Below are 115,343 nucleotides of genomic sequence, written 5' to 3'. Positions count from 1 at the left end.
ATGATCTTACGGAAAATTTCCAGCAGCTAGCCGATTACGATCTGGTTATACTGGATGTTATGCTTCCTCAAATCAGTGGTTTTAGCCTCGCCAAAGAAATCAATGCACTATACCCTACTTTACCCTTTATCTTTTTAACAGCCAAAGAGCAAAAAATAGATAAGCTCACGGGACTAAAAATCGGTGCCGATGATTATGTCACTAAACCTTGTGATCCCGAGGAACTATTGCTTCGCATACAAAATATATTAAAGCGGAATCAGAAAAATAGTACTCCAAAATCGATCGCCATCGGGAGCTATCTATTCCATCCTGAACAATTATTATTAAGCCATGCTTCGAAACAATATAAGCTCACTGAACGTGAAGCCCAACTTCTCCTCTTTCTATGGCAACACAATGATCAGCTTGTCACGCGTGAAGAAATCCTTGAAAAAGTATGGGGAAATGCAGATTTCTTCACAGGAAGGAGCATGGATGTCTTTATTACCCGGATCCGCAAATATTTAAGCCTGGATCCTAATCTGAGCATCAGTTCGAATAGAGGTGTCGGATTTACGATTCAATTTTAAGAGTTATCCAGCAATCTCTTCCTTCCGTTTGTTCCATAATTTCTCTGCCCAACGGCCGACAAACCAAAAGGACACGGCCAAAATTAAAAAGAACACTGCTCTATTGATATTATCCCAGAGATACTCGACATAGCGGGTATAGATATTGAGCACTAAAAATACAAAGCCTACTTCTCTGCTGACGTTATCTTTCGCTTTTAAGCCGTAGACAACCAGGAATACCGACACGGCAGTGGATAAAATACCCCAGTAGAACATATGGTATTGACGTACAGTCGTCCATTCATAGAAATCAGCATAATTTCCAAAAATAGAAAGGGTCCACAAGGAGACCATCAGGTAGATCAACCCTACAATATAACTGATAGGCTGAAAGATTTGCAGGCGTTCGAACCGCGGTTGAACCCAAACGGCCAAAGCGGTGAGCAGCGCTCCGAAGATGGTAAAACGAAGTGGGTAATTCATTCCCCAAAACTTAAAGCCCCAATTGCTATGGTAGGCGGTCTCGGTCGCAAACCATACGCCCAAGGCCAAAAGCATAAACGTCCAAATCAGCTTACTCTCGAGCTTGACGGCAAGAAAGCCATAAATCGCCACGGAGAGTAAAAATAACAGCGAATAGTGCATCGTATCTTTGTCCAATACTTTACCCATAAACCCGATACAGGCCGCAGTTCCGAAAACTCCAATCAGCATCATGGTTTCCGTGGATAGATTTTTATAAGGATAGCGTTTCTTATACCGAAAACCCAGCGTATAGAATAATACAGCCACGGCAGCGAAAAAGAAGCAAAATAGGATATTAGGTGCTTCGTAGAGTGTATCCACAAAGGCCAAGAATGATGCATCTGTAAACAACGAAAAGACAGCGAAGACCAGAGATGCCAAGGCAATCCAAAAGGCATATCTAGCCAGTTGTCCCCAATCAAAACTTTTCACGTCTAAACTATCCATCAGCTCGTTCGCTTTTTGCTCATCTAATAAGTTCTCTTTCTTCCAAAATTGGACAATATCGTCGATCGATTGTTTCTCTTGTTTGCTGACGTCGTATTTTCGCATAAATTTAGATTTACTGTGCAAGGTACATTATTTTTTTAAATCACTTGTATATCACATTTTGTTCCAAAAGTCAGAAATGCTCGCATAATTCCTTTAAAATCTGTAATTTTGCATGTTTTGCATTTAATCCCTCACACGGGACCTTAAGGAGTTTTCATGGCAGTAAAAAGAAGCCCAGATTTGGGCGAACAAAGTGAAGTTCAGGTATTTGGAGCGCGTGCGCATAATCTAAAAAATATAGATGTTTCTTTTCCGAGAAATGAATTGGTTGTTATCACAGGTTTAAGTGGCAGCGGAAAGTCTTCCTTGGCTTTTGACACCATTTATGCCGAAGGACAACGTCGGTATATGGAGACATTCAGTGCCTACAGCCGTCAGTTTTTGGGAGGCATGGAACGTCCGGATGTGGACAAGATATCGGGCTTAAGTCCAGTGATCTCCATTGAACAGAAAACCACCAGCAAAAACCCGAGGTCCACTGTTGGAACCATTACTGAGGTGTATGACTTTATGCGTCTACTATTTGCCCGAGCAGGAGAAGCTTTCTCCTATGTGACTGGGAAGAAAATGGAGCGTATGTCGGACGATCAGGTTATCGAACGGATTTTGACTGAGTTTGAAGGACAGGCACTGAACATCCTGGCACCAGTGGTTAAAGGGCGTAAAGGCCACTACCGGGAGTTGTTTGAACAAATCCGTAAGCAAGGTTATGTGAAGGTACGTGTGGATGGAGAAATATTGGACCTTGTTCCAAAAATGCAGGTCGACCGCTACAAAATACACGATATTGAAATCGTCGTAGATCGTCTGAAAGTAGAGCGTGAAGATAAAAAGCGCTTACAAACTTCCGTGATGCAGGCGATGAAAACAGCGAAAGGTATCATCAAGGTCTCCACGAAAGATAATCAGGAGCAATTCTATAGCCGTTATCTCATGGATGCCGAATCGGGGATCTCTTATGATGAGCCACAGCCAAATACCTTCTCATTCAATTCCCCATACGGTGCGTGTCCGACATGTGATGGTTTGGGCTATATTTTTGAAATTGATAAGAATGCCGTTATCCCGGATAAAAAACTAAGTATTCAAAAAGGTGGTTTGGCCCCTTTGGGACCTACCCGGGAAAATTGGACTTCGGAAGTATTGAAAGCTGTCGCAAAAAAATTAGATTTTACCATTACAACACCGCTTGAAAAACTAACTGAAGAACAGATTGACCAGCTTTTATTTGGCAATAAGGAAGAGCCTATCGTTGTCACGGTATCTTATGGAAGTTATGGCACACGTGAATATCGTGTTGAATTTGAAGGAATCTTTAAGATGCTGGAAGAGTTTTCGGGAAAATCATCGGATGAGGCACCTTCTTTAGATGACTTCAGAACGAAAGTGACCTGTCCAACCTGTGCGGGAGCTCGTCTGAAAAAAGAATCTTTACATTTTAAAATTGCGGATAAAAACATCCATGAGCTCTCAACGATGGACATTACATCCATCAAAGAATGGTTTGATCAGGTAGAAAGCAAACTTGATGAACGCCAGCTCATTATTGCAACGGAGATATTAAAGGAAATCCGCGCACGTTTAGGCTTCCTGCTGGATGTCGGCCTAAATTACTTGACCTTGGACCGTACAGCTAAAACACTTTCGGGTGGTGAAGCACAGCGGATCCGTTTGGCCACACAGATTGGTTCCCAACTGGTGAATGTACTTTATATTCTGGATGAACCGAGTATTGGGCTCCATCAGCGGGATAACGAACGTTTGATCAATGCGCTTAAAAACCTACGCGATATTGGCAATTCGGTCCTTGTTGTGGAACATGACAAAGACATGATCCTACATGCCGACCATGTTATCGACATGGGACCTGCTGCAGGCGTTCATGGTGGGACTGTGGTTGCCGAAGGTACACCAACAGAAATCCTAAAATCGAACTCTTTAACAGCAGCTTACCTCAACGGGACAAAAGAGGTTAAGATTCCCGAGAAACGCCGTGAGGGCAATGGAAAAACATTGTCATTACATGGAGCAACCGGACATAACTTAAAAAATCTGTCTGTCTCTTTTCCATTAGGAAAACTCATTGTTGTATCGGGTGTTTCAGGTTCGGGTAAATCAAGCCTAATCACAGGTACTTTATACCCGATTTTGAATAAACATTTTTTCAGAGCCAAAGCAATTCCACTTCCTTTCAAAAAAATTGAAGGGTTAGAACATATTGACAAAGTCATCGAGATCGACCAAAGTCCTATCGGCCGTACACCACGGTCCAACCCTTCGACCTATACCGGTGTATTTTCGGATATCAGAACCTTGTTTGTTCAACTTCCAGAAGCTAAGATCAGAGGCTATAAACCAGGAAGATTTTCCTTTAACGTCAAAGGTGGTCGTTGTGAAACCTGTCAGGGAGCCGGGCTGAAAGTCATCGAAATGAATTTCCTTCCCGATGTACAGGTTCCTTGTGAAACATGTCACGGAAAACGCTACAACCGAGAAACTTTAGAGGTACGCTACAAAGGAAAATCCATTTCCGATGTACTTGATATGAGCATCAACGATGCTGTGGATTTCTTCGAAAATGTACCGAGTATTTACCGAAAGATCAAAACACTGCAGGATGTAGGTTTGGGTTATATCACCTTAGGACAGTCCTCGACAACCTTATCCGGAGGTGAGGCACAACGGGTAAAATTGGCTACTGAACTTTCTAAAAAAGACACTGGAAATACATTCTATATCCTTGATGAACCGACAACAGGTCTTCACTTTGAAGATGTCAATGTCCTTATGGGCGTTATCAATCGTCTGGTCGAGCGCGGGAATACCATTTTGATTATTGAGCATAACCTTGATGTCGTTAAATCGGCCGATTGGGTCATTGATATCGGTCCCGAAGGTGGCAAAGACGGCGGGCAGGTTCTATTTGAAGGAACACCTGAAAACTTAATTAAAAATAATAAAAGCGAAACAGCACGTTTCTTAAAATTGGAAATGTAATGCCTTTGAAACGGCAGCCGCGAAGTATTATATTTCGTGACTGCTGTTTGCTCGGGATGGCTCGGTTATTGCGCAGGAATGTTTTCCAACTCCTTGAGCTTTGTCTTACATGGGGCAATAGATATCGCACACTGACTTTGACGGCCGAGGAATAGGGCGCAACTATTTATCAATGCCATCCATTTTCATTTGTATAAATGAACGCATTACACGCTTTTGTTTTTAAAGAACATGTGGAATGTCCGATTGATTTTCGTCAGTGTTTATACGCTGCAAACATGGATATTTCTTAACTTTGTATTATATGTCGGATATTATTCAATTACTTCCAGATAATGTTGCTAATCAGATTGCGGCGGGAGAAGTGGTGCAGCGACCAGCGTCTGCCATTAAAGAATTGATTGAGAATGCTATTGATGCTGGAGCTGACAAAATAAAACTTATTGTTAAAGATGCAGGCAAGTCATTGATCCAGGTCATTGACAATGGCTGTGGCATGAGCGTAACTGATGCTCGTCTTTGTTTTGAACGTCACGCAACATCGAAAATTCGTAAGGCTGAAGACTTATTCGCTATCCGTACGATGGGTTTCCGTGGTGAAGCAATGGCATCCATTGCTGCGATTGCACAGGTAGAGCTCAAAACACGCCGCATTGAAGATGAACTGGGTACAGTTGTTGAGATAGAGGGATCAAAAGTTGTCAACCAATACCCGGAAGCTGTTGCTGCCGGGACAAATATTTTAGTTAAAAATCTTTTTTACAATATTCCTGCACGGAGAAACTTCCTAAAGAGCAACTCGGTAGAAATGCGTCATATCATTGATGAATTTCAACGTATTGCTTTATCAAATCCACAGATTTTCCTAACCTTACATAGCGACGGAAATGAGATCTACCATTTGCCGGCTGAGACGCTGAAACAACGTATTGTCCATATTTTTGGCAACAATTACAATCAGCGACTTGTCCCGGTGGAAGAAGATACGTCCATCATCAAGGTAGAAGGTTTTGTTGGGAAACCTGAATTTGCAAAAAAAACACGTGGTGAACAGTTTTTCTTTGTCAACAAACGCTTTGTACGTGATCCATACCTGCACCATGCAGTCATGAATGCTTATGAAGATATTTTACAGGCCGAAACATTCCCTTTCTATGTCTTATTTATCGACATAGATCCTGCACGCATCGATATCAACGTACACCCTACCAAGACCGAAATTAAGTATGAAGACGATAAGGCTATTTACGCCATTATCCGTTCAGCCGTAAAAAGATCGTTGGGACGGTACAATATCATGCCATCTTTGGATTTTGAACAGGAAACAAGCTTCACCAATCTTATTACAAAAAAGGCATTGGATGAAATTATCGTTCCAACGGTAACTTTTAATCCAGACTTCAATCCATTTGATACAGACAAATCGAAATCCAATTCGAGCTACACCCGTTCAGAAAGCTACGCTGAAGGACTTAACAAGAAAACAGGTGGCATACCTAGCAATTGGGATTCCCTGTACCAAATCGTCGAAGAGGAGGAATCTGTTCAGCTGCCATTGCATGCGGAGCCGGAATTGCATACGGATAGCTCACAGGTCATTCAGGTCGAAGACAAGTCATCCTCAAAGCTCTTTTTTCAGCTCCATAATAAATATATTGTCTCTCAGATTCACTCTGGATTTATTCTAATTGATCAACAGGCTGCACATGAACGTATTCTCTTTGAGCAATTTCTTGCGCAACTGGACCAACATAAAGGGCTGAGTCAGCAAAGTTTGTTTCCACAGACTTTGGACCTAAATGCTGCAGATAATGAATTAATGAAAGACCTTTTGGAGGACATCAATGGCTTAGGCTTTCAAATTCGTGAATTTGGAAAAAATTCCTATATTATTGACGGAATTCCTGCAGACTTAGGGACAGGATTCGACGAAATAAAGATGATTGAGAAAATATTGGAGGATTACAAAAACAATCAATCTGAGTATAAGCTCGCTAAGCGCGAAAATCTTGCAAAAAGCCTTGCCCGTAATGCGGCCATTAAACCTGGTACCGCGTTGGACAATACAGCAATGGCAGAGCTTGTGGACAGACTATTTGCCTGTCACTCACCCAATATCTCCATCTATGGCAACCCTGTGATTGTAACATTTACATTGCAAGAATTAGCGGAAAAATTTGGCAAAAATTAGAAGATAAAATATATGTTTCCACAACTGACACCTGTTATCAAGAATTTATTGATCATCAATATCATATTTTATATTGGATCACAACTTGTACCTGTAGCATATGATTATCTTGCGGTCTATTATCCGGACTCCCCTTATTTTAAAATTTGGCAGGTGATCACGCATATGTTTATGCACGACAAGAACAATATTAGCCATATCTTCTTCAATATGTTTTCCCTGGTCATGTTCGGTCCTATGATTGAGCAGGTCCTTGGTTCAAAACGTTTTTTAAATTTCTACCTGGTTTCGGGAATCGGTGCCTGGTTTCTTTATACAGCTGTAAATGGTATACAACTCTATAATGCGACAGGTTCTTTCGCTCCACTTCACGGCATAAGCGGAAACCAACTTATTCCCATGGCCAATACCGGAAATAATGAAGCACTAACCTACCTCATTCCGATGTTGGGGGCCTCAGGAGCCATTTATGGTGTTCTATTAGCATTTGCCTACCTTTTTCCAAACATACCGCTTCAATTTTTGTTTATTCCTGTACCAGTCAAAGCAAAGTATATGATCGGTGGATTCATTCTCATCGAAATTTATATGAGTTTGTCTAGACCAGGGGATTCTGTGGCTCACCTGGCTCATGTCGGTGGTGCACTATTTGGCTATCTACTGCTTAAACTGTGGAAGATTAGAAAAGGAATTTATTAATATCGTGCGCAATGAATAACATCGGTTTAAAAGATTTTTGGAGACAAACCTATAAAACTGGCTCGCCCGTACCTTTGGTGATCAGTATTCAGGTCTGTTTATTTGTCCTCATTTATTTTTTAGACCTGCTCTTCGAATTAAAAATTGTACCACAAAGCTTTTTGGAACCTACGGTGCGTCTATTAAGTTTACCGAGTAATTTCTCAAGCTTTATTGCACAACCCTGGTCATTGGTTACATCGAATTTCGTTTACGTCAAGCTCTGGACCATACTTTTTGATAGTCTCTGGCTCTATTGGGTCGGTCAGATCTTCTTTACCTTCTTAAACAAACGGCAATTTCTATTTGTCTATATCGCCTCATGGCTGCTCGGCAGCGTGCTCTATATGGGCTTTGGGTCACTTATTCCCATGCCAAGTAACTTACAGCTTATGGGAGGTTCTCCTCCCCTGGCAGCGGTATTAGCCGCGATTGTGACTTTGGTTCCCAAGTACGAATTACGCTTTCTCCTTATTGGTACTGTTAAGCTAAAATTAGTGGCTATTATTTATTTTGGATTGGAATTCCTTACCCTTACGATGACCAATCGACCTGCTGCCATTTCGTATTTTGCAGTTATACTTTTTGGAATGGGATTCACTTATGCGCTAAAATCGGGAATGGACTGGTCTACGATTTTTCAGAAAAAACAACAGAAGCCTGCAAAAATGAAAGTCGTTGTAGGTAACAATATTCCGACAAATCGGAAACATCGTTATGACTTACCCAATCAGGACGAAATCGATGCTATCTTAGATAAAATTTCTGTTTCTGGCTACGACAGTCTAACGAACCATGAAAAAGAAACGCTCTTTAGGGCAAGCAATAGTGGTGACAAGGTTGATGGATAAAAGGACATTTTTAAGAAGAAAACTGGGCTTTATAAGTAAAACAATGTTCCTGGCAAATATGCTTGCGATCGTTGCATTGCTTATGAGCTATTCGGCTACCTTCATTAATCCCAAATCCTTTTGGCCAATTGCATTTATGGGCCTGGGCTACCTTCCAATTCTCCTTATCAATATTGGATTTATCTTTTACTGGCTACTCCGCAAACGAAAAATTGCACTTTATTCACTCGTTACAATCCTCATTGGATGGCCTTTTTTAACTAAGCATTGGAATATTCGCAAAGAGAATGCCCCTGTATCATCGGAGGTACGTACGCTTCGCATCATGACTTTCAATGCTCATCTGTTCAAGAAGGTAAACGATGAGAAAAAGAACTTTAAAGCCGACGTTGTCCGCATTATTGACAGCATCTCTCCTGATGTGATCTGCTTTCAGGAATATATTAGCAAGATTAAGGGAAAACATGTTTTCTCTGAGGAATTCAAAGATAAATTGGGATATGACTATTTTTTCTTTGAACCGAGCTCTAAAAACGATTATGAGGCGTATGGAATGGCTGTTCTTTCGCGTTTCCCGATCTATGATTCAGGAACCATCAGAGACAACGATTACGGAATCAACCGGATTAGTTATGTTGATATCAAAAAACAGGACACCCTGATCCGCATCTACAATATACATCTACGTTCTTTTGCGCTGCAAAATGAAGACAAGGAATTTATCCAAAACCTGTCCAATAATAATGAATCGGATAATTCGAGGACCCGTAAATTGAGCCGCAAACTTAAGAATGCCTTCGAGCTACGCAGCGAACAGGCGCATTCGTTAAAGAAGCACATGAATGAATGTCAATATCCTTATATTGCCGTAGGTGATTTCAACGATACGCCAATGAGCTACTCGGTCAATCTAATTGGAGACAGGCTGTATAATGCATTTAAGGAGAAAGGTAATGGCTGGGGAGTAACCCATCATGCCCTGCTTCCGATCTTTCAGATCGACTATATTTTTGCCAGTCCGAAATTTCAGGTAATGAATTATCAGATTGTCAAACAGAAATTATCGGATCATTACCCCGTGTGGTCTGATCTTAGGCTTAAACCTTAGGCATCTGATAACCCAATGTTTTAAGACCTATTTCAATAAATTTATCCCTTCGGTTTTTGATTTTGTAATATGCTTCACGACCAAAATAATAGCGACCGACCAAGGCCTCGATATCGGATTGAATCAAATCATGTAAGTTTTTTGCTTCTTTGGCGGTGACCGAAATCCGCTTCTGACTGTTGAGATATGAAATAAATAGATCAAATTCTGTTGTCGGTAAGTGGTAACCGCTAATAAAATTCTCGATAGAATATGCGGGCAAATGTTTCGTGAAGCGATCATAAACAAATTCTTCGATCGCATTGGAATGAAATATCTCGCGGTATTTGGCACTGGTTTCGTTGGTGTCAATCGGAATAGTAACATCCGGAAGAATACCACCACCACCAAAAACAAGTTTCCCTTTGCTGGTGGTAAACATTTCTTTTTGGCTGAATTCAGTGTCCATCGTCCATAAATCGAAGCCTGTCATGTATTTCGCAGCATCAAAATTGGCGCGTGTGTATTTTCGCTGAATGCATCTTCCAAGAGGGGTATAGTAGCGAGCTACAGTCAGATTGATTGCAGAGCCATCCGAAAAGTCAAATTGTTCTTGTACTAAGCCTTTACCATAGGACCTGCGGCCGACAATCGTTGCCCGATCCAGATCCTGAAGAGCACCGCTCAAGATTTCGCTTGCTGATGCCGTACTTTCATTGATTAGCACAATGACACGGCCATCACCAAAATCGCCAGCTTTCTCCGAATAGAAATCCTGGCGCAGCTCATTGGCACCCTCGGTATACATCAACAATCTTTTTTCTTTAAAAAATTGCCCCGCCAGATCAATCGCCGTATGGACAAATCCACCACCATTGTTACGCAGATCCAAAATAAGATCCTGCGCCCCACTTTTCCGTAAATCTATGAGCGACTGTCTGAATTCGTCTGCTGTCTTATGCCCAAATCTCCGAATTTTCACATAAGCTGTTTTCGGAGCGATCATATAGGATGCATCTAAGCTGGAAACATTTACCTGATCGCGAATGACTTTTATTGGATTGGCCATTACCACTCCATTACGTTGAATAGCAATCAATACAGCTGTTCCTTTCTTTCCACGGATTAACCTTTCAATTTCGGACTCGGTTACCTTTCTTCCGACAAGATCCTTATTCCCGATCTTTAAAATGCGGTCGCCGATACGCATACCTGCTTTTTCAGCGGGACCAGCAGCAACCATTCCAACAACAAGTAGCGTATCTTTCAGACGGAAATACTCCACACCGATACCATCAAATGTTCCTTCAAGCGTTTCCTGCTTTGCAAGCACTTGATTCGGCCTTAAAAAGGTGGAGAAAGGATCTAAACGGGATACGACATGTTCAATGGCTTCGTCTTGAACGGTATCTATACTGACATTATCAACGTAATTCTCAGCAATTAATTGAATGAGATATTGTAATTTGTCCGAGTTGCCATTCGAGCGTAGACTCGAAAAGGTTGTTTTTTGGTTGCTTCCCTGCTCCTCGGCATAATTTTGCCCCAACAGCAAGCCAAGAAGCAATACTGCAGCATATGTAGCGGCTACAAAAATATTTCGTTTAATACTTTTCTGCATGGGAAATCTTCATGAATTATCGAAGATGAGACAAACTATTCAACAATTAATTACTTCATCAAAAATAGCAAGTTTATTCGGTTAAACGAGCACCTGAACCCATATTTTTACATTAAAAATAAAAAGTTCCCTTCCTTGTTTTCAGGCGGAAACAGCGTCTTCCATGGCTAGAAGTCTTTGTAAAAAATTAAAAAATAACAACAGAACAGCCGATAAGGGCACCGAACATTTAATTTCAACAGATGAAGATGATGTCTTTAATTTAACTTGCAAATGCGCGTAAATTTATCTTAGTTTGAATTGAAAAAGATTCCACTTTATGCACGAAATCGAACCTTATTACAACTGGCGGGACTATTACATTGCCGCTGAAGATGAACAATCCCCATTTTATGGTACAATCTATAGCGAATTCGATTTTGACAAGCAGATCTATAATTTTCTTTTGCACCCACAATGGGACGAATTCGGTTCGCTTACCTTATATCTAAAAATACTATTTGTGGACTATGAAAAACAATACTGTATTATCGAGCTGATTGGTGAATGGAATGATGCGATCTACAATGATATTATGTTGCTCAAGCGAGAAATTATCGATGTATTGATCAGTCAAGGCATCAAGTATTTTATTCTAATCGGGGAGAATGTACTGAATTTTCATGCTTCAGACGACTCTTACTATGAGGAATGGTTTCAGGATATCGATGATGGCTGGATTGCTGGCGTCGGTTTCCGTGAACATGTGATCGAAGAGTTCCAGCAACAGAATATAGATTATTACATTAATTTCGGTGGCGCATTGAATGAGCTACCTTGGCGGGCATTAAAACCGAAACAAGTTTTCCACCATGTGAATGATTCCTTAACAAAACGTCTTGGTTTTTAGATCTGCTTATTGGGTTTTATTCTCAATCCTTATTCTTTAATCCTTGCTCTTTACTGTATTATCCTGTAACTTTGTAATTGATGTATTAGGTGCTTCGCACATATACTTATAATTTTTACGTTTTACTTATACTTACATACTATGTCATTCAGAATTGAAAAAGACACGATGGGTGAAGTTCAAGTCCCTGCAGACAAATACTGGGGTGCACAGACAGAGCGTTCACGCAACAACTTTAAAATCGGACCGGCAGCTTCGATGCCACACGAAATCGTCGCAGGCTTTGCTTATTTGAAAAAAGCAGCTGCTTATGCTAACCACGAGTTGGGGGTATTACCTGTAGAGAAACGTGATGCAATCGCTACCGTATGTGATGAGATCTTAGCGGGCAAATTGGATGACCAATTCCCATTGGTTATCTGGCAAACGGGTTCAGGTACACAATCCAATATGAATGTAAATGAGGTTGTCGCAAACCGTGCACAAGTATTGGCTGGACATAAGATCGGTGAAGGCGAACCTGTGTTAAAAGCAAATGATGATGTAAATAAATCGCAATCATCTAACGATACTTTCCCTACAGGAATGCATATCGCGGCGTATAAAGCTGTTGCAGAAGTTACAATTCCAGGTGTAGAAAAATTGCGTGACACATTAGCTAAAAAAGCTGAAGAGTTTAAAAATGTCGTAAAAATTGGCCGTACACACTTAATGGATGCTACTCCGTTGACTTTAGGTCAAGAGATTTCAGGTTATGTCGCACAATTGAACCATGGTCTGAAAGCTTTAAGAAATACACTTTCGCATTTATCAGAACTTGCATTGGGAGGTACTGCAGTAGGGACAGGATTAAATACTCCAAAGGGGTATGACGTTGTCGTTGCTAAATATATCGCCGAATTTACAGGCCTACCTTTCGTAACCGCTGAAAACAAATTTGAGGCATTGGCAGCTCATGACGCAATCGTTGAAACACACGGTGCATTAAAGCAATTGGCTGTAGCATTAAATAAAATTGCAAACGATATCCGTATGTTGGCTTCTGGCCCACGTTCAGGTATCGGTGAAATCCTGATCCCGGAGAACGAACCAGGATCATCAATTATGCCAGGTAAAGTTAATCCAACGCAATGTGAAGCATTGACAATGGTTGCGGCACAAGTAATGGGTAATGATGTGGCTATTACAATTGGTGGAACGCAAGGTCACTATGAACTAAACGTGTTCAAACCATTGATGGCGGCAAACTTCTTGCAATCTGCTCGCCTATTAGGGGATGCTTGTGTTTCATTTGAAGAGCACTGTGCAGCTGGTATTGAGCCGAACTACAAACGCATCAAAGAATTGGTTGACAACTCATTGATGCTGGTAACCGCTCTAAACACAAAAATTGGTTATTATAAATCGGCAGAAATCGCGCAGACAGCGCATAAAAATGGCACTACGCTTAAAGAAGAAGCAGTGCGTTTAGGTTATGTGACTCCTGAAGATTTCGATGCTTGGGTAAAACCAGAAGATATGGTTGGAAGTTTAAAATAAGCTGTGACTTTTATTTCAATAAAAAATATACGAACAAAAACATACCTATTGGCGCTTGCCATAGGTATGTTTTTCTTTTTTACAGCCTGCAAATTCAATTCGGATATGCAGAGCGAAGGTGCCCCCTTTTTACAGGGAGAATGGGTCCAAGACAGCATTCCTGGACAGCAGCAGATGATGCAATACACCTTGACCGACTTCAAGTTTACCTGTGACTCTGTTTACGCGACCATGCACGTCAACAATAAAGTACAAACCATACCAGATAGCTGTTACAAAAATGGCTCCTGGACAGAACATGCAAAAGGTATTTATGTTTTGCGCGGAGACTCCATCATTGTCGATGGTATCTATACCAAGGAGAATGGCAAACAGAAGATTTCAGGTTGCTATCTTTCCGGTCAGTATATCCCCCGCTTTAAAGTCGTTTATCATACTGCAGATTCGGTGGTACTGGAAAGCAGGTTAGATCAACGTCAGATCATCTTAAGAAAGACTAAAAATATTACTTGTGTCCCTCAAAAAAGGTATCAATAATTTTTAGTACAATCTATTTACTATCTTCGTACCATTATCGTACAACCTCAACCTTAAAATACAATGAACAAAGGAATTATCGCTTTGGCATTTGGCGGACTTGCCATCGGAATGACCGAATTCACGATGATGGGCATCCTGCCTGACATTGCCAAAGATCTTCATATCGAAATCCCTACCGCTGCTCACCTGATTGCACTCTACGCACTGGGTGTCGTTGTAGGTGCCCCAACATTAGTGCTATTTACAGGAAAATATCCTCCGAAGAAGGTATTACTCTTTTTAATGCTGCTCTTTTTTATCTTCAATGGCCTTTTCAGTATTGCACCGGGACAGTTTTTGATTAGTCTCTCCCGTTTTATGGCCGGACTTCCCCATGGAGCATTTTTTGGTGTTGGGTCTGTCGTGGCAGCAAGACTGGCTCCGAAAGGAAAAGAAGCACAGGCTATATCCATTATGTTTACCGGAATGACTATTGCCAATTTGGCTGGAGTACCACTCGGCACCTATTTAGGCCATCATTATTCATGGCGTTTAACGTATGGTATTATCAGTATATTGGGATTAATCACTTTTGCAGCAATTTATGCATGGATGCCAAAAATTGAGGCCGCCAAAGGAAATAATATCTTTAGTCAGTTAAACTTCTTCAACAAAAAAATTGCCTGGTTATTAATGGCTATTATTGCCATAGGCACCGGTGGACTTTTCGCCTGGATCAGCTACATCGCGCCTTTGGTGACCAATGTGTCGGGCATCGCTGCTGATCGTGTCCCCTTGATTATGATCCTGATCGGTGTTGGTATGTTTTTCGGAAATCTTATCGGCGGAAAACTGGCTGATACAATCTCCCCAACCAAAGCGGCAATCGCGAGTTTCTCCGCTATGGCGATATGCCTTGTGATGGTCTACTTTATATCACCACTGGGCTGGACAGCCTATCCTTTAGCCTTTATTACAGGACTGGTGTCCTTCACTATTGGTTCGCCGACACAACTGATGTTGATCCGCGCCTCAAAAGAAGCAGCAACATTGGCCGCAGCAGGTGGTCAGGCAGCCTTTAACCTCGGGAATACCTTAGGTGCATTTTTAGGTGGAATCCCAATAACCTGGGGTTTAGCTTATAATACACCTTCCCTCGTTGGTGTGGGCATGGCGAGCATTGGAGCACTCCTGACTTTGCTATATTTGAAAGTCTACGACAATAAAACTCAATAAAAACAGCATAATCAAATGGCGCGAACAAGTTATATCAGTATACTACGTATTGTTGCGATATTCCTCGTTATCTTGATTCATTCCTCTTCGGGCTACTTAAACAGCAATGAATTTGAATCATTCGACTGGAGTTATGCCAATTGGCTCAATAGCTTCTCGCGCTTTGCGGTACCCCTGTTTGTCGTTATTTCAGGTGCCCTCCTGTTGCAGAAAGACGAAAGTACGGGACAATTTTATCGGAAACGTTTATTGAAAATTGTCCCGCCTTTTCTTTTTTGGAGCATCGTCTATCTTTTCTATTATTTTGTCCGTTATATCGATTTTGACTATATCGGTTTTCCACAAGTTATCAACATTGTGTTAATTCGCTTAAAGTCAGGAACGAATGCGCACCTTTGGTACCTATATATGATACTTGGGCTCTACCTTGCAGTTCCTTTCATACGCAAAATTGTGGGCAACTGCAGTAAGAGAGAGCTTGAGATCTTTTTGGGATTGTGGTTTGCAGCGTTATTTTTTACGAATAAATGGTTCAATAGTTACCTACCTAATTTTGACCTGACCTTTTTCTCGGGTTATGCAGGCTATTTGGTCTTGGGCCATTACTTACGTAATTACCCTATCCCAATGGTAAAATTGTCAAGTTTTACATTTTTTCTGATCTGCTGTTTAATTACAGCATCGGGGACATATTATCTAAGTAGCTCCCGAGGTGAATTTGATCCGACACTTTACAACTATCTTTCCCCCAACATCGCATTGAGTGCAGGCTTTTTATTCGTCTTCGTGCAAGGCCTTAAGCTCCCAGAACAACTCAACGCCTTCTGGGAATTTATCGACATCCACAGCTTTGGCATTTACCTTTGCCATATTTTGCTGCTCAATTATATTCATCCTTTGCTTCCTTTATCCACTTTGTGGAAAATCCCGGCAGCAACGGTGCTCACGTTGTTGGCTAGCGCCCTACTGACCTATTTATTACGAAAAGTTCCATACGGTAAATACATCAGTGGCTAATTCCGTTATCGGAGCTTCGTTTTACAATTTCTCGCCTTCGACCTTATTGTATACATAAAGATGCGCATTGGGGCCTTCAATCGCATGGCCTTCCTGATCTAGCCCAATCAGCTTGTTTTCACCCACCTTCAGTTTCATATTTGTTTCCTTCCCTGTGAGATGAACAACGGATCCGTTGTCGTGCCACATGACTTTACCACTATCTTCGACCTTGGTATTTTTATTAATATATTCACTGACGATGGCAAAGGTATTATCATTTTTTAAGGTGATATTTGTTTTGATACCTTCACAATCAGCACAGGGAATAGTAGCTTCATAGGTACCGGCCCAATCCAACGAATTCTGAGATGTATGGGCAGTATCCACCGCCACAGTCTCATGTGCAGTGGAATCTGCGGTTGTATGCTGACTATCTTTTGAGGTTTGATTACATGCACTTAGCGAAATCATTGCTAAGCAAGAGAACAATACGGTTAATTTCATATCTGTTGTTTTTGATGTACGATACCATATAGCAAGCAATTTCAGCGCCAAGAAAAATCAGGCACGCCTACTGGATTCCAAAGAAAAAAGGCTTCTTGAGGAAGCCTTTCTATCGTAAATAACTGTATTGCGAACAGTTTAAATAATCTATTTGCTACCGCGTGGCGATAGGCTATACAATCCTATTCAGATTAAAATGGTAGATCGTCATCATCTGATGAACCCGCCAAATCTACAGGGGCAGGCATATCTGCGTAACCTGGAGAAGATGGAGCTGGAGCAGCATTACCTAATTTTGTAACACGCCATGCTACTAATGAATTGAAATAAGTTGTTACGCCATCTTTATTAGTCCAAGGACGACCACGAAGATTAAAAGATACTTCTACCTCTTCACCAATTGCAAGGTTATCAAAAATTGACGTTCTGTCTTGTGTTGCCTCAAAACGGATATACTCAACAAATTGTGGGTTTTCGGCATAAGCTACAATCATATCGCGTTTTTTGAATGATTCTGTCACTTGTTGTGTCGCTCCTATCTCGTGTACTTTTCCTCTAATTTCCATAATCAAAAAAATAAATATTAAAGCGTAAAATTAAGCAATTTTTGAGGAAGAGTTTAATTAACTTTGTACAAAATATGATGGAAGTTTTCAACACCCCCAATAAAGTTATTATAACGTGCAATAAGCGCTTATCACCTTATTTGCAACAGGAAGTTAAAGAGTTAGGTTTTGACATTGTCAGGGCATTCCCTACAGGCGTAGAATTAAAGGTCAGTATAAACGATACGATCAAGCTTAATCTGAACCTACGCACAGCCTCTCAGATTTTGTATTCGTTAAAGGAGTTTACAGCCAATAATCCGACGGAGCTCTATGAAGAATTGAGTAAAATTGCCTGGGAAGAACTTATTCAATTTGACGGATATTTCTCTGTCAGCTCTAATGTTGATAATGAGACAATCAGCACGCCTTTATTTGCAAACGTAAAGGTTAAGGATGCAATTGTGGACCGTATAAAGGAAAAAAAAGGTCTGCGCCCTAATTCAGGTCCGGACAATAATAAAGCGGTTGTCCACTTGTACTGGAAAGATGACCGTGCTGAAATTTTTCTCGATACCTCAGGCGAGACACTGGCAAAACATGGTTACCGTAAGATCCCTGGAAAAGCGCCAATGCTGGAAGCTCTTGCAGCCTCAACAATTATTGCTTCCAAATGGGATGGTAATTCACCTTTTGTAAATCCGATGTGTGGATCCGGAACTTTAGCCATTGAGGCGGCACTGATAGCAACAAACAGAAAACCAGGGTTGCTGCGCATGAACTATTCATTTATGCATTTCATCGGTTATGATGAAACAGTTTTCTTCCAGGAGCGCCGACTACTCAAAGATCAGATCAATAAAAAAGCGGCTCCACAAATTATTGCAAGCGATATTTCAGAGGAGGCAATCAACGTCTCAAAGATGAATGCAAGAACTGCTGGTGTGGAGCAATTAATTTCGTTTGAAGTATGCGATTTTGCCGAAACACACGTTCCTAAAGAAGGTGGTGTCATTTTATTCAATCCTGAATACGGTGAACGTCTGGGCACGCACAGCAAGTTAGAGATTACCTATAAGCGTATGGGGGATTTCATGAAACAGGAGTGCAAAGGTTATAGAGGCTATATATTTACCGGAAATCCAGATCTGGCAAAGAAAATCGGGCTACGTGCGTCCCGACGCATAGAATTTTATAATGGTAAATTAGATTGTAGATTATTAGAATACGAATTATACGAGGGTACTCGCGAAAAAACAAAAGTATTGTATGAATAACATTATTGAGCGCACAGTAGCATTTGTGCAAGATCGATTGAAATTTGCAGAAGCAGGCCACGATTGGTCGCATATTCAACGCGTATGGAACAATACGAAGTTAATTTTAGAAGATGAAGAAGCGGATGTTATGGTCTGCGAATTGGCGGCACTGTTACATGACATCGCTGACAGTAAATTCCATGATGGTGATGAAACAATAGGCCCTCGTGTTGCCGGAGAGTTTTTGGCAAGTCTAGAAATTTCACCTGAAATCATTGACCATGTGAAGAAAATCATCTTCAATATGTCTTTCAAAGCAAGTTTGGGGGAAGTGTCATTCCATTCAAAAGAGATGGAAATCGTGCAAGATGCAGATCGTTTGGATGCTATCGGTGCAATAGGCATTGCCCGTGCGTTTAGCTTTGGTGGTAATAAAGGCCGTGAGATGTATAATCCGAACATTCCTGTTCAAGAATATAAGGATAAGGAAGCGTACAAACATTCGGAAGCTCCTACAATCAATCACTTCTACGAAAAGCTATTATTGTTAAAGAATAAGATGAATACAGAGGCTGCAAAAAAAATAGCAGCACATCGTCATGACTATATGCTCAACTTTCTGGATGAGTTTATGGCTGAATGGAATGGTAAAAAATAAATTACACTTAACAATTCCTAAATATAAAAGTGGTACTTTAGATCTTGTACATCGAGATAAAAAGTACCACTTTTTTTGTTCCATGTAAAATCAGCTTTTAAACAAATTTGTAAGAAACGATCCTGTCACCAAGGTCGATTTTTACTGCTAGTATCGTAATCGGTATTATAAATACGTAGAATAGGAATAAATCACCGAGTGAAACGTGCACATTATGCCGTTGAAAACAAACACTCATACATAATTATAGCATGAAAAAACATATTTTTAGCTGTCTGACACTGGCTATGGTAATCTCATCCTCCGCATTATTCGCACAAACGAAAGCCATTGCACATCGTGGCGTATGGAAAAACAGCCATCTTCCGCAAAATTCCATTGCTTCCTTAACAGCGGCCCACGAACTCAAGCTCTTCGGATCCGAGTTTGATGTACATTTGACCAAAGACAATATTCTTGTGGTCAACCATGACAATGATTTCTATGGCATTGATATCGCAACGGCAACCTACAAAGAGCTCTTAGAAAAGAAACATCCTAACGGTGAATCCATTCCCACGTTGGAAGAATATATTAATGTTGGAAAAAAATTAAAGGGTTTACGCCTTATCCTTGAGTTGAAAATCAATAAACTTGGGGTCGAGCGTACGCTTGAAGCGACCACAAAAACGGTTGAAATGGTCAAAAGCTTAAAAGCTGAGAAAATTACGGATTACATTTCCTTCAGCTTTGAAGCTTGTCAAAAGATCCACGAATTGGCTCCTAAGGCTAATATCCAATATCTTACAGGAGATAAATCTCCTTCAGATGTAAAAGCTGCTGGGATTAATGGGGTGGATTATCACTTTTCCGTCTTTAAAAAGAATGCGACATGGCTGAAAGATGCGCATCAACTTGGTATGAAAGTGAATGCATGGACCGTAAACACAGAAGAAGAAATGACAAATCTAATCGATCAGAAAATTGATTTTATTACCACTGATGAACCTGAGTTGTTGCTCCGCATATTAAAGAAATAAGGACAAACCGAGTGAACAAAGGACATTTATAGCGATGAAACTAAACACTCGTGTCGCCCGAGGCAGCATGATTGCCTTTATATAAAGAATAAATGATGAACAAATAACCGAGTGAAACGAGTTCATTTAAACACATGAAGATCACTCATAAATAGCATAAATAATTCAAATAAATGAAAAAAAGTCTTTTTCTCGTTATAGCACTGTGTTTATCTTTCCTATCGTATGGGCAGGAATTTATTGCAGGCAGTTATAATATACGCCAAAGAAATACCGTCGATGTCGATAACATGTGGAACGACCGGAAAGTCCCGCTTACCAATCTGATCAAATACCATGGTTTTGATATCTTTGGTATCCAAGAAGGTTTTTTTGATCAGGTTCAAGATCTCAAAAAGCTCCTTCCTGGATTTGATTACGTGGGTGTAGGTCGCGGCGATGGTGCACAAGAGGGCGAGCACTCGGCGATTTATTACAATACAAATCGCTTTAAAGCGATAAAGAGTGGAACTTTCTGGCTTTCAGCCTCAGATACCGAACACCCGAATAAAGGCTGGGATGCAGCACTACCGCGAATCTGTACCTGGGGTATCTTTGAAGACAAGGCCAACAAAAAACGCTTTATCTTTATGAATACACATTTTGACCATATCGGTCGTACTGCACGTACCGAAAGTGCAATATTGATTCTGACAAAAGCAAAAGAGTTTGCCAAAGATCTACCGCTCATTTTAACCGGAGACTTCAATGTGGATGAACAAGATGAGGCTTATTTTACACTTGCCAATAGCAAAGTAGTTACCGACGTACATGAATTGGCTCCTTTCAAATATGAACCGAATTCTTCCTTCAACGGATGGGGCAAAAGCATCAGACCAACAGGCCGCATAGACCATATCTTTATCACCAAACCTTTCCAGGTAAAAAAATATGGTATCCTGACCGACACCTACATGAATAAATTTCCGTCGGATCACTTTCCAGTAGCAACGACACTCTCCTGGAAATAATGTCTTGTTAATAACAACAACCCTATAACACAAACAGCAGGTTCGCTTAGGATCTGCTGTTTTATTTTGTGGGACAGCTTTTATTTACACCGCATCAGGAATAGGGACTCAGCACGCTGTAGCGTATCTGCTACGATTCCCGACAATAGCTATGTTTCCTGGCAATTGGTTTTAACTTTCACATAAATTAACAGTCGATATGTTTAATTTTGACAGCAAAATAAAAACATGATGAAATTTCCACTATTATATTGTACACTATTTGTCTCCGGATTACTTTATTCCAATGCAAGCGAAGCACAGATTTTTAAGAAAATCAGTGAGACATTGGCAAAAGCAAATCAGGGCCAGACCGACAGTACCAAAACAACGACAACAACAAATACGACCGCAATAGCATCAAAATCGAATACCTTGGCATCTTTGTCCAATAAGGATGCATCGTTGGGAATCAAACAGGCTTTAAGCAACGGCTTAAATCTGAGTATCGAATCTCTAGCCAAGAAGGATGGTTTTTTGGGAGATGCAGCAGTAAAGATTTTGATGCCTGCCGAAGCACAGAAAGTAGAAAAAACGCTTCGTGCTGTTGGGATGGGGAAATTGTGCGATCAGTTTATACAGAGCATGAACAGAGCTGCGGAGGGAGCCGTTAAAGAGGCTGCCCCAGTATTTGTCAATGCACTTTCGAAGATGACGATTACAGATGCAACCAACATTCTTTTAGGTAGCAAAGAAGACGCCGCGACAACGTTTTTTAAAACAAATACATCGACCGAATTAACAAACAAGATTAGTCCTGTTATCAAATCTGCCATGGGTACAAACAATGTGGACCAGTACTGGACCCAATTGACAACAGCTTACAACAACCTTCCTTTAGGCAATAAAGTGGAGACAAATCTTACGGCATATGTTACGCAGAAAGCAATAGATGGTCTATTTATCAAAGTTGCCGACCAGGAGTCAAAAATTAGACACAACATAGGCGGCAGTAGAAATACCAATATCCTGCAGAAGGTATTTGGTTACGCTGATCAAAAGAAATAGAACACGATCTACATGTAAAAAAAGGACCTGTCAACAATTTGATAGGTCCTTTTTTTATCTGAAATTGTCTGGTCTTATTGGCCAGGAAGAACCTTCAGTTTGCTTTCATTGCTGTTGGTGTTTGCGAAGTCATGAAGGTTTTAATTGATGCAGGACCCTCATGATTTCTTTTTTCCTATCCATGGATAAACCAAACAGCTCAAAAGATCTCCAGCACAATGCTATCTAGCGATACATTTTCTTTAGCGGTACATTCTCTTTAGCGAAAATTAGGATTCTATCCGCTCCGATCCCTTTCTGTTATTGCCCATTTGTTACAATAGCGTCAAACGCATGTATGAAGGGTAAATTGTTTGTAAATGCAACCAAATTAAATTGCAAATAAAAAGCAATTTATCTAAGTTTGACCACCCTTATCACATTAGGGCTATTAAAAAATGAGCACATTTGAGATCAACAACATAAGTGATTTTTCGGTATCCGAAAGATTTCAACGCTATGTACAGATTGACACACAATCTGATGCAAATTCACCAACATGTCCTTCTACAGAAAAGCAAAAGAACCTAGGAAAGTTACTTGTAACGGAGTTGCTGGCATTGGGTATTTCAGACGCGGCAATGGATGAAAATGGATATATTTACGCAACTATTCCATCCAATACCACAAAGCAAGTTCCCGTTATCTGTTTCTGTTCTCATATGGATACATCTCCGGACTCTTCTGGAAAAGATGTAAAACCACTGGTTCATGCTAACTATCAGGGCCAGGATCTTGTGCTTCCTGATGACAATAGTATTATCATCAAATATGCCGAACATCCCGATCTAGCCAATCAAATTGGCCATGATATCATTACAGCGAGTGGCACTACTTTACTCGGTGCAGATGACAAAGCAGGTGTGGCCGAAATCATGGATGCTGCCCGTTTATTAATGAAACATCCTGAAATCAAACATGGTGATATCAAAATTCTTTTTACGCCAGATGAGGAGATTGGCAGAGGGGTTGATAAAGCAGATTTAAAACGTTTAGCAGCAGATTTCGCTTATACCATGGATGGTGAAAGAGCCGGAACCATCGAAGATGAAACATTTTCCGCAGATGGAGCTACATTAACTATTCATGGCGTATCGGTGCATCCAGGTTTTGCTAAAGGGAAGATGCAAAGCGCCATCAAAATCGCCAGTGCAATAATTGAGGCGCTACCGAAAGATAGGCTTTCACCTGAAAGCACCAACAAAAAAGACGGTTTCGTACATCCTGTTCATATCAGTGGATCTGTGGAAAAAGCAGAAATTCAATTTATCGTACGTGATCACGTTACGGCCAATCTCAAGAAACATGAAGATGAACTGGAAGGTATAGCAAAATCAATCGTGGAGCAATATCCAAACTGTACTTATACTTTTGTTGTAAAAGAACAATATCGTAATATGAAAGAAGTGCTGGATCAGCATCCTGAAATTATGGAAATCGGGATGGAAGCCATCAATCGAGCAGGAATGGTAGCCGAAAGAAGAAGTATCCGTGGTGGAACAGATGGCTCCCGTCTTTCGTTTATGGGGCTGCCTTGTCCAAATATTTTTGCCGGAGGGCATGCTTTCCATGGAAAACAAGAGTGGGTAGCTGTACAAGATATGGAAAAAGCCGTCAAAACAATTTTGCATGTTGTATCTTTATGGGAAGAAAAAGCATAAAGGAAAAATAAATTATAATGAAAAACGACGTATTAAAGGCAATACACTACAGAAGATCAGTATTTCAAGCTTCCTTTACTGAAGAAGAAGTCAGTAAAGAAGATATCTTGAGTATCTTGGAAGCGGCCAATGCTGCTCCAACACATAAAAGGACACAACCTTGGCGTTTTGTCATCTTCCGCAAAGAGGGATTGGAACGTTTGGGCACGGAGTTATCACGTATTTACAAATCGGTAACACCAGCAGAGAAGTACACTGAGGCAACAGAAATAACAATGGGCAAAAAAGCAACACAGTCAAACGTTGCGATCGCTATTGTTGTCAATTATACAGGTGAAGTTCCCGAATGGGAAGAATTGGCCTGTACAGCTGCAGCAGTTGAAAACATGTGGTTAGCTGCACACTCGCTAAACATTGGTGGATACTGGGCGACTCCCGGTTTAATCAATCATTTGGGTGGTTTCTTAAATCTCGAAGAAAATCAAAAATGTATTGGTCTATTCTACTTAGGACACCATCAATCTGAGGCGCGCGAACCTATCCGCACACCAATTGCAGATAAAATTCGTTGGGAAGAATAAATCTTCTCAACTTTATAATAAACAGCGAGCGGCTTAGAGGTATCTGAGCCGCTCGCTGTTTATAGGTTAATTAATTATGCATGACGGACCATCAAAACCCATTTTTATTAAATATTTCATAATGAGATCTTAACCATTTAACAATCTTGCAGAGATAATTTCGCAACATACTTGTGACAGACGCTAATCAACTAAAAAGTGAAATTATTATGCAAAGAAACATCGTTTGGTTAATGGTATTAACCATTATTACATTTCTCCAAATTCCAACCAACAGTTGGGCTCAGGGTACCGAAGCGACGATTACAGGTCGGATCATAGACAACAATGGGCCTGTAAAAGGAACATCTGTATCGGTAAGGAATGAATCAACAGGATTTAAACAAACGACACTGACCAACCAAAATGGTGTCTATACCTTTCAGCAATTACCTTTGGGTTCGCCATACAGCATCACAATCAACCACGTTGGCTATGCAGAACAAAAAAAGACCGACTATAAATTGAGCTATGGTGACGAACTCAATGTGGATTTCACCTTATCGTCAGCTGAAAATAAATTGGATGAAGTTATCGTTCAAGGCATTGCGGCTGACCTAAAAAATAAGATCAAGACATTGGGTGCATCTACCGCCATTACGGCCAATGACCTCAAAAAAATGCCTGTAAATGGACGTAATTTTTCCTCTCTGATTGATTTATCGCCTGTCAGCAGTGGTACAAATCTAGCTGGACAGCGCGCTTCATCGACCAATTTTACGGTAGACGGAATGAATTCACGCAGTACAGTGGCCGGTGGAAATAGCGGCGGAGCTTATTCAATCTCTATGGAAGCCATTCGAGAGTTCAAAGTAGTGACCAATGATTACGATGTCACATTCGGTCGCAGCGGAGGGGGCAGCATTACCACCGTAACCAAATCCGGTACAAATACGTTAACTGGAAGTGCATTTACTTTTGCCCGGGCAGGTTGGCTTTCGAGTAAGTACAACCTCAATGGAACAGCCCGAAAACAAAAATTCTCCACCTATCAATATGGATTCTCACTTGGAGGTCCAATCATAAAAGACAAAGCTCACTTCTTTGTAACTTGGGACCGTCAGATGGACACCCGCCCTCTTCAGATCGCAGACATTCAAACAACGGAGGACATTGCACGTTACAAAGTAACCCAGGCTACATTAGATGAGTTTACCCGCATTGCTGTAGGTAAATATGGTGCAAGTGCCGATCGCCTGTTTGGTTCCTTTGACAAGAAGAAAAAGACCGACGCGGCCTTCGCCCGCATTGATTGGCAATTGAACGATAAAAACTTATTGACTATTCGGAACAACTTTGTCTACGACATGGACAATCAACAAGAGGGAGACAATACAGGCATCAATGCTTTTGAATCCTACACCAACAGAAGGTATATTAACAACAGCCTCATGGCCTCCTTGCGCACGTCGATCAGTTCCAAATTGACCAACGATTTGAAGGTGCAACATTTTTATGAGCGTTCTGAAGCACAGCACAATGTAGCTGGATTTGATCAGTCACACAGTATTCCACGTGCGATCGTTGAATCTGTTCAATCGGTGGACGGCACAAATAAATATACCAATTCAATACAGCTTGGTGGTCAGCGTTATGCACCAGAATGGTTCAACGGAAATATGTTACAACTGGTCAACAACCTCTATTATAACACAGATAAAATCAAATATACCTTCGGTGCAGATGTCATGTATACGAACATGGATTTCCGCTACGGCAGCGAAATGAATGGTCGTTTCTATTTTACTGGTCTACAAAATTTCGATAACCTGACTCCTTATCGCTATGCCCGTGATGTATATATGACTGACAAAGAAAACACCTTGGTCAACAATCTAGCTGTAGGTCTCTATGGACAGATGGAAGCTAAAATCGCTAGGGGTCTTGATGTTGTCGGCGGCCTACGTCTGGACAATACGAAATACCTAAAGAAGGCTACATTCAACCAAACAGTCTATGACGAACTGGGCCTTTCAACCGATAATGGTATCAACACTTTTCAGATACAACCCCGCGTGCAGTTCAACTGGGATATCAATGAAGAAAAGAAAAATATAATCCGTTTTGGCGCTGGTATATTCGGTTCGGCCCTCAACCCCTATTCTATGTTAAACAATATGTTGTTTGATGGCTCACGCATTGCCGGTGTAGATATTACTGACCCTACTTTAATTCCCAAACCAAATTTTGCAGGATATCGCCAAGACCCCGATACAGCTCCAGGGCGCGAACTGCTGGACAACCCGAAGATCGAAAAACTTGTTACCATCAATACCAATAGCAAGGATGTAAAAGTGCCAACTGTATATAAAGCGAATATTTCCATCAATCACTTTTTCACACCTTCGCTACGCATCGGTTTAAGCGCTTACGGAACCTGGGGGCGCAACAATTATATGTATGTAGATCGCAATATGGTGGAGGATCCTTACTTTAGGCTGACCGCCGAAGGTAACCGTGGGGTGTATGTTCCGGCATCAAGCATCAATACGACAAATGGTGCCGCCAACTGGACCAATAGCCGTAAAACAAAACAAATAGGCCGCGTACTGGAAATGAACAGTGAAGGAAAAAACAATTCTTATACGGTTGTGCTGGACGGAACTTATCGTTATTATAAAGACGGGCAGATAACCGTATCTTACACCTGGAACGACACAAAAGACAATACCTCCTACAACGGCAACGTCGCAAATTCCGCTACCCTTTCGCTGATGGTGAAAGATGATCCACGCGACTTGAGTACGATGACGTATTCGGACAATCAATTCCGCCATAAAGTTGTTTTTTATGGTACTATGCCATCGCTATGGGGTGTATCTATGGGTTTACGTTTTAGCGGAATTGCAGGAACGCGCTATTCCCTAGCGGTTAACGGGAATGTTAATGGTGATTTTGTAAATTCCAACGATCTTGCCTTCGTTTACAACCCCAGCAATAAAAACACACCCGATTACATCAAATCGGGCATTCAAGCCATTTTGGATGATCCAAAGGCAGAACAGAGCATTAAAAAATACATCAATGGTAACCTCGACCGCATCGCCGAAAGAAACGGCGGCATCAACGGTTTTTACGGCGTATTTGACTTACATTTGGCTAAAAATCTAAAAGTTTACAAGAAACATGGCATTGAAGCTTCGATAGACATTTTCAATGTAGCCAACCTATTGAAAAAAACTTGGGGTGTAGGACACAATCTGGGTAAGCAAAATCTATATGCCATCAAAAGCTTTGATGCAACCAGTCAACAATATATTTATAATATGAGTTCTGGTGTGGGAGTATCCAATTTAAATGGTAATCCTTATCAAGTACAATTAGGCCTGAGATATGCATTTTAAGTAATTCAGACTATATAAAAAAGCAGCGAGCCATTTCCTATGAAAGAAATGGCTCGCTGCTTTTTATCACTATTATTTTTTTTCGATTCCAAAACAATGCGGCGGTTTAATTACAATTACTTGTGCCGAGTTCCGTTCCTCTTTGACGGGGAACACAATTTTCAGACGCCCTTTTGTTCCCTGCCATTTTGGCCCAAACTGCAAAAGTCGAACCGCTTCATCAACGAGCGACTGATCTGGTTGTCCTTCAGCACTGATATGAGTAGGCACTCCATTTTTGTCGATTGTAAAATTGACAATAATTTCGCCTCCTCTTACAGATGTAACGGACTTCTGATTGAGGTACTGTTCAAAAATTTTCCATCCTTCACGCGGCGTTGCATCACCTCCATCCAACAATGGTTCAACAGACACCTTATTTTCAGGCTCGCTCAACTCTACATCCGTTGTACGCTCCGCTTTACCGCTAAAATGTTTAAAATAGAGCAAGGCCAATAAAGTCACAAAAAGTACCCCTGCGGTAGCACCTATCGCCAGACGCTGCCAAGTGAAATATTGGGCATGTCTTGTCGCAACTGTATCTTCTACACGACGATTGAGACGTTGCTGCAATAGACTCAATTGTCGGGCATCCACACCATTTTGTAATCGATAACCATCGATAGCATCTTGTAAAAAGGGATCTTCCAATGCTTCTCGTTCCAGTTGAAACATGTCCTCCTTAGTCATCAAACCATGGATGTAATTATAAATCCGTGATAATTGATAATTATTTTCCATTTTCTTTCCTTTCCATACAGATTTTTAGATTGCGCTTTCCATTTTGAATAGCACTCTTGACCTTATTCAAGTCATATCCGGTCAAATCTGCAATATCTTTATAACATTTTTGCTCGAGATAGAATAAACGTACACATTCTTGTTGTTCGTGGTTTAAAGTCTGCATACATCCCTCCAGTTTCTCAAAGTCTTTTTCTTCCCATTTGACTTCACTGGTATCATTTAACTTTTGTTCACTTTCGAACAAATTGTCTTCAATATCAACCTGTGTTGTCCGCTTATCTTTACGTAACTGCATCAGGCAATAATTTTTGCTGTAAACGTGTAACCAGCTCTTAAAATTATCGACTTCATATTGCCGAAGCTTCGTGATAAGTTCTTCAAATATCTGCATCACAGCATCCTGACTACGGTCGGGGTCTTGTAAGTATTTAAAGCACACACCATAAAGCAAGGACATATAGGGCGAATATAGTTTCCCCAGCGTAGACAAGTCACCGCTTGTTTTATAGTGTTGTAAAAGCTCTTTTTCGTTCATGCGCAAATCATTCACCTTAATGATGATTTAAGATACAAATTTCCATATATAAAAAAAGGAGCTATTGAAAATTAGCGCAAAACAAAAACCGTCCCCATAACGAAATGGAGACGGTCGATAAAAATATAATATGAATTACGGATTTAATTTCCTTGTTTCCAATTGTATCGCAGTGTAACACCGTAAGTCCGCGGATCGGCAACTACTCCTGCATACTGTCCATAGCTTCCAGGTGCTGCCAGCAATTGTTCGTAATAATCTTTATTGGTTAGATTTCTACTCCAAACAAACACCGAAATACCATTCGATCCCCTGAATCCTAGCCGAGCGTTCAATACCGAATAGGCATCAATGTTTAGGTACTGTGATGGTGAGGAACTGGATGAGAATTTAGACCGGTGAAATAGGTCTGCGCCCAAAAAGTAAGATCCATTAATTCCGATCAGCTTCCCACTTTTATTCGCTTCGCCGCCCAAGGACCAGGACCATTTGGAAACACCAGGAAGGACGCCACCAGAGATATCTTTAAAAGCTTGCGCTCCGCCAACCTCTTCTAAGGGAACAGGTGCGTTGGTAAATTTAACATATTTGGCATCAGTATAGGCCAATGCTCCATTCAATCGGAGAAAATGTCCGATGTTGATATTTCCATCCAATTCAATACCCTTTACACGTACCTTTTCGGCATTGGCCAGATAACCACGGTTTACCCCAGGCTCGGGTGTCTGCACTTGCGTTTGATAGTCTTTGATATCCGTTTGGTAGACGGTCAGATTGAGGAGTGAATTGCGTGTTGGATTTGTCTTCACACCAATTTCCTTATGACGGACAGCCTCAGGTTTTACTTCGGCGAGATCCAGCAACACCGCTCCATTGGCTGTGGGCAATCCGCCGACGTTGATACCGACAGGTTTATAACTGATTGAATACGTTGCGTAAGCATTTATCTTCGGATTGAAGCGATATCTTGCGGAGAGTTGACCAGAGAAATTGTCTGCATCCGCATTGACATCAAAAGTCTGATTGGTATATACACCGTTCTTTAAGGCAAGCAGGGCGGGATCTGAGGTCTGCAAACCACCATAGGTCTGTCTATCGTAGTTAGCCACCTTTTTATCGTAGTTGTAGCGCAGCCCTGGGAGGATATGTAATTTTGGCGTTACAGCCCAATCAATCTGTGTATAGGCTGCCAAGCTTGTGCTTTTAATCCCGTAAACGGTCTTGATTCCAAAATTATCGAATAAGCCCGGAGTTTGCCACAAAGCACTGGTAGAGCTTTTTTGAAAACGCCAAAAGGCAGATCCTGTTTCTTCGGTATGTACAGGGTCTGTGCCCAGATCCTGCCAAAGGCCAAATAACCCAACAACCCCGCTGACCTTTTCACTGATTTTCCCAGAGTATCTGAACTCCTGTGACCACTGGTTATGGACGGAATTACCTGCTGAAACGGTGTATACCGGAAGTCCTAAGTAATCACGGTCATTGAGCGGAACCCACGTCCATGTTCGCCAAGCAGAAGTAGAGGTCAGTGTCCCTTCTCCAATCTTGATATCGGCATTCAATGCGACCCCACCCAATTTATTATCGGCTTTGGATTGCGTATCCAGATCTATCTTACGTTCGAAAGCACTTTTATAGGGCAACTCGTAGCCAAGATCTTTAATAATTGCATCAAACTGTCTATAGTCTGCACGCTGTGTTTTTACAACTCCGGCAACCGCCCAGCCATAACCGTCCGGTTTTTGTGATGACACGTCCCCAGAAAGTACGAGTTTGATATTTTCGGTTGGGGTAAACAGCAATTGCCCTCTAAAGCCCAGGTTGTTGATATCATTGATCTTCCTATTGGTATGTACATTAAACAAGTTTCCATCCCGCTGTGTACCAGAGAAAGAAGCTCTCGCAGCCAAGTTTTTGGCCAATGGTCCTGAGATTGAAGTCTTCGCCTGAATAAACCCCTGGTTTCCATAGCTGACTTCCACATTGGCCTCGGGTGTAAATTGAGGCAGACGTGAGGTGATATTGAAAGCTCCCGCGGTTGTATTTTTTCCAAAGAGGGTACCCTGTGGTCCCCGTAGTACTTCAATCTGATCAATATCAATGAAGTCTAGCCAAGTTGCGGCAGGACGAGCAATATATACGCCATCAAGATAAAACCCAACACCAGGATCAATCCCATAATTGGTGAGGCCATAGGTGGAACCAAGTCCGCGTATGTTAAGTGTTGTATTACGTGCGTTCGATGCATACAACTGAACAGTTGGCACCAGTTCTTTCAACCGGTTAACATTAAAAGCACCTGCATCTTCTAATGCTGCTCCACGAATAATTGATACGGGAATAGGCACGTCCTGCAATTGCTCTTTACGGCGACGTGCGGTGACGACCACTTGATCCAAAGCTTCCAATCGTGGTGTAAGTTCAATCACGGCCGGAGAATGATCTACCACGATGTGACGAGTTTGATAACCGACGATGGATACGATCAATGAAAATGGTAATTTTTGTCCAGTTACAAACTGAAAAACTCCTTTACTGTCTGTTTTTACTTGGTGCGTAACAGCTTCCAGCTGAACCGTTACCCCCTGTAATGGTTCTTTTGTTACGGCGTCAATTACGGTACCTGTTAATGAGGCATTTATAATAGGTTTAGGATTTTCTACTTGCGCATAGCTGTGGTAAGAACCCGTTAAAAGCAAGCTAAAAACGACGCTAATTCGAAAAATAGCATTTTTTTTCATAAATTTATTCAGTTTAATGGTGAATCTAAACAAGTGCCAACGCCAATCGATACTTGCTTCATTGTTAAAACTTTGTGAAAGGGAAGCCTCGGCTTCCCTTTTCTAATATAAGAGAGTGTAAGAGAGAAATTTTAACAACACATTCGTTTTTGGCAACTTTCTAGGCCAACAACAGCTCCTTCTACCGAAGCAACCAATAAACTTGTTTTTGAAGAGTAATTTTGTTTCATTCTTTTTATCTTGTTATTTTCTTTTATTTCATACTGCATAAAGCAAATCCATATATGCACTTATAGCGTGGCAATTTCAAACAACTTTAAATACATACCTTTCTACAAAATCAATTTCATGGTTAGTTCGATTCATAGTCAAGTCAGTCTTTTTTGCCCACCTTTCTATTTACCTGAAAATCAGATAACGATACAAATATATAAATATTTTTTAAAAGACTACTAATTTGATAGATTTAATGATATTTTTTTTCAAAAAGCCATTAAACCTTAATTTTAAGACACTTAAAGCAAATAAAAAGCGGCTCAAATTTCTTTCAGCATGAAAAAAATCGCGAAGGCAACCATCCTAATCACCAACTACCCAGCGAAAATCAAGAAGCAAGCGATTGTATAAAAAACGAAGATCTGTGCTACGAATCAGAAAAAAATTCACGCATAAACCCTTGATGAAAAAGCATAAAAAAGGCCGTCCTAGTTAGACGGCCATCTTTACAGTCATATTTTAACGATCTATTTCACCTTGAAACACTTACCGTCTTAGCGAAATAGCACCAGAGCAATCAATAAGGTAATAATAACATTAAAAGTCTGGGCAATCAGAAAAGCATATAGCGGTTTCTTATTGTCTTGAGCAAAAAGATCCTTAAAGTTCGTTTCCAAACCAATGGATGTAAATGCCAAGGTAAACCAGAGGCCCTGTAAGTTTTTCAAACTTCCTTTGACGGCATCAATCTTCTCAGGAGATATCACGAATGAAAATAGCAACGATGCAAACACAAATCCCAGCACAAACTTCGGGAAACGCTCCCATATAATTTTCAATGTCGGTTTATCGCGCTTGGTTTCATCATCAACAGATTTAGCGTAGGTCCAATAAATACTAATGGCAAAAGCAGCCAGCCCCAACAATACATTTTGGGAAAATTTCACAATGGTACTGATCTTCAACGCTTCTTCACCGACCAAGGAGCCAGAAGCTACTACAGCTCCGGTTGTATCAATACTTCCTCCAAGCCAAGCTCCGGTAACTTCTTGCGACAAGCCCATCCACTCCGCCATATAGGGCATGAAAATCATCATTGGAATTGCTGTAATCAGGACCAACGAAATCACATAGGAAAGTTTTTTGCTATCGCCTTTGATGGCTCCAGATGTTGCTATTGCGGCGGAGACGCCACAAATAGAAACCGCACTCGACAGCATCAGGGACATTTCCTTGTCAATCTTTAGCTTTTTACAGATCCAAAACGCGAAGTACCAAACAGACAGCACAACGGCCAGTGCTTGAATAAGCCCCAAAGATCCCGCTTTGAGAATATCTCCGAAAATCACTGTCGTTCCGAGCAAAATTAAGCCTATCTTGACATACAGTTCCGTACTGAGTGCCTCTTTAAACCAATTGGGCAGTTTAAAGCAATTGCTGATAATTAAACCGATAATCAAAGTAAAAATCACAGCTTCGAGATTATATTCTTTCACCGTTGCGTTGCCTGCCAAAATCAGGGCAAATACCGTAAGGATAAATACAGTCGGAAATACAACTAATAAATATTTTACAGATTTTCCCAAAAGAAACGCGCCTAATATCGCCGTAACGAATACAAAAATAAACTGCTCAAAAAGCTTCAGTAAATTGGTCGGGTCGAATATCGTTGAGACGAGTTCGGCAGAATTACTCCACGAAAAACTAGGTACCGGCGCAACAATTCCTGAGAGAGCAAGAAATATGGTAGCAATCCCCAAAATGACGACTACCCAGTCTTCTGTAAATGCAAATGATTTTGAAGATGTCATAGAATGGTTAGGGTTTAAAGGTTAAATTTAACATAATTACCGTTACTTTCTAGTATTGTAACACAAAAATGGCCGAAGATTTCTCTCCGGCCATTAACCAAAACCAATAATCTATTATCAATCAAAAACAATATTTATTCTCATCTATCAATTTCTTTGCGATTCGCTGACGTGCATCTTTCACATTAAATGGCTGTGCTTTTGTGAATCTGCGCAAACCAACTAACATCATATTCAGTTCGTCGCCTTCGCCAAAAGAATATAATGCTTCTTTGCCAGCAGCGCTAACTTTATCAATAGCACCATACAGGTAAATTTTAGCCATATCTTTCGCATAGTCTGCTTTAGCTGATCCTGTATGCAGCAATTTTTCCGCACGCAACAAGACTGACTCAGTGATATAAACATACCCGATAATATCTGCAATGTTCATGAGGATTTCCTCCTCTTTGGAAAGAGACATCATCAATTTTTGCACAGCTGCTCCGGCAATCAATAGGCCTGCTTTTTTAAGGTTTGCCACAATTTTCTTTTCTGCAGCAAAAGGTGCGTCGTCCTCTTCACCAAAATCTGGAATAGCTAGAAGCTCTCCGGCTACAGCTTGCGCTGGTCCCATCAGATCCAATTCACCTTTCATGGCCCGTTTTAACAACATGTCAACCACAAGTAATCGATTCACTTCATTGGTACCTTCAAAAATCCTGTTGATCCGTGAGTCCCGATAAGCGCGTTCCATCGGCGCATCTGCAGAATAGCCCATTCCACCATAGATTTGCACGCCCTCATCAACCACATAATCTAACATCTCCGAACACCATACCTTGATGATAGCACACTCAATTGCGAACTGCTCCACAGACTTCAATTTTGCTTTCGCTTCATCCATACCACCAGCGATCAATGCATCATAGGCATCATCGATATTTTGACCCGCGCGATATGACGCAGATTCCACAGCAAACAAACGTGTTGCCATTTCAGCGAGCTTATAACGAATGGCACCAAATTTAGAAATCGGCAGATTAAACTGCACACGTTCATTGGCATACTGCACCGCATGATTAATCACCATACGTGCCGAACCAATTGTGGCAGCGCCCAGTTTTATACGTCCAATATTCAGGATATTTACAGCAATCTTAAATCCGTTTTCACGATCAGAAAGCATATTTTCTATGGGCACAGCACAGTCATTAAAAAAGATTTGACGTGTTGACGACCCTTTGATGCCTAATTTATGTTCTTCTGGATTCATCGTGATACCACCAAAATCCTTTTCGACAATAAATGCCGTCAGATTTTTATCATCATCGATTTTTGCAAATACGATAAAGATATCTGCAAAACCACCATTTGTAATCCACATTTTTTGACCATTGATCAAATAATGTGTTCCTTCAGCATTTAATTTTGCTGAGGTACGTCCAGAATTTGCATCCGATCCGGCATTGGGCTCTGTCAAACAATATGAAGCTTTCCATTCACCGGTAGCAAGCTTTGGAATATATTTCGCCTTTTGGGCATCATTACCATAATACAAAATAGGCAGTGTTCCGATTCCCGTATGAGCAGACAATGCGACAGCAAAAGAAAACCCACCACCTACCGCATCGGCAACAAGCATAGAAGTGTTGAAATTCTTGCCGAAACCACCATATTCTTCGGGAATAGAAACACCCAGCATCCCGAGTTCACCGGCCTTATCCATCAAACTAGGCATAAGTCCTTCTTCTTGCGCATCGATACGGTCCAGCTTGTTCAATACTTCCGTATCCAAGAAATCCAAGCAGGTCTGACGAATCATTTTGGCTTCTTCATCAAATTCTTCCGGAATAAAAACGGCTGTATAGGGAGTCTCTCTAATCACGAACTCTCCGCCTTTAATTGCTTTATTTTCGCTCATTGTCTTTCTAGATTTATATGGACCAGGAAATCACTGCTTAGTGATGCTGCTGTCCACCATGTTTTTAAATACTTCTATGCGTTATGAGATCAGAGATCCATATTTCGTCTATATTGCTATTCCTAGCGGCTAATTTTAGTCCAATAACTCAAAAATACCAGCCGCTCCTTGACCAGTTCCGACACACATCGTCACCATGCCATATTTTTTGCCTCTGCGTTTCAACTCGTTTAAGACTTGGACCGTCAATTTAGCTCCTGTACATCCAAGTGGATGCCCTAAAGCGATGGCACCGCCATTGACATTAACTTTCTCTTCGTCTAATCCAAGTTCACGAATTACGGCTAGCGATTGAGAGGCGAAAGCTTCATTCAGCTCAAAGAGGTCAATATCTTCCTTTTTAAGACCGGCTTTTGCCAAAGCCTTGGGTATGGCATAGATAGGTCCGATACCCATAATGCGCGGTGGAACACCTGCTACAGCAAAACTAACAAGCTTTGCAATTGGTTTAACACCAAGTTCTTTCACTTTTGCTTCAGACATCACCAAGACAAATGCTGCTCCATCAGAAGTTTGTGAGGAATTCCCCGCCGTTACTGAACCATTCGCTGCAAAGACTGGTTTTAGTTTCCCTAAAGCCTCCAGGGAAGTATCAGCCCGAGGACCTTCATCTGTATCAACAACATATTCGCGCGTTGCAATCTTACCGTCTTTCAGGTAATTTTCTTTTACAGTAATAGGCACAATCCCATCTTTCAAATGACCGTTTTGAATAGCTGCAACTGCCTTTTGATTTGATTTAAGTGCAAAAGCATCCTGATCTTCGCGTGAAACATTGTAATCTTTGGCTACGGCTTCGGCAGTCAATCCCATTCCCCAATACCAGTCAGGATGCTCTTTTGCCACAACAGGATTAGGCACAATCTTCCAACCTCCAAAAGGCATTCCGGACATCACCTCTACACCACCGGCAATGATAACATCTGCCATCCCAGTCTTAATCTTTGCTACCGCGGTTGCAATGGTTTCTAGGCCTGATGCGCAGTACCGGTTAACGGTTACACCCGGGACCTTATCCGTGTCCAATCCCATCAGTGAAATGAAACGGGCCATATTGAGTCCCTGCTCCGCTTCCGGCATGGCATTCCCAACAATGACATCATCTATATCTTCTTTATTTAAATTCGGCACAGTGGATACAAGATGTTTAATAACATCCGTGGCTAAATCATCGGCCCGCATAAAGCGAAATACTCCCCGGGGCGCTTTGCCTACTGCTGTACGAAATCCTGCTACTATATATGCTTCCATTATTTTTAATTTTTTCGTGAGTAGTGAGTTCTAGTTCCGTAAAGGCTTACCCTTGGTCAACATAAATTGAATTCTTTCAAGCGTTTTGCGTTCAGCACAAAGCTCAAGGAATGTTTTACGTTCAAGATCCAGTAAATACTGTTCAGACACTTCCGTCGGTGACGATAAATTTCCACCACACATTACCCAGCCTAGTTTCTCTGAGATCTTACGATCATAATCAGAGATGTAATTGCCTTCACGCATTGATGAAGCGCCCACATAAACGATTCCTAATCCTTGATTTCCCAAAACTTTGATATCATTGCGAGGAGCAGGCTGAACATAACCCTCATCTGCCAATTCTAATGCCTTTGCCTTGGCATCCGCCAGAAGACGGGCACGATTCATGGTGATTGCAAATTTATCTTTCTGCAAATAGCCGAGCTCATAGGCTTCATAGGCAGAAGTCGAAACTTTTGCCTGACCAATAGTCAGGAATTTATCTTTTAACGTATTTTGGACAATTTGATCATCTTTAAATTCCTCCGAGGCACGTAGCGTAAATTCTTTGGTTCCGCCACCACCAGGAATAACACCAACCCCCAGTTCAACCAAGCCCATATAGGTTTCGGCGTGAGCCTGAACAAAATCGGCATGCATGGAGAATTCACAGCCCCCACCAAGCGTCATTTGAAATGGCGCAACGACTACAGGTATTGACGAATAGCGTAAGCGCATGGATGTATTTTGAAATGCACGAACGGCCATATTCAATTCATCAAAATCCTGTTCGACGGCCATCATGAAAATCATTCCGATATTCGCTCCAGCAGAAAAGTTTTTTCCATCATTGGACACCACTAAACCGCGATACTCTTTTTCAGCAAGGTCAATGGCTTTATTCAATCCCTGGATAACATCCCCACCAATGGTATTCATCTTGGTATGAAATTCACAATTAATGATACCATCGCCCAGATCAATAATAGAAACACCCGTATTTTTCCAGATTGTCTTACTTTCCCGGATGTGATCCAATACGATCAGATCTTCGGTACCGGGAATAGCTTTATACGATTTGGTCGCAATATCATAATAGTGACGTACACCATTTTCTATTTTATAGAATGATTCACATCCGGCTTCCAACATCTCGTGTACCCAGGAAGCAACCTCTCCATCCTGACCCGGAAGTCGTTTTTCTTCGGCCTTAATTTTAGCTAAGGTCTCGCGAACACCTAGCGCATCCCATACTTCAAATGGTCCTAACTCCCAACCAAATCCAGCACGCATGGCATCATCGATCCGGAAGAAGTCATCTGTAATTTCGGGAACACGGCGGGATACATATTCAAACAATGGATAATGCATGGCACGGAAGAGTTCCGCCGCTTTATCGGTTCCTTGTTCATATACTTTCATCCGCTTGCGGATATCCTCCACAGGCTTGGTAGCTTCCAAAGTAGTGGATTTCACTTTTTGCTGTGAACCAAATTCCAGTGTTTTTAGATTTAAAGATAAAATCTCCGAATTACCATCGGCAGCTTTTACTTTTTCATAAAACCCTTTCTTGGTTTTCTCACCCAACCATTTATTCTCGACCATCTTGCTGATGAATGCAGGAAGCTGGAAAACGCCTTTGGCTTCATCCTCTGGGGCATTCTGCGCCAGTCCATTGGCAACATTCACCAAAGTATCAAGTCCTACCACATCGGCTGTACGAAAAGTCGCCGATTTGGGATGCCCCATTGCAGGACCGGTATATTTGTCGACCTCCTCAACGGTCAATCCAAGAGGTTCCACTAAATGAGTAACCGCCAACATCGAATAAACACCGATACGATTACCAATAAACGCCGGAGTGTCTTTACATAACGCAACCGATTTACCCAGCATTTTGTCACCAAAGTGAAGTATAAAGTCAACAACCTCGGGCTTGGTATGCGGTGTTGGAATGACTTCCAATAAAGGGAGATAGCGCGGCGGATTGAAGAAGTGTGTGCCGCAGAAATGATCTTTAAAATCTTCACTTCGCCCTTCTGTCATTAAATGAATAGGGATACCAGAAGTATTGGAAGTAATCAATGTCCCAGGTTTTCGAAATTGCTCAACACGCTCAAAAACAGATTTTTTAACATCGAGCCGCTCAACGACAACCTCGATAATCCAATCCACAGAAGCAATGTCTTTTAGATTATCGTCAAAATTCCCTGTTTTGATACGTCTTACAAATGACTTGCTATAAATTGGCGAAGGGTTTGTTTTTAAAGCCGTTTCTAAGGAGCTGTTGACAATTCGGTCCCGAACGATCTTACTCTCCAAAGTTAAGCCTTTGGCTTGTTCTGCCGGAAGCAGTTCGCGCGGAACAATATCCAACAGTAAAACTTCAACACCAATGTTAGCAAAATGACAAGCAATTCGCGAGCCCATAACACCCGATCCGAGAACTGCCACTTTTCTAATATTTCTGTTCATCATAACATATTTATCATGCACTTCTGTACATTTGGTTTAATTCCTAGATGATTACTTCTTCTTTGTAACTTGTTGCGAGCTCATTGAGTTTCGCTAAAGAAGCAATCAATTGATCCCGTTCATTTTCTGAAAAATTGTCCGCTAAATATTGATTGAAATTACGAACAACATCTTTAGCAATCCGTCTTTTCTCTCGCCCCAATTCGGTTAAATACACTTTTACGGACCTCTTGTCGGTCTCACTCGTTTCGCGGTATATAAATCCCAATGACTCCAAATTATTCAACACCCGAGACAAACTAGTTGTTTTAACTCCTGTCAAATTTGCAATCTGAGAAACAGGTGTACCCTCTTTATGGATGTTAATCAAAATATATCCCGCAGCCTGGGTAAAACCGTACTGTGAAGCAATTTGATTATATTTATTGGCTATTGTCTGCCAGCCTGTTTTTAAAAAATAATCGATTGTCTGATTTTGGTTCATAAGCGTACTCACAAGCTATTTATTATGCTTGCATAACAAATATACCAGTTAGCAATTAGAATAACAAGCTCGAAATTATAAATTTTGTCATATGTTCGTCAGCATAATTCGGCATACATACCTAACGATACTTGTCGTCAATTGTGAAATGTGGAAAACTTTTAAACACTGACATACAGCAAAATAAACAGAAACACAAAACTTTTATTAACAGTCCCTGTTTAATAATCAAAATTAATTCCGTTAACTTTGTCCTGAACAAACATCAACACTGTATGGCTTTAGTAAACATACCTCGCTTGGACTTGCTACATTATACACAAGGAACCCAAGAACAACGAAATCAATTTATCCAAGATATTGGCAAAGCTTTCAATGAAACAGGCTTTGTAACGATTGCAAATCATGGCTTATCAAAAGAGCTGATTGAGGAATTATATCAGGTGGTTCCTGAATTTTTTGCTTTGCCTACTGAGATCAAGGAAAAATATGAATTTCCAGAACTTGCAGGTCAACGTGGCTATACCGCAAAAGGAAGAGAAAAAGCCAAAGACGCGAAAACACCTGACTTAAAAGAATTCTGGCAACGCGGTCAAACGATTGTTGGTGAAGAATATTCCAAAGCTGATTTTCCGGACAATCCTGAAGTAGCTGAAATTCCTCGCTTTAATGGCGTAACCGCTGAGGTTTATAAAAAACTAGAAGATACAGGCCGCGACTTATTGAAAGCGATCGCGACCTACCTCGATCTGGAAGAAAATTACTTTGAACAATATGTCATCAACGGTAATTCTATTCTACGTGCTATCCATTACTTCCCAATAAACGATCCTGACGCCTTAGCCCCTGACGCGGTACGCGCAGGCGCCCACGAAGATATTAACCTCATCACCTTATTGATTGGAGCTAGTGCGGATGGTCTTGAAGTGATGACAAAAGACGGGGAATGGTTTCCTATCAAAGCCAAAGGTGAAGATATCGTCATCAATGTAGGTGATATGTTGCAACGGTTAACAAACAATAAGTTGAAATCTACTACGCATCGCGTAGTAAACCCACCACGTGAGAAGATGGGTACTTCCCGTTTTTCTATTCCTTTCTTTTTACATCCAAAATCCGCCATGAGTTTGGCTTCATTGGATTCCTGCATCGATGCGGAACACCCGAAGGCCTACGAAGATTATACCGCTGGTCAGTACCTGGATGAACGCTTAAGAGAAATCGGATTAAAAATGTAAAACTCCGCATCATTTAAATGAGCATAACAGTATAAAAAAGAAATGGCCGATCCTAGGATCGGCCATTTCTTTTTTATGGATATTAAAGCTATTTCAATTTATAACCTATACCAACATTCATAAAGATATTATGTAACCCGAAGCTAATACTTTCAAATCCGGTTTTCATAATATTATTGAAGCCATAATCCAACTGTGCCAACGCAAAGAATCTTTTGTCGATAGCATAATGTGCGCCCAAACTCATACCAACATCAATACTTCTAACACTCTCCGAGAAATCATAATCAGCATTATCTACAACAATCTTATTTCCGGTAGGCTCCTCATGCCTAAGATAGCCGTTGTAGGCCTCGCCATAGAATTCCTTTTTTACCGCAAAAGAAATGTAAGGACCTGCCTGTACATTCCAACGATTTGAAAGCTGATAGGTAGCTTGGATCGGAACAGACAGATACAGGTTATGTACTTTTGTTGTGATATCACCCGTATAATAACCTCTCAGCTCCTCTTTTGCATCATTCACCGCATTGAATGTCGTCTTGTATCCTTTAACACTCGCCTCTGTATCCATTCCCTTACCTTCGAAGACGATTCCCAAAGATACTCCCCATTGGGAATCAATATGATAGTTTGCCCTTGCTCCGACAAAAAAGGGAACATTCGGATTATAGCTTTTAATCTTTCGAATTTCACGTGGCAATGATAGGGGGGCTGCGCCGCCGATCTTACCGCCTACTATCACATCAAAACCCAATTTACCCTCATCCGCTGTGTTTTCCTGCGCATTGGCAATAGATCCTATCAAAACCATCGCAGCCAGTGCGATTGTATATTTTATCATTTTCATTACTTCTTCGTTACAATTTTGAGATCATCCACCGTCAACTTACTACCGACAGCACCTATAAAATTATCACCATATTTACTCGAAGACATTACAATCGCAATGCTATAATCCAAATTGGCAACATCAGCTTCGTTTACTTTCGCCGTGTACTTAAATGGCAATGTAAACTTGACAAAATCACCAGCCTTGGTTGCGCCCCCATTTTCCAACCTGGCAATAGCCACAATACTTGGATCTTTTAAAATATTATGTCCCGTCAAATAGGAAACTTTCTTGTTGGGATCAGATTGCGAGTCCATAAGCTGCTTGCGATTATAGAAAACAGCATAGATATCACAGGAATCCTTGGTATTAACAGGTTTCATGTTTTCATCCGTCACCGTTGCGCCAGGACTATACTTATAGTAACCTTCCAAGGCCAGCGGTATCTGATTGAAAGGAAGGCCAAACTGCGTTGCCGATAACGGGTCTGTCAATACAGGTCCTGTATCAAACGCTCCTATAAAAAGATTTCCGGCAGCAATAGGTTTCTTGAACATCGCCCCAAAAGCACCGGTCAACTTCGTTTCCAATAAAGCCGCTTTCGATCCTGAATGTGCATCCGAACTCGTTTTAGTGGGGTATGATTCGGGGTCCTTGGTACCTCCTCCTAAGCTCAATGTCAAGGAGAAACTTGGATTTCCGGAAGCCCAATTATAGAAATCCTGGCCATCAATTTTATTATAAAATATGGTGTATTTATCATCCTTATCAATCGCCGTATCTTCAAAACCATATGCTGTTGGAACAAATCCACCATCTGTTTTCACAATTTTAATCAGGTAGTTTTTTGTAAACTGATGATCTTCGGACGTAACTTTATAATATACGCCGTTTTTTAGCAATTCATCAATAATTACTTTATTCATATCCTGAGTTCCGGCAGGCATTTTCAAAGAATCCTTCAAAAGCTCAATGGAGGCACCAGGAGTCAGGTCAAAAGTCATATTCAATTTGGTAAGATCATGAATATTGGGCTGAAGGTAAAGTGTAACTTGCGTATTTGAGATGACCGGGTTCAGCAAAAAGATATCTTCATCGGCATGAACAGCGATAATATCCGCTTCCATATTGAGCGCTTCTTCCTTTATACAACTTCCCAAACTGAAAAGAAGCATAAAACAGATTATCCACGAGTAACTTCGTGTTCGTTTCATAAAAATAATATTTAGTGTAAATTTATCGACCAATGCTTTGAGCAATGCACTGATTTTAGCAAAAAAATCAATCCTAGCCTCAAAAAAAAGTCATTTAAACGACTTTTTCTGAATAGACAACTAATTCTTTACACGCAAAGTCCGGTTATAGCCCTTTGACTTCCGATCTGATTTTACTGGGCAGACTTTCAACAATAAGCTGATAGCTGTGTAAAATCAATTCCTCCAGCTTTCTATCATCAATCTCTTGATTGGCAACCACGGTATTCCAGTGCTTTTTATTCATGTGATAGCCCGGCAGTACGGTATGCTCATAACGTTCCCGCAATTCAATGGCCCTTTCGGGGTTACACTTAACATTAAATCGTAATCCATCAACCTGATCCAGGCCTACCAACAAAAAAATCTTACCGCCTACCTTAAATACCAATGTATCTGGCCCAAAGGGAGTCTCCTCCATCACCGGCCCAATCGATAAACAATAATCTCTTAGATCCTCAATATTCATATTTTTTTAGTTTTAGTTGTCGCTCAAGCAAACTGAAAAAGCCACCATAAAAATGGTCCATAATTCATATAAAGCTAACAAAAACACTGGATCGTTTTACTTAAAATCTTTTGATCTTTCGCAAAGGCGACATTAGGTCTATTTGCCCTAAAGAAATTACGTTACGCCGAAAATAGGTCCAAAATAAGCTGGAACTAGACAATAGCAAGAGTCAGATAACTTCAGCCTTTACAGGGATTAGCTACGGACATGAAACGTAGCTTCAGCGTTACTTCTTCGCTTGCAACCGAAGAAGTAACGAACAAGTACCGAGGAAGCACCGAACAAGCTCCGACTAATCTCCGAATATCGTATACTTGTCTTATACTGAGATAGGTTTACATAGCTCCGGGTTTAACAGCAGTTTTTCAAACCATGCTCAGGAAAGACCAGGTCTATTCCTGAGATGATGATCCGGTTAAACTTAAAAATTGCCAGTCTATTATAAGGATGTAATTTTCTTATTTTTCGAGCAGTGCCTGGATTTCCTTTTGGATTTCGGTTCCTTTATCGGCATTGTACCACTTTTGAATCTCCTCTTTGATTTCGGAGAAATCTGCCCCTTGCGCTTTCATATGCAAAAACAGCTCCTGGCAGGCTTGAGGTCTTGGGCCCCAGACAGCCAAATCTTGCCCCTGTTCGTTGCGTATCACCAGAATTGGAATAGATTTGCCTCCGTTTGTTAGATAAGAATCGATCAGAAACGGAGCACTATCACGCAGTTGGATATCCACCGTGATATTGGGATTTTTTGAGGCCATCTTCGCCAACATAGGTACCGAATGCGCCGCATCCCCGCACCAAGGTTCAGTAATAATGATCCATTGTTGCTTTTCAGTAATTGACTCAACAAATTGTTCAAAAGTCGACGTTGGTTCGAAGCGTTTTAACCAACGGCCCATTCTTGTCCAGTTCATTTTTGTGTACTGATAATATTCATCATCTTGATAGGTAGGGTGATTCTCAGGATGATTTAAGATATCTTCGAATTGTTGTAAGTAATTTTCAAACGTCATAATACCAATTTTGTGCAAAGGTAAATTTTACTTCCAACTTTCTCAAACAACCTTCCGCCAACAATCTGTATGGAATGCAATAAAAAATAGGATGCTCAAAAAGTACATGTACAGCAAGAAAAAATGTGATTTCCTCTACCTTATATACCAAAGATTTTACATTCAGAAGAGATGTTTTACATTTATTAACGATTAAGTAAATTATATTTGAAAGATACAACCCGTACATGAAAAGATTAGTTCAATTAATACTTTTACTATTTGTCATCTTCAATAGTGCCTACGCCCAAATAAACATCAAGGGGAGGATTCTGGACAAGGCGGATGACAAACCTCTGACCAATGCTTCAATTATTTTATTGAACCGCGACTCAGTCCTTCGCTATTTTAACAGAGCCAATGAAGAGGGAAAGTTTCAGGTAAAAAATATCAAGCCCGGAAGCTACATTATTTTAGCCACATACCCCAAGTTTGAACTCTACAGTGATACGATCCAAATTGCAGATAAAGATCTCGATTTGCATGATATCAAAATAAATTCCCAAAGAAATGTTTTGCAGGAGGTGATTGTTACGCGTCGTCTTCCAATTACACTGAAAGGCGACACCATCGAATATGATGCGGCGAGTTTTGCCACGGAAAAGAATGCGAAGTTAGAGGATTTACTACGTCGTCTCCCCGGTTTTACGGTTACGGGAGACGGAAGTATCACTGCCAAAGGGAAATCTGTACAGAAGGTGTTTATCGATGGGGAGGAGTTTTTTGGTTATGACCCCAAAATAGCCATTCGAAATGTACGTGCAGATGCTGTCGATAAGGTCCAGCTCTATGAAAAGAAATCCGAGGAAGCCGAGTTATCAGGTATCGATGATGGCGTAAGGATCCAAACCGTTAACGTAGTACTTAAGGAGAAAGCAAGAAAGGGTGTCTTTGGAAACATGGAGGCGTTGGCGGGATCCAAAGGATTGTATGCTGGAAATCTGTTCGCGGCCAAATTTAATAAGACCGAGCGAATTGGGATTACGGGCAGCCACAATAACATGGGTAGTTCAAGTGGTCGTGAAGGTTCTTTACGGATGAACAACCAGATTACGGGCGAACCACTGAATACAAATCTTGGAGCAAACTATGAAAATCAGTTCTTCAAAAAGGCCTTAAAAGTAAACGCCAACTATGGTTACGACAACAACAGCAACAAGAACCACTCGGAGACTTACAATAAAAATGTGCTGCCTGATCAATCCATTCAGGAAAAAAACAGTAAAAACGATAGCGAGAGACATAGCCGAAGTAATGGTTTCAGGTCAAACCTTAACATGCGACTGGATTCCACGCAAAATATGGAACTCCAATCCAATGCCAATTGGGCTACCAACGCTAATCTAACTTACACAGACAGCAAAACGGGCGATGGATCGGGCAACCCAATCAATGACTTTAGGGAGAACAATCAATCGAACTCCTCAAGTTCCAACAATAATTTTCGCCTAAATTATAGAAAACGATTAAAAGCGGGGCGTTCTTTAAATGTGATGGTCGGCAATAATCACAAAGAGTCAGATTCAGAGAGTAAAGTCAATTCACGGACTTATTTTTACAAAACCGGGGATAGTACAATTATCAACCAAACGCGACATGGCCGGAATAAAGGCAATGACTTCAACTCTTCGATCAATTTCAACAACCGTATCAGTGACTATATCAATCTGGCTTTAGGCTACAGCTTCAATCATTCGAAGAGTACAAATACCCAAAATTCAATAAACAATATTACACAAAAGTTTGATTCACTATATTCTCAAAACCAGATCGACAATAATACCAATCAAGGTGTGAACGTGCACTTTTCCTATCGCAAAGAAAAGTTGGAGATCAATTTTTCCAACCGTACGTTCTACAAGAATCAACAGTTAAATGATAGTTATAGATCAATTGATCTTGCCCGGAATTTCTGGGATAACAATTTAAATGTTGATGCCAATTATCGCCTTTCAAATAGCAAAAATATACGTTTAGCTTATCAAAGTTCCAATATCATCCCATCGTTTGATCAGTTACAACCACTGCAACCTCAGACCAATCCGTTGTTTCAACAAGTCGGTAATCCCGACCTAAAACGCGCGGTGAACAATAACATTTCGGCCAATTATAACGCGTTCAGTTTATTGAAAGGAACGAATATCAATATCAACGGGAACTTGTCATTTGTTAATAATCCTATTGTCAACAAAACAACCATACTAGACAACTCGGCTCAAATCAGTTCTTATGAAAACCTATCGGGTAAATCCAACTGGAATGGCGGCTTGAACATCAATCATATGCAGCCATTGGCCAATCGTCGCATCAATTTTAACAAGAGTGCAAACGTCAGGTTTAACAACAGCTACAGCTATACCAAATTTGAAGGCGGACAGTCCGGCGGCGAGTTTCTACTGAATAATGCAAAGAATACCAACTTTAGTTTAGGTTCTAGCTTAAATGAGCAGGACTCAGAAGGATTCGACTTTGATCTTTCGGCGAATGCTGGTTTTAATGTACAGCAAAACTCGATCAACACCCAATACAACGCAACAAGTTTTCAAGGTGGGACTTCGGCGTACATCAAATACTTTCTACCGAAGAAGTTTAATGTCATGGCAAACATTTACTATAGCTATACAGGACCTACGAAACTTTATAAAAAATCAATCAATCAATTTTATACCAATATTGAATTAGAGAAAAAAGTACTGAAAGATGAAAGTATGACACTCAGCTTAAAGGCCTTTGACCTGTTCAATACATTTAACAACACACGTCGTAACGCGAGTGACACCAACTATTCAGAGTCCGTTCAACAGGTATTGACACAATATTTTTTGGTCGGTGTAAAATGGGATTTCAACAAATATCTAGGGAAAGGAAATGATTAAAAAAATATATTTGACCGTTATCATCTGCTGCCTGTGTGGTTTATCGCTTCAGGCACAATATGCCTATTTTGGAAGTAGAGGTACGATCAGTTTTGACAAAGTCACGTACACAAAAGCACGCATGCGGCAGCTATCCAACGACATGAGCTCGAAAGGAATGGACAGAGGGATGGGCATGATGGAATATCTCGACAAGATGCCGGATTCACATACGGAAAAATTAAACTTCTACTTTGATGAGAATTCTACCGTGTTGATGCCTGAGGAAAGCGTAGCTAACGAAAAACAACGTGGTGAAGTCAAAATGGCCGCACCTACGATAACTTCGGGCACAGGCAGAGGGGGCAGATCTCAGGGTGCGGTCCGAATCGGAGGAAACCAAAGAGGGCAATTTAGGGGTGGCGCCAACAAGAACGGCAAAGTCCTCTACCAGGATCTGAAAACCGGCACAGCAGACATTCAGCTTGACATCGACGAAAAATACATTCTTTCGGAAACTTTGGACAGCATTACTTGGCGTTTCACGGAGGAATTCCGAAATATCGCCGGAGTAAACTGCCGCAGAGTCAATGGTGCTACCAAAGACTCACTCTATCTGATCGCTTACTATTCGGAAGAGATTCCAATATCGGCAGGACCAGCATTAAGCCATGGTCTCCCGGGCATGATATTGGGTCTTGTCATCCCTGAAATGCATATTCAATATTGGGCTACAAATATCGCCTATACCAATAAACTTGTTCCTTCTGATTGGCGGGATAAAAAATCAAAAAAAATGAAACTTGCTGAATTTTCGGAAATCTTTGGCAGATATATGCCACGCAATCGCCAAAACGAGTCAGCTAAAAAAAGGATATTAGAGCAACTGGTGTATTGAAAATGTCAGTTTGGCAGTACCTAAGGACAAATTGATGACAAATAGTGTTTTTTTTACAAAACTTTTGGATTGGCATAAGGGTTGATAATAGACTGATAGAATTTATTTAAGTAAAAAATTAAAACACAAGATATGTCTAAAATTATAGGAATTGACTTAGGTACTACAAACTCATGTGTTGCCGTAATGGAAGGTAACGAGCCTGTAGTAATTACGAACAACGAAGGTAAACGTACAACTCCTTCGATCGTAGCTTTCGTAGAAGGTGGCGAGCGCAAAGTTGGGGACCCAGCAAAGCGTCAAGCAATTACTAACCCACATAAAACTATTTATTCCATCAAACGTTTTATGGGACTTTCATACGATGAAGCTGTAAAAGAAGCTGAACACGTACCTTATAAAATCGTTAAAGGTGACAACAATACACCGCGTGTAGAAATTGACGACCGCAAATATACACCACAAGAGATCTCTGCTATGATTCTTCAAAAAATGAAGAAAACCGCTGAGGATTTCTTAGGTCAAGAAGTAACTGAAGCTGTTATTACAGTTCCTGCATATTTCAACGACGCACAACGTCAAGCAACAAAAGAAGCTGGTGAAATCGCTGGTTTATCTGTAAAACGTATCATTAACGAACCTACAGCAGCAGCTTTAGCTTACGGTTTGGACAAAGCACACAAAGACATGAAAATTGTTGTGTTTGACTGTGGTGGTGGTACACATGACGTTTCGGTATTGGAATTAGGTGACGGTGTATTTGAAGTTAAATCTACTGACGGTGACACACACTTAGGTGGTGATGACTTTGATAACGTAATCATCAACTGGTTAAATGAAGAATTCAAAAGCGAAAACAATGGCTTTGATTTGAAAAAAGATCCAATGGCATTGCAACGTCTGAAAGAAGCTGCTGAGAAAGCGAAAATCGAATTATCAAGCGCAACTTCTACTGAAATCAACTTGCCGTATATCACTGCAGATGCAACTGGTCCAAAACACTTAGTTCGTTCATTATCACGTGCTAAATTTGAGGCTTTGGCAGCTGACTTGATCAAGAGAACAATTGCTCCTTGTGAGTCTGCATTGAAAAATGCTGGTTTTAGCAAATCTGATATTGACGAAATTATCTTAGTAGGTGGTTCTACGCGTATCCCTGCAATCGTTGATGCTGTAAAAGCATTCTTCGGAAAAGAGCCTTCTAAAGGTGTAAACCCGGATGAAGTTGTCGCTTTAGGTGCTGCGATCCAAGGTGGTGTATTGACAGGTGAAGTAAAAGACGTTTTATTATTGGATGTTACTCCACTTTCATTGGGTATTGAAACAATGGGTGGTGTGATGACTAAGTTGATCGAAGCAAATACAACAATTCCAACTAAAAAATCGGAAACGTTCTCTACTGCTTCAGACAATCAGCCATCTGTAGAAATTCACATCTTACAAGGTGAACGTCCTATGGCAAACCAAAACCGTACAATCGGCCGTTTCCATTTGAACGATATTCCACCAGCACCTCGTGGCGTTCCTCAAATCGAAGTTACTTTTGATATTGATGCCAATGGTATCATCAAAGTATCTGCGAAAGATAAAGCGACTGGAAAAGAACAAAACATCCGCATTGAAGCATCTTCAGGTTTGTCTGACGACGAAATCAAACGCATGAAAGAAGAAGCTGAAGCAAATGCTGATGCTGACAAAAAAATAAAAGAAGAAGCTGACAAAGTAAATGCAGCTGACGCTTTAATCTTCTCAACTGAAAAACAATTGAAAGAATATGGCGATAAAATTTCAGCAGATAAAAAAGCGCCAATTGAAGCTGGCTTAACAAAATTAAAAGCTGCTTACGAAGCGAAAAACTTTGCTGATATCGATGCTGCTTCTGAAGAATTGCAAAATGCTTGGAATGCTGCTTCTGAAGAAATGTACGCTGCTTCTCAAGGTGGTGCACAACAACCTCAAGGTGATGCAGGTCAAGCTCAAGGTGGAAACCAAGGTGGTGATGATGTAACTGACGTAGATTACGAAGAAGTGAAATAATCACTCCTCCTCATAAAAAAAGCTCCAGGATTATTCCCGGAGCTTTTTTATGTCTATTACTTTCACTATCTCGTTTAACCTTCACCGCAATACACTTATGCATTTCCAGCTACTTCTTATCCTTATAGTGACTTAAGATTCCTTTGTCCAAAGTAGCCCAAATACCTGCTGGCATCGCCGCTCTCTTTAAGGCATTATTGGTCCAGGTATTGCACGAATAAAACATGCTATAGGCTCCTTTTGCTTCGTAAAAGGCGTCTGAGTCGCCATACTGCGCATCTGTTTTCACCAAAATAGCTTCCGCTTGATTTCGATCCAACGAATCTTCTATATATTTTATCAGATCACGGTATTGGGATTTACTGATCTGATAAGCAAAACATAATTCATCTTGCTGAACCGAATTGTAGTAGGTCACATGAATGGCAGACTCCCCTAATCCAAAGGCAGCCACAAAGGCTGTCGATGCTTTAAGATCCTTCCATTCTGGTGTATCCACATAGAATCCTTTATCCCCCCAACCGATACCGACATACCGATATCCGCTATGTTTCCCCACCGTATTCCCATAAGGAAATAGTTGCGACCAATCCATCTCTTCGTTAACGACAGGCAATACGATATCGGTATGAACACCATTGGACTGAACAAAAACCTGAATCGTCTTCTCTTCGTCTATATTTTTCCTTGGAGCCGAAATTCTTGACAAACTGTATTCAGCAACAATATAGAGCACACAAAAAGACAACAATCCTAAAATAAGATAACCAAACACTTTAAGAATTTTTTTCATCAAAGATTTATTTCCGCTCAAGTAATCTAGCGCACAGGTCAAAAAAAAACCTGTATTGCTTGACAATACAGGTGAAAGATAAGCTATTTCTTTTAGCTCTTAAAATAACTTTTCTGGATATACTCCATCAGCCACCAATTTTGAAATTGATTCTTGTACGATAGGTTTATCTTCCTTATAAGTTACGCCAAACCATTTCGAAGAAGTTGGGATTACCTTAAAATCAGCCAACTTATGCTTCACCATATAATCTGGTACAGAAGGAATGAAAAATTCTGCTTTTAAATTTTCCTTATTTTCCTCAACAAATGCAGGAAACATCGCCTGAGCTACTTCGAAAATCTTTGGTGTAAAACCCCAGAAATTCATCGAAACACGGGTTTTAGGATCTAGATCTGTCTCCACCCCATTTTCCTCATAAACGATTTTGCGATCGTCGCCTTCGCCTTTGTAGTATATATTTGTACGTTCAGTTACACTTTCCATATGTCCAGAAGGGGTAACCTCACATACTCCGCGTGAAACGTAGCCATAATCGGACATGGTATTTCCAACCTGGAAGCCCATCAACGACATTTGTTGATCAGAAACCTCGGTTGTTAAGAACTCGGCCATTTTCTGAAAAGAATCCGATCCGTAGAAATCGTCTGCATTGATTACACAAAATGGTTCATGCACTTTATCTTTAGCACTCATCACCGCATGGGCAGTACCCCAAGGTTTTGTTCTTTCGATAACGTGATTAACACCGAATTTTGTTAGGTCAAAATCTTGAAAAGCGTAATCTACTTCTATTTTACCTTTCAATTTTTCATCAAATACTGTTTTCATCTTTTCCAGAAATTCTTCCCGGATAATGAATACAACTTTTCCAAATCCTGCGCGAATAGCATCGTAAATTGAATAGTCAATAATTGTCTCGCCGTGTGGGCCAAAACCATCTACTTGTTTTAAAGAACCATACCGGCTAGCCATTCCTGCTGCCAAAATCAAAAGGGTTGGTTTACTCATATTTAATTGCGTTAATAGAATTTTCTTTTCGTCCGCAAACTTAGCTAAAATTGCCCTCAAAAGCAAATTTAGCTAAGTTCGGCTCCGCCTTCAAAGGTATAGTATTGAAACGAAAAGAATCCAAAAATTAGTATTATTTCTTTTTTAAGAATGCGTTTAATAAACCCGTCGCTAGTTTGCCCAAAAACTTAACTCCCTCTCTTGCTAAGGTCGTTGTTGCCGTTCGTTGGGCAGCTTCTAGAGGTGTCTGTCTTCTGGAGCTTGGCCGACTTGCTTTTTCCGCTTCTTTTTCCTGGGCCGCGCGTTGTTCTTCCTGTGCTGCAGCCTGCATTCTTTCGTCTATGATTTCAGCCGCAGAGCGATTTTCTTGTCGCTCCTGATATTTTGCCCGCAAATCAGACTGATTGATAATTTGGCTAACCGTTGCATCATCTGCAGGTCCCATAACTGCACGCGCCGGCACCAAATGTGTAGCGACAACCTCTGTAGGAATACCTTTATCATTCAATACTGTGATTAATGCCTGTCCAGTACCCAAAGAAGTCAGGACCTGATCAATTTCATAAAAATCGGATTTTGGATAGGTTTTTACAGTCTTCTTTAAATTTTCAGCATCGTTGGGCGTAAAGGCACGCAATGCATGTTGCACACGGTTACCCAGCTGGGCCAATACAGATTCAGGTACATCGGTTGGAGACTGTGTACAAAAGAAAACGCCGATCCCCTTCGAACGGATAAGGCGAATGATTTGATCCACTTGAGTCAAAAAGGCTTTAGGAGCCCCATTGAACAGCAGGTGGGCTTCATCAAAGAAGAAGACCAACTTGGGTTTGTCCAAGTCACCCACCTCAGGCATATTTTTAAATAGCTGTGCCAATAAGCTCAATAAGAATGTAGAATAAAGCACCGGCTGATCTTGCACGTCAGAAATATTCAATAGGCTAATCACACCCCTACCATCTACCTTCTGAAATAGATCGTTAATATCAAATTCTTTCTCACCAAAGATATGCGCTAGCCCCTGCTGTTCCAATGCGACGATCTTACGCAGGATGGTTCCCGAGCTTGCCGAACTAATCTTACCATAATCACCTTTGATTTCTTCGCTGCCGGGTCCTTCAGAAAGGTAAGTAAGCAGTTTCTTCGTATCTGAGAAATCAATCAACGGCATTTGGTGATCCTGTGCATATTTGAACATCGCAGCCAATACGCCGGTCTGTGTTTCATTAAGTTCGAGTATCCGGCCCAACAAGACGGGCCCAAAATCTTCTACAGTAATCCGCATCGGAATCCCCTTATTGCCGGACAGTGAATACAGTTCTACCGGAAACGACGATGGCTCAAACGGCACCCCCACGGCATTTCCCCGATCAATAAGGGCTTGGTTGGTCACCCCTGGCACTGCTAGGCCCGATAGGTCACCTTTAACATCCAGCATAAATACTGGTACAGAGGCATCCGACAATTGTTCAGCGATCAATTGTAGCGTACGTGTTTTACCGGTTCCGGTAGCCCCTGCAATAAGTCCGTGACGGTTCATCATTTTCAAGGCTAAATTCACTTTTGCCTCTGCCAGAATTTCGCCATTAAGCATTCCCGCTCCCAGATAGATAAACGCTCCTTTGGGATTATAGGAAGCTTGAACCTTCTCTATAAATTGTTCTTTATTTGCCATACAAAAGGCTTAATATTTATAAATCAATAAAAATTGAAAACTTTTCAAAAAATAATCTCTTCGTCACAATTTCGTGCCAAATTTTATTTTTAGTGCACTATTAATTTGAATTTAACATAGAATTACTATTTTTACGATGTAAACAGTAACATTAAAGGTAATAAAAAATGTTAAATAAGCAGTTTAGATTTGTGGCAGCATTCCTTTGTGCTATCATCTTTTTCACAAAGATGGCCATCTCTATTTCGCCTATTTTTTCAAACAGCTTAGATCAAAGTACCATCTTACAGGTCGTTTTACAACTGGAAATCGAAAACAATAACGGCGCAAGTAATGATACACTTGAAACTGCCTCAAAATTTTTCAATACAAAAACAGAAGAACCTATTGTATTTGAAACCATTCTCGTTGAGAACCAAGGAAAACAGAAGAATTATCTTAAAAATGAGAAAAGCATTTTAGCTTTCCATCCTACGGTTCCAACACCGCCTCCTAACTATTCATAAAGGCATCCCTAGGGATGTATCCCGTCAACCCGCATGCTAAAGGTAAAGTATGTGCGGTAATCTTTGATTTTTCTGAAGTAATCGGCTTTGGCTCTGTTGATGTTATCGTTGATTTGGCTCGGCACTAACGCTTTGTTATGCTGTTGAACGCCAAACGGTATACATGATACAACGCCAGTTAAAGGTCGCCTGATGAAAATTTTTTACAGATAAACACAAATTTTATGTTTGGAACTCGTACGTCGGCTTTTCTGAAACTATCGAAAAGAGACTTAAAATATGACTTCCCTGCTAGTGTTGTGGTGTTTTTGGTGGCACTTCCATTATGTTTGGGAATTGCAATGGCCTCTGGTGCGCCATTGTTTGCAGGATTATTGACTGGTGTAATTGGTGGAATCGTTGTCGCTTCAATCAGTAAATCACCACTCAGTGTAAGTGGGCCAGCTGCTGGTCTTACAGTTATTGTCTTAGGTGCTATTCAGAGCCTAGGGGCATATGAAACCTTTCTACTTGCCGTCGTGATTGCCGGTGTAGTACAAGTTATTCTCGGTATATTAAAAGCAGGGATGATCGGAAACTATTTCCCTTCAGCAGTCATTGTCGGTATGCTTGCTGCGATCGGTATCACAATTATCATGAAGCAGATTCCTTTGGCATTGGGCTTAGTGGAAACACATGCCTTCGAAATGGACAATGGTCATGGTATCGGTGCCTATTTTGACACGATAGCCTCTGCGATCAACTTTGGTGCATTGATCATTTGCGCCTTGTCATTGGCGATCCTAATCTTTTGGCCATCTATTCCAAAGCTCAACAAGGTGCCAGCCCCATTGGTTGTCGTGATGCTAGGCGTAAGTTTAGCTTATCTTTTCAACGGCTCAGCATTCCAGTTGCATGACAAGCAATTTGTACTAGTCCCTATTGTCGGTTCTTTTGCTGAATTCACAGGATTATTTACCCTCCCGGACTTTACACAGATTGTCAACAAAGATGTGTGGATAGCTGGATTTACGATTGCAATTATTGCAAGTTTAGAGACTTTATTGAGCATCGAGGCCGTTGATAAAATAGATCCCTACAAAAGAAATACGCCAACTAACCGCGAACTTGTTGCACAAGGCATCGGAAATATGACCAGTGGACTTCTGGGAGGTCTGCCGTTGACCTCCGTAATTGTACGCTCATCAGCAAACGTCAATGCAGGCGGAAAAACAAGGCAATCTGCCATCATGCATGGTATATGGCTATTGGTCGCTATGCTCGCTATCCCAACAATGCTGAACATGATTCCTTTGGCCTGTCTGGCGGCCATCCTTCTCCATACAGGATATAAATTGGCTAAACCAAGTCTATTCACCTCAATGTACAAAAAAGGCTTAGATCAATTTATCCCATTTTTTGTCACCATTGTAGCGATTGTGTTTACCGATCTCCTTATGGGGGTAGGGATAGGTATTGTCGTGGCGACATTCTATATCTTAAGAGCCAATATGAAAAATGCTTTTAAATATAATATTGAAAAAGACAATGAAGAAGATAAGGCTGTCATTACATTAGCGGAGGAAGTATCATTTTTGAACAAGGTTCCTATCCAACAAAAATTGTACAGCTTACCAAAATCGATTAGTAAGATCCGAATCGATGGGACATTCAGTAAATTTATAGACAAGGATGTCATCGAAGTCATCAAAGATTTTGAACAGAATGCCAGAAGTAAAGGCAAAGACATCGAACTTTTGCAGGTGGTGTATAAGAAACCTTCATAGGATACGGACCTTTGACGTATCTCGTAAGCCACTCCCTTCCATTGGTCGGCTAGCAAGCTGGATTGAAATGGGGGAGAGACGGTTATTGAATAGCAAGAACAGCTATTCAATAAAAATAAGTTGTTTGAAGTAAACAATGAATTTAGACATTTGTATTATCATAATAAAATTGAAACGATGCCTTCGGGCAAGAGTGAAATAAGAAGAATATGGAAAATAAAGATTTAAAAATAGGATTTGACAATATCATTAAGGGAAATAAAGAGTGGATGGAGTTTGTAAAGAATGATGCTACAGGGCGGTTCCAACAGCTTTCTAAAGGTCAAAATCCAGAAATTCTTTGGATCGGTTGTGCCGATAGCCGAGTACCTGCAAATGAATTGACAGGTACAAAGCCTGGAGAGGTATTCGTTCATCGTAATATTGCCAACATGGTCATTCACTCCGATATGAGTATGCTTTCCGTCTTAGACTATGCGGTCAATGTTTTGAAAGTAAAACATGTCATTATCGCAGGTCACTATGGCTGTGGTGGTGTAGCAGCCTCTTTAAGCCGCAAGCAGTACGGTATTATTGACAACTGGTTGGGTCATATCAAAGATGTATATCGCTTACACAGTGCAGAGATTGATGCGATCCAAGAGCATGATAAAAAAGTAGATCGTTTAATCGAGCTCAATGTACAAGAGCAAGTTTTCAATCTGTGCGCGACGTCAATCATTCAAAATGCATGGAAAGAGCGTGATGATCTTGCCGTACACGGCATGATTATCAATATCGGCACTGGAGAATTGATCGATCAACACTGTACGTTTACCAATAATGACGAGCTAGGTGAAGTCTTCGCTTATAAATAGCGTAGTAATAAAAATCGGTAAAAAGGGACTAAATTTCGTCCCTTTTTTATTGTGGGTCCAAACCTTATTACGTCTTCCCATTCTTACCGATACAGCCAGCACATTCAATCACTCATACTAAGGCGAATATCTACGATCTCCTAGCTAATATCTCGCTACGAATAATTAACTTTGTATTATGAGTGAAGAAAAATCATTAAATTTTATCGAGGAAATTGTCGAAGAGGATCTTCGAACAGGAAAGCATGGCGGACGTGTATTGACACGTTTTCCTCCTGAGCCAAATGGTTACCTCCACATTGGTCACGCCAAATCCATCTGCTTGAATTTTGGATTAGCACAGCAGTATAATGGCAAGACTAATCTACGTTTTGATGACACTAACCCTGTCACTGAGGATACCGAGTATGTTGAAAGCATCAAGAAAGATATTCAATGGCTTGGATTCCAGTGGGCAGAGGAATTATATACTTCAGATTATTTTGAGACACTATATCGTTATGCCGTTGAGCTAATAAAAAAAGGTCTAGCTTATGTGGACGACAGCACTGCTGAAGAAATTGCAGCAGCAAAAGGTACCCCAACAGAACCCGGTGTTCCGACACCATATCGCGACAGGTCTATTGATGAAAATTTGACCTTATTCGCAGATATGCGCGCCGGTAAATACCAAGATGGCGAAAAAGTACTTCGGGCAAAGATTGATTTGGCTAGCCCAAATATGCACTTGCGCGACCCTTTATTATACCGCATCAAGCACGCTCATCACCACAGAACGGGGAATCAATGGTGTATCTATCCGATGTATGATTTTGCACATGGCCAATCAGACTCCATTGAGAAAATTACACACTCCATCTGTACATTGGAATTTATTCCACATCGCCCACTTTATGATTGGTGTATAGATAAATTGGAAATTTTCCCTTCCAAGCAATACGAATTTGCACGCTTGAATATGACCTATACTGTCATGAGTAAACGTAAATTACTGCAACTGGTCAATGATAAGTTTGTTGAAAGCTGGGACGACCCGCGCATGCCTACGATCTCAGGATTGCGCAGAAGGGGGTATACACCGGCGAGTATCCGCAACTTCTGTGAAAAAATCGGTGTTCAAAAACGTGAAAACATGATCGATGTCAGTCTTTTGGAATTCTGTATCCGTGAGGATCTCAACAAAACGGCATGGCGCAGAATGGCTGTCCTTGATCCAATCAAATTGGTGATCACAAACTATCCTGATGGTCAGGTAGAGGATCTTATTGGTGAGAATAACCCTGAAGTCGAAGGCGGTGAAGGTTCACGCTCCATTCCATTTTCAAAAGAGCTCTGGATAGAGCGCGATGATTTTATGGAAGATGCACCAAAAAAATTCTTCCGTTTGGGCCCTGGACTTTCTGTACGTTTGAAACATGCTTACATCGTTACCTGTCATGATTTTGTGAAAGATGAAAACGGAAACGTGACGGAAGTTCATTGTACCTATGTTCCAAACTCAAAATCAGGAGAAGATACTTCAGGATTAAAAGTTAAAGGAACAATCCATTGGATCTCGGTTCCACATGCGAAAGAAGCCGAAGTAAGGTTGTACGACAGATTGTTCAATGATGAAAATCCTGCCGCTGCAGAAGATTTTAAAGCATCGATCAACCCTGAAAGTTTACATATTATCCAACGTGCTTACATTGAACCGGATCTGGCTAACGCTACGCCTGGAAAGGGATATCAATTTATACGATTGGGTTATTTTACATTAGACACACAGTCAACGCCAGACCATCTAGTCTTTAACCGTACGGTTACATTAAAAGACTCTTGGGGTAAGGAAGTGAAGAAAAACGCGTAAAACCGTAACTCCTAAAATAGAACAGGTCGGNNCCGACCTGTTCTATTTTAGGAGCGTTCCTATTCCATTCAATATGCATTGACATACCGGATTTGTATCCCCATTAGCCCCGCTAAACGAAACTCCAGTCCTCCCTCTTGCCCTCAACGCTCATAGGAGGTATTTCGTACACAATCCGCAGTTGCGCGAATGACATACTTTCATAACGTTTGCTCGTGCTCAGGCGAGACAAATGCGTGTAATAGGCCTATTATCCCAATGTGGCTTGAAAAACTATTACAGCGGATTTACACCTACCCATACTTTCCCATTTTTTACAACAGTAATTTATAAAGGTACATCATCTGCAATAGGAAAAACATCGTATCATTCATTTTTCAACCTGATTATCGTCACTCTTTTGCCGTGATTTTAGCAATAGTTTTACAGCAAACAAAATACCCTTAATGATATGAAAAAGCTACTTTTAATTGCACTAACACTTACCCTAGGCGCACTAAGTTTACAGGCACAAACAATCCCTAATCAACGCTGGCAAATGAGACTCAGAGGTGTGACAGTCATGCCAAACGAATCGGCCAAGATTAATACCATAGGCGGAGACGTCGACATCAATACGAAATTTATCCCTGAACTTGACTTCACCTATTTCTTCACAAAAAACATTGCGGCGGAATTGATCCTTGGGACTACAAAACATAAAGTCAATACAACAGGTTCAAATTTAACTGCCATTGGTGGCAGTCCATCCAGCAATGTGGATCTGGGGAGTGTATGGCTCCTCCCTCCCACACTGACAGCGCAATATCACTTCCTCCCCGACGGTGCCATTAAACCCTATGTAGGAGCGGGAATAAATTACACCATATTCTATAGCGTCAATGCGGGGCAAACGGTTAAAAATGTAAAATATGATAATGCTTTCGGCTTTGCGACTCAACTGGGAATTGATTTTAAGCTATCTGAAAAATATTTCGTGAATTTAGATGCTAAGTATATTCTTTTAAAGACCGATGTCAATGTGGATGCGTCAAACCTCGCCCCCAACCTATCCATACCGGCAAAAGTTGACATCAACCCATTCCTGCTCGGCTTTGGAGTCGGCATGAAATTTTAATAACTCGGCTCATTCCCTATCCTATATGTATCGAGGCCTCTTCCAATATTTTAGAAGAGGCCTCATCTGGTTTCTTATCTCAAATACGTTAATCCAATGCCCCATTAGGCGTGCCTGGTAATTTGGTTCAGTTCATCATCAAAATTATTCTACGCCGTACCAATTTTGATATTGCTGTCTCAACTGCTCAACACGTGCCAATCGTTTGGTATCCTTTGCTTCCAATAAAATAGCCTTATACCGGTCTACAGAGTCCAAGCCGGTCTGAATATCATTCCACTCAAAGCTCAGGTTTTTCTTATCCATTACCAATTGATGTAGGTATTCCATATTTTCAGCGACATAATCAAGGTTCCGGTCCATCATCCTGTTGGCCAGCTGAGGTTGCCCCGAGCGATACAGACTATCGATAATATCGGCATAATTGATGGCGTCCGACATCGCATATACGCGATCGGGCAATTGATCGTATGCTTTTTTTGCCACCTCCCCAGCTTGTTTGACCTGGCCATTGGCTAAAAGCATTCGGGCAGCTTTTCCAAATATATCACGGGCGTACATGCTTGCAAAGCGGAACGAATCTGTATCCAAGTATTGTGCATTTTTAACATTACCCCAATGATACGTATGCATAATATTGCTATATAACGCCTCCATATTAACTAGCCCACCCTGCTCACTTCGTTTTCCTGTCGACTGATCTGTAGCAGTGACAGGCATCAATCGAGAAGTAAAGCCCTCATTGACCAGGTATTTATCCAGTCCCAACTTAATATCACTTGGCAGCATATTCGAAAAATATATCGGTCTGTCCCAATGATTATTTTCAAGCACGGATAACAGGGTTAAATCCGACCTGGTCAGATGATCATTCGGAATTTCCCATTCCATTGCAGAAACTATAGCTCCCTGAAAATACGCCGGAACCGCATTTTTCTTAACCACCTCGTCTTTATCAATGCGCAATTGGACTTTCTTGGAAGGGAAATAGTTTTCCATATCACCGGAATTCAGCTGAACTTTATACTCCGGATCATCCGATGTGACAAACTGCAATAACTGCTGTATATCTACCGCATTGTCAAGTTGTCTATCTACGAAAGGGATATAATCACGAACGCCTTTTTTCGTCTTTTCAGCGGGAATGGTCACGGGGAGCCCTGCCGCTTGATACGTGGGTTGTTTGGCCTGTTGCATATACCAATCGCCTGTGAGATAGCTTAACACGACAACCCGAACATCCGGACGTACGCCCTCTACTTCTTGCAAATACCATACAGGAAATGTATCATGATCGCCATAGGTAAATAGAATAGCATTTGGAGCACAGGATTCCAAATAATTGCGTGCCATATCCCTTGCCAACGATTTCTCGGACCGATTATGATCATCCCAGTTTTGATGAGCCAAAATAATAGGGCCTCCCAACAGCGCAAAAGAAATACCTGTCGCTAAAGCATAACGTGTTTGTACAAAACGGTTGAAAAACCGAACAAATGCTATTACTCCCAGCCCAATCCAGATCGCAAAAGCATAGAAAGACCCCACGTAAGCATAATCTCGTTCCCGGGGTTGCATAGGAGTTTGGTTGAGATAAACTACGATCGCTACCCCCGTAAACACAAACAGCAAGGTCAGTACCAAGGTATAAGGTTTATTGTTTCGGTACAACCAGATCGCACCAGCTATTCCGAGTAGCAATGGAAGAAAAAAATAAGTGTTCCGGCTCGGGTCATGCTCCTGCGATCGAGATATTTTATCTTGCCCCCCTAAACGCCAATTATCCAATGGTCTGATCCCCGACAACCAGTTGCCGTCACTATAGGTCCCATATCCTTGCCTGTCATTCTGTCTACCCACAAAATTCCATAAGAAATATCGGGTATACATATCTCCCAGTTGAAAATTAAAAAAGAACTTAAAATTATCGGAAAACGTTGGCTGTTGCCCTTCTTTCAAATTGAGGTAACTTCTGTAATAAGCTTGATGGCTTCCATCTTGGCTATAGATACGCGGGAAAAAGGTTTCCTTATCAAATTGATATTTGTCTACCTGTGTGAAGGGAACATACTCCGACTTATCTTTCCGATAGCTCGTCTTACTATCGACGCCAACCACTTGCGAGTCATAATAAGGTCCTTTGAGTAACGGTTCCCGTATATATTGTTCACGGCTCAAATATCCTAAAAAAGAAAATACATTATCCGGCGCATTATTGTTCAAGGATGGATTTGCTTTCCCACGGATCATGACCATGGTGTAGGAACTGTATCCAAATAAAACAAAACAAAGAACCAGCAAGGCTGTATTGAGTGTATATTTCTGCTTTTCATAGGAATAATATAGACCGTAAATTATCAATCCCCCCAATAATAGGCACGAGAAAAAAATTCCGGTACCAAATCCCATTCCCAATGAGTTCACAAATACGAGATCCACTTTAGCCGCTAGACCGACTAACCATTGAATAATTCCCCACAAAACGGCCCCTAAGATCAGCACTCCGACGAGGAAAGCTTTTATTGTCCCTTTCGCATTAACCTGTCGCGCTCTTCGGAAATAAACAACCATCGCGATAGCCGGGATTGCTAAAAGATTTAATAGATGCACTCCGATCGAAAGCCCCATAACAAAAGCAATAAAAACCAGCCAACGATCGCTACCGTCTTCATCTGCACGGACTTCCCACTTTAAAATTGCCCAAAATACGACTGCTGTACATAACGAAGACATTGCATAAACTTCAGATTCTACCGCCGAATACCAAAATGAATCGCTGAAACTAAATGCCATTGCACCGACAACTCCTGCGCCGAAGATCTGCAGGTAGGTTGACAAAGGAGCTTGTTTGTCTTTGTTGAGTAGCTTTTTAGCAATGGCGGTTATTGTCCAAAATAAAAAGGTAACAGTAATTCCACTGCAAACTGCAGAACCTATATTCATCCAATAGGCGATCTGCCCCTTATTCCCTAAAGCGAGATTAGAAAATATATTCTGAATAAGAAGAAACAATGGTGCTCCCGGTTGATGTGCCACCTCCAATTTATAGGCACAGGCTATAAATTCACCGCAATCCCACCAGCTTACCGTCTTTTCAACTGTAGCGATATATACACAGGTGGCAATTAGTCCGCAAGCAAAACCGAGTAGAGAATTTAATCTATTGTACGTCATAAGGTCAATTGGTCTATTGTTAAAATCCTTTTTAGCACTTTAAGTTAAAAAGTTATCCTGACTCCGACACACGAATTAACACTATTTAACACCAGTACCTGACTATAAACAGGCTATTCAACGCTGAATATAGAGATCGACCTAAACCACGCTGCCGAGACTTTCAACCTATTTCAGGCTTTCACAATGAATATTATCATAAAAAAAGGGAGCTTATCTGCTCCCTTTTTTATCATTTTATGAGTTAGGCTAGTTTTTCAACAATCTTCTTTGTTGGACCAGGATTACTCATCGTATAAAAATGTAATACCGGAGCGCCAAATTTAATCAGCTCCTGACACTGTTGTACCAACCACTCTTCACCTACCTGTCTGACGTCGGCATTCGTTTTACATGCCGCGACAGCGTCACTCAGTTCCTCTGGAATATCTAAATGAAAAATTCTTGGCAAGGTCACCAATTGCTTTTTTGTTGTCAGTGGTTTTAATCCCGGAATAATGGGCACATGGATTCCATTGTCCCTACATTTTGTTACAAATTCCTTGTATTTTTCAACATTAAAGAACATCTGAGTCACAATAAACTCTGCTCCCATATCGACTTTTTGTTTCAGATATTTAAAGTCAGTATTGAAATTTGGAGATTCAAAATGCTTTTCGGGATACCCGGCTACTCCGATGCAAAAATCAGTCTTTTCCGACGTGATAATGTCTTCATGCAGATACTTTCCTTTATTCATATCGGTTACCTGTTCCAATAGGTCTGTTGCAAAAGCATGTCCACCATCGGTTGGTATAAAATCGGCATCGCCCTTACGTGCATCACCCCGCAACACCAAAACGTTATCTATCCCCAGGAAGTTCAAATCGATCAATGCATTTTCAGTTTCCTCTTTTGTAAAACCCCCACATATCAAATGTGGCACCGCATCCACTTTATATTTATTCATGATTGCAGCACATATCGCCACTGTCCCAGGACGTTTACGATAGGAAACACGTTCCAGCAATCCACTCGCATGCTCTTTATAGATATAATCTTCCCGATGGTAGGTGACGTCGATAAAAGGAGGTTTAAACTCCATCAGTTCATCCATGGTTTTAAAAATACTTTGGATGCCCTGCCCTTTCGCCGGTGGCAATAGCTCAAAAGAAAACAATGTTTTTCCTTTGGCATTCTGGATATGATCGATAATCTTCATTAAAAAACTGTTTTTAGTTTGGTTGGCTTACATCGAAACGCACACGTCGAGGAATCGTTTATCTACATGTAACTTATCTTTCCCACATGGAGTAGGGTAGAATTTAGCACCTTGAACAATACAGGTTGCTAAGGCTTCAACGGGTCTAGTCCCTCGGCCTTTCTCTATAAGCGTTGCTAATATCGTTTTAAAAAATCAAAAGACAAAAATTATTTTTCGAAAAGGCAAAAATAGCAGCAAAAAGACTTCAATAAACGATGTTTCAACGTCACTTTAGCTTTGTATCCATGCAACGACAGGATTCTTCACCATACCAATAGTTAAAGACCTAGAAAAACCAGTAGAATTAACGATCGAGGATCATAGACAGCGAAGAGATTGACTATGCCACAAGAACATTGGCTAAAGATTAGCTGCCAAAGAATTTCGTAAATTTTTGAGATAAAATGTGACCAATAAGAGTCCTGTAACATGGTACTCCTCTTTCGATCCATATTTAAATCCGTCAAATAAATAGTGATAGGCGACTAATGCCTCTTTTTCGTTGTAAAATAATTCCTTCCAAGAATCAGGAACATCTGCCCATGCCTTGAGCACAATGCCATTCTCGGCATAAATAATTGGTGATTCGACACCATCCATTCGATAATCGTGATGAGTACCAGAGCTTGATATGTGTTGGAAATAAGCGATAGAATAATCTACAAAATTCAAGGCCCTGGCTTTTATCTCCTTTTCACTTTCCGATTTTACCGGAGCATTTCGCCATAAATTCACTTGGCTATCAAATTTACTGGGCGTTTCCCGGATAAGGGTTTTATCTAACGCAAAGTTGATATAAAGTCTTTCACTAGTGGGTATACGTGCTGAGCTAAACTGTGAAAAATCACCTCTCAGCTGAACAAAATCTTTTTTTATTTTAACAATATCCAAAGCGACACTACCTTTTTTCTCATCCGTCAATTCTAATCTATCACCGTCAAATTTATACTTACCAAAGAGTAAGATATCATCAATCGCCATGACAAACTGGTCCTTATCATGAAGCGAAAGAAAGGATCGGTATAGAATAGGATCATTACCATAGGTATCTGCCTCCACATTTTGGGGAGATTCTCTTTTTAATTTATGATACTCATCATTTGGATAGCCCAATATCATTTGGTAGTTGCCTTCAGGAAACTCCTTTTTCTTCCCAAAGAAAGTACACGAAGACAATGAGAGTGTGAATAACAGCAGTAATAACGGTTTCAAAATCAATTAATAATTATGGCCAATAGTAATATTAATATATAAGGACCAAGATAAGAAATTACTGCAATAGTAAGTATAGGATATTCAATTGAATAAGCTTGGGGATATGCCTATTCCTTATACAGATCGACCAATCCCTCAGGCAATTCAACTTCAATGATCTCCTCTTCGCCATCAATTCCTAAGATCAAATCGTCGGACAGCGGAAACATCAGTTCTTTGCCATCCATATCTACTGTGGCGACAAATTGTTGTGGGAATTCCTGAACATCTGTTATTTGCCCCAGTTCGCCATGGTTTTCATCGATCACTAAAAATCCGATTAAATCAGTATATCTAAAATCATCCGGGTCTCGCTCGGGCATTTTATCATTGGAAAGATATAGCTTTTTACGAACGAGTACCTGAGCCTTATCGATATGATCCACATCCTCAAATGTTACATAAGCAGTGCTATTTTTTTGAAATTTAATGGCATCAACAAAATAAGGAACAAGCTTTTTGTTCACTTCTACAAAGACAACATCGATATCCAAACTCTCGTATTCTTCGAATTCAAAAAACAGTTGTACTTCTCCTTTAAGACCTCTTGTTTTACTGATGTAACCGATGTAAAAGCATTGATCAATAGTCATATTTTTCTTATTTGGCGATTAGCTGTGAGACATGATTTGGCAAACGATTAGCCTATTGGCTGTTTCAAAAAAAGCCGGCTCAAGATTGAGTCGGCTTTCTCGAATACTTTATGAAAGAATTAACCTTCAGTTTCTTCTGATGCAGGAGCTTCAGTCTCTTCAGCAGCAGTTTCTTCTGCTACAGGAGCATTTTTAGCAGCTACAGCAGCAGCTTTTTCTTCTTTTTTCTTAGCTTCAGCCACTAAAGCAGCTTTTTTAGCTTCAGCTTTAGTTTGTGCTAAACCATCTTTTTTACCAGAGATTCTAGCTTCTTGAGCGTCAGTCCAAGCTGTAAATTTAGCTTCAGCAGCAGCTTCATCAAAAGCACCTTTTTTCACACCACCTTGCAAGTGTTTTTTGTAAAGAACACCTTTGTAAGAAAGGATAGCGCGAGCAGTGTCAGTTGGTTGAGCACCTTTATTCATCCAATCCAAAGCTTTTTCAAAATCCAAAACGATAGTTGCTGGATTTGTGTTTGGGTTGTAAGAACCAATACGTTCGATGAATTTACCGTCACGTGGAGCGCGAGAATCCGCTACGACTACGTGGTAAAAAGGACGTCCTTTTTTACCGTGTCTTTGCAATCTGATTTTAGTTGCCATTTTTTAATTTTATTTTATGTATTCAACATATCCCCCGAGCTTCATACTAGAGGGGATGCAAAGATAGTTATTTTTTTTTAATCAGCGTTATAATTTAATAAAACTTCACTGAAAACGACAGGGTTAGCTTCTTTCAGTAACCACTTTCAGGTTAAACACGTCCTACGCACGTTAAGATTTTGCCCTTACCATACTGTAGGTGAAACAAGTCTTTCAAAAAAATCAGTGTACAAAATAGCCCTTTTCTTCAAAACTTTCGTGACTTCGCAGATACCAACAGCAATGATAGCAAACTGAAGGTTCTTTCTGGCCAATAAAATAAGACACTTTCAAAAAAAAGCTATTTTACCAAATGTAAAAGGATGAATTGTTTGCGTCCTATGCCTTCGAAATAGTCACTGACATTTTTGCCAATTCACTTTTTACTTTCTACCTTCATTCTATGAAATCTGTTGCGCCATTAAAAATACTCAAAGCTTCGGCCGGTTCAGGAAAAACCTTTAGCTTAACTTTACACTATCTCACACTCCTACTATTCAACGAGAATAGCTATAAGGAGATTTTGGCGGTGACATTTACCAATAAAGCAACCGCTGAGATGAAGGAACGTATCCTTTCGGTACTCCATGGCTTGGCAACAGGCGATCGTAGCCCTAAAATTGAAGATTTCAGAAAGCTTCTTCTCGAGCAACAGCCAGACTGGAATCCACATCTAATACAAGAGAAAGCTTACCGTGTTTACCGTCGTATCCTACATGACTATAGTCATTTTACCATAAGTACAATTGATGGTTTTTCCCAAAAAGTCATTCGTGCATTTACTTATGAACTCAATCTTGATGCAGCTTATAAGATTGAAATGAATGTCAATAAAGTGAAAAATGACTTAACAGTCATGCTTAATCAATTGCTGGATGAACGCCCCGACTTACTTGACTGGATTATAGCGTATGCGGAAAAGAAAATAGCAAAAAATGAAAATTGGAACTACCGCCAACAATTAATGAGTTTGGCAAGCCTTATTTTCTCTGAAAACTTCCAGGAATTTGACGGCTATATCAACTCTGCTAATCCCAAGGAGGTTTTTAATCTCCTGAATCAGGAGGTTGAACAGAAGATAAACTCCTTTACCGAAGCGCTCTCCATGACGATTGAAGCGTTTAGTGAAACGTTCAAAAATTTTAACATCTCCGAAAATGACCTGAAAGGCAAATCGCGCAACAAAATAATCTCCGCTAGCAAAACCAACAAAAAAACGGAAAAACTGAGCGCTTCTGAAATCGCCAAAGTATTGGAAAAATACCTCCAATTGATCGATAATGAGGATGCTTTTACAGATAGTGACAAAAATATACGTTATGATCTTATCGCCGCACTAAGCCCCATCCTGGCATCTTTCCAGAAGCTACATGATAATCTATCCGCTTACATTGCGTATCAAGCGGTACAAAATAATCTCTATTACCTACGCCTGCTCAAGGAAATGAGCGACTTACTGACACAATGGCGACGGGACAATGGCGCTCAATTAATCTCTGACTCACAAATTCTATTAAACAAACTCGGATTGGATGAAAATAGCGATCCAACATTTATCTGGGAGAAGATTGGCAATCGTTTTAACTACTTTTTGTTTGACGAATTTCAGGACACTTCGCGTATTCAGTGGAAAAACTATAGTCCGCTTTTGATTAATGCATTGGCCGATGCCAAGGGCACAGTGAGCGAACACCTGATCGTTGGTGATGTCAAACAAAGTATCTATCGCTGGCGAAATGGTGATTGGCGAATTTTACTCCAACAGGTAGAACAACAGATTGGTCATACCTTTCACCTGGACGAGGATAGCAAAACAACCTTTATCGAAAACGGGAGCCTCGAAACCAACTTTAGAAGTCTTCCAAATATCATTCATTTAAACAACTACCTCTTTAGTAGTATTCCCCAACATCTACAGCAGGTACTGAATGAAAAAGTATCCGAAAACCTCGATGAAGAAGGTAAACAGTGGTGGATTTCTGCCGGCAATGACAACATGTTGGTCAAAGCTTATGAAAACAGTCAACAAGAGGTCCCTGAGCATAAAAAAGGAAAACTTGACCAGTTAGGATCTATTGAAATCTCCTACATTCCTGTCACTGATGGACGCTATCGAAGAAATCAGGTTGTTGAAGAATCGCTCCTGCAGCTATGTCAAAAAATAGGCGACTGGATCGGCAGCGGTCGTTATCAGGCTCAACAGATCGGTATCCTGGTACGGAGTAATGCGCAGGCTAAATTGGTGATCCAAAAGCTCATGGATTTCAAAAAAGAGCAACAGCTTACATTTGAAGTGATATCAGGCGATGCATTATCCCTAGCGAGCAATGATGCTGTAGGATTATTGATCGAAACGTTGAAGGCTTTAGTCTATAATTCGGACAAACATACCATCCATAAAGCAAAGATGGTCTATCTCTACCAGCATATTCAAAATAAGACAATCGATCAAAATGCATGGTTAAAATTTGCTAGCAATGACATCCGTACCCTGAAAGATTATCTCCCTGAGGCGCTGATTGACTCCTGGGAAATGGCACAGAAGCAGCCTTTAGTCCATTTAATTGAGAAACTTATTGAAATCTACGGTTTTACAACCAAAGACAATATCCACCTCCCCTACCTCCTAGCTTTCAAGGATATGATCTCAGCTTTCTCCACCAATGGCGAACGTGGCATTATACAGTTCCTGGAATTTTGGGAAGAGGATGGCAATCGGGCTGTGCTCCCTTCCAACGGAGAAATTGATGCGATCGAGGTAACGACAATCCACAAATCAAAAGGCCTGGCTTATGATGTTGTGATGATTCCATTCTGTTCGTGGGATCTTGACGGCATGATTAATGGCGATTTTTGGATCGAGACATCAGATACCCCTTTTGCCCAATTGGGAAAAATTCCAATAAAATATACTTCCACGGTCGGCAAATCAGTATTTTTCAAGCAATATTTTGAAGAGATGCTGTTCAACTACATGGATGCCCTCAATACATTGTATGTAGCAACAACACGTGCTGTTGAACACCTCTATATTACGGCACCTTCCTTCAAAGAATCTGTTGACAAGAAGACGGGCGAAATTACTGGTTATGATATCAAAGATGAATATATCAGCGATGTACTCTATCAGGTCTTAGAGACTTCAACATCCCCGTTTACACTGGAAGAAAGAGGCATATATATCGATCAGATAATCGAACGAAAAAAAAGTCAGGCTCAAAAAAACAATATTATTTCCCTTCGCCATTATCCCATTTCCAAAGAATTGGAAATGGCCTTAGAAAAATCCAGTACGCGCAACATCAACGATATTATGATGCTGGAGAAAGCCGCGCAGTACGGCATATTGGCCCACGATATTATGGCCCAAATTTCAAAGGAAGAAGATATCCACAAACTGGTACGCCAGCTGATTCAGGAAGGCATCCTCTCCAAGGAAGAAGAGCCTTTTCTCATGCAGGAAATCAATCAGATCTGGCAGCACCCCATGATCAATAAATGGCTCACAGGAAACTATAAAATCTGGAACGAAGCGAGCATCATTACCGCCAAAGGAGAGACCATTCGTCCTGATAAAGTCTTCACTTCCAAAGAGGAAACAATTGTACTGGATTTTAAATTCACACAGACAGATTATATCGGACACAAATATCAAGTCGACAATTATAAAAAGAATTTGGAGAACCTGGGCTACAGCAACGTTAAAGCCTATCTCTACTATGCGAAATCAAATCAATTAACTGAAGTAAAATAACAGCACGATGCAAACAGCCTTTCTAAAATTAGTAGCAGCAGACATTCAAAAGCGTTTTGGAAACGACCTGAGTGAAATAGCCATCGTGTTTAATAATAAACGGCCAATTACCTATCTCAAAAAACATCTTTCTGAAGTGTACGGACAGGCCATTTGGTCGCCACAGTTCTTTACGATCCAAGAGTTTCTTAGGCTTTCGACCGATGATACCGAAGCCAGTCCTTTAACCCAATTTTTCCACCTGTTTAATATTCATAATGAGTTATTGGTTGCTGAAGGCAAACTGCCAGAAACGTTGGAAGAATTTTATCCGATTGCCGAAATTATATTGAGCGACTTCGGCCAACTGGATTACGACCTCGTCCCCATCGAGCAGATTTATTTAGAACTTTATGACAATACCAAAATCGACATCGCTTTCCAACATCTCACACAAGAGCAGCAAGGATTTATCCGTCAATTTTGGCAGTCTTTTTCTATTGCGGGGCATAGTGGAGTACAAGAGCGTTTTCTTCAACTTTGGAAAAGACTGCCCGTATTATATGATCGATTCAAAGAAAAGCTTAAAACAGAGGGCCAAACAAACTATCCGACAGTCTACCGTGATCTGGTTGAAGGTAAGGCTACGCATCAGCAGTTTGCATCTTCCTTCCAGCACATCCTTTTTGTCGGTTTCAATGCACTGAACAAGGCCGAAACAAAATTATTTAAACAATGGCGGGATGAAGGCCGTGCATTATTCTACTTTGATGCCGATGCCTATTACCTCGAAGACACGATGCAAGAGGCCGGCCTTTTTATTCGACGTAATATTTTTCAAACAGGTTTGGTCAACGCTTTAGGCGATAGCCCGAATATTATTGGCAATAGGACCTCAACCGTAAATCTATATGCCAGCACCGGAAAGATCAGCCAAACAAAATTGCTGTATGACATTCTCGAACGCAATAATAAAATGGAACAAACATCCGCCATTCTCCTAGCGGATGAAAACCTACTTGTCCCTTTGCTGCAAAGTCTACCCGAGGTCAAACCCAATATCACAACAGGATATCCCTTGACACAGTCTCCTATTTACGGAATACTAGACCTATGGCTGGAAGTCCATTTGGAGATATCCCAGTTCAAGAAACGGAAGATTCCTTATCAGATAATAGAAACCTTCATCAACCATCCGCTCAGTATGGTTTCTTTAGCCGACAAACTTCAGATTCAGAAGGAGATTGCCGATAAACAGCTCTTTGAGATTGCATTGGAGGAACTTCATATCAAAAGCTCTTTGCCTCAATTTTTTGTACCGATTGACAATTCAGCCTATTTGATACCCTCGCTCATCCTGCTCGTTGATGATCTGTTGCACAGTATTTCTTCTCAGGAGCGTATCCGCCAAATTGACAACAACCTCCTGATTGAAACAAAGAAAACATTGAATCAGCTGCTATTGGGCTTTGAAACTGTTGCTCCATTAAGTATCAGCTTCCAAATCGGCTTGATTAAAAAAGCCATCGCCCCAATAAATTCGGCCATAGAAGGTGATCCCCTAGAAGGTATTCAGATAATGGGGCTCTTGGAAAGTCGTTGTTTAAATTTTGACAACGTCTATATTCTAGGAGCAAATGAAGGCATTCTACCCAAAACGTCAAATTCACCTACTTTTATTCCTAACAGCCTAAGAAGTGCTTATGGGCTTCCCATATTAGAAAATCAGGATGCCTTGTCGGCCTATTTATTTTATCGCCATTTTCAATACAGTGAAGGAATACATATTTTCTACAATGGCTTGGTTGACGAAAGCTCTACTGGCGAAGAAAGTCGCTTTATCAAACAGCTGGAGTTTGAAAGTAAATTTAGATTTGACCGAAAAATTCAGCAACAGACCATTCAATTTGCGGATAAAGCCCAAGAAATTGTTATTGAGAAGCGTGGCGAGGTTTGGGAAAAGATGTACCAGGACTTTATCGTCAACCAGAAACGGATATCTGCAACGGCACTGACGACTTATCTGCAGTCCCCGTTGCAATTTTTTCTAAAACATATTGCCGGCATTAAAGAGCCCCCTTCCATCTCTCAGGAATTTGAGATGAATAAACTGGGAACTGTCATCCACAATGTGATGGAGAAGATATTCCTACCGTTCAAAGGACAACAGGACTTTACGCCCACAAGTGTCTTGCAGAAGCAGTTCGACAAGGTAGAGGCACAGGTGATCCGTGAAATAGGCCTGCAATATCAGATCGAATTAAAGGCAACAAATGATTTAAACAGCTTGCAGCGGATCATGCTGAAAATTGCCTGCGAGTATGTCAAGATGTATCTCGAATATGACATCAACAACTACAAAGCATTTCGGATTATTGAACTCGAGAACGACAACGATTATGTACTGCCCTTTCCTATTCAGATCAATGGAGAAGAACAACAGGTCACACTTTACGGTATTATTGACCGGGTAGACGAGGTCGTAACACACGACGATCGTATTATCAGTAGAATTGTCGATTACAAAACAGGTGGTGATTCGATCATGTTTAAAGGAATTGATCAGGTATTTGCGCCAAACACCGAAAATAAGGCGATGGTCCAAACCCTATTTTATGCCTATGTATTCGAACAGAAGACAGGAAGAAAACAACTTGAACCCCATCTCTATGTTGCGCGTAAAATGCGGGAAGAGGGCACATTATTCAGTGGTAAAGAAGGGGTATTGACCGATGAATTCCTTGCTTTCCAGAAAGAGAATTTTGTCGAATTCTTGCGGGATACTCTTCAGGAAATCTTTAATCCGGCTATTCCATTTCGACATAATCCGGACACGGTAGTTTATCCAAGCGACCCTTATACACTATTCTACCGGGAAGCGAGTAAATGGGCTGATGCAGAAGAATAAAGTACAACAAAGGCTTTAATAGGGAGAGTTCAAACTAAATGCGGTACATCAGTGGTACATAAGTGTATTTAAAAACAAAGGGGGAATGTAAAATTCCCCTTTCTATATTAACGTTTGTTTCTTTTGATTGCATTATTGGCTCGGCGTTTCGCCGTTTTGATTTTGTAGTGGAACCAATGGTCTTTGAAGATCTTTCGCATGGTATTGTCAAAATGTCTCGTGATAAACAGATTACGCGCCCCCTTCAACTTTTCACTGATCGAATTTGCTAATGCCCTAACAGAAATCGAATAGCCCTCTGTCTCATATTGAATGTAATGCCACCAGCCTGCTGGCATATATAAGGTTTCGCCAGGATGAATGACTGCTTCATAACCTTCTAGGTACTTAATTCCGGGATATTCCTCTTCACTACTATATTTTGGGTTGGCAATACTATGAAAATTGTAGGGCAATTTGTACATCAAATCAGATTGATCATTCGGAAAAAGCCAAATACGTTTTAATCCTTGAAATTGAGAGATAAATACGTGTGACATATCGATATCGAAATGATTACGGGTACTTGACCCCTCTCCACCAAAGAACATAAATGGCAACCATTGCAAGACCTTACCTCCCGTGACATCATTATAAATAACATCGTTTTTCAGTTCAGGACGTATTTTGAGCAGATTGAACAAAAACAACCGTAACTCAGTAGGTTCTTTTGTGATCAGATCCAAATACTCTGCAAATGTCATATGGCCAACAGGAGCACTGGCAGCACGGTCCATTGATTCCTCCTCTTTTCCATAGACATCTATTTTTATATCTCCTGCGATTTCCTTAAAGTAATCATAACTCCATTTCTTCCATGCTGGACTTTCTGCACTGATAAAATCTGATATAATTACAGGAAAACCTGGTTTCAGATAATTCTTTAAGAAGTCCTCTGATTGAATGCCCGAAATTTTATCAACTTGCTTTAACTTCACGACTGACTAATTTTGCTTAATTACAAACATAAAAAAAATATTTCTATCAAATTTTAAAAATATTGCCTATGCTTTATTTTTAATTGGAACAAATTACTCCTAGCAATTTAATAGAAATATATTTAAAATCTCCATGACCTTCGTCACTTTTATTACATTTTAACATCATCGATTCGACTCGCAACCATTTCTACCCCCTTAAGATAAACATATTATTCATCTATCTTTTATAAGAGGAACATACCACAGCTATTGATCATCTGCCGATACGTAAAATTGTCGTCGTACCGACATTGATTCGGAATGATAAAACGCCCTTCCCCATAGAAGTCTTTAGCGATTTTGTGGTCCTTAAAATTGCATAAATAACAAAAAAAGGGTCTTAAGAACCCTTTTTTTGTTATTTACCTTATGTTAGGCTACTACTTATTTACCTTTTTGATATATTCTTCGACAGCCATCGTCATACTTGGCGCTTTTGGTGTTGGAGCAGGGATATCTAAAATTAATCCGTGATCTAAAAGAGCCTGTTGCGTAGAAGCGCCAAATGCTGCAATCCTTGTATTATTCTGCTTAAAATCAGGGAAGTTATCATATAAGGACTGTACACTTGAAGGACTAAAGAACACGATAACATCGTAGAAAACATCTTTCAAATCCGTCAAATCGCTTACCACAGTTCTAAAAAGCACAGCTGGTGTAAATTTATAGCCGTTTTGTAGTAACCAATTACTTGTTTCCTCATTAGCAACATCCGAACAAGGGAACAAAAAATTCTCCCCTTTGTGTTTTTTCAATACCTCTTCAAGGTCTTTCGCGGTCTGTTTACCAAAGAAAATCTTCCGTTTTCTATATTGAATATACTTCTGAAGATAAAGGGCAATCGTCTCTGAAATACAGAAATATTTCATTTCTGCAGACACTTCAAACCGCATCTCTTCGCAAATTCTAAAATAATGATCTACAGCATTTCTACTCGTAAATATTACGGCAGAATAATCTGCTAGATTAACCTTATCCCTACGCACATCTTTGGCAGGAACTCCTTCTACGTGTATAAAACCTCGAAAATCTAATTTTAACCCGTATTTCTTTGCTAAATCATAATAAGGGGACTTATCGTTTTCAGGTTTTGGTAAAGTCACCAGTACACTTTTTACCTTCTTTGCTCTTTCTACGTCTGAAGTTTGCATATTAACCAGTTTTAGCTCAATAATCTTAACAGTATTAATATTGGTGCTATTTCTAGGCAACAAAGGTACAAAATTAAATAGGAAATTGAAAATTTATACATGGACATAATATGAGTCGCTGTCTTAAGAAATCGATAGAAAAAGAGTAAGGCCGCTCCAACGATGGCCAAATGCAGCACCACACCCACCGATGTCAAAGGCACAAGACTCAAAATTAATAATACAGGAAGCATTAAAAAAAGTGTATTGAAATAAATCAGATACAGCACGGTCACATATTCTTTTACCAACTTTCTGATTTGAAACACAAAGGATAAGAACCGAATAAACCCGATTTTTAGTGCAAACAAAGCGCCAACCATTCCCACAGTCTTCATATAATTGGGAAAAGTAATAAAATCAAATCTATTTAATTCATACGCATAAAATAGACTTACAAATAAGCCCATTGCCCCAGAGAATAATATAAACAGAAAAATAAATGGCCAAGATGTCAGGATCGTATCCTCCTTACTTACTGATAGTAAGACCCGATCGTCCCAATAGCCCTGAAAAACCAATTTGATATCTGACGGGAAGAATACCCGAATCATCCCAACACCAAAAATTAATGCGAGAACTGTAAATAAAATCCAATTTTCACGATGAGCCTTGAGCGTGCCATATTGCCGATCCAAATTGCTATTTCTTAATTCACCCTGAAAATACTGCTGTACATCAAAATTATAAATGTTATGAACCTTCAGCCCTTCCCCGTTTACGGTTACGATCCGATATTGATTCTGTAACGCAGGGTTCAAAGATGCCAAGACTTTCTGGTTTGGCGATTCAACAGAATCTTTTACTACATTTAGACTATCAGCCTTAACTGTGCTGCTGTTTTGTACAACCGCCCGAAAAGTTCGCCGCTGCGCATTCAATCCCGTAAAGGAAAATAGCAGAAGCACTACAAATAGAAGATGATATTTGAAGATAGTTACGCTCATTAAAATGAATTGTCTCTTAACGGCAATGAAATACTCATGAACCGTCTCTATTCGAAACTCTTTAATTTTGGTCGTAAAGTTAGGATAAAAAGTTATATTGCATTCAAAAAATCTTCAGAGAACATGTACAAAGAAATCATACGTTGTCAATGGTGCGGTTCTGATCCGCAATATGTAGACTATCACGATAAAGAATGGGGGCGACAAGTCCGCGATGACAAAACTTTATTTGAATTTTTGATCCTGGAGTCTGCACAAGCTGGCTTAAGCTGGATCACAATTCTTCGTCGAAGAGCAGCATACCAAGAAGCTTTTGCCAACTTTGATGTTGATCAAGTCGCGGCCTATACCAATGAACATGTTGCGAGGCTTTTGAGCGATTCGGGAATCATCAAACACAGGAATAAAATTGAATCCACCATTACCAATGCGCAACATTTCAAGAAAATCCAAGCAGAATATGGTAGCTTCTATGACTACTTATACAGCTTTTTACCTGAAAAACAACCGATTGTAAACCACTGGAGCAGTTTGCAACAGGTACCTGCAACGACAGTTATTTCTGATAAGATAGCAAAAGATATGAAGAAAAGAGGGTTCAAATTTTTCGGCTCTACCATTTGTTATGCGTATATGCAGGCCGTTGGAATGGTGAACGACCATATCGAAACCTGTTCGTTTAAATAGGCTAGCCAGTAAAATGCGCATCGATTTCTCAAATCAATTTGAAAGAATCAAAACAAGTGCTCTACCCCATAAAAAACGAACCTTTAAGAACAGAAATGCCAGCTATGAATCAAATCGACCTAACACAAAACCAATTGGTATTAAAAGAAAAAAAGGGACCGCTAGTTGCCAGAATATTCATCTATTTACTGACTATAATGACGATAATTCTCCCATTAGGCGGCTTCATTGCCAATGTTCTCAATGACGGGGTAACACTTATGAGTGTTGTCTTCTATGGTATATTCGGATTAATAGCATGGTATATGATCCGGGTTTCACTATGGAATACCTATGGCACTGAAATTATTCATTTTCAAAAAAACAAATTTAATTACGCAGCTAACTACCAATGGTTTAAAGGAAGTCTAAAAGAATTTGATTTTGAAAAGATAGACTTTACAATACAAAAAGCGGGCTATGAAGAAGATCATAAAGGTGTCTTGGTCATTAAATTTGATGAAAAGGAAATGTTTGAAACTGTCTCTAAATTCCCCTTGTCTGATCTGGAAATTTTGCTCATCAATCTGAAAGCATTATACAGCGATCAAACGCTTGAATAGAGCGAAATTCTACCATTAAAATCTAACGATCACTTGATAGCACATTAGATTGCTACGTTTTTATAAATATCGGGGAGATTCCGACAAAGACCATTAAAGTCCATACCATACCCAACTACAAATTCCTTACTTATTTCAAAGCCAACATAAGTTAATTCCTCAAAATGATACTGCAGTGCCTCAGGTTTAACCAAAAGTGCGCAAGCAATCACACTGGCTGGATTTAATTTTTTTACAGCATCCAAGGTGTATTTGAGTGAATGCCCGGAGTCGACAATATCTTCTACAATAATCACATCCCGGCCTTCAAGGTCGATACCAAGGCCTAAAAGCTCGTTTAATTCAGATTGTCCCGTTCCAATATAAGATGCCAACTTAATAAAGGACATCTCACAAGGAACATCAATTTGCTTAAGCAAATCTGCCATAAACATAAAACATCCATTCAAGACACCTATAAAAACAGGCAGTTTGTGTTCATAACGCCGGCTTATATCAATCCCCATTAGGCGCACTCGCTTCTGAATTTGTTCTTCTTCAAATAAAGGTTCGAAAAGCAATCCGTCAATTTCTATCTTTTTCATGTTAATGTCCTTCTTTCGCCACAAACACTATTTGTGTGCGTCGTTTTGTTTTTCTTCTTTTTTACGTCCCAATATCTTGTCAAATAGCGATCGTTTTGGTTTCTCTGGTTCAGTCGCCTCCTCATCTTTCTTTTCCGTTAGATCCATTTGTTTTAGCTTCTTTGGAACAGATACACTTTCAAGATTATCGGCAGGAGAGCTACTTTCGAGACGATCGAACAACAATGGATCATCTCCCATATAAAATACATCAACCGAATCTACCACAGCTGGTCGAGCTGCCCGCAGATGCGGTTGCAGAACAACTTCATAAAAACCATAATTTGAAGTTGTTGAATCCACACTAATCTGCCCTGTTTTGGTCATAATATGACCATAGGTATTAAAATAGCGCAACATATTCCCTTTCAGGTGCCCTGTCCAATCAAAAAAGTTGAGTCCTTTTTTAGGTCGTGGAACGATACTGGACAAAAATATACTCTCTCCAAGCCCCAACTGTGCCGGTGTTTTTCCAAAATAATAACGCGCAGCTTCGGTGATACCATATACATTATTCCCCCATTCGATGACATTCAGGTAAACCTCGTACATGCGTTGTTTGCTGACTTGCTGTGAACGCTCCATCAGCCATACCAGCAAAATTTCTTCCAGCTTCCGCACAACGGTCTTATTCCGATTTAGAAAAACATTTTTTACCAGTTGCATAGATATCGTACTCGCCCCGCGCTTAAACCCTTTTTCCTTGATATTTGTAGCAATGGAGAGCTTAAAAGCCTTCTCCTCAAAGCCCTTGTGTTTAAAGAAAAAGGGGTCTTCTGTATTGATCAAACTAATCTGCATATAACGGGATATTTGATCTAGCGGTGTAAAATTAGGGTTTTGAGGCCCCACCACAATCTCCCGCATCGGCTTACCATCTTCGTAAGCTGTATACGTGAAAGGCGTATTTAGCATCGCAATATCAGCCTCTCCCCATTTAACGACTTTTAAATCCCTATCATCCATTTTGGAAGAGAAAAGAAGCTTTTCGGGCTTTTTTATTTCGAGCGCAAAGTTTAGATCGTATTGAATATGCCCCTCCACCTGAATACCGTCTAAACCTGGAAATAATCCAACTGGCATGGCATCAAAAAAGTGCTGAGCCTCGATCTTATCTGTGTGAATAGCGAAGAAGAGCTCTTTCTCCGGCTTGTGCACATACTTGACATAAGGGGAAAACACAAAATCTTTGACCTGTACGGTACTTTCTTTACTCACTTCAATCGATGATGCTCCAATATTCAATGCCCCCTGCATGATGGCTTCAGGAAAGATGACATCTTTACTAGAAATACGCCAGTGATTTACTTTCAAATTTTTAAAGCCCCATTGCCCATGCAATTCCAGCAATTCCTTATTCCTCCTGTGCGCCTTGTCCAGTCGGAAGGATATTTCATCAAAACTTACTGCAAGACCAAATTTGCGTTGCAACAAGGGAAGATTGACCTCCTTTTTATCAGAAAAAAGGCGAAGGTCACATTCTTGATTATCCGAATCTATTGTTCCAGTCAGATTCCAGGCCGCTTCATGGTCGTTTAGCAGGAACTTCGTTTCCATATCTCCACCGTCGATCACCGCAGAGGGAATGACAATGCGCTGTGAAGTGCTGTCATCGCGATAGGAAAGCTCAAGATTCTTGAGATCAAGATCATTTGGAACCTTAAAAAACACATTTTTCAACAATCGATCTGCTAAAGCTGCCAGATTCTGTTTTGGATTATCATTTTCTACGGTATCTTTTTTCTGTTTCTTGAATAAGAAATCGTAGTTACTGACCGAGTCTTTTTTAACAAGAGAAACGGTCCCATTATCCAAAATAACCTGCCCCAATTTTACGTCTCCGAATAGCAAAGGCCACAATTTTACAGATACCGTAAGATCATTGATTTGTGCCAATTGATCGCGATGTCTGGGCAAAAATTGTATATTCTTAAACTGTACTGCACTAATTCCCTGGAAGGCATAATATTGGATCTTCAATTCCATATCATACTTTTCAAGCAACTTTGCTTTCGCTTTGTTGATTGCTCCCATGAGCATGGCATCTCTTTTCTGATAAGCATAGGTACCAACTGCAATAGCCAAAACCAGCATAGCAGCTAGCGCAATATAAAGCCATCGCCACTTGCGGGACTTAAAAGATGTTATAAATCGATTGGACATAATTATTACTTAATGCAAATTCGTGCATATCAACAGTCAAACTTAGATAAATTAGCTTTTATATGCAATTTAATTGCGTGGCATATATACGTAATTTATCGATCTCTCCTCTGCCTATTGAGGAATTTATTTATTGAGGAAATATACATGAAGTTTTTCTAAGCACACATAGACGGATAAAAATGATAAAAGCCATTCCGACCAATGGCATGACAACTTTCCAATAAGCTTATTTTCTAGCAGGAATTTACAACTTATTTTATAGGGATTTAAAACGGGTTTTATAGGGGTTCATCCGAATGAAGTCCGAATGAGATCCCTATCAGGTCCCTATCAGGTCCCTATTAGGTCCGTTTAAAGAATAGGAATACTCACTTCATGTTTTGAACCTGAACTATGGAAGATTAATGTCCCATCCCTTTTAGTGTAATACAGCTTTCTAAATCCCATTAAAAACAAAGAAATGACATGAAATTGATCTGCAATGAGTAGTTTTGTAATCCGTGATTACAAATGAATAACAGATGGTTACCAAAGAACAAGTATTAAATGCATTATCCTATGTTGAAGAGCCTGATTTGAAAAAGGATCTTGTAACATTGAATATGATTCAAAATATCGAAATCGAAGGCCAAAAAATTTCTTTCGATGTCATTTTAACTACGCCAGCTTGCCCGCTTAAAGACCATATTGAGCATGCTTGTCGAAACGCTATAGCCCATTTCATCGACAAGAATCTCGAAGTTCAGATCAATATGACTTCCAATGTGATTGGGAAGCAAGGCGCACAAGTGTCGGGTATTAAAAATATCATTTTGGTATCTTCAGGCAAAGGTGGAGTTGGTAAATCTACGGTTGCCGCCAATCTAGCTCTTGCTCTCCATGCTAAAGGTGCTAAAACAGGACTTTTAGATGCCGATATCTATGGACCATCGCTTCCGATTATGTTTGGATTGGAAGGCGCTAAGCCAGGTTCGGTAGAAATGCCAGACGGACAGGTTAAAATTGAACCGCTTGAAAAATTTGGGCTGAAATTACTTTCAATAGGATTTTTCACCGATCCAAACCAGCCTATTCCATGGCGTGGTCCAATGACCACTTCAGCAATCAAGCAGCTTTTTAACGATGCGCATTGGGGCGAACTGGATTACTTGGTCGTTGATATGCCTCCAGGCACTGGTGACATCCATATCACCGTATCGCAGACATTCCCTATTGCCGGAGCTGTGATTGTCACTACGCCGCAGCACGTTGCCCTGGCCGACGCCGTCAAAGGAATTGGAATGTTCTTAATGGATAGCATCAATATTCCATTATTGGGCGTCGTAGAAAATATGGCCTATTTTACCCCGGCTGAGCTGCCAGAGAATAAATACTATATTTTTGGTAAAGACGGTGGAAAACGTTTAGCAGAAGAATATAAAGTTCCTTTCCTTGGTGAAATCCCTTTATTAAAAGGCATTTCTGATGCTGGAGATAATGGTTTCCCAGTTGCCATAGATACCGAAGATCCTGTAACGAAATCATTTTTAACGATTGCAGAGAAAGTTGCCCAGCAACTTTCCATTATCCATAGCCAGGGGAAATAATTAGTTAATAATGTCCCTCGTGCTTCACAAAAAAAGGCTTTCATGCATATGAAAGCCTTTTTTTGTGAGATGCCATCTAATTAGACGGCAAGCTCCAACAATACCGGGCAATGATCGGAATGGACAGCATCTGGCATTATGCTGGACGATTTGATTTTCTCTGCCAGAGGTTTTGAAACCATATTATAATCAATACGCCAACCTAGGTTTTTCGCACGTGCTCCAGCACGGTAACTCCACCAACTGTAATGGTGCGGATCCGGATTTAAATGGCGAAAAGAGTCGATATAGCCCGAATTAATAAAATTCTCCATCCATTCGCGCTCCTCTGGAAGAAATCCCGAAGAATTTGCATTTGATTTTGGATTGTGAATATCAATAGCACGGTGACAAATATTATAATCACCACAAACGACCAAATTCGGTTTTTCGACCAAAAGCTTATCGCTATATAACTGAAAATCCGCCAGAAAACGGTATTTAAAATCCTGTCGCACGTCTCCTGTCGTACCTGATGGAAAATAAGTACTCATCACGGAAACCTGATCAAAATCAGCACGGATAATACGTCCTTCAAAATCATAATCTTCATGGCCGCAACCATACTCAATATGCTTAGGTGTGATACGCGTAAACAAGGCGACTCCGCTATAGCCTTTTTTTTGAGCGGGATACCAGTAATGCTCATAGCCCATCTGTTCCAACAAAGCAATTTCAGGAATTTGATCCGGTGTAGCTTTAATCTCCTGAAGACAGATGACATCTGCATTTACAGTTTTCAACCAGCCTAACCAATCTTTCTTCAAGGCTGCACGTAAACCATTCACATTATAGGTTACTATTTTCATTTTTTGAATATTGAGATGCTAAATAATAAAGGAAAAAGCTCTTCAACCCCTGATTTGCGAATCATAACGACATTAATAATCCTTGGAAGAGAACAGATCACCAATTTTAGAAAAGATACCCGTCTGAGGTTTTAGACCTTTTAGTTCTCGCTCCAGGTTTAACGCTTCTCGTCTTGTGAGCACGTGCATGCTCATTTTCTGGTCGACTTCTGGCCTATCGTGCTTATCGGTTTTCACAGCTGCAATCTGATCGATGACATCCACGCCTTTGACCAGCTCACCAAATACGGTATAATTCCAATCCAAATGCGGAGCTCCACCAATAGTCGTATACGCCTGACGTTGCACTTCCGAAAATTTCTTACCATTCATTCGTGTTTGCTCCAAACGATCGAGGTCTTCAGGGGTGAATACCTTTCCCTGAACGAGATAAAATTGAGAACCTGAAGAAGCCTTTGCGGGATTATTATCTCGAGCCGCTCCGATAGTACCTTTTTTATGGAATAAACCATCCTGAATCTCTGCAGGAATTGTATACCCTGGTCCTCCATTACCCAATTGAGCGCCGCCAACGGCATTTCTTGAATCAGGATCACCACCCTGAATCATAAAATTCTGGATGACACGATGGAACAAAGTCCCGTCGTAATATTTACTTTTTGCCAATTTGACAAAGTTATCCCGATGTTTAGGTGTCTCATTATACAACCGCAGCACACAGGTCCCCTTGTCAGTAACGATCTGTACATATTTAAACTCGGGTTTAGCCGCAAATGCCAAAACCTGCAGAAAGCAGAATACTGCTATTAAACTAGCCTTTAAAAATTTCATCTGTTAATAATTATATGCTCCCAATTAGAACTTCCAATTTTTTCAATTGTGCTATCTTCTAGATAACGTTTAATTCCTCAAAATAATTTATGATCAAGGACTTCATAATCAGTTCTTGTTCCAAAAGCGTATAGTTAGGAATAGGTTTTACCAATTCCCAATGTGGCCACCCCTCTTCATCCAGACCTTTCAGATTATAAAATCCCATTGCACTGAAAAGACGACAGGTCGCAATGTGCATCAATTCTTCTTTTTCCCGTTTTGAGAACTTTTGAGCACCTTTACCCAATTCCTGAACACCAATGAGGAATAAACAGACTTTGATGTCCGGCTTTTCCATATCGAATAGTGAAGCAATTTCATCCTGTAGAATACTCCACTTCTTATTTACTTCTGCTGCCTTCATTTTTTTGTTTTAAACAAACTAAGATAAATAAATACACTTATGCCGTTAGATTCCCTCCTTTTGCAATAACCTCTGCACAGCGCTGATCAATCATCTGAAAAACTGGATCGAACAAATTATCGTCAAAATACGGATCGGGAACAACATCATCTCCTAAAAACAATTTCACTTTGTTCAGGTCTTCCTTATCAATCACCTGAGCGCATACATCTTCATAATTTTGTCTATCCATCACAAATATAAGATCATATTCGGCAAAAAAATGCGGCTTGAAATGTCGGGCCCGCTGACCGGAAATATCGACACCATACTTCTTTGCAATGGCTATCGCCCTACGGTCGGGTGCTTCACCAATGTGCCAGTCACCTGTACCCGCCGATTCAACGACCCAATTTAATTGATTATCCGCAACTTTTTGTTTTAATATACCATGTGCAAGGGGCGAACGACAGATATTGCCCAAACAAACCATTAAAATCTTCATCTCTATAATTTTAAAAAACTATCAAGCAATCGCGATACCGTTGACTGATCCAACTAAAGGACGCAAAGAACGCCTTTAGCCCATATAATCAGGCTCTCATTCTTGTCGATAGCAAAATATATAATAAATCATCAGGCCAGAAAGACGCAGCTTAACAAGTACTGGCGCTGTTCGGCACTTCATTCCGCAAAATAGCTAAACTAAAATTATTAAGGAAACAACCAGCTTAAAATTGACCTACATGTTACCAAGTGACATAGCATTTCCACCAAATTTTCCTGATTTCGCATACAAAAACAGCGGAAAAACCCGCCTAAAAATCATTCTGACCAATAACTGAGTTCATTAAAGCCAATGAAATTAAACAATGCTTAGTAAACCAAGCATAGCGAGTTCATTACTCCCTTAATGAAAAAACGTGATCATAATACAAAGGATAAAACCTTCATGACTTCGCAGCCACCAATAGCAATGAAAGCAAACTGAAGGTTTTTTCTGGCCAATAAGATCAGACACTTTCAGAAAAAAAAGGTGGCCTAACCTTACGGCTAGAACCACCTAAACTATATTAATCAACCAATTCTTAATTCAACGCTTAATATTCTACTGGGAAGCTCAATTGAACAGCACCACCTTGAGGAGATACCCCTTTCAATCGCACAATATTACGTTGTGTTGCGCCAAGCGCAGTTTCAACATCGTCTACTGTATTTACAGCTTTTCCATTAACCTCAGTAATGACCAATCCACGCTCTACACCGAAGTAATCAAAGATGCCACCACGATTCACTTGGGTCACAACAACTCCAGAGTTGACACCCAGCTCTTTTTTCTTCTGAGCTGAAGCAGGAATAAAGCTTGCACCCAATTTATTGTAAATCTCCGTTGCACTTTTAGAAGCTTTACCGCCGGTATTTGCGGTCTTCAAGGATTCTTCCCCTTTCAATGTCATGGTTACTTGTTTTTCCTTACCATCACGTTTGTAGGTGACATTGACCTTATCTCCAGGACGCGCACGACCTATAGTTTCACTTAAGACAGGTGAACCTGTGATCACTTTTCCATTAATCTTGGTCAGGATATCTCCTTTTTTAACACCTGCAGCCTCTGCGGCACCACCAGCTACAACGTCTTGAACATACAAGCCATCAACATCTGTGAAACCTTTCTCTTTAGCAAGTTCAGGTGTTATTTCGGTATAGGTAACACCGATATAACCGCGTTTTACATTACCGTATTCGACAAAGTCATCGACAATCTTTTTCACCAAATTGACCGGAATCGCAAAACCATAACCCGCATATGTTCCTGTCGGAGAAGCGATAGCAGAGTTAATACCAATCAATTCTCCCGAAGCATTCGTCAACGCACCACCACTATTTCCTTTATTGATAACAGCATCTGTTTGAATAAAGGATTCTATCGCTGAACTCACCGGGATTTGATCCTGTCCACCACCAAATGGATTACCACGTTGTTGCTGACCTTCACTCAGAATACCGATCTGACGACCCTTTGCACTAATGATACCTGCGGTAACTGTAGATTGAAGCCCTAGCGGGTATCCAAAAGCCAATACCCATTCACCGACATTGACATTATCTGAGTTACCTAACTTGACCACAGGAAGCCCCTTGCCTGACACTTTCAACAAGGCTAAATCTGTATTCGGATCACGTCCGATCAATTTGGCTTCAAACGTACGTTTGTCTGTTAATACGACTTCAATTTTATCTGCATCTTCTACGACGTGGTTATTCGTTACAATATAACCATCATCCGAGATAATTACACCTGATCCGGATGCCTGCACAGGTTGCGCCTGCATTTGACGACGTCCACCACCTTGTGGCATGCCAAAAAACTCTTCAAACATATCGAACGGAGAACCTTGCGATTGCTGTGATCCTTTACGGCTATAGGTTGTCTTAATATGCACTACACCTGGCGACACTATTGCGGCAGCCTGGGTGAAATCAGGATTGCCTGTTGAAGACATAACTCCTGTAGGATTGTTTGCAAAATAAACTTTTTGTTTGTCTTCGAAAGACATACCATCCAACTTCTTATTCTCAATAAGCTTGTAACCACCTAATGCTACCGCTCCACCGAAAACAGCCGTTAATAGCGTTAAACCGACCTTATTCATAAACTTATTTCTATTTTAAAATGTCCTAATATATGCTGATAACCTTTGCTCCTAAAATTACCGATTTTATTCGGATATGTTCAAATGTAATACCATTTCAAGGCCTTCGGAAAATCCGACACGTTAAAAAATGTTAATTGCTAGACAAATGCAATCATTTTAACAAATCTTAACTTTTACCCGGTTTTTTGTAACAAAAAAACGTATTTTTGTTACTACAAATCAACGTAATGGCATCAAAAGTAAGATTTTCAAAATATCAGGGCGCAGGAAATGACTTCATTTTAGTAGACAACCGCGACAGTGCATTTGACCGCGCAGATGAAGCATTGGTGGAAAAACTCTGTAACCGTCGGTTTGGCATTGGTGCCGATGGCTTAATGCTGCTTCAAAACAAGGAAAATTACGATTTTGAGATGATTTATTATAATGCCGACGGCAGAGAAGGCAGCATGTGTGGTAACGGAGGCCGTTGTATCGTCGCTTTTGCACGCGACTTAGGCATCATTACTGACAAAACTGTCTTTTTGGCAGTAGACGGCATACACCATGCCTCGCTAGCAGCAGACCTTGTCAACCTGCAAATGATCGATGTACAAGATTATACACGTGATGGTGAAGCTTATGTATTACAAACGGGGTCTCCACATTATGTTGAGTTTGTAAAAAATCTGCAGGATAAAAATGTCTTCCAAGATGGCTACGCAATTCGCAACAATGCTACTTATGAAAAAGAAGGCATCAATGTAAATTTCATTGAAGCGGAAGGAGATGGTTATTTCCTCCGTACTTTTGAGCGCGGTGTTGAAGATGAAACCTATGCCTGCGGCACTGGAGCAACTGCAGCAGCGATGGCTGTTGCCCTGCAGCAAAATTTAGAAGGTGATATCACTATTCCTATTCGCGTATTAGGAGGGCAGCTTTATATTTCATTCCATAAGAAGGGCTCCCATTTCTCAGAGGTATTCTTAAAAGGTCCAGCACAATTTGTCTTTGAAGGAAACTATTAGATTTTTACTCCTATAGCGAGTCAAGCTAATTACAACTCAAATTTTCAACTCAGGTAAATCAAGCCGTGAAGGACGACCTGTTATCTTTGGCATTTAACGATACCTGTGAACAACTTCATAATGAAGGTTAGTACAGGATCTTAACGAGGCTATCCCTTGGAATCGATTTTTAAAATTTCAACGTGCAAATTGCAATTAATGGTATATTTTATTGTATATTAGAAACCTTTATTTATAAGGTCCGCTATTTTTAATGCAACAGTCAAAGTCATTTCCAGTATATAAAATCGTTTATTCTATATGTGAGCATCCCTATCTTGGCTATCTTATTGAGCCACACATGGTCAAACTCAATCCCAACGGGACTTACTCACTACGTTATCAGCGTATATTTAGCAATACTGTCGATGCTTACGCCGCGGAATTGGATGAAGTAGATTACAAACTGATTCGATTGCTCGATGAAATCGAACAAACGCATCTCATCAAAAAATACTATAAAAAAGCAATTAGACCTGTCGATTTCTTTTCCAAAGTTTTCGATAAAAAGTTGTATGAACTTCTTCGGCCTAAAATAGATGAAAAAATGATCCAATTTTTTGAAGCTATTGGAGACAAACCACTTTTCATGATGAGCAAAGATGGTTATCCAGCAGATCAAGAAATTAAATTGGCAACCTCTGCGGCATCGATTCTATTTCATTTTCGACGAAACGAAGAAGAAACACGTTATTTCCCGACAATCAAATACGAAAATCAGCGTATGGAGTTTATGTTCAAAAATGCCATTGTCTTGACCAATGTACAAGCATGGTTACTTTTAAACAATACCCTATATTATTTCGATCAGGCCCTTGAGGGCAAGAAGCTCAGCCCTTTCCTGAATAAACGTTACATTTCTGTCGGTAGAAGCACTGAAAAAAAATATTTCGAAACCTTTGTATGTGGACTGATTGAACGTTATCATGTCTATGCCGAAGGATTTGAAATTCAGACCCACCAGCACCAAGCAATTCCACTCCTCCATTTGATTTATGTCGAGGATGGAGCCTCGCAATTACAACTGCAATTCAAGTACGGACCGCATACCTTTACCGCGGGAGCCGAGAATAAGGTTACTGTTCGTATGGAATATAATGCGCAAGATGATCAATATATATTCCACCGTGTCAAACGATCGTTGCAATGGGAAGAACAACAACATGAAAGCTTAAAAAAATTGGGACTACAGGATGTTGATCTCCAACTCGGCTTATTAACGCCAGCAAACCAAACTGGAAAACGGCTTTCAGTATTTGACTGGATGAACAACCATCAAGAACAACTGGAGGCTCTTGGATTCCACATTATACAAAATAGTGAAGAAAAACGCTTCTTCATAGGGCACACCTCCTTAGATATCTCCATTGATGAAGACAATGATTGGTTTGATATAAGTGCTATCGCAAAATTTGGGCCCTATGAGATTCCATTTATTCAGCTGCGCAACCATATCCTTAATAATATTAAGGAATTCACCTTACCAAATGGAGAAATTGCCATGATTCCGGAAGAATGGTTTGCAAAATACAACCATCTCTTCCAATTTTCTGCAGACCGACATGAGCTCAAACTAAATAAGGTACATATTGGTCTACTCTTTGAAATTAGTGAGCATACAAAACTGGTATTTACACGAAAACTACAGAATCTAGCCAACTTTGAAGAGATTGCTGATATTCCCGAACCAAAACATTTCAAGGGAAATCTTCGCCCATACCAAAAAGCAGGATACAATTGGTTTAATTTTTTGAAGCAGTATAAATTTGGCGGCTGTCTTGCAGATGATATGGGTTTAGGTAAAACCATACAGACTTTAGCGTTATTGCAACAGCAAAAAGAACAACTCCAAGACGAACAGGATGTCCGTACCTCACTTTTGGTCTTGCCAACATCATTGGTATACAACTGGCAAAAAGAAGCACAGCAATTTGCGCCACAGCTTAATATTCACCTTCATACCGGAAACAACCGCATTAAAGATGCCTCGCTTTTCGCTAAATATGATTTGGTCATTACTACCTACGGGATTGCCCGCATTGATGAAGAAACCTTGAGTGGCTTTTATTTTAATTACATTATCCTCGATGAGAGCCAGAATATCAAAAACCCAACTTCCAAATCGTTTAAAGCCATCAAAAGCCTAAAAAGCAAAAACAAATTGGCCTTGAGTGGAACTCCTGTAGAAAATTCCGTTTCGGATCTTTGGGCACAGATGCACTTCACCAATCCAGGATTACTAGGAAGCTATACCTATTTTCAGAAGGAATTTGTACAGCCCATAGAAAAGAAAAAAGATGAAGAAAAGGCGCAGCGTCTTCAAGCGATTGTCAAACCTTTTATATTAAGACGTACAAAAGATCAGGTGGCAACAGAATTACCGCCAAAAACTGAACAGGTACTTTATTGTGAAATGACTGAAAAACAATCCGAGTTGTACGAAAAAGTCAAATCTGAATATCGCAATGCCATTCTTGACGGACAATTGGACAGCAAGCCAAAATCTACCCAAATTGCGCTGTTGCAGGGCTTGACAAAGCTCCGACAATTAGCCAATCATCCCCGAATGGTGGATGAGAAGTTCTCGGGTGCTTCCGGCAAGTTCGACGCTGTCATTGAAACGCTTGAGATGGTCATGCAAAGGGGCAACAAAGTACTGATTTTCTCCCAGTTCGTAAAACAGCTCAATATCTTCCGTCAGTATTTCGATAATAAAGGAATAAATTATGCCTACCTAGATGGCGGCACAAAGAACCGGGATGAAGCCGTTAGCCAATTTCGTAAAAACAACGATACTAAGTTATTTCTTATATCGATAAAAGCAGGTGGGGTGGGACTCAATCTGATTGAAGCGGACTATGTTTTTATTCTGGATCCGTGGTGGAATCCAGCTGTGGAACAACAGGCCGTAGACCGTTCACACCGCATCGGTCAAACGCGCAATGTATTTATCTATAAATTTATCAGTAAAGATACCGTCGAAGAAAAGATACTGGCTTTACAGAATAAAAAGAAATCGATTGCACAAAGCCTGATCACGACAGAAGAAAGCTTTATCAAGTCACTATCTCAGGAAGATCTGCAGGAACTTTTGGCCTAAATAAAATATTACTGTTTATATTCATTAATCTTCGCCATATATATCGATGGACGGATACCCGTTACACGCGTAAAAATATTACTAAAAGAAGACAGCTCGTTGTATCCCACGCGCATGGCTATTTCTAGAATGGAATAGCTATTCTCTGACATCAGCTCCAAAGCTTTTGCAATTCGTATGGCTCTTAAAAACCGAATATAACTGATGCCCATATCGTCTTTAAAAAGTCTGGACAACGAGCGGCTACTCATTCCAAAGCGAGCCGCAATCTGTTCTATGGTAAAGGCCTGATCAATGTTGCTGTTCAGATATCTAGCCACACTCCTGAGTTTCTCACTTTTAGGATAGGGATGCTGCATCGGGAAAGCATCTATTGGTGAACTTGTATCCGGAATGATAGCCATCATCGCGCGCAAGAGACAGTATTTTGAATAATCGGTCGTTTTACTGACCCCTCCGCTCCAATCCTGAGCAAATAAAAACATTTCACGCACCAGATCATTGCTAAGAAATATATTCGGTACTGAAAGTACGGACGGCATCTGCTGCCGCTCCTTGAAATAAAAACTATATAGCGGGATACGGGAGCTTGTGCTTTCCAGATGATAGGTTGTATTTGCCGGAATCCACATGTAAAATCTTGCCGGTAAGTACCAGTGCTTTGTTGCTGTAAACACATGAACAATTCCACCTTCGGCATAGAGCAACCGTGCCTTTTTATGTTTATACTCCCGAGAATCGATACGATCGACATACATGTGGTCTACATAAAAATCATATTGATCAGCATCAATAGCTGCCAGTTTTTCCTCTTCCATAACTTAAAATTACACTTTTCCTACAACATGGCGCAAATGAACATATATTCGTCCGACTATACAAAACAAAACGTTTCTATCTCACAGTATCTTTGTACAGCCATATGCTCATGTGCTCAGAGGAAATTTGCTCGTATTCCGAGTACTCCTGTTTAAGTCAAATACAAAACCAGAAAAATTGCTACTTCGAGTACAGCATAGCTGAACTGGATGAATGGCTCCGAGACTTTTTGAGCTGGAAGCTTTGATGATTTTAAGGTAAAGGATACGTCAAGCACATACAAAGGAATAAGCACAGGCAAAGCAAACAATTGAAAAACGCGCAATTAAACAACAATGAATAAAGAAGATAAAAAAGACAAAACAAAGGGATTTAATAAAGTGCTCGTCATATTTGCCAGCCTATTATTATTGACCGGTATTGGCGTCTTAATCAGACACCTCATTTTTACTAATCAGTATGTCACGACAAATGACGCTCAAATTGATCAATATGTTACACCCATTGCCAGTAGAATCGCTGGTTTTATTAAAGAGGTACGATTTGAGGAAAATCAATATGTTCATCGAGGCGACACGCTGCTTATTATAGACGCGAGCGAGTATCAAACCAAGGTGGATATGGCGAATGCCGAACTCCAAAGTAGTGAGAGAAATGCCGAGGTTCTCAGCAAAACAGCCGATGCGGCAGCTAATAGTATTTCGGTTCAAAAGGCAAGATTAGAGGCTGCAAAAGTAAGTGTATGGCAGACCCAACAGGATTACAATCGGTTCAAGAATTTATTTGAAGCTGAGGCTGCCACCAAACAGCAGTACGATAATGCCAAAGCAGCATACGATATCGCATTGGCGCAATTGCACGCCATTACGGAAGAATATAATTCAGCTCAACTGAACAGCAGCAAAGAAAAAGCAAACGAATTGCCGGCAAGAGCTAATATCAATATCAAAAAGGCTGCGAAAACAAATGCACAGCTTTTTCTCTCCTATACCGTAGTAACCGCTCCCTACGATGGCTTTGTTGGCAAACGAACGATCCAACCAGGACAATTTGTAAAGGAAGGCCAGACACTAGCCAACGTCATTAGCGAGGAAAAATGGATCAACGCTAATTTTAGAGAGACTCAACTCGAAAACCTTTCAGAAGGTACTGTAGTCACGATACAGGTTGATGCCTTTCCCAAACTTAGTTTTAAAGGAAAAATTCACTCTTTTTCCCCAGCATCAGGTTCCAAATTTTCCGTGATACCTCAAGACAATGCAACCGGAAATTTCGTAAAGATTGAACAACGGATTCCTATTAAAATTGTATTTGATCCAAAACAGGATCTTAAGAAATTGCGTGCCGGTATGAATGTGGTTATCCATGCTACCCATCAATCCTAATCATCATGCGTATGAATAAATCTTTATACTATAGTTGGGTGCCCGAATGGATAAAACTTCCGTTAATGATATTAGCGATGTTCCCACATCTCATGTTAATGTCTCTCTTCCATTCCAATACGGCATTTACCGCTTCGGTACTGGACATTGAAGCCGAGGATATTCAGTATTTTCTATCCCTGATGTATGGCGCCATTGTCGTTGCTTTACTTCTATTTCAGCGGCTATTTTCCTTCTTCAGAGTAAGAACATATATTCTTTTGACCTGCAGTCTTTCCATTTTGATCCTACTAGGCATTTCGCTGACAAGAGATCCATTTCTTATTGGCATTCTGCGCGTGGTAGAAGGTATTTTCTGTGTATTGGAAGGAGCTTGCTTTCTTCCCTTGCTTATGATGCAAATTAGGCATGCCAAAAGCCGTACGATTGCTTATTTTTTCCTGTACACCTTTATGCTTACGGGATCAACTTTAACGACCTCCTTACTCAAAGAAAGTATTATGGATTACGGATGGCAAGATATGATCCACGTCGTCCTCTATTGGCATTTGATTGTGATTGCAATAGCTTTGCTGTTACTTAACAATAATCGCTTGGGTAAAAAATTTCCCCTCTATCAATTAGATCTGGCAAGTTGCTTGTTTTTATTGATATCATTGAGCTGTGGAGCTTATGTCTTAATTTATGGTCGCAAATACTATTGGTTTGAACACGCCAATATCACCATAAACTTCGCCCTTTCCCTTATTTTCGGCGCACTCTTTATGATTAAACAAAAGACGGTCAAAAGACCCCTTTTTCATTTTGAGATCTTGAGATACAAAAATGTGATCTTTGGTGTTACCCTGTTTTTTCTGTTTTATATTATTCGTAGCTGCCTCAATAATGTTTATACTGTAATGGCTACAGTTTGGAAGTGGCCCTGGCATTATATTATTGATGTACAGTACATCAACGTGTTTGGCACAATACTGGGTGTCGGTAGTTCAGGTTTTTTACTCCTGCGCGATGTATCTCCTAAATATATCTTTGGTTTCGGCTTTTTGATTTTGGCGACCTCATGTTTTATATTTGTACCCACATTTTACCCTGACACCACAATTTGGGCAATCGGTCTTCCTTTGTTTATTCAAGGAATAGGTCAGGGATGGCTCTTTACACCGCTTGTTATCTATATCTTGACTGGTGTCGAATCCCATCACGTTGGCAATGCAGGTCTTATGGGCACAACAGCTCGGTTCTGGAGTACGAATGTCGGATTTGCTCTTATCCAAAACGTCAGTTATGTACTAAATCAAAAACATTATATTCAACTCGAACAAACATTGAATACAAGCAATACCTTAACAATAAACTATTGGGATACATTAATGGAGAAATATGCCGGAATATATGGCGATCAGATAGCAAGCCGTATTGCCAGCAAAAGTATTTCGGGAACCCTAAGTCAGCAAGCAACGTTAATCAGTAACATGGAGATATTTACTTATCTAGGGATACTAGGAATACTAATAACGGGGCTAATATTTTTATTCGGCCCAGCCAAAACACTTTTCATGCGCCTAAGGATACCATACTTGTAAATGAGGCCACTCCCCCCTATAGACAAGCTCCATGATTTCGCGAGCAACAACAGTTAAGAACCCGAACGGAAGATTCTTTTTGGCTAATCAACCGCGTATCGCGCGCGCATTGATGACTTAATCGCGCATTGATGACTTGATAAAAACAACAGCAATCAATAAACAACCTCTTTCAGAAAAAAGGGGCTGTTTGCATAGCAATGCAGACAACCCCTTTTCAGTATCTCGTACTTAAAGCTATTTAAGCATCGAATTCTTTAAGTGCTTTTTTCACACGCGCTATGACCTCTTGTTGACCAAGTAATTCAACAATCTGAAATACATCTGGTCCAAACTTACCCCCTACCAGCATAATCCGGAATGGCATCATAAGCTCACCCATCTTCATCCCTGATGCCTGAATCGCATCTTTGAAGAAGGGTTCCAATTCAGCAGCCTTCCAGGTATTAAATCCTTCGAATGATTGGTTAATATGCTCAAAAAATGCTGTTTTCTCAGCAGACCATTTAGGTTTTACCGCGCTCAAATCATATTCCGCAGGCTGCGAAAAGAAGAAGGACGCCTGAGTCCAAAAGTCTTCAACAAAGGTTAAACGTTCTTTCACGGCATCCAATACTCGGCTCACATAAGCGGCATCGGCTTCTACTTGATGATGCTCCAAAACTGTATTGATCTGTGGCAACAGAGATTCTGTCGATGTGCGTTTAATCCATTCATGGTTGAACCATTTTGCTTTTTCAAAATCAAATTTTGCCCCAGCTTTACTGATACGGTCAACACCAAATTTCTGGATCAATTCATCTAAGGAGAAAATCTCCTGTTCAGTTCCATCATTCCAGCCCAACACCCCAAGCATATTGACAAAAGCATCTGGCAAGAAGCCCATCTCACGGAATCCTTTTGTTGTATCACCAGATTTCGCATCAGTCCAGTTCATTGCATAAACAGGGAAGCCCAAGCGATCGCCATCACGCTTACTTAATTTACCATTTCCATCTGGTTTCAGAATTAATGGAAGGTGTGCCCAACCTGGCATGCTATCACCCCAGCCGAGGTATTCCCACAATAAAATATGGATGGGTGCCGAAGGCAGCCACTCCTCACCACGGAAAACATGCGATATTTCCATAGCTTTATCATCGACAACAACTGCCAGATGATAAGTCGGCATGCCATCTGCTTTAAGCAACACCTTGTCATCGACAAGATTTGTATCAAAAGCAACCTTTCCACGGATCATATCCGTGAATGTTACCGTTTCATCGGTAGGAATCTTTATACGAATGGTATGCGGAGTCCCCGCATCCAATAATTGTTGAGTTTCAGTCTCAGACAGACTCAATGAATTACGCAATTGAAGTCTATTTTCGTGGCTATAGCGAAAATTAGGCTGCAACTTACGTTGCTCATCCAATTCCTCTGCAGTATCAAATGCATAATAAGCATAACCATTCTCGATCAACTGCTCAGCATATTTCCGGTAAGATGGTTTTCGCTCACTTTGACGGTAAGGTCCGTACTCGCCCCCTTTTAACGGGCTTTCATCGGGAGACAGACCACACCATGCTAAACATTCGTTGATATACTCCTCAGCACCTGGGACAAAACGAGTTTGGTCCGTATCCTCGACACGTAAAATAAAATCTCCCTGATGCTGACGCGCATAGAGAAAATTAAACAAAGCTGTACGTACCCCACCAAGGTGAAGACCACCTGTCGGGCTCGGTGCAAAACGCACTCTTACTTTTCTTTCTGAACTCATGCCGCAAAATTACCACAAAATTTTTGATTTGGATGGTACGTTAACTTCTTCAATGAAATAAAAGTGCAGAAAACAGACATTTATTCAGTAATTTGCAAATGAAGGACACGAATACGTAATCATGAAACCCTATCAGATTAGCCAGCAACGCTGGAAATTTATCTTGCTTATCTTTGCAGCAGTCATTGCTGTCGCCTCTTTGGTTTATACCAACTACCTCGTTCGAAATCTTGCGCATGCCGAACGTTCAAAGGCTGAGGTATGGGCTATGAGTACCAAAAATATCATGACCATGCCCGACGTTGATGATGAATTCATTACATTTATTTACGCCGTAAGAGACAGCCTAAATTTACCAGCAATTATTACTGACGATAAGGAAGACATTATTTTCTGGCGTAACCTCGATTCCACAAAGACAAATATTAAACCCGGACACAACGACAGTGTTACAAAACATCTCGATTATGATCCGGCATATTTTCAAAAGCAGCTCGCGTTTATGAAGAAGAGCCATCCTCCGATTACATTGGAATTGGAAAATGGTCAAAAATGGCATGTTTATTATAAGGATTCTTGGTTTTTGCAACAGTTAAGGGTGTTTCCTTATGTACAATTATCATTGATTGCCCTCTTTCTCATTATTGCCTATACGGTTTTCAACTCCATCCGAAAATCTGAACAAAATCTTGTTTGGGTCGGACTAACCAAAGAAGCAGCGCATCAGTTGGGCACCCCTATTTCGTCACTGATGGGCTGGTTAGAATTGATTCGCATAAAATTTGATGCCGAAGAAGATGACACGCTAAATGAAATGGAAAATGACATTAAACGACTTGAAATCGTCGCTGACCGCTTCTCCAAAATAGGATCTACTCCCGTACTGACCAACCATAACCTCTATGATGTCATCAAAAATTATATGGATTATTTTCGCATACGAACCAGTAATAAAATTGCTTTCGAATTAAAAGGCGATACACATCTTGAAGCACAACTCAATATTCCACTCTTTGATTGGATTATCGAAAATTTATTGAAAAACGGAGTAAATGCCATTGGCACAGAAGGAAAGATAACTGTTAATATTTCAGAAAATATTGCGAAAGAAGAAATTTTTATAGACATTAGTGATACAGGCAAAGGAATTCCGAGATCTAATTTTGAATCTGTTTTCCAGCCGGGTTTCACAACACGGAAAAGAGGTTGGGGGCTTGGCCTTAGTCTGACAAAAAGAATGGTGCGGTACCACCAGGGACAAATTTTTGTAAAAGAATCTGAAGTAGGTAAAGGAACAACATTTCGAATAATCTTAAAAAGCAATTTAAAATATGAAGCCACTCAAATCTGACGAATATCCAGCAGTCTACGCACCTTATATTGAGACTGTCGTCGATAACGTGTTTGATGCACTAGAAGAACAAACGCTCTCCTTTCCAGCATTTCTGGACACGATTCCTGAGGAAAGAGGTAATTTTAAATACGCCGAAGATAAGTGGACCATCAAAGAAGTTGTTGGCCACGTCATCGATAATGAGCGTATCATGGCTTACCGGGCATTGCGTTTTTCACGTAATGACCTTAAAGAGCTTGCCGGGTATGACCAAGACTATCTCATTCAATATTCCCGTTACAACGACCGCACATTAGAAAGTTTAAGCAAAGAATTCACCTTTCTTCGCAAAGCTAACATGATGCTTTTCAATAGTTTTAACGATGTGGAACTAGAACGTAAGGGCATGGCATCTGAACGGCTGACAAGTGTAAAAGCGCTTTTGTATGTCATTGCGGGCCATCTCAATCATCACCGCATTATTATCCAAGAACGTTATTTAAACTCAGACGATGTCAAAAATTTGGTTTCAGCATTACAGCATTGAGGAAATTAACGTATTCTTCAATAAATATCTGTCAGGTCTGCTCGAAATTCAAGCAACAGAAATAGATGACAACTCCATCACGGCGACCATGCCTGTAACAGATAAAGTCAAACAGCCGCACGGCATTTTACATGGCGGTGCTTCTGTCGTTCTGGCGGAATCTTTGGGAAGTATCGCATCCAATCTCGTGGTTGACCCTGACAAATACCGCGGTGTGGGACTTGAAGTAAATGCCAATCACATACGCCCGGTCAGTAGCGGTGTAATCACCGCGAAATGTAGTCCAATACACATTGGTCGGTCCACACATATTTGGGAAATAAAAATGTACGATCGTTTCAACAAATTAAATTGTATCTCAAGACTTACAGTAGCAATCGTTCCAAAATAACGAGGACTGTATGGCTCCTGCTAACTCGATTTATCAACTTGTTCCAATTAAAATTCGACAACGTTCATAAGCAAAGGAGGATAAATTTCACAATTTATCCTCCTTTTTTTTGTCAATTAATTATCAAAATCCCTCAAAAATATGCCTTTATTTATTTCCAATATTCAAGAAATTTAAGTAGTCTTGTAGGATGGATACCTTAAAAATCAGTAATTATGGAGCGCAATCGTTTGTTCATTCCTTATTCCTACTGATTTACCAATCCTCGAACGATAACTTAACTACTCGAACGATAACTTAACTAAATATAATAAAACAAAACATGACCACTAATCCTAACGTTGGTAAAACAGCTTTTCGCCCTATGGCCATCTGCTGTGGTTTATTTTTTATCCTCGGTTTTATTACCTGGGCAAACGGAACTTTAATTCCATTCTTAAAAATTGCTTGTAACCTCGAAACAGATTTGCAAGCTTTCTTCGTAACCTTTGCTTCCTATATTGCTTATTTTTTCCTAGCACTTCCAAGCTCAGTCATCATCAAAAAAATTGGTTTCCAAAATGGTTTAGTTGTCAGTCTCATTATATTAGGTTTAGGGTCTTTGATCTTTATTCCTGCGGCAGATAACAGAAGCTATGGTCTATTTTTAACAGGAATCTTTATTCAAGGTTCAGGAATGGCATTATTACAAACAGCAGTTAACCCTTACTTAAGTATTATTGGTCCTATTGATAGCGCAGCACAACGTATTTCAATAGCTGGTTTTTTCAATAAATCGGCTGGTATCATTGTACCTATCCTTTTCGGAACACTCTTTTTAAAAGATGCTCAAAAAGTAACAGCAAAATTAGAAGCAACAACGGATCTGGTCCAAAAGAATGCGATCTTAGATGATCTTCTTCAACGCGTACACACACCATACATCTCTCTTGCAATTATATTCGTTGCCTTCGCAATATTCTTAAAGTTCACTCACCTGCCTGAGGTCGATATGGATGCAGAAGAAGAAAGCAGCGCAGAAAGCGGAACTGTTGCGGCAAAGAAAACATCGATATTTCAATATCCACATTTGTTCTTGGGCGCTTTGGCAATTTTCTTCTGTGTAGCGGTCGAAGTTATGGCGGGAGATATCATTGGCGTCTATGCACGCGAACTGAAAGTTGATCCCTTCTTTACGACCTACGCAACAGCATTTACACTATCTTGCATGTTGATCGGTTATATTATCGGTATTATCTCCATTCCAAGATTTGTATCGCAACAAATGGCCCTACGCATTTGCACAATCATTGGCATCACATTCACCGTCATTTCTGTTTTCACAACTGGCACAACATCATTTATATTTGTTGCCTTGTTAGGAATCGCAAACTCCCTCATGTGGCCAGCGATCTTCCCATTAGGAATTAAAGGTCTGGGAAAATTCACAAAAACAGGATCAGCAATTATGATTATGGGTATTGCTGGTGGAGCAATATGGCCTTTGATCTATGGACTGTTAAAAGATCATTTGCATATTGATTTTCAACATGCATTCCTATATGCGATGGTACCAGGCTATCTATACATTATGTATTTCTCTATAGCAGGTCATAAAGTGGGAAAAACGAATTAAGGTAAATCCATCTTATATTTTAAGAAAAAAAGGCATCTNNAGATGCCTTTTTTTCTTAAAATTCTTCCTACTTTTAGGAGATAGATGCTGTAAGAGCCATTAAATATTAAGCATACAACAAAACAAACAATGATACAGATGAAAAAGAATCTTTTTGCAATTGCCATTGCCGCAACAATGATGTTTACGGCCAACGAATCTTTTGCTCAGCTAAAGCTACCTGCAGCAAGTAGCTCACAGACAGTTACACAAGGATTGGGTATTGAAAACGTAACCCTTAATTACAGCAGACCTAGCATGAACGGCCGTAAGATCTTTGGCGATCTTGTTCCTTATAATGAAGTATGGCGTACAGGAGCAAATACCAATACCACATTAACCTTTGAAGGTGATGTTGAGTTGAATGGCCATAAGCTTTCTGCTGGAACCTACGCTCTTTTCACAATCCCGAACAAATCAGAGTGGACCATCATCATCAGTAAAAACACCAAACAATGGGGTGCCTATACCTATAAACAAACTGAAGATGCCTTACGCTTCAATGTTAAACCACAGACCTTAGCAAATCCAGTGGAGACATTTACCATTTCTTTTGACAATGTTACACCTACAGGCGCTGTATTGAGTCTCGCTTGGGAAAAAACGTCTGTAAAGGTTGATCTCAAAGTCAATCAACAGGCTAAAATATTAGCTTCTATTGACGAGGCTATGAAGGGTGAGAAAAAACCTTATTTTGCTGCAGCCCAATATTACTTCAGTAATAATTTAGATCTAAATAAAGCACTAAGCTGGTTTGACGAAGCTGCTAAAGCTCAACCCAAAGCCGCTCACGTCCTATTTTGGAAAGCAAAAGCGCAATTAAAAGCTGGAGATAAAAAAGGCGCGATAGAAACAGCAACCAAAGGTCTTGAAGTTGCCACAGCAGATAAAAATGGTGAATACATCAAATTAAATACACAAGTGATCAACGCTGCAAAGAAATAGGTATCTCTATCTAAAAATGCCCCCAGAAAGTGTCTAACTTTTTGGGGGCATTGGCATTTAAAACCTTTTTTATAGCTCAGCTTTTTATTTTATAACTCGTCTTTTAGCAATTGCTCAAGTTCTTCTGGTGAAACGTTCATATTGACGTTTCCATCCTTCGCAAAAGATATCTCACCAGTCTCTTCAGAGACGATAACGGCAATCGCATCCGAGATTTCCGTCACTCCAATTGCAGCGCGATGCCGTAGTCCGAATTGCAGCGGTAAATCCTCACTATCCGACAATGGTAGCACACAAGATGCTGTCATAATCTTAAAATCAACAATAACCACCGCACCATCATGTAATGGGCTATTTTTATGAAAGATACTTTCAATCAAGCGCTTGGAGATATGGGCATCAATATACTCACCGCTGCTTTGATAATATTCCTCGTCAAAATACTTTGAGAAAACTAATAGAGCTCCCGTCCGTGTACGCGACATGCTTCTACAGGCTTCAATAACGGGTTTTAGATCCTCCGTCAAATCTTTTTGTATTGCCTTTTTATTCCCGATAAACGACCAAAAAACTTTTTTCCGTTTCATGGATATATTCTTTCCCACGTGTAGTAAGAACCGCCTGATTTCCTGCTGGAATACAACAATCAAAGCAATTGATCCTACGGATATAAAACCGCCAAATATCTCAGTCAGCAAGCGCATATGCATCTGTTTGACGACAATATAAACGCCATAAAACAGTGCTACGCCAATCAGGATATTAACGGCAATGGTCCCCCTAATCAAACTATAGATATAGTAGATAATAATCGCTACCAATATGATATCAATAACGTCCAATAGGCGAAAGCCGCTAAACAGGCTATAGTCGATTCCATCCATATATGCAAGTTAAAAAAAAATAGATATTATTTGTATTTTTACATCATAACATACAGGAAAATGACTAGACTTTCAGTAAATATCAATAAAATCGCAACGCTCAGAAATTCTAGAGGTGGCAATAACCCCAATCTAGTATCTGCGGCACTAGCCTGTGAACGTTTTGGCGCTCAAGGTATCACTGTGCATCCACGACCTGATGAAAGACATATTCGATATCAGGATGTTTTTGATCTAAAAGCAGAAATCCAGACCGAACTCAATATTGAAGGGAATTGCCAAGAACAGAAGTTTATTGACCTTGTATTGGCCAATAAACCAGCACAGGTAACCTTAGTGCCCGATACCGAAGGACAATTAACCTCTAACCATGGCTGGGATACCATTAAAAACAAAGCCTATCTACAAGATATGTGTAAATTGTTCAAAGATGCAGGTATACGTGTTTCTATCTTTGTTGATCCCGTCGAAGAAATGGTAGAGGCCGCGGCCGAAACAGGAACAGATCGCATTGAGCTCTATACAGAAGGATTTGCTACAGAGTATGGCTTCGATAAAGAACTTGCGATAAAACCCTATTTCAAAGCTGCATTAAAAGCACGTGAAGTTGGATTAGGTCTAAATGCAGGCCATGACCTGGACCTCAACAACCTGCAATATTTCAACCAGCACATTCCTGAGCTGCTGGAAGTAAGCATAGGCCATGCGCTTATATCCGATGCACTATACTTAGGGTTAGAGGAAACGATCAAACGTTACCTCGCTTGTTTGAAGTAGTGCAACATTCAGGGAATAGCGTTCATCAGGCAGCACCCTTGTGGTTGAGAAACTGCAAAAATATTCATTAAAACCTTCGTAATTTCGCTGTCACCAGCAGCTCCAAACGAGATCACAAAGGTTTTCTCTTGCTGAGAGAAAACACAGATTCATAAAAAAGGGCTTTCGTTGTGAAAGCCCTTTTTTATTGCACCCCAAATAGCGGTGTTATTGCTCAAATGGCAGTTGCTAATGAATTCCTTTAAAGATACGGTTCCAGCGAATTTTCGAAAGTCCTGTACCAATCTCATCCCAGCTCATCCAAGTAAATAAAGCCTTTCCGACAACATGATCTTCGGGAACAAATCCCCAACCTCTTGAATCCAAGGAATTATGGCGATTATCACCCATCATCCAAAAATAATCCATTTTAAACGTATAATGGTCTACTTTCACATCATTGATATAGATCCCATCCGAACGTTTTTCTAACTTATTGTTTTCGTAAACGCGGATCGCTCTTTCATAAATGGGCAGAGTCTGTGCATTTAATGCCACCGTCCATCCTTTCTTTGGGATTAAAATCGGCCCAAAATTGTCAAAATTCCATTTGTATTGTGGATCGTACGGATAAGCACCTTCACCACCAGGATTTCTTCTGATTTCTTTGACATTCGACCACGATTTTACTATAGCTAATTCATCTTTTGTCATGAACAACTGATAAACACCAGGCTGCTGATCTCCACCAGCCGCTTCTATTCTCAACTCCCGTAATCTATCCATATTTAATGGGGTACCATCCGTTAAGACGAGATAGTCCAATTGGCTTTCTGGAGGATCAAAACCCGGTTGATCGTTCACAAAGAGTTTAGCATCCTTCATGAAAATTTTATCGCCCGGCAATCCGACACAGCGTTTAATATAGTTCTCCCTTTTATCAATAGGTCTTGCCTGGATCGTAAATTGGGAATTGACAGTCTGCCAGCCATAAGCCCGAACAAGATCGTAATAACTTGCATTTTGGTTCTCGAGCGCGACAGTGTCACCTGCAGGAAAATTGAAAACAACAACATCATTACGCTCAATCTTTTGAAATCCTGGCAAACGCTTATAAGGTAGTTCAATCAATTCAGAATATGCTTTCCCACCAGTGATGGGCATCGTATGATGCGCAAAAGGAAAGGCAATCGGTGTGTTAGGAACCCGTGGTCCATAATTTAACTTGCTTACAAATAAGAAATCCCCGATCAACAAGGTACGCTCCATCGATCCTGTAGGAATCATATAAGCCTCGATCAGAAAACCACGAATAAGTGACGCTGCTACAGTTGCAAATACAATGGCATCTGCCCATTCGCGTACCATGGATTTCTTGTACGGATATTTAATTTTATAATCTTTGTAAGATTCAAGTGCAATTTCGGCACGTTTCTCCTCGGTCAGTTCAATACCTTCCTGAGTAGCTGCCTTTAAATTCTTTGCATATAAACCATTCAAAAAACGCACATTGTTGTCCTTTGCCCACATGGGCAGAACGATAAAAGGCACTAAAACAGCAGCAGCATTCTCCCAAAACCGGCGTTTTCCAAAACAATGGATAAAATCAAGGTAAAGATTATAGAAAACAAAGACATTGACAATTGGCACGAGCAATAAAATTACCCACCATGTAGGTCTTCCCGTCAATTTTGCCTGAATATACTGGCTATAAAAAGGCACGATCGCTTCCCAGCCATTTCTGCCAGCTTTAACAAACAATTGCCACAAACCATATCCCGATATTGCTGTTAAAACCGCAAATATAATTAATCCCATAATCTACTAATTAGTACTATTTATTAAAATCAAAAATTTCAGTAACCTGATAGAAACCTTTTTTGCCATTCAACCATTCAGCAGCAACTACAGCTCCTAAAGCAAATCCATCACGGCTATGTGCGGTATGTTTAAATTCTATTTGGTCAACCTCAGAACTATAAAGTACCGTATGTGTTCCCGGAACCTCTTCAATTCGATGACTTTCTATTAAAAGTTCCTGTGGTTTTGGAATAAGCTCATCTTGTTCACCAACAACAGTATTTACCCAATTGGTTTTCACATCGCTATTATCCAATATCCCCTCTGCAATCGTAATTGCTGTACCACTTGGTGCATCCAATTTGTGAATGTGGTGTATTTCCTCTACCTGAACATCATATTGTTTATAAGGCTGCAATGCCTTCGCCAACATTCTATTGATATGGAAGAATACATTCACTCCGATAGAGAAGTTGGATCCATACAAAATAGAACCATCAGCATCCAAACACTTCGCCTTAACATCCTCCAGTTGATCATACCAACCGGTTGTTCCGACGACAATAGGTACACCTGCCTCAAGACAAAGATTCATATTATCCAATGCTGCAGAAGGTACACTAAAGTCTATTGCGACATCAGCACCTTTAATATCATCAGCAGTCAGGTTAGGACGATTATGTTCATCGACAACTAAAAAAATTTGATGGCCTCTTTTCAGCGCGTATCTTTCGATAATCTGCCCCATTTTGCCATATCCCAAGAGAATGATGTTCATATATTTAGAAAAAAGTATAGTTTATTTTTAAAATTAAAAAATTTCAATGAAATACCCATGTTTAAAACCATAAACCCGTATGAAAATAAAACTGTTCAGTCCTTATTGTCTTAAATTTGCTTGGGCTATATGAATCCCTTAATAAAGAAATAAACTCATGAATAAACAAAAGGAATCAAAATATAACCTTTAAAACAGGAGATTTTAATTGAATTTCATGGTCAATTTAAGTCCGACCGTAGGTTTAAACGAATAAGTTCTTGACGCGAGACTAGCATCCATTAAAGTAGGTCCTATTAAGAAAGCCGTTTTTTTGGGTTTATCATCACCGATACTCCAGCGATATTTAAGCATCGAGTCGATATAAGCTTCTGCGACATTCAGGCCATAAACACCTAACGTAAGTAGCACCATGAGATCTCGATTTCGCCGCGCATTATCTTTTGCCCGGATGATAGATTGGTCGGAGATTCCGATGTAATAAGGATCAATCGGCTTACCAAGAGCTTTGTCTTGTAATACCCCCAGTAATTCCTTATAATAACGGTTATTAAAATCGAAAACAAGTACGGTTGTTATTAAGCCACTATAGATTGCAGGTACTTTTATCCACCAAACGCCGCCATTTGTATATTGTCCCCAGCCTGGAAGTACTAAAGAGCGCTTCCAAGCTTGTTTATTTTTTGCTTCGATAGCCAAACGGGTTGAATCTTTAAACACAACCTTCTCTTTCGCCTTCGCCTCCTCCTTCTCCCGTTTTTTACGTTCCTTCCGAGATTCCTTCTTTACGGTATCCTGTACCGATTTTTGCTTTATGCTATCTATTTTGACGGGTGCCAACTGTTTCTTAGGAATTGTATCCACAGTCTGTCCATGTACTACCGACAGTGCAAACACCGCAAATATCAAGCTTATTAACTTGGCCATATTACCAATCTAACAATTCAAGAATGCGACTTAAATCATCTTCCGACTCAAAAGGTATCTCAATAGCACCCTTTCCTTTCGTGCTCTTCAGATTCAATTTGACCCGAGAAGAAAATTTCGACGCCAGATCATCTTCAATTTTCTGCAATTGAAAAGACATCGGAGCTTTATCTTTTCCAGCTTTTTTCTTACCGCCTTTTTGTAACTCACGAACCAACTCCTCCGCCTTACGGACGGATAAACCTTGATCAATAATCAACTTAAAGATATAAAGCTGCTTATCAACCTCTGGAATATTAATCAGGGCACGAGCATGTCCCATAGTCAAGGCTCCATCGCGTATTGCCGCTTGAATGACAGGTGGAAGTTTTAATAAACGGAGATAATTTGTAACAGTAGAACGGTTTTTACTAACACGTTCACCCAATTCTTCCTGTTTTAAATTACACTCCTCAATCATACGCTGAAAGCTTAAGGCTACTTCAATAGCATTTAAGTTCTCCCGTTGAATATTCTCAATCAGGGCCATCTCCAGCATCTGCTGGTCGTTGGCGGTACGGATATACGCTGGAATTTCGGTGATACCGGCCAAGCGCGAAGCGCGGAGACGCCGCTCTCCGGAAATCAACTGATAATTTCCGTCCGAAATTTTACGTACGGTAATCGGCTGAATTAAACCCTGTAAACTAATCGATTCCGATAACTCCTGTAAGGCAACCGGATCAAATTCTGTACGCGGCTGAAAAGGGTTGACAGATATTTCTTCTACACGGACATGGCTGATACTGCCATTCTCTTTTGTTGTTTTTACTGCAGTTGGTGTAACTAGAGGAGCTTCTTCCACTTGCTGATTACCTTTAGCAGGAACTTCTACACTATCGTTTAATAGCGCACCTAAGCCTCTTCCCAGTCCTGTTTTACGCTGATGTGCTGCCATATTATGCGGTTACTGTTTTATTCATTTCATTAAGATGCCCGTTTTTCTGTAAAATCTCGCGTGCCAAATTCAAATAATTTATTGCCCCTTTGCAGGACGCATCATGCATGATAACAGAAATTCCAAAGCTTGGAGCTTCGCTCAAACGGGTATTTCGCTGAATAATCGTATCAAAAACTAAATCTGTGAAATGTGTTTTCACTTCCTCGACCACCTGATTTGACAATCTTAAACGAACATCATACATGGTCAACAAAATTCCTTCGATCTCCAAACTTGTATTTAAACGGTTTTGAACGATTTTAATTGTGTTCAACAACTTACCAAGTCCTTCTAGGGCAAAGTATTCGCACTGTACCGGAATGATAACTGAGTCCGAAGCAGATAGTGCATTGATTGTAATTAAGCCTAAGGAAGGCGAACAATCGATGATAATAAAATCATAATCCTGTTTCACCTGATCCAAGATTTTTTTCATCTTGTACTCCCTTTCGTGCATATTGATCATCTCAATTTCTGCCCCAACCAAATCAATATGAGCCGGTAAAAGATCCAAATTTGGCGTTTCTGTTGATTGAATAGCCTCACGAGGATCCAAATCATTCACTAAACATTCGTATACACTTGCGCTGATTGTACGAGGGTCAAAGCCAATCCCAGAAGTAGAGTTTGCTTGGGGATCTGCATCGACCAACAATGTTTTATATTCTAAAACCGCCAAACTAGCCGCCAAATTAATTGACGTTGTGGTTTTTCCGACCCCACCCTTTTGATTTGCGATTGCAATTACTTTTCCCATCTTGAATGAAAACCTTTCTTAATTAAAATGTCATTTTATACTACATTTCACGTTTCTGAAGATCAATTTGCCCAAATTTTAATCTGCGATTCAAATTAACAAAACTAATTCAGCATATTTCGTACTTTTGATTGATCGAAAGCACATATCCTCAGGATGCTAAGATACAAAAAATCAAGATATGTATCCACTTTGAAAATGCGCTTTTTATAAGTATCAACAACACAATGATTTTAATAATATCCGGAACAAACCGTCCCAATAGTAAGACGTTAAAAATAGCAAAATGCTACCAGCAATTACTTGATCGTAAGTCAATTGAAAGTAACATCTTTTCGTTGGAAGATCTACCAGCAAACATTTTAGAAACAGATCTTTACGGAAAAAGAAGCACCGCATTTGAACCCATCCAAGAAATGGTCAGTAAAGCTGAGCTATTTATTTTCATCGCTCCCGAATACAATGGAAGTATTCCAGGAGCACTGAAACTGTTCATTGACTGCTGTACATTTCCGATTAGTTTTTATCACAAGAAAGTTGCATTGGTTGGGTTATCCTCAGGTCGCTATGGCAACCTCCGCGGCATAGATCACCTGACGGGCATATGCCACTACTTAAGAATGCACGTGCTTCCCCTTAAGATCTTTCTACCCAATGTTCAGAACGAACTGAATGATGAAGGGCAGTTATTCAAAGAAGATACGCTGCAATTTATCAACGAACAGATTGAGGAGATTATCAGGTTTTAATACGCTAGTTTTAGTAGCCATGATAGCGAATTCACCTTAAAACTAATCCTACTCGCGAACAGTGAAACAAGGATTCCGTAGCGTGAAACAAGGTTAAAAAACAAAGGGCATCACAAAACCTGATACGAAAGAAGCCTCCGGCAAACACCGGAGGCTTCTTTCGTATCATACGCTAATCTAATTCTTAAGACAAGCAAATCCGGGATCTAATAGCCGAAGATCTCTTTAAGATCCAGCTTTTTAACCTCGCCCAGTTTCGCAAGATCCTCTGGCTTAAGACTTTCTTCCTTCGCTACAATACAATAAACGTACGGCTTTTGACTCATCTCTTTCTTATGGAAAGTGCTTAGGTCACCATAAGTTAATTTTGGCGCTTGCTCATAGACAACTTTACGAATATCAGTTGCATTTCCCAAACGTTGTGCAGCTAGATAACTACCTAATATAGACGCATTCAACACACGTTCACTGGCAATTGATTTTTCCAGACTTACTTTCGCAATATCCAACCCTTTAGCGCTTTCAGGCAACACATCCAGCAGCTCATTCATGCCTTTAATCGCATCGTTAAACTTATCAGCCTGCGTCCCAACATAGGCCCCAACGGTGTAATGGTTTTCTTTTTTATAAGGCTGTCCATAATAGGCATAAGTTGAATAAGCCAATGCTTTCGATTCACGGATAGTCTGGAAGACAATACTTCCCATGCCGCCACCAAAGTAATTATTAAACAGAGAAACAGTCGGTGTCAAGGCACTACTGTATACTCCTGAGCTTCTATACCAAAATACTTCAGCCTGCTTCATTTCGAAATTAGCAAAAAGAACCTGGTTCTTGCTTGTTGGCAATTCTGCGAACACGACCGCCTTTTTCGCCGGAACATACTCTCCAGCCCCTTGTTTCAAAGGCTTCGCTTTCGCTACAAATTCCGCGGCAGTTAACGGGCCAAAATAAAGCATCGTATGTTTCATATTAGCCAAATCGTGCAATGCCTTCACCAAATCCTCCGCTTTTAAAGCATCCAATTCCGCGTCTGTAAACACATTATTAAATGGATTTTTAGCGCCGTATTTAGCATAAGATTTTAGGCCTTCCATGATCGCGCCCTTGTTTTCTTTCGCATTTGCTCTCGCTTTTTTAAGACGGGCAATATACATTTTGAAAGCCTCCTGATCAGCAACACAATTACGCAATAAATCCTGAATCAAGTTCTGTGTAGCTATAAAGTTTGAATTCAAGCCTGAAATCGACACCATAGTTTCTTCATTTCCTGCAGACACTGAAAAATCAGACGCCAATTGATAAAAATCCTTGCTAAACTGCTCACTGGATTTATCTTTTGTACCTAAAAATTCTAGATAACCCGCAGCCAATGAAAGCAATTTATTGCTCCATTTTCCACCATCAAAACGATAAGACAGCGAAAACAGTTCATTATCTGAGTTCTTTACAGCAAGTACTGGCAAACCGTTTGCAGTAGCCTTCTGAATATCTTTGTTGTAATCTACCCATACCGGCTGAATTTTATCCTCTGGCAATGCTTCTACTTTCTTCAAGAAATCAGACTGGTCATCACGATTGACCGTTACGGGAGTAATCTCAGGTTTAACAACTTTAACGACATTATTATCAACTCCCTTACGCTTATAAACAACAACATAATTATTGTCATTCAAATATTTGTTAGCAAAATCAACCACATCTTGCTTGGTGATTTTATTCAACTCATCCGAATAGCCCACGACAGACGCCCAATCCTGACCCGAAGTAAAGGCATCCATCAATGATTCAGCACGATCACCATAACTTTCATTTTGCTTGATTTCGTCTTTCTTAGCGTTGTTCACAATCGCCGTGATCAGCTCATCCGAAAACTCTCCTTTTCTCAATTTTGCCAACTCTTGTAACAGCAGCTGTTGCACCTGTTCCAAGCTCTGTCCCTGACTAGGATTACCCTGCAACAGAAGCAGAGAATAGTCTTTTAACACATACGGAAAAGCACCTGCACCTAATAATTTTTGATTCTTCACCAAATCCAGATCAATCAGACCGGCAGAACCATTTGTCAAGATCTGACTCATCAGATTGAGCATACGGGCATCCTTTGTTGCAGCGCCAGGAAAACGGAATCCCATTAACATAAATTCAGCATCCGGACCTTTAACCTCGCGGACAACAGGAGTTAAAATTGGTTTCTCTGCATCAAACGTGTAGGCCGGAATTTCTTTCGCCTGCATAAAAGCAAAGGCCTTATCCACCTTTTTCACTACCTCTGTAGGATCAAAATCACCCGACATAATAACCCCCATATTGTTAGGGACATAGTAGGTGTGAAAATATTCACGAATCGCTTTCAAAGATGGGTTTTTAAGGTGCTCTACCGTACCAATTGTCGTCTGCTTTCCATAATTATTATTAGGAAAAGCAGCTGAAAACATCGATTCTACAGCCTTACGATTATCTTTATCCAGACTGATATTTTTCTCTTCATACACAGCTTCCAGCTCAGTATGGAACAGACGCAATACCGGATATCTAAACCGTTCTGCCTGTACAGCGAGATACTTATCCATTACATTACTAGGAATTTGCTCCTGATAGACTGTCTGCTCAAATGAGGTGAATGCATTAGTACCTTCCGCCCCCATTGATGCCATCAATTTATCGTATTCATTCGCAATAGCATATTTCGCAGCCTCTCCAGATACTTTATCGATTTCCTTATAGATTGCTTTCCGTTCGGTTTCATCTGTTGTACCATTGTATTTCTCATAGAGCGCATCAATCTGATCTAACAAAGGTTTTTCCTTTGCCCAGTCTTTAGAACCAAATTTATCGGTTCCTTTAAACAGCATATGCTCCAGATAATGGGCCAAACCGGTGTGATCTTTCGGGTCTGTTTTGCTCCCCGCTTTTGTCGCAATGTAGGTTTGGATACGTGGTTCTTTTTTGGTCGGGCTCAAAATCACCGTTAAGCCATTTTTTAACTTGTAAAACCGTGAATGTGTAGGGTCATTCGTGACGTACTTGTAGGTGTACCCCCCCTCAGATGCTTCTTTCCAATCAAATTTGGCGTTTTGAGCAAACAAAGCACACCCTGCTGTTGTTAGTGCAAACGTAACAGCAGTAATTCTAAATAGGTTTTTAATCATATTTCCTTTTTCTTTTCACCTCAAACTTAGATAAATTGCTTTTTATATGCAATATAATTACAGACATAAACAATAATTATTTACCCATTTGACAGCCTGATAGTTAAGCTGCCTAATTTCTCTCACCACTAACCGACATGGTGTGGCTGAAAAATGGCATTTTTTATAACTTGATTTCGCTACTGTTTAAATACTGTTGTTACAATGATATATCATTCTTATTTTTGCAAAAATTTTAAAAAACGCTAACGTTTTATTTCATGAGATCAAGAATACTTGCTTTTGTGGCCCTGACACTGCTCTCCTTTCGTGCCACAGCACAGGTCACACCCCGAATAGAAAATCCGAATGACACTTTACAAAGCCGTACCCCAGCTAAGACGAGACTTATATTCCAACTTGAACATGAAAGCGGGGGCGAACTCAAATTCAATGAGCGCTCCAAAGAAACCCTTGCTGACTCATACTATAGTGGGTTAAATTTTAGAGTCGGTTTTCAGACCCAGTTTCAAGACTCATTGAAGAGTATTTACAATGAAATATACAACTATCCAATATACGGCATAGGCATCTACAGCAGTACTTTTGGTCAGGAGCACCTCGGACGACCTTTCGCCGCCTATGGCTTTGTCGCCATTCCTATTCGGCCAAAAGTAAATTCAAGATGGAATTTCAACTACCGCATTGCGCTCGGTCTTTCCGGGAGATTCAACCCCTATAATGAGGAGGACAATCCGTTCAACCTACTTATTGGCAGCAAAAACAATGTATTTATTGATCTTGGACTTCAGGTCAACTACCGCCTAAATAAAAACTTTCAGGTAGGGGCTGGTGCAGCCTTCCACCACTTCAGCAATGGCGCCCTGGCATTACCGAACACAGGGATAAACCTCGTCCCGTTGAGCCTATCCGTTTCGTATACACCAACAAACAAGCCTTTTGATTATAGAAAAAGTAGTATTCCACAAATGGAGAAAACAGAGGAACTCCATTTCAACTATGCCTTTGGCTTCAAACAGATTGATCGCGAACACGATGGCCAATATTTTAAATCTATGCTAGGTGCATACTACAGCAAGCATTTCGGCTACAAATGGCGGCTTGGCGCTGGGTTTGATGCATTTTATTCAGCCAGTGGAAACGACGAGAAGGTTGCCGGCGACAAAGCCGGAAAATTCTCCGCTTTATTTTCTTACAGCCCCGCATTCTACATTGATCATGTGTTAAATTCACGCCTTTATATCAACGGAAATGTAGGAGTCTATCTTCATCGCAACGAATTCAATGGCGAGAGCATGCCCGTGTATTTAAGAGCAGGAGTACGTTATAAAGTTTACAAAGATTTCTTTGCCGGTGTTTCCATTAAAGCCCATGGCGGTAAAGCTGATTTTATTGAATGGACAACAGGTTACGGAATTAAACTAGGGAAGAAACGGAAATAGTTAGAAAATAAATGCGAAAGATTCCCGAGATAGATTGAATACCGGATCGGGGACTTTCAAATTTACAGCGAATTCAGCCCATAAAAAAAGCGTTCATGAAGAACGCTTTTTTTATCGTGGGGATTACTGGGTTCGAACCAGTGACCCCTACCTTGTCGAGGTAGTGCTCTAAACCAGCTGAGCTAAACCCCCTAACGAAAAAAAAGCACCAATTGATGATGCTTTTGTGGAGGCTACAGGATTCGAACCTGTGACCCTCTGCTTGTAAGGCAGATGCTCTGAACCAGCTGAGCTAAGCCTCCGTTTTGGATTGGTGGAGAATACTGGATTCGAACCAGTGACCCTCTGCTTGTAAGGCAGATGCTCTGAACCAGCTGAGCTAATTCTCCGACTTTGTATGGTGGAGGCTACAGGATTCGAACCTGTGACCCTCTGCTTGTAAGGCAGATGCTCTGAACCAGCTGAGCTAAGCCTCCATACTTTTTTAAAGAACGCCGTTCCCTAATTGCGTGTGCAAATATAGCTTAAAAATTCTATTCTCAAAATTATTTTATAAGATTTTATGCCTTTAATATCACAACAAGCTAAGAAACACCGAAATAATTTTTAATCATAGAACTTCCAAGAAATACCAAATCTAAAATTAGCACTATTCATCGGATAACGTCTGACCGTATAGTAACCATGCGGATAGAAGTTCTGATTTAAAAAATTATAACTCAAAAACATATTCACCCGTTGTATATTCGCTGTAATCCATAGATCCATGATTGGATATGTCGAAAACTCAATCTGTTTGTAAGCATTGTAAAACTGTCCCGTCCCAATTGAATAATTCGGATTGGCATAAGGTGTATTGAACTTTGCGTCCAGACCGATACTATAATCAATAACTTTGTAAAACAGGTTACTGTAATACAAACTATGCCAGGT

The 115,343-nt window shown here is 40.4% G+C and carries 89 protein-coding genes, 4 tRNA genes and 1 riboswitch (2 of these 94 running past the window's edge); of the genes, 45 read left to right on the top strand and 48 right to left on the bottom strand.

Features of this window, described 5'->3' with window-relative positions; translation table 11 throughout:
• On the top strand, positions 1-572 hold the 3' portion of the coding sequence (locus tag B4Z90_RS18090; protein ID WP_070570249.1) for a response regulator transcription factor. It extends 103 nt beyond the left edge of the window; the window shows 572 of its 675 coding nt (coding positions 104-675); the start codon falls outside the window, past its left edge; its stop codon occupies positions 570-572.
• A 3-nt stretch (positions 573-575) separates the two neighbouring features.
• Here the strand turns inward: B4Z90_RS18090 and B4Z90_RS18085 are convergent, their stop codons facing one another.
• On the bottom strand, positions 576-1,631 hold the full coding sequence (locus B4Z90_RS18085) for a DUF2157 domain-containing protein (RefSeq protein WP_115046472.1): 1,056 nt from the start codon (positions 1,629-1,631) through the stop codon (positions 576-578).
• A 156-nt stretch (positions 1,632-1,787) separates the two neighbouring features.
• Here B4Z90_RS18085 and uvrA point away from each other — a divergent pair, with 156 nt between their 5' ends.
• The 5 genes from uvrA to B4Z90_RS18060 all read left to right on the top strand — a co-directional run bounded on the left by uvrA (position 1,788) and on the right by B4Z90_RS18060 (position 9,516).
• On the top strand, positions 1,788-4,628 hold the full coding sequence (gene uvrA / locus B4Z90_RS18080) for an excinuclease ABC subunit UvrA (RefSeq protein WP_070570252.1): 2,841 nt from the start codon (positions 1,788-1,790) through the stop codon (positions 4,626-4,628).
• Positions 4,629-4,932: 304 nt separating this feature from the next.
• A complete protein-coding gene (mutL, locus tag B4Z90_RS18075; protein ID WP_088163149.1) occupies positions 4,933-6,819 on the top strand; it encodes a DNA mismatch repair endonuclease MutL in 1,887 nt (628 codons plus the stop codon).
• A 12-nt stretch (positions 6,820-6,831) separates the two neighbouring features.
• Positions 6,832-7,518, top strand: a complete 687-nt coding sequence (locus B4Z90_RS18070) for a rhomboid family intramembrane serine protease (protein WP_286802887.1) — start codon at positions 6,832-6,834, stop codon at positions 7,516-7,518.
• A gap of 11 nt (positions 7,519-7,529) precedes the next feature.
• Positions 7,530-8,408 carry a rhomboid family intramembrane serine protease gene (locus B4Z90_RS18065; RefSeq protein ID WP_286802885.1) on the top strand — a complete coding sequence of 293 codons (879 nt, stop codon included), beginning with the start codon at positions 7,530-7,532 and terminating at the stop codon, positions 8,406-8,408.
• A complete protein-coding gene (locus tag B4Z90_RS18060; RefSeq protein ID WP_286802883.1) occupies positions 8,353-9,516 on the top strand; it encodes an endonuclease/exonuclease/phosphatase family protein in 1,164 nt (387 codons plus the stop codon). Before B4Z90_RS18065 ends, B4Z90_RS18060 begins: the two co-directional genes overlap by 56 nt.
• Here the strand turns inward: B4Z90_RS18060 and B4Z90_RS18055 are convergent.
• Positions 9,506-11,116, bottom strand: coding sequence for a S41 family peptidase (locus tag B4Z90_RS18055; protein ID WP_112375010.1), 1,611 nt, complete (start codon positions 11,114-11,116; stop codon positions 9,506-9,508). The genes B4Z90_RS18060 and B4Z90_RS18055 overlap by 11 nt on opposite strands.
• Before the next feature lie 319 nt (positions 11,117-11,435).
• Between B4Z90_RS18055 and B4Z90_RS18050 the strand changes: the two genes are divergently transcribed.
• The 5 genes from B4Z90_RS18050 to B4Z90_RS18030 all read left to right on the top strand — a co-directional run bounded on the left by B4Z90_RS18050 (position 11,436) and on the right by B4Z90_RS18030 (position 16,316).
• Positions 11,436-12,005: a hypothetical protein gene (locus tag B4Z90_RS18050; protein WP_046673680.1), complete on the top strand. Its 570-nt coding sequence runs from the start codon at positions 11,436-11,438 to the stop codon at positions 12,003-12,005.
• Positions 12,006-12,146: 141 nt separating this feature from the next.
• Positions 12,147-13,544 (top strand): class II fumarate hydratase, encoded by a 1,398-nt coding sequence (gene fumC / locus B4Z90_RS18045; protein WP_070570264.1) that lies wholly within the window; start codon positions 12,147-12,149, stop codon positions 13,542-13,544.
• Between the two features lie 3 nt (positions 13,545-13,547).
• Positions 13,548-14,081 (top strand): fumarate hydratase, encoded by a 534-nt coding sequence (locus tag B4Z90_RS18040; RefSeq protein WP_070570266.1) that lies wholly within the window; start codon positions 13,548-13,550, stop codon positions 14,079-14,081.
• A gap of 63 nt (positions 14,082-14,144) precedes the next feature.
• The gene (locus B4Z90_RS18035) at positions 14,145-15,299 is read left to right on the top strand and encodes an MFS transporter (protein ID WP_070570268.1); all 1,155 of its coding nucleotides are present in this window, start codon (positions 14,145-14,147) and stop codon (positions 15,297-15,299) included.
• Between the two features lie 15 nt (positions 15,300-15,314).
• On the top strand, positions 15,315-16,316 hold the full coding sequence (locus B4Z90_RS18030) for an acyltransferase (protein ID WP_070570270.1): 1,002 nt from the start codon (positions 15,315-15,317) through the stop codon (positions 16,314-16,316).
• Positions 16,317-16,337: 21 nt separating this feature from the next.
• On the opposite strand, the gene B4Z90_RS18025 is transcribed toward B4Z90_RS18030, so the two are convergent.
• The gene (locus B4Z90_RS18025) at positions 16,338-16,802 is read right to left on the bottom strand and encodes a copper resistance protein NlpE (protein ID WP_115049384.1); all 465 of its coding nucleotides are present in this window, start codon (positions 16,800-16,802) and stop codon (positions 16,338-16,340) included.
• Positions 16,803-16,993: 191 nt separating this feature from the next.
• The gene (locus tag B4Z90_RS18020; RefSeq protein WP_070570272.1) at positions 16,994-17,368 is read right to left on the bottom strand and encodes a DUF3127 domain-containing protein; all 375 of its coding nucleotides are present in this window, start codon (positions 17,366-17,368) and stop codon (positions 16,994-16,996) included.
• A 77-nt stretch (positions 17,369-17,445) separates the two neighbouring features.
• Here B4Z90_RS18020 and B4Z90_RS18015 point away from each other — a divergent pair, with 77 nt between their 5' ends.
• The 8 genes from B4Z90_RS18015 (at position 17,446) to B4Z90_RS17980 (ending at position 28,004) form a co-directional block, all read left to right on the top strand.
• Positions 17,446-18,624 carry a THUMP domain-containing class I SAM-dependent RNA methyltransferase gene (locus B4Z90_RS18015; RefSeq protein WP_046673747.1) on the top strand — a complete coding sequence of 393 codons (1,179 nt, stop codon included), beginning with the start codon at positions 17,446-17,448 and terminating at the stop codon, positions 18,622-18,624.
• Entirely contained in the window at positions 18,617-19,264 is a 648-nt protein-coding gene (locus B4Z90_RS18010) for an HD domain-containing protein (protein WP_046673674.1), read from the top strand. Before B4Z90_RS18015 ends, B4Z90_RS18010 begins: the two co-directional genes overlap by 8 nt.
• 251 nt (positions 19,265-19,515) lie before the next feature.
• On the top strand, positions 19,516-20,283 hold the full coding sequence (locus B4Z90_RS18005) for a glycerophosphodiester phosphodiesterase (RefSeq protein WP_070570274.1): 768 nt from the start codon (positions 19,516-19,518) through the stop codon (positions 20,281-20,283).
• Positions 20,284-20,456: 173 nt separating this feature from the next.
• The gene (locus B4Z90_RS18000; RefSeq protein ID WP_286802880.1) at positions 20,457-21,293 is read left to right on the top strand and encodes an endonuclease/exonuclease/phosphatase family protein; all 837 of its coding nucleotides are present in this window, start codon (positions 20,457-20,459) and stop codon (positions 21,291-21,293) included.
• Between the two features lie 228 nt (positions 21,294-21,521).
• A complete protein-coding gene (locus B4Z90_RS17995) occupies positions 21,522-22,340 on the top strand; it encodes a DUF4197 domain-containing protein (RefSeq protein WP_201640048.1) in 819 nt (272 codons plus the stop codon).
• A gap of 437 nt (positions 22,341-22,777) precedes the next feature.
• Positions 22,778-24,040 carry a peptidase T gene (pepT, locus tag B4Z90_RS17990; RefSeq protein ID WP_112375015.1) on the top strand — a complete coding sequence of 421 codons (1,263 nt, stop codon included), beginning with the start codon at positions 22,778-22,780 and terminating at the stop codon, positions 24,038-24,040.
• 17 nt (positions 24,041-24,057) lie between these two features.
• Positions 24,058-24,621 carry a nitroreductase family protein gene (locus B4Z90_RS17985; protein WP_236560304.1) on the top strand — a complete coding sequence of 188 codons (564 nt, stop codon included), beginning with the start codon at positions 24,058-24,060 and terminating at the stop codon, positions 24,619-24,621.
• Between the two features lie 209 nt (positions 24,622-24,830).
• Positions 24,831-28,004: a TonB-dependent receptor gene (locus B4Z90_RS17980; protein ID WP_201640047.1), complete on the top strand. Its 3,174-nt coding sequence runs from the start codon at positions 24,831-24,833 to the stop codon at positions 28,002-28,004.
• A gap of 72 nt (positions 28,005-28,076) precedes the next feature.
• Here the strand turns inward: B4Z90_RS17980 and B4Z90_RS17975 are convergent, their stop codons facing one another.
• From B4Z90_RS17975 to B4Z90_RS17940, 8 genes are all read right to left on the bottom strand, one after another.
• On the bottom strand, positions 28,077-28,784 hold the full coding sequence (locus B4Z90_RS17975; RefSeq protein ID WP_286802879.1) for a hypothetical protein: 708 nt from the start codon (positions 28,782-28,784) through the stop codon (positions 28,077-28,079).
• Entirely contained in the window at positions 28,774-29,322 is a 549-nt protein-coding gene (locus tag B4Z90_RS17970; RefSeq protein WP_070570290.1) for an RNA polymerase sigma factor, read from the bottom strand. Before B4Z90_RS17970 ends, B4Z90_RS17975 begins: the two co-directional genes overlap by 11 nt.
• Before the next feature lie 143 nt (positions 29,323-29,465).
• Entirely contained in the window at positions 29,466-32,063 is a 2,598-nt protein-coding gene (locus B4Z90_RS17965) for a TonB-dependent receptor (RefSeq protein ID WP_286802878.1), read from the bottom strand.
• A gap of 770 nt (positions 32,064-32,833) precedes the next feature.
• Entirely contained in the window at positions 32,834-34,090 is a 1,257-nt protein-coding gene (locus B4Z90_RS17960; protein ID WP_286802876.1) for a YeiH family protein, read from the bottom strand.
• A 121-nt stretch (positions 34,091-34,211) separates the two neighbouring features.
• The gene (locus B4Z90_RS17955) at positions 34,212-35,993 is read right to left on the bottom strand and encodes an acyl-CoA dehydrogenase family protein (protein ID WP_286769132.1); all 1,782 of its coding nucleotides are present in this window, start codon (positions 35,991-35,993) and stop codon (positions 34,212-34,214) included.
• A gap of 135 nt (positions 35,994-36,128) precedes the next feature.
• Positions 36,129-37,304: an acetyl-CoA C-acyltransferase gene (locus B4Z90_RS17950; protein WP_070570298.1), complete on the bottom strand. Its 1,176-nt coding sequence runs from the start codon at positions 37,302-37,304 to the stop codon at positions 36,129-36,131.
• A gap of 30 nt (positions 37,305-37,334) precedes the next feature.
• A complete protein-coding gene (locus tag B4Z90_RS17945) occupies positions 37,335-39,764 on the bottom strand; it encodes a 3-hydroxyacyl-CoA dehydrogenase/enoyl-CoA hydratase family protein (RefSeq protein WP_286802875.1) in 2,430 nt (809 codons plus the stop codon).
• 40 nt (positions 39,765-39,804) lie between these two features.
• Positions 39,805-40,245, bottom strand: a complete 441-nt coding sequence (locus B4Z90_RS17940; RefSeq protein ID WP_046673745.1) for a MarR family winged helix-turn-helix transcriptional regulator — start codon at positions 40,243-40,245, stop codon at positions 39,805-39,807.
• 275 nt (positions 40,246-40,520) lie between these two features.
• Here B4Z90_RS17940 and B4Z90_RS17935 point away from each other — a divergent pair, with 275 nt between their 5' ends.
• Complete coding sequence (locus tag B4Z90_RS17935; protein WP_070570303.1) at positions 40,521-41,483, top strand: isopenicillin N synthase family dioxygenase; 963 nt, start codon at positions 40,521-40,523, stop codon at positions 41,481-41,483.
• Positions 41,484-41,571: 88 nt separating this feature from the next.
• On the opposite strand, the gene B4Z90_RS17930 is transcribed toward B4Z90_RS17935, so the two are convergent.
• From B4Z90_RS17930 to B4Z90_RS17915, 4 genes are all read right to left on the bottom strand, one after another.
• Complete coding sequence (locus B4Z90_RS17930) at positions 41,572-42,327, bottom strand: porin family protein (protein WP_286802874.1); 756 nt, start codon at positions 42,325-42,327, stop codon at positions 41,572-41,574.
• A gap of 5 nt (positions 42,328-42,332) precedes the next feature.
• Positions 42,333-43,529, bottom strand: coding sequence for a PCMD domain-containing protein (locus tag B4Z90_RS17925; RefSeq protein WP_286802872.1), 1,197 nt, complete (start codon positions 43,527-43,529; stop codon positions 42,333-42,335).
• A 145-nt stretch (positions 43,530-43,674) separates the two neighbouring features.
• Positions 43,675-44,037 carry an MmcQ/YjbR family DNA-binding protein gene (locus tag B4Z90_RS17920; RefSeq protein ID WP_046673659.1) on the bottom strand — a complete coding sequence of 121 codons (363 nt, stop codon included), beginning with the start codon at positions 44,035-44,037 and terminating at the stop codon, positions 43,675-43,677.
• Between the two features lie 500 nt (positions 44,038-44,537).
• Positions 44,538-45,092, bottom strand: a complete 555-nt coding sequence (locus B4Z90_RS17915; RefSeq protein WP_046673658.1) for a thioredoxin family protein — start codon at positions 45,090-45,092, stop codon at positions 44,538-44,540.
• 227 nt (positions 45,093-45,319) lie between these two features.
• Here B4Z90_RS17915 and B4Z90_RS17910 point away from each other — a divergent pair, with 227 nt between their 5' ends.
• From B4Z90_RS17910 to dnaK, 3 genes are all read left to right on the top strand, one after another.
• On the top strand, positions 45,320-48,007 hold the full coding sequence (locus tag B4Z90_RS17910) for a TonB-dependent receptor (protein ID WP_286802870.1): 2,688 nt from the start codon (positions 45,320-45,322) through the stop codon (positions 48,005-48,007).
• Entirely contained in the window at positions 48,000-48,884 is an 885-nt protein-coding gene (locus B4Z90_RS17905) for a GLPGLI family protein (RefSeq protein WP_112375025.1), read from the top strand. The genes B4Z90_RS17910 and B4Z90_RS17905 overlap by 8 nt, the downstream gene beginning before the upstream one ends.
• Before the next feature lie 132 nt (positions 48,885-49,016).
• Positions 49,017-50,921, top strand: coding sequence for a molecular chaperone DnaK (gene dnaK / locus B4Z90_RS17900; protein WP_046673656.1), 1,905 nt, complete (start codon positions 49,017-49,019; stop codon positions 50,919-50,921).
• A gap of 109 nt (positions 50,922-51,030) precedes the next feature.
• Here dnaK and B4Z90_RS17895 read toward each other — a convergent pair whose 3' ends face one another.
• The 3 genes from B4Z90_RS17895 to B4Z90_RS17885 form a co-directional block, all read right to left on the bottom strand.
• Positions 51,031-51,714: a TIGR02117 family protein gene (locus tag B4Z90_RS17895; RefSeq protein ID WP_286802869.1), complete on the bottom strand. Its 684-nt coding sequence runs from the start codon at positions 51,712-51,714 to the stop codon at positions 51,031-51,033.
• A gap of 99 nt (positions 51,715-51,813) precedes the next feature.
• Positions 51,814-52,725, bottom strand: a complete 912-nt coding sequence (locus tag B4Z90_RS17890; protein WP_046673742.1) for a sugar phosphate nucleotidyltransferase — start codon at positions 52,723-52,725, stop codon at positions 51,814-51,816.
• A gap of 133 nt (positions 52,726-52,858) precedes the next feature.
• Entirely contained in the window at positions 52,859-54,400 is a 1,542-nt protein-coding gene (locus B4Z90_RS17885) for a helicase HerA-like domain-containing protein (RefSeq protein ID WP_046673654.1), read from the bottom strand.
• A 167-nt stretch (positions 54,401-54,567) separates the two neighbouring features.
• Between B4Z90_RS17885 and B4Z90_RS17880 the strand changes: the two genes are divergently transcribed.
• The 5 genes from B4Z90_RS17880 to B4Z90_RS17860 all read left to right on the top strand — a co-directional run bounded on the left by B4Z90_RS17880 (position 54,568) and on the right by B4Z90_RS17860 (position 60,495).
• The gene (locus B4Z90_RS17880) at positions 54,568-54,906 is read left to right on the top strand and encodes a hypothetical protein (protein WP_053003623.1); all 339 of its coding nucleotides are present in this window, start codon (positions 54,568-54,570) and stop codon (positions 54,904-54,906) included.
• 224 nt (positions 54,907-55,130) lie between these two features.
• The gene (locus B4Z90_RS17875; RefSeq protein ID WP_286802868.1) at positions 55,131-56,672 is read left to right on the top strand and encodes a SulP family inorganic anion transporter; all 1,542 of its coding nucleotides are present in this window, start codon (positions 55,131-55,133) and stop codon (positions 56,670-56,672) included.
• A gap of 209 nt (positions 56,673-56,881) precedes the next feature.
• A complete protein-coding gene (locus B4Z90_RS17870) occupies positions 56,882-57,529 on the top strand; it encodes a carbonic anhydrase (RefSeq protein WP_046673652.1) in 648 nt (215 codons plus the stop codon).
• Positions 57,530-57,707: 178 nt separating this feature from the next.
• Positions 57,708-59,378, top strand: a complete 1,671-nt coding sequence (locus B4Z90_RS17865; RefSeq protein ID WP_286752727.1) for a glutamine--tRNA ligase/YqeY domain fusion protein — start codon at positions 57,708-57,710, stop codon at positions 59,376-59,378.
• 451 nt (positions 59,379-59,829) lie between these two features.
• Positions 59,830-60,495: an OmpW/AlkL family protein gene (locus B4Z90_RS17860; protein ID WP_070570317.1), complete on the top strand. Its 666-nt coding sequence runs from the start codon at positions 59,830-59,832 to the stop codon at positions 60,493-60,495.
• Positions 60,496-60,639: 144 nt separating this feature from the next.
• Here the strand turns inward: B4Z90_RS17860 and B4Z90_RS17855 are convergent, their stop codons facing one another.
• The 5 genes from B4Z90_RS17855 to B4Z90_RS17835 form a co-directional block, all read right to left on the bottom strand.
• Positions 60,640-63,669, bottom strand: coding sequence for a DUF2723 domain-containing protein (locus tag B4Z90_RS17855; protein ID WP_286802866.1), 3,030 nt, complete (start codon positions 63,667-63,669; stop codon positions 60,640-60,642).
• Between the two features lie 244 nt (positions 63,670-63,913).
• Positions 63,914-64,870: a methylenetetrahydrofolate reductase gene (locus B4Z90_RS17850; RefSeq protein WP_046673648.1), complete on the bottom strand. Its 957-nt coding sequence runs from the start codon at positions 64,868-64,870 to the stop codon at positions 63,914-63,916.
• Positions 64,871-64,940: 70 nt separating this feature from the next.
• Positions 64,941-65,043, bottom strand: a riboswitch (SAM riboswitch).
• Between the two features lie 229 nt (positions 65,044-65,272).
• Positions 65,273-66,124, bottom strand: coding sequence for a hypothetical protein (locus B4Z90_RS17845; RefSeq protein WP_286802864.1), 852 nt, complete (start codon positions 66,122-66,124; stop codon positions 65,273-65,275).
• 110 nt (positions 66,125-66,234) lie between these two features.
• Positions 66,235-66,759: a ribosome maturation factor RimM gene (gene rimM / locus B4Z90_RS17840; RefSeq protein ID WP_046673647.1), complete on the bottom strand. Its 525-nt coding sequence runs from the start codon at positions 66,757-66,759 to the stop codon at positions 66,235-66,237.
• 119 nt (positions 66,760-66,878) lie between these two features.
• Positions 66,879-67,400: a 30S ribosomal protein S16 gene (locus B4Z90_RS17835; RefSeq protein WP_070570321.1), complete on the bottom strand. Its 522-nt coding sequence runs from the start codon at positions 67,398-67,400 to the stop codon at positions 66,879-66,881.
• Positions 67,401-67,842: 442 nt separating this feature from the next.
• On the opposite strand from B4Z90_RS17835, the gene B4Z90_RS17830 reads away from it, so the two are divergent.
• Positions 67,843-71,193 carry a UvrD-helicase domain-containing protein gene (locus B4Z90_RS17830; RefSeq protein ID WP_286802862.1) on the top strand — a complete coding sequence of 1,117 codons (3,351 nt, stop codon included), beginning with the start codon at positions 67,843-67,845 and terminating at the stop codon, positions 71,191-71,193.
• A gap of 7 nt (positions 71,194-71,200) precedes the next feature.
• A complete protein-coding gene (locus tag B4Z90_RS17825) occupies positions 71,201-74,080 on the top strand; it encodes a PD-(D/E)XK nuclease family protein (protein WP_286802860.1) in 2,880 nt (959 codons plus the stop codon).
• Between the two features lie 107 nt (positions 74,081-74,187).
• Here the strand turns inward: B4Z90_RS17825 and B4Z90_RS17820 are convergent, their stop codons facing one another.
• From B4Z90_RS17820 to B4Z90_RS17810, 3 genes are all read right to left on the bottom strand, one after another.
• Entirely contained in the window at positions 74,188-75,057 is an 870-nt protein-coding gene (locus B4Z90_RS17820; protein ID WP_046673643.1) for a cupin-like domain-containing protein, read from the bottom strand.
• A 422-nt stretch (positions 75,058-75,479) separates the two neighbouring features.
• A complete protein-coding gene (locus B4Z90_RS17815; RefSeq protein WP_046673642.1) occupies positions 75,480-76,250 on the bottom strand; it encodes a uroporphyrinogen-III synthase in 771 nt (256 codons plus the stop codon).
• Positions 76,251-76,261: 11 nt separating this feature from the next.
• A complete protein-coding gene (locus B4Z90_RS17810; RefSeq protein ID WP_286802859.1) occupies positions 76,262-77,236 on the bottom strand; it encodes a DUF4271 domain-containing protein in 975 nt (324 codons plus the stop codon).
• 123 nt (positions 77,237-77,359) lie between these two features.
• On the opposite strand from B4Z90_RS17810, the gene B4Z90_RS17805 reads away from it, so the two are divergent.
• Positions 77,360-77,923 (top strand): DNA-3-methyladenine glycosylase I, encoded by a 564-nt coding sequence (locus B4Z90_RS17805; protein ID WP_046673739.1) that lies wholly within the window; start codon positions 77,360-77,362, stop codon positions 77,921-77,923.
• 104 nt (positions 77,924-78,027) lie between these two features.
• Complete coding sequence (locus B4Z90_RS17800) at positions 78,028-78,525, top strand: hypothetical protein (RefSeq protein WP_070570331.1); 498 nt, start codon at positions 78,028-78,030, stop codon at positions 78,523-78,525.
• A 44-nt stretch (positions 78,526-78,569) separates the two neighbouring features.
• On the opposite strand, the gene hpt is transcribed toward B4Z90_RS17800, so the two are convergent.
• Both hpt and B4Z90_RS17790 read right to left on the bottom strand, forming a co-directional pair.
• The gene (hpt, locus tag B4Z90_RS17795) at positions 78,570-79,109 is read right to left on the bottom strand and encodes a hypoxanthine phosphoribosyltransferase (RefSeq protein ID WP_046673639.1); all 540 of its coding nucleotides are present in this window, start codon (positions 79,107-79,109) and stop codon (positions 78,570-78,572) included.
• Positions 79,110-79,136: 27 nt separating this feature from the next.
• Positions 79,137-81,311, bottom strand: a complete 2,175-nt coding sequence (locus tag B4Z90_RS17790) for a transglycosylase domain-containing protein (protein WP_286802858.1) — start codon at positions 81,309-81,311, stop codon at positions 79,137-79,139.
• Positions 81,312-81,835: 524 nt separating this feature from the next.
• On the opposite strand from B4Z90_RS17790, the gene B4Z90_RS17785 reads away from it, so the two are divergent.
• Positions 81,836-82,900 carry an Mrp/NBP35 family ATP-binding protein gene (locus B4Z90_RS17785; protein WP_046673637.1) on the top strand — a complete coding sequence of 355 codons (1,065 nt, stop codon included), beginning with the start codon at positions 81,836-81,838 and terminating at the stop codon, positions 82,898-82,900.
• An 80-nt stretch (positions 82,901-82,980) separates the two neighbouring features.
• Here the strand turns inward: B4Z90_RS17785 and B4Z90_RS17780 are convergent, their stop codons facing one another.
• The 5 genes from B4Z90_RS17780 to B4Z90_RS17760 all read right to left on the bottom strand — a co-directional run bounded on the left by B4Z90_RS17780 (position 82,981) and on the right by B4Z90_RS17760 (position 87,618).
• Complete coding sequence (locus B4Z90_RS17780) at positions 82,981-83,748, bottom strand: exodeoxyribonuclease III (RefSeq protein WP_070561278.1); 768 nt, start codon at positions 83,746-83,748, stop codon at positions 82,981-82,983.
• 72 nt (positions 83,749-83,820) lie between these two features.
• Positions 83,821-84,579 (bottom strand): peptidylprolyl isomerase, encoded by a 759-nt coding sequence (locus tag B4Z90_RS17775; RefSeq protein ID WP_046673635.1) that lies wholly within the window; start codon positions 84,577-84,579, stop codon positions 83,821-83,823.
• 58 nt (positions 84,580-84,637) lie between these two features.
• Positions 84,638-84,985, bottom strand: a complete 348-nt coding sequence (locus B4Z90_RS17770) for a hypothetical protein (protein ID WP_046673634.1) — start codon at positions 84,983-84,985, stop codon at positions 84,638-84,640.
• A gap of 37 nt (positions 84,986-85,022) precedes the next feature.
• Positions 85,023-85,469 carry a low molecular weight protein-tyrosine-phosphatase gene (locus B4Z90_RS17765; RefSeq protein WP_070561279.1) on the bottom strand — a complete coding sequence of 149 codons (447 nt, stop codon included), beginning with the start codon at positions 85,467-85,469 and terminating at the stop codon, positions 85,023-85,025.
• 595 nt (positions 85,470-86,064) lie between these two features.
• A complete protein-coding gene (locus B4Z90_RS17760) occupies positions 86,065-87,618 on the bottom strand; it encodes a Do family serine endopeptidase (RefSeq protein ID WP_046673632.1) in 1,554 nt (517 codons plus the stop codon).
• Between the two features lie 230 nt (positions 87,619-87,848).
• On the opposite strand from B4Z90_RS17760, the gene dapF reads away from it, so the two are divergent.
• Together dapF and B4Z90_RS17750 are read left to right on the top strand one after the other, a co-directional pair.
• Complete coding sequence (dapF, locus tag B4Z90_RS17755) at positions 87,849-88,628, top strand: diaminopimelate epimerase (RefSeq protein WP_286752738.1); 780 nt, start codon at positions 87,849-87,851, stop codon at positions 88,626-88,628.
• A 253-nt stretch (positions 88,629-88,881) separates the two neighbouring features.
• The gene (locus B4Z90_RS17750; RefSeq protein WP_286802857.1) at positions 88,882-91,767 is read left to right on the top strand and encodes a DEAD/DEAH box helicase; all 2,886 of its coding nucleotides are present in this window, start codon (positions 88,882-88,884) and stop codon (positions 91,765-91,767) included.
• 8 nt (positions 91,768-91,775) lie between these two features.
• Here the strand turns inward: B4Z90_RS17750 and B4Z90_RS17745 are convergent, their stop codons facing one another.
• Positions 91,776-92,585 carry a helix-turn-helix domain-containing protein gene (locus tag B4Z90_RS17745; protein WP_070561282.1) on the bottom strand — a complete coding sequence of 270 codons (810 nt, stop codon included), beginning with the start codon at positions 92,583-92,585 and terminating at the stop codon, positions 91,776-91,778.
• Positions 92,586-92,921: 336 nt separating this feature from the next.
• On the opposite strand from B4Z90_RS17745, the gene B4Z90_RS17740 reads away from it, so the two are divergent.
• Together B4Z90_RS17740 and B4Z90_RS17735 are read left to right on the top strand one after the other, a co-directional pair.
• The gene (locus B4Z90_RS17740) at positions 92,922-93,971 is read left to right on the top strand and encodes an HlyD family secretion protein (RefSeq protein WP_286802856.1); all 1,050 of its coding nucleotides are present in this window, start codon (positions 92,922-92,924) and stop codon (positions 93,969-93,971) included.
• A gap of 11 nt (positions 93,972-93,982) precedes the next feature.
• Positions 93,983-95,554 (top strand): MFS transporter, encoded by a 1,572-nt coding sequence (locus tag B4Z90_RS17735; RefSeq protein ID WP_286802855.1) that lies wholly within the window; start codon positions 93,983-93,985, stop codon positions 95,552-95,554.
• 241 nt (positions 95,555-95,795) lie between these two features.
• Here the strand turns inward: B4Z90_RS17735 and gltX are convergent, their stop codons facing one another.
• Positions 95,796-97,316, bottom strand: coding sequence for a glutamate--tRNA ligase (gene gltX / locus B4Z90_RS17730; protein ID WP_286802854.1), 1,521 nt, complete (start codon positions 97,314-97,316; stop codon positions 95,796-95,798).
• Positions 97,317-97,437: 121 nt separating this feature from the next.
• Here gltX and B4Z90_RS17725 point away from each other — a divergent pair, with 121 nt between their 5' ends.
• The 5 genes from B4Z90_RS17725 (at position 97,438) to B4Z90_RS17705 (ending at position 102,186) form a co-directional block, all read left to right on the top strand.
• On the top strand, positions 97,438-98,667 hold the full coding sequence (locus tag B4Z90_RS17725; protein ID WP_070561286.1) for a sensor histidine kinase: 1,230 nt from the start codon (positions 97,438-97,440) through the stop codon (positions 98,665-98,667).
• Positions 98,648-99,196 (top strand): DinB family protein, encoded by a 549-nt coding sequence (locus B4Z90_RS17720; RefSeq protein WP_046673623.1) that lies wholly within the window; start codon positions 98,648-98,650, stop codon positions 99,194-99,196. The genes B4Z90_RS17725 and B4Z90_RS17720 overlap by 20 nt, the downstream gene beginning before the upstream one ends.
• The gene (locus B4Z90_RS17715; RefSeq protein WP_112375037.1) at positions 99,162-99,587 is read left to right on the top strand and encodes a hotdog fold thioesterase; all 426 of its coding nucleotides are present in this window, start codon (positions 99,162-99,164) and stop codon (positions 99,585-99,587) included. The genes B4Z90_RS17720 and B4Z90_RS17715 overlap by 35 nt, the downstream gene beginning before the upstream one ends.
• Before the next feature lie 322 nt (positions 99,588-99,909).
• A complete protein-coding gene (locus B4Z90_RS17710) occupies positions 99,910-101,202 on the top strand; it encodes a sugar MFS transporter (RefSeq protein WP_159333446.1) in 1,293 nt (430 codons plus the stop codon).
• Between the two features lie 138 nt (positions 101,203-101,340).
• Complete coding sequence (locus B4Z90_RS17705) at positions 101,341-102,186, top strand: DUF2911 domain-containing protein (RefSeq protein ID WP_286802853.1); 846 nt, start codon at positions 101,341-101,343, stop codon at positions 102,184-102,186.
• 89 nt (positions 102,187-102,275) lie between these two features.
• Here B4Z90_RS17705 and cdaA read toward each other — a convergent pair whose 3' ends face one another.
• Entirely contained in the window at positions 102,276-103,070 is a 795-nt protein-coding gene (gene cdaA, locus B4Z90_RS17700; protein WP_046672648.1) for a diadenylate cyclase CdaA, read from the bottom strand.
• A gap of 60 nt (positions 103,071-103,130) precedes the next feature.
• On the opposite strand from cdaA, the gene B4Z90_RS17695 reads away from it, so the two are divergent.
• Entirely contained in the window at positions 103,131-103,847 is a 717-nt protein-coding gene (locus B4Z90_RS17695) for a pyridoxine 5'-phosphate synthase (RefSeq protein WP_046672649.1), read from the top strand.
• Between the two features lie 228 nt (positions 103,848-104,075).
• Here the strand turns inward: B4Z90_RS17695 and lepB are convergent, their stop codons facing one another.
• The 5 genes from lepB to B4Z90_RS17670 all read right to left on the bottom strand — a co-directional run bounded on the left by lepB (position 104,076) and on the right by B4Z90_RS17670 (position 109,067).
• Positions 104,076-105,644 (bottom strand): signal peptidase I, encoded by a 1,569-nt coding sequence (lepB, locus tag B4Z90_RS17690; RefSeq protein WP_112375039.1) that lies wholly within the window; start codon positions 105,642-105,644, stop codon positions 104,076-104,078.
• 16 nt (positions 105,645-105,660) lie between these two features.
• Positions 105,661-106,404: a 4-hydroxy-tetrahydrodipicolinate reductase gene (dapB, locus tag B4Z90_RS17685; protein WP_070561291.1), complete on the bottom strand. Its 744-nt coding sequence runs from the start codon at positions 106,402-106,404 to the stop codon at positions 105,661-105,663.
• Positions 106,405-106,608: 204 nt separating this feature from the next.
• Positions 106,609-107,331: a DUF5683 domain-containing protein gene (locus B4Z90_RS17680; protein WP_286802852.1), complete on the bottom strand. Its 723-nt coding sequence runs from the start codon at positions 107,329-107,331 to the stop codon at positions 106,609-106,611.
• Between the two features lies 1 nt (position 107,332).
• Positions 107,333-108,268 carry a ParB/RepB/Spo0J family partition protein gene (locus B4Z90_RS17675; RefSeq protein ID WP_159333448.1) on the bottom strand — a complete coding sequence of 312 codons (936 nt, stop codon included), beginning with the start codon at positions 108,266-108,268 and terminating at the stop codon, positions 107,333-107,335.
• Position 108,269: 1 nt separating this feature from the next.
• Complete coding sequence (locus tag B4Z90_RS17670; protein ID WP_070561294.1) at positions 108,270-109,067, bottom strand: ParA family protein; 798 nt, start codon at positions 109,065-109,067, stop codon at positions 108,270-108,272.
• Between the two features lie 227 nt (positions 109,068-109,294).
• Between B4Z90_RS17670 and B4Z90_RS17665 the strand changes: the two genes are divergently transcribed.
• On the top strand, positions 109,295-109,816 hold the full coding sequence (locus B4Z90_RS17665) for an NADPH-dependent FMN reductase (protein ID WP_286710244.1): 522 nt from the start codon (positions 109,295-109,297) through the stop codon (positions 109,814-109,816).
• Between the two features lie 206 nt (positions 109,817-110,022).
• Here B4Z90_RS17665 and B4Z90_RS17660 read toward each other — a convergent pair whose 3' ends face one another.
• A complete protein-coding gene (locus tag B4Z90_RS17660) occupies positions 110,023-112,968 on the bottom strand; it encodes a M16 family metallopeptidase (RefSeq protein WP_286752744.1) in 2,946 nt (981 codons plus the stop codon).
• A 260-nt stretch (positions 112,969-113,228) separates the two neighbouring features.
• Between B4Z90_RS17660 and B4Z90_RS17655 the strand changes: the two genes are divergently transcribed.
• The gene (locus tag B4Z90_RS17655; RefSeq protein WP_286774835.1) at positions 113,229-114,410 is read left to right on the top strand and encodes an acyloxyacyl hydrolase; all 1,182 of its coding nucleotides are present in this window, start codon (positions 113,229-113,231) and stop codon (positions 114,408-114,410) included.
• A gap of 117 nt (positions 114,411-114,527) precedes the next feature.
• Here B4Z90_RS17655 and B4Z90_RS17650 read toward each other — a convergent pair.
• The 5 genes from B4Z90_RS17650 to B4Z90_RS17630 form a co-directional block, all read right to left on the bottom strand.
• Positions 114,528-114,602 (bottom strand) — tRNA-Val (locus tag B4Z90_RS17650).
• A 35-nt stretch (positions 114,603-114,637) separates the two neighbouring features.
• Positions 114,638-114,712, bottom strand: a tRNA-Val gene (locus tag B4Z90_RS17645).
• A 9-nt stretch (positions 114,713-114,721) separates the two neighbouring features.
• Positions 114,722-114,799 (bottom strand) — tRNA-Val (locus B4Z90_RS17640).
• Positions 114,800-114,808: 9 nt separating this feature from the next.
• Positions 114,809-114,886 (bottom strand) — tRNA-Val (locus B4Z90_RS17635).
• Positions 114,887-115,016: 130 nt separating this feature from the next.
• On the bottom strand, positions 115,017-115,343 hold the 3' portion of the coding sequence (locus tag B4Z90_RS17630; RefSeq protein ID WP_286802850.1) for a putative porin. The gene runs 1,743 nt beyond the window's last position; the window shows 327 of its 2,070 coding nt (coding positions 1,744-2,070); its start codon lies off the right edge, out of view; it ends in the stop codon at positions 115,017-115,019.

The organism is Sphingobacterium sp. UBA5639, assembly GCF_002421245.1.
GTDB lineage: Bacteria > Bacteroidota > Bacteroidia > Sphingobacteriales > Sphingobacteriaceae > Sphingobacterium > Sphingobacterium multivorum.
The sequence above is the reverse complement of the archived record's forward strand: the minus strand, read 5'-3'. Positions and strand labels throughout refer to the sequence as shown.

What these genes read in the sequence shown, in the direction of transcription:
- B4Z90_RS18085 (WP_115046472.1), bottom strand. Translation starts at nt 1,631, where the DNA reads ATGCGAAAATACGACGTCAGCAAACAAGAGAAACAATCGATCGACGAT.
- uvrA (WP_070570252.1), top strand. Translation starts at nt 1,788, where the DNA reads ATGGCAGTAAAAAGAAGCCCAGATTTGGGCGAACAAAGTGAAGTTCAG.
- mutL (WP_088163149.1), top strand. Translation starts at nt 4,933, where the DNA reads ATGTCGGATATTATTCAATTACTTCCAGATAATGTTGCTAATCAGATT.
- B4Z90_RS18070 (WP_286802887.1), top strand. Translation starts at nt 6,832, where the DNA reads ATGTTTCCACAACTGACACCTGTTATCAAGAATTTATTGATCATCAAT.
- B4Z90_RS18065 (WP_286802885.1), top strand. Translation starts at nt 7,530, where the DNA reads ATGAATAACATCGGTTTAAAAGATTTTTGGAGACAAACCTATAAAACT.
- B4Z90_RS18060 (WP_286802883.1), top strand. Translation starts at nt 8,353, where the DNA reads ATGAAAAAGAAACGCTCTTTAGGGCAAGCAATAGTGGTGACAAGGTTG.
- B4Z90_RS18055 (WP_112375010.1), bottom strand. Translation starts at nt 11,116, where the DNA reads ATGCAGAAAAGTATTAAACGAAATATTTTTGTAGCCGCTACATATGCT.
- B4Z90_RS18050 (WP_046673680.1), top strand. Translation starts at nt 11,436, where the DNA reads ATGCACGAAATCGAACCTTATTACAACTGGCGGGACTATTACATTGCC.
- fumC (WP_070570264.1), top strand. Translation starts at nt 12,147, where the DNA reads ATGTCATTCAGAATTGAAAAAGACACGATGGGTGAAGTTCAAGTCCCT.
- B4Z90_RS18035 (WP_070570268.1), top strand. Translation starts at nt 14,145, where the DNA reads ATGAACAAAGGAATTATCGCTTTGGCATTTGGCGGACTTGCCATCGGA.
- B4Z90_RS18030 (WP_070570270.1), top strand. Translation starts at nt 15,315, where the DNA reads ATGGCGCGAACAAGTTATATCAGTATACTACGTATTGTTGCGATATTC.
- B4Z90_RS18025 (WP_115049384.1), bottom strand. Translation starts at nt 16,802, where the DNA reads ATGAAATTAACCGTATTGTTCTCTTGCTTAGCAATGATTTCGCTAAGT.
- B4Z90_RS18020 (WP_070570272.1), bottom strand. Translation starts at nt 17,368, where the DNA reads ATGGAAATTAGAGGAAAAGTACACGAGATAGGAGCGACACAACAAGTG.
- B4Z90_RS18015 (WP_046673747.1), top strand. Translation starts at nt 17,446, where the DNA reads ATGGAAGTTTTCAACACCCCCAATAAAGTTATTATAACGTGCAATAAG.
- B4Z90_RS18010 (WP_046673674.1), top strand. Translation starts at nt 18,617, where the DNA reads ATGAATAACATTATTGAGCGCACAGTAGCATTTGTGCAAGATCGATTG.
- B4Z90_RS18005 (WP_070570274.1), top strand. Translation starts at nt 19,516, where the DNA reads ATGAAAAAACATATTTTTAGCTGTCTGACACTGGCTATGGTAATCTCA.
- B4Z90_RS18000 (WP_286802880.1), top strand. Translation starts at nt 20,457, where the DNA reads ATGAAAAAAAGTCTTTTTCTCGTTATAGCACTGTGTTTATCTTTCCTA.
- B4Z90_RS17995 (WP_201640048.1), top strand. Translation starts at nt 21,522, where the DNA reads ATGATGAAATTTCCACTATTATATTGTACACTATTTGTCTCCGGATTA.
- pepT (WP_112375015.1), top strand. Translation starts at nt 22,778, where the DNA reads ATGAGCACATTTGAGATCAACAACATAAGTGATTTTTCGGTATCCGAA.
- B4Z90_RS17985 (WP_236560304.1), top strand. Translation starts at nt 24,058, where the DNA reads ATGAAAAACGACGTATTAAAGGCAATACACTACAGAAGATCAGTATTT.
- B4Z90_RS17980 (WP_201640047.1), top strand. Translation starts at nt 24,831, where the DNA reads ATGCAAAGAAACATCGTTTGGTTAATGGTATTAACCATTATTACATTT.
- B4Z90_RS17975 (WP_286802879.1), bottom strand. Translation starts at nt 28,784, where the DNA reads ATGGAAAATAATTATCAATTATCACGGATTTATAATTACATCCATGGT.
- B4Z90_RS17970 (WP_070570290.1), bottom strand. Translation starts at nt 29,322, where the DNA reads ATGAACGAAAAAGAGCTTTTACAACACTATAAAACAAGCGGTGACTTG.
- B4Z90_RS17965 (WP_286802878.1), bottom strand. Translation starts at nt 32,063, where the DNA reads ATGAAAAAAAATGCTATTTTTCGAATTAGCGTCGTTTTTAGCTTGCTT.
- B4Z90_RS17960 (WP_286802876.1), bottom strand. Translation starts at nt 34,090, where the DNA reads ATGACATCTTCAAAATCATTTGCATTTACAGAAGACTGGGTAGTCGTC.
- B4Z90_RS17955 (WP_286769132.1), bottom strand. Translation starts at nt 35,993, where the DNA reads ATGAGCGAAAATAAAGCAATTAAAGGCGGAGAGTTCGTGATTAGAGAG.
- B4Z90_RS17950 (WP_070570298.1), bottom strand. Translation starts at nt 37,304, where the DNA reads ATGGAAGCATATATAGTAGCAGGATTTCGTACAGCAGTAGGCAAAGCG.
- B4Z90_RS17945 (WP_286802875.1), bottom strand. Translation starts at nt 39,764, where the DNA reads ATGATGAACAGAAATATTAGAAAAGTGGCAGTTCTCGGATCGGGTGTT.
- B4Z90_RS17940 (WP_046673745.1), bottom strand. Translation starts at nt 40,245, where the DNA reads ATGAACCAAAATCAGACAATCGATTATTTTTTAAAAACAGGCTGGCAG.
- B4Z90_RS17935 (WP_070570303.1), top strand. Translation starts at nt 40,521, where the DNA reads ATGGCTTTAGTAAACATACCTCGCTTGGACTTGCTACATTATACACAA.
- B4Z90_RS17930 (WP_286802874.1), bottom strand. Translation starts at nt 42,327, where the DNA reads ATGATAAAATATACAATCGCACTGGCTGCGATGGTTTTGATAGGATCT.
- B4Z90_RS17925 (WP_286802872.1), bottom strand. Translation starts at nt 43,529, where the DNA reads ATGAAACGAACACGAAGTTACTCGTGGATAATCTGTTTTATGCTTCTT.
- B4Z90_RS17920 (WP_046673659.1), bottom strand. Translation starts at nt 44,037, where the DNA reads ATGAATATTGAGGATCTAAGAGATTATTGTTTATCGATTGGGCCGGTG.
- B4Z90_RS17915 (WP_046673658.1), bottom strand. Translation starts at nt 45,092, where the DNA reads ATGACGTTTGAAAATTACTTACAACAATTCGAAGATATCTTAAATCAT.
- B4Z90_RS17910 (WP_286802870.1), top strand. Translation starts at nt 45,320, where the DNA reads ATGAAAAGATTAGTTCAATTAATACTTTTACTATTTGTCATCTTCAAT.
- B4Z90_RS17905 (WP_112375025.1), top strand. Translation starts at nt 48,000, where the DNA reads ATGATTAAAAAAATATATTTGACCGTTATCATCTGCTGCCTGTGTGGT.
- dnaK (WP_046673656.1), top strand. Translation starts at nt 49,017, where the DNA reads ATGTCTAAAATTATAGGAATTGACTTAGGTACTACAAACTCATGTGTT.
- B4Z90_RS17895 (WP_286802869.1), bottom strand. Translation starts at nt 51,714, where the DNA reads ATGAAAAAAATTCTTAAAGTGTTTGGTTATCTTATTTTAGGATTGTTG.
- B4Z90_RS17890 (WP_046673742.1), bottom strand. Translation starts at nt 52,725, where the DNA reads ATGAGTAAACCAACCCTTTTGATTTTGGCAGCAGGAATGGCTAGCCGG.
- B4Z90_RS17885 (WP_046673654.1), bottom strand. Translation starts at nt 54,400, where the DNA reads ATGGCAAATAAAGAACAATTTATAGAGAAGGTTCAAGCTTCCTATAAT.
- B4Z90_RS17880 (WP_053003623.1), top strand. Translation starts at nt 54,568, where the DNA reads ATGTTAAATAAGCAGTTTAGATTTGTGGCAGCATTCCTTTGTGCTATC.
- B4Z90_RS17875 (WP_286802868.1), top strand. Translation starts at nt 55,131, where the DNA reads ATGTTTGGAACTCGTACGTCGGCTTTTCTGAAACTATCGAAAAGAGAC.
- B4Z90_RS17870 (WP_046673652.1), top strand. Translation starts at nt 56,882, where the DNA reads ATGGAAAATAAAGATTTAAAAATAGGATTTGACAATATCATTAAGGGA.
- B4Z90_RS17865 (WP_286752727.1), top strand. Translation starts at nt 57,708, where the DNA reads ATGAGTGAAGAAAAATCATTAAATTTTATCGAGGAAATTGTCGAAGAG.
- B4Z90_RS17860 (WP_070570317.1), top strand. Translation starts at nt 59,830, where the DNA reads ATGAAAAAGCTACTTTTAATTGCACTAACACTTACCCTAGGCGCACTA.
- B4Z90_RS17855 (WP_286802866.1), bottom strand. Translation starts at nt 63,669, where the DNA reads ATGACGTACAATAGATTAAATTCTCTACTCGGTTTTGCTTGCGGACTA.
- B4Z90_RS17850 (WP_046673648.1), bottom strand. Translation starts at nt 64,870, where the DNA reads ATGAAGATTATCGATCATATCCAGAATGCCAAAGGAAAAACATTGTTT.
- rimM (WP_046673647.1), bottom strand. Translation starts at nt 66,759, where the DNA reads ATGACTATTGATCAATGCTTTTACATCGGTTACATCAGTAAAACAAGA.
- B4Z90_RS17835 (WP_070570321.1), bottom strand. Translation starts at nt 67,400, where the DNA reads ATGGCAACTAAAATCAGATTGCAAAGACACGGTAAAAAAGGACGTCCT.
- B4Z90_RS17830 (WP_286802862.1), top strand. Translation starts at nt 67,843, where the DNA reads ATGAAATCTGTTGCGCCATTAAAAATACTCAAAGCTTCGGCCGGTTCA.
- B4Z90_RS17825 (WP_286802860.1), top strand. Translation starts at nt 71,201, where the DNA reads ATGCAAACAGCCTTTCTAAAATTAGTAGCAGCAGACATTCAAAAGCGT.
- B4Z90_RS17815 (WP_046673642.1), bottom strand. Translation starts at nt 76,250, where the DNA reads ATGCAAACTTCAGACGTAGAAAGAGCAAAGAAGGTAAAAAGTGTACTG.
- B4Z90_RS17810 (WP_286802859.1), bottom strand. Translation starts at nt 77,236, where the DNA reads ATGAGCGTAACTATCTTCAAATATCATCTTCTATTTGTAGTGCTTCTG.
- B4Z90_RS17805 (WP_046673739.1), top strand. Translation starts at nt 77,360, where the DNA reads ATGTACAAAGAAATCATACGTTGTCAATGGTGCGGTTCTGATCCGCAA.
- B4Z90_RS17800 (WP_070570331.1), top strand. Translation starts at nt 78,028, where the DNA reads ATGAATCAAATCGACCTAACACAAAACCAATTGGTATTAAAAGAAAAA.
- hpt (WP_046673639.1), bottom strand. Translation starts at nt 79,109, where the DNA reads ATGAAAAAGATAGAAATTGACGGATTGCTTTTCGAACCTTTATTTGAA.
- B4Z90_RS17790 (WP_286802858.1), bottom strand. Translation starts at nt 81,311, where the DNA reads ATGTCCAATCGATTTATAACATCTTTTAAGTCCCGCAAGTGGCGATGG.
- B4Z90_RS17785 (WP_046673637.1), top strand. Translation starts at nt 81,836, where the DNA reads ATGGTTACCAAAGAACAAGTATTAAATGCATTATCCTATGTTGAAGAG.
- B4Z90_RS17780 (WP_070561278.1), bottom strand. Translation starts at nt 83,748, where the DNA reads ATGAAAATAGTAACCTATAATGTGAATGGTTTACGTGCAGCCTTGAAG.
- B4Z90_RS17775 (WP_046673635.1), bottom strand. Translation starts at nt 84,579, where the DNA reads ATGAAATTTTTAAAGGCTAGTTTAATAGCAGTATTCTGCTTTCTGCAG.
- B4Z90_RS17770 (WP_046673634.1), bottom strand. Translation starts at nt 84,985, where the DNA reads ATGAAGGCAGCAGAAGTAAATAAGAAGTGGAGTATTCTACAGGATGAA.
- B4Z90_RS17765 (WP_070561279.1), bottom strand. Translation starts at nt 85,469, where the DNA reads ATGAAGATTTTAATGGTTTGTTTGGGCAATATCTGTCGTTCGCCCCTT.
- B4Z90_RS17760 (WP_046673632.1), bottom strand. Translation starts at nt 87,618, where the DNA reads ATGAATAAGGTCGGTTTAACGCTATTAACGGCTGTTTTCGGTGGAGCG.
- dapF (WP_286752738.1), top strand. Translation starts at nt 87,849, where the DNA reads ATGGCATCAAAAGTAAGATTTTCAAAATATCAGGGCGCAGGAAATGAC.
- B4Z90_RS17750 (WP_286802857.1), top strand. Translation starts at nt 88,882, where the DNA reads ATGCAACAGTCAAAGTCATTTCCAGTATATAAAATCGTTTATTCTATA.
- B4Z90_RS17745 (WP_070561282.1), bottom strand. Translation starts at nt 92,585, where the DNA reads ATGGAAGAGGAAAAACTGGCAGCTATTGATGCTGATCAATATGATTTT.
- B4Z90_RS17740 (WP_286802856.1), top strand. Translation starts at nt 92,922, where the DNA reads ATGAATAAAGAAGATAAAAAAGACAAAACAAAGGGATTTAATAAAGTG.
- B4Z90_RS17735 (WP_286802855.1), top strand. Translation starts at nt 93,983, where the DNA reads ATGAATAAATCTTTATACTATAGTTGGGTGCCCGAATGGATAAAACTT.
- gltX (WP_286802854.1), bottom strand. Translation starts at nt 97,316, where the DNA reads ATGAGTTCAGAAAGAAAAGTAAGAGTGCGTTTTGCACCGAGCCCGACA.
- B4Z90_RS17725 (WP_070561286.1), top strand. Translation starts at nt 97,438, where the DNA reads ATGAAACCCTATCAGATTAGCCAGCAACGCTGGAAATTTATCTTGCTT.
- B4Z90_RS17720 (WP_046673623.1), top strand. Translation starts at nt 98,648, where the DNA reads ATGAAGCCACTCAAATCTGACGAATATCCAGCAGTCTACGCACCTTAT.
- B4Z90_RS17715 (WP_112375037.1), top strand. Translation starts at nt 99,162, where the DNA reads ATGTCAAAAATTTGGTTTCAGCATTACAGCATTGAGGAAATTAACGTA.
- B4Z90_RS17710 (WP_159333446.1), top strand. Translation starts at nt 99,910, where the DNA reads ATGACCACTAATCCTAACGTTGGTAAAACAGCTTTTCGCCCTATGGCC.
- B4Z90_RS17705 (WP_286802853.1), top strand. Translation starts at nt 101,341, where the DNA reads ATGAAAAAGAATCTTTTTGCAATTGCCATTGCCGCAACAATGATGTTT.
- cdaA (WP_046672648.1), bottom strand. Translation starts at nt 103,070, where the DNA reads ATGGATGGAATCGACTATAGCCTGTTTAGCGGCTTTCGCCTATTGGAC.
- B4Z90_RS17695 (WP_046672649.1), top strand. Translation starts at nt 103,131, where the DNA reads ATGACTAGACTTTCAGTAAATATCAATAAAATCGCAACGCTCAGAAAT.
- lepB (WP_112375039.1), bottom strand. Translation starts at nt 105,644, where the DNA reads ATGGGATTAATTATATTTGCGGTTTTAACAGCAATATCGGGATATGGT.
- dapB (WP_070561291.1), bottom strand. Translation starts at nt 106,404, where the DNA reads ATGAACATCATTCTCTTGGGATATGGCAAAATGGGGCAGATTATCGAA.
- B4Z90_RS17680 (WP_286802852.1), bottom strand. Translation starts at nt 107,331, where the DNA reads ATGGCCAAGTTAATAAGCTTGATATTTGCGGTGTTTGCACTGTCGGTA.
- B4Z90_RS17675 (WP_159333448.1), bottom strand. Translation starts at nt 108,268, where the DNA reads ATGGCAGCACATCAGCGTAAAACAGGACTGGGAAGAGGCTTAGGTGCG.
- B4Z90_RS17670 (WP_070561294.1), bottom strand. Translation starts at nt 109,067, where the DNA reads ATGGGAAAAGTAATTGCAATCGCAAATCAAAAGGGTGGGGTCGGAAAA.
- B4Z90_RS17665 (WP_286710244.1), top strand. Translation starts at nt 109,295, where the DNA reads ATGATTTTAATAATATCCGGAACAAACCGTCCCAATAGTAAGACGTTA.
- B4Z90_RS17660 (WP_286752744.1), bottom strand. Translation starts at nt 112,968, where the DNA reads ATGATTAAAAACCTATTTAGAATTACTGCTGTTACGTTTGCACTAACA.
- B4Z90_RS17655 (WP_286774835.1), top strand. Translation starts at nt 113,229, where the DNA reads ATGAGATCAAGAATACTTGCTTTTGTGGCCCTGACACTGCTCTCCTTT.